Genomic DNA, 115,343 nt, shown 5'->3' on the forward strand with positions numbered 1-115,343 from the left:
CTCGACGAGACCGTCGTCCGCTGGCAGGTCACCCCATGAGCCGCTGGCTCACCGAGGCGGTGCCGCGCGGTCGCGTCGCCGCGTTCCGTACGCTTGTCTACCTGTTCGTCGCCGCCGACCTGGTCGTCTTCACCCCCTGGGTACGCGACCGCGTCGACGTACCCGGCAACCTCTACCAACCGCTGTTCGTCGGGCGCGTACTGCCGCTACCCACTCCCACCGCGACGCTGGTGAGCGTGATCTTCTGGGCCCTGCTGCTGCTGGCCCTGCTCGCCGCGACCGGACGCGCTCACCGGCTGCTCGGCTGGACGGTCTTCGCGCTCTACCTGGAGTGGATGATCATCGCGATGAGCTACGGCAAGGTGGACCACGACCGGTTCGCTCTGCTCGTCGCACTGGCCGTGCTGCCCACCGCCGGCCGCGCCCGGCACGGCGACCCGACCAGGACGGAGGCCGGCGGTTGGGCGCTGCGGGTCACCCAGATCTCGGTGATCTGCACCTACTTCCTGGCCGCCTGGGCCAAGTTCCGTTTCGGCGGCCTGGACTGGGCCACCGGCTCGGTGCTCGCGAAGGCGATCATCCGACGTGGCACCGACCTGGCGGACCTGATCGCGCAGGTGCCCCACCTGCTGCTCGTCGCCCAGTTCGGCATCCTCGCCTTCGAACTGCTCAGCCCGCTGGTCTTCGTGCTGCCCGAGCGCTGGCGGCTGGCCATGGTCGGCTTCTTCTACTCGTTCCACCTGGTGACGATCGCGACGATCACCATCTCCTTCGCGCCGCACCTGGTCGCCATGACCAGCTTCCTGCCGCTGGAGAAGGTCCGCCCGGTCGTCGCGATGCGACGGCTCCTGGCCCGCGGGTCCAGGCCCGATCAGCGAGGACTCGACGCGGATCCACTGTCGGCCGCCACCGCCGCTTCTGCGAAGACACGACGTGGTGGCCGCGAGCCGGTGCCGGACCCGACAGCGCCCTGACCGGTCCCCGATCCGTGCTCGGCACGAGAACAGGGCCGACAGCGGGCGGTCCGTCCTGGCGAGGTGTCAGCCGCTGGAGGGGCCGTAGAGGCGGTCCCGGGTCTCCTGGGGCAACGAGCAGGCGGCCGTACCGCCGGGCATCCGGTGCCGGTTACGGGCCACCCAGCGGTACACGGGCCAGGCGACGGCGCGTACCGGTGGGATCCGCAGCCCGGCTCCGGCGATCCGCCACCCACGTCCGCTGCTGGCGAGCAGCGCGGCGATGGCGTCCGGGCCCGCGGCCCGGCTGCCGTCGGCGCCGACCCACTGCACCGCCTCCTCGCACTCCGCCTCGGTCAGGCCGAGCCGGTCGAGGTCGGCGAACTGCCAGGGCACGACACGGGCACCGGTCGGGATGCGGCGCTCGATGAACTCCGCGCAGCGGGTGCAGAAGGCGCAGTCCCCGTCGTAGACGAAGGTCGACATGCCTTCATCCTCCCCCCACACCGACCGACCCACACGCGGGTGTCCGGCGAGTCACTTGCACGCCACTAGGACATGTGTTCGAATACTGGCCATGCGCTGGGAGAACCTGACCGCTCCCCCGGTCGAGGGAGATCCCGGACGGGCAGCGCCAGCGACGCCACCCCTGCCGCTGGCGCTGCCCGATGCGGTCGTCCGCACCTTCGACACCCCCGAATTCGCCGGCATGACCTTCTACGAGGTGCGCGCCAAGTCGATCCTCAACAAGGTTCCGGGCACGTCCCGCGTCCCGTTCGAGTGGACCGTCAACCCGTACCGGGGATGCAGTCATGCCTGTTTTTACTGCTTTGCCCGAAATACCCACACCTACCTTGACTTCGACGCGGGGGCGGACTTCGACAGCCAGGTGGTCGTCAAGGTCAACGCGGGTGAGCTGCTGCGTCGTGAGCTGGCCGCGCCGCGCTGGCGCGGGGCGCACGTGGCGATGGGCACGAACGTCGACTGCTACCAGCGGGCCGAGGGGCGTTACCGGCTCATGCCGCCGATCATCGAGGCGCTGCGCGACTTCGCCAACCCGTTCTCGATCCTGACCAAGGGCACGCTGATCCAGCGTGACCTGCCGCTGCTGCGACAGGCGGCCGAGGTCACCCGGGTGTCCGTCGCCTTCTCGGTCGGCTTCCTCGACGAGGGGCTGTGGCGCTCGGTCGAGCCCGGCACGCCGAGCCCGCGCCGCCGGCTCGACGCGGTACGCCGGTTCGCCGACGCCGGCTTCGAGGTGGGTGTGCTGATGGCGCCGATCCTGCCCGGCCTCTCCGACTCGGACGAGTCGATCGAGGCCACCGTGGCGGCGATCGCCAACGCCGGTGCCGCCAGCGTGACGCCGCTACCGCTGCACCTGCGCCCCGGCGCCCGCGAGTGGTACGCGCAGTGGCTCGGGCGGGAACATCCCCGGTTGGTGCCGCGCTATCGGGAGCTGTTCGGCGCGGGCGCGTACGCGCCGCAGTCCTACCAGCGGGAATTGACCGCACGGGTCCGCATCGCCGCCCGCCGGCACGGACTGATCCGGTCCGGAGCCGGCGAGCACCGTGCTGCGCCGCAACCAGCACCAGCGCCGGAACAGCTGAGCCTGCTCTGAACGGACCGGGCGGGCTGACGGCGGCGCGGCTACAGTCGTCGAATGCGTTCCGCCCAGCAGATCCTCGCCGACGCCCAGGTGATCGCCGTCGTGGGCGCGTCCCGCGATCCGTTCAAGGCTGCTCACCGCGTACCGCTGGAGATGCAGCGGCACGGCTGGCGCATCATCCCGGTCAACCCGACCGCCGACGAACTCTTCGGCGAGCCGGTGTACCGGACCCTGGCCGACATCCCGCACCCGGTGGACCTGGTCGACATCTTCCGGCCGGCCGACGACGCCGTGGAGGTGGTGCGGCAGGCGGTGGGGATCGGCGCCCCGGCGGTGTGGTTGCAGCTCGGCATCGTGTCTCCGCAGGCCCGACGGATCGCCGAGGAGGCCGGCATCGACTACGTGGAGGACCGCTGCCTGATCGTGGAGCGGGCCGCCGCCGGGCTGACCCGACGGAGCTGACTGCTCAGAGCTTGTAGTCGCGGAGCAGGCCGCGGGAGATGATGGTCTTCTGGATCTCCGAGGTGCCCTCGCCGATCAGCAGGAACGGCGCCTCCCGCATCAGCCGCTCGATCTCGTACTCCTTGGAGTAGCCGTAGCCGCCGTGGATGCGGAACGCCTCCTGGACGACCTCGGCGCAGTACTCCGAGGCGAGCAGCTTCGCCATCCCCGCCTCGACGTCGTTGCGCTGGCCGGCGTCCTTGAGCCGGGCCGCGTTGACCATCAGGGCGTGCGCCGCCTCGATCTTCGTACCCATCTCGGCCAGCTTGAAGGCGATGGCCTGGTGCTTCGCCAGCGGCTGGCCGAAGGTCCGGCGCTGCTGGGCGTACCCGACGGCCAGCTCGAAGGCCCGGATGGAGATGCCGCAGGCGCGGGCGGCGACGTTGACCCGACCGACCTCGATGCCGTCCATCATCTGGTAGAAACCCCGACCCACCTGGTCGGCCCCGCCGAGGACGGCACTGTCGGGGACGGTGACGCCGTCGAGCACCATCTCGGTGGTCTCGACGCCCTTGTAGCCCATCTTGTCGATCTTGCCGGGGATGGTCAGGCCCGGGGCGGTCTCACCGAAGCCGGGTTCCTTCTCCAGCAGGAAGGTGCTCATGTTGCCGTAGACCGAGTCGGCGCCGGTCTCGGTCCGGACCAGGGTGGCCACCACCGACGAGTACGCGCCGTTGGTGAGCCACATCTTCTGGCCGTCGATGACGAACCGGTCGCCGTCGCGGACGGCCTTCGACTTGATCGCCGAGACGTCGGAGCCGCACTCCGGTTCCGACATCGAGAAGGCACCGCGCACCTCGCCGGTGGCCATCCTCGGCAGCAGCCGGGCCCGCTGTTCGGCGGAGCCGTGCTGGGAGATCAGGTACGCCACGATGAAGTGCGTGTTCACGATGCCGGAGATCGACATCCAGCCCCGGGAGAGTTCCTCCACCACCAGGGCGTAGGTCAGCAGGGACTCGCCGAGGCCACCGTGCTCCTCGGCGATGGTGAGACCGAACAGGCCCATCTCCTTCATCCCGTCGAGGATGTCGGCCGGGTACTCGTCGGCGTGCTCCAGGCGCTGCGCGTGCGGGATGATCTCCTTGTCCGCGAATTCCCGGACGGTCTCCAGGATCGCCCGCTGCTCGTCGGTCAGGCCGGGCGTCTGGGCGAGTCGAGCCATCTCAGCCTCCGGGGATTCAGCGCCTACTCACTGGTAACTAAACGCTCGATCAGTATCGGTCGCCCGACCCGGGGGGCCAAGGTGACCAGTCCACCCAACCGCTGTGAAAAGGTTCACCGCTGCGGGTAGCGTCCCGCAATGAGGGCCCCGCGACCAGGGACGTTGGGACCGTAGGAGGAGAGCGTGGGCCAACCACCGGAGCCGGACCAGCCACCGTCGCCCTACGAGCCACCCCCGGGTGGGCAGCAGCCGCAGTACGGCCAGCCGTACGGACAGCAGCAGGGCGAGCAGCCGGCGTACGGGCAGCCGTCGTACGAGCACCCGGGCCAGCCGCCGCACGGCCAGCAGTGGGCTCAGCAACCCCCGTACGCCCCACAGGTGCCCTACGGGCAGTACGGGCCACCGGCCGGCCAGGGCGGCGGGCGCGGCACCAACGTGCTGGCCATCCTCTCGCTGGTCTTCGCGTTCGTCTTCGCTCCCGTCGGCATCGCCCTCGGTCACCTGGCCAAGCGGCAACTGCGCACCAGCGGCGAGGACGGCGAGCAGCTCGCCACCTGGGGCCTGATCCTCAGCTACATCTTCACCGGCCTGCTCCTGCTGGCCTGCTGCGGCTGGCTGGCCCTGGCGATCTGGGCCGGCTCCGACGGCACCAGCACCTGAGCCCGTCAGCGGAACTGGGCCTCCCGGACGCTGTTGCCGCCGTCGACCACCAACATCTGCCCGGTGATGTACGACGCGGCCGGCGAGCAGAGGAACGTGATCGCCGCGGCCACCTCGTCGGGCGTGCCGGGACGCCCCACCGGCGTACCCAGACCCTGCTTGATCTCGGCCATGGTCGAGGCGGCGGTGTAGATGGTGCCCGGAGCCACCGCATTGACCGTCACCCCGTCGGCGATCATCTCCATGGCCAGCGCCCGGGTCAGGCCCACCACGCCCGCCTTGGCCGCCGCGTACGCCGCCTCGGTGGGCAGCGCGTTGACCGGACCGGCGGTGGCGGCCAGATTCACGATCCGACCCCAACCGCGCTCGGCCATGCCGCCGATGAACGCCCGGCTGCACAGGAAGGCGGTGGTCAGGTTCCGGTCGATCTCGCCCCGCCACTCGTCGTAGCTGAGCTGCGCCACCGGGCGCAGCACCTCCGGGCTGGCCCGGCTGGCCAGACCCGCGTTGTTGACCAGCACCTCGACGTCGCCGAGCTGCTCGGCCACGGCGTCGGCCAGCGCGCCCACCTCCGACTCGTCGGTGAGGTCGGCGACGAAACCGGTCACCCCGAGTTCGCTGGCCCGCTCGTGGATGCGCCGGGTGGTCGACACGATCGCCACCCGGGCGCCCAGGTCGGACAGTCGGCGAGCGGTGGCGTACCCGATGCCGTCCGGGCTGCCCGCCCCCGTCACCAGCGCGACCTTGCCGTCCAACCGCATGGTCACCGGCTCGGGCAGTGACGCCGGTGCGTCCTGGTCGCCGGGCTCCGGTGCGGTGGCAGGGCGTGGCCGCCGGCTCAGGCCCGGCCGGCTGACGTCCCGTCTCGGTCTGTTGCCGGAGCGGTCCGCCGCGCGCGCGTCAATCCCCATGCCGAGATCCTGCCCTTTCCCGCCACTGTCGGGCAACGCGCACCCGATGCCGGGCGCGTCGCGAGGTGCGCGGCAATGACTACCCTGACTGCGCCACATCATCGCGACGGAAGAGAAGCCCGATGACGCAACCCCCGCCGGCCGGCGGCTGGCCCGACCCCGCATCGACCGGCCAGCCGTCCAGCCCGCCCGCCGACCCGACGCTGCCGGTCAGCTCGCAGCCGGCTGTTCCACCGCAGCCGTCCGGATACGATCCGTATCAACCGCCGGTCGACCCGTACGCCGGGATGAAGTCGGACCCGGCCGCCGCGCCGTATCCGCCGGCCGGTTACCCGCCGGCCCAGCCCGCCGGTTACCCGCCGTCCCCGCCCGGCTACGGCTACCCCCCGCCCGGGTACGGCTACCCGCAGCAGAAGACGAACTCGATGGCGATCGTCGCCCTGGTCCTCTCCCTGATCGGGATCGGCTCGTGCATCACCGCCCCGGTCGGCGCCATCATGGGGCACGTGGCCATGCGCCAGATCCGGGAGACCGGCGAGGGCGGCGAGGGGATGGCCAAGGCCGCCATCATCGTCGGTTGGATCCTCACCGGCCTGCTCGCCCTGGTGATCATCGGTTACGCCATCGCGATCGCCTTCGCGATCGCCAACTCGTCCTCCACCACCTGACCGGCGAACGCCCGCCCCGGCCGAGGTCGGGGCGGGCGCGGGGTGATCGCTGCGGCTACTCGGCCGGCGGGTCGAACGTCGAGGTGCGGGTCAGGCCGGCGGCCCGGCCCTTGGCGGCGATCACCAGCGCCATCTTGCGGGACGCCTCGTCGATCATCTCGTCGCCGAGCATCACCGCACCCAGCCGGCCACCGGCCTCCGAGGTGTAGTGCTGGTACGCGTCGAGGATCAGTTCGGCGTGGTCGTAGTCGGCCTGGGCCGGGGAGTAGACCTCGTTCGCGGCATCGATCTGCCCGGGATGCAGCACCCACTTGCCGTCGAAGCCGAGCGCCGCCGACCGCTTCGCCACCTCGCGGAACCCGTCGGTGTCCCGGATCTGCAGGAACGGGCCGTCGATGGCCTGCTTGTCGTGCATCCGGGCGGCCATCAGGATGCGCATCAGGATGTAGTGGTAAGGGTCGCCCGGGTAGTCGGGGATGAGGGCGCCGACCACCAGCGACCTCATGTTGATCGAGGCCATGAAGTCGGCCGGACCGAAGATGATCGTCTCGACGCGGGGCGACGCGGCGGCGATGGCGTCGACGTTGACCAGCCCGGCGGCGTTCTCGATCTGCGCCTCGATGCCGATCCGGCCCGCCTCCAGGCCGAGGGTCTTCTCCAGTTGGGTGAGGGTCAGGTCCAGCCACTGCACCTGCGCCGCGTCCTGCACCTTCGGCAGCATCACGCAGTCGAGGTTGGCCCCCGCGCCCTCCACCACGTCGATGACGTCCCGGTAGGTCCACGGGGTGGTGAGGTCGTTGACCCGGACGACCCGGGTCTTGCCGGCCCAGTCACCCTCGTTCAGCGCGGCCACGATGTTCTTGCGGGCGTCCGGCTTGGCCAGTGGGGCGACCGCGTCCTCCAGGTCGAGGAAGACCTGGTCGGCGGGCAGGCCCTGGGCCTTGCCGAGCATCTTGACGCTCGATCCGGGCACGGCCAGACAGGACCGGCGGGGACGCCCGACAACCGCCATCGACGGCGCTCCTTCCAAGGCACGGCCACAGCGCCGTCCCTGACTCGACGATCTTCCAAAGGTGCTTGTGACGCCACGGTAACCTCGTGCCGTGACCGCGGTGAATGGACCTGTGGAAGATGTCACTGACCGTCGACTGGTCGTGATCACCGGGGCCAGCTCCGGCATCGGATTGGCCGCCGCCACCAAGCTGGCCTGCCGGGGCGACCGGGTGGTCCTGGTCGGCCGGGACCCGGCCCGACTGCGAGCCGCCGCGGACGAGGTACGCGAGGCGTCCGGGGAGCGGCCCGAGGTGTTCCGTGCCGATTTCGCCGCCCTCGACGACGTCCGGCAGTTGGCCGAGCGGCTGCGCGCCGCGTACGACCGGATCGACGTGCTGGCCAACAACGCCGGCGCGATCGTGCTCCAGCCGGTCACCACCGTCGACGGTTTCGAGCTGTCCGTCCAGGCCAACCACCTGGCGCCCTTCCTGCTCAGCAACCTGCTGGCCGACCGGGTACGCCGCATGGTGGTGACCGCCTCCGGCGCGCACCGCAGCGGCACCCTCGATCCGGACGACCTCAACGCGCCGCTGCGCCGTTACCGACCGATGTCCGCGTACGGCACCAGCAAGCAGGCGAACATCCTGTTCACCGCGGAGGCGGCCCGGAGGTGGCCGCAGGTCGACTCGTACTGCTTCCATCCCGGGGTGGTGCGGACCCGGTTCGGCAACGAGAGTCGGGTGGTCGCCCTGGGCATGCGTCTGCTGCCGTTCCGCAGCCCGGCCAAGGGCGCCCAGACGCTGGTCTGGCTCGCCAACCAGGACCGCTCCCGGTTGACAAGCGGTGGTTACTACTTCGACTGCCGGCCACGCCGCCCGTGGCCCAAGGCGGCCGACCCGCGGCTCGCGGCGCGACTCTGGTCGGCCAGCGCCGCGGCGGTGGGGATCCCGGACAGGCCGAGCCACCCGGGGCGCCCGGCCTGAGGTCGCATCGGGCGGGCAACCGGGTCGCCCCGGTCGGGAAACACTGCGATACTCCGCGCCATGACCGTCGCCGAGGGCGTCAACCTGCAAGTGCTGGGCAAGGACGAGGAACTGGCCGCCCGGTTGGACGCGGAGCTGACCAGCTTCAACCAGCGGGCCACCGGCGCCACCGACGAGGCGGCGCTGTCCGTCCGGGTCACCGACGCCGCCGGCGAGCTGATGGCCGGGCTCACCGGATGGAGCTGGGGCGGCTGTGCCGGGATCAACATGGTCTGGGTCCGCGCGGATCGCCGTGGCGAAGGCTGGGGCGGTCGGCTGCTGGCGGCGGCCGAGCAGGAGGCCCGACGGCGCGGCTGCACCGAGGTCTCGGTCGCCTCGTTCTCGTTCCAGGCGCCGGGCTTCTACCGCCGGCACGGCTACCTGGACACGGGTCGCCGGGAGGGCATCCCCGGTGGTCACGTCGACCACCAGTTCTGGAAGTCGCTGGTCAGCGACCCGGCCGCCGCGGTGCGCCTGGTCGCTCTGGTGGAGCTTCCCGACGGCGCGGTCGAGGCCGGGCAACGGTACGAGGACACCGTGCTGGCGCTGCTGCCACGCCACGGCGGACGGCTGGAACGCCGGCTGCGCACCGGTGACGGGGGTACCGAGGTGCACGTCATCCGGTTCGACACCCGGGCCGGATACGAGACGTACCTGGCCGATCCGGAGCGGATCGCACTGCGGCTGGCGCTCGGCGAGGCCGCCCCGCAGACCCGGGTGCTTGAGGTACACGAGGTGTGACCGGCGGGGTCGGCGTCAGTCGCGGACCGGAGCGGCGTCCGCCGGCACCGCCGTGCTGACCCGTGTCGCACGCCGGGCCGTGCGGGCGCTGGACAACACCACCACGGCCACCCCGACCAGCAACAGCGACAGGCCGGGAAGGGTCACCGGGTCGGGCAGCTGACCCAGCCACGCCCAGCCGATCAGCGCCGCGCCGGGTGCCTCCAGCAGGATCAGCACGCTCACCGTGGTGGCCGATACCCGCCGCAGCGCGTAGCTGAACATCGAGTGGCCGAGCAGCTGTGCCCCGCCGACCAGGGCGAGCACGGCCAGCCAGGTGCCGGTGTCGAAGCCACTGAGCGGCACCCGGCCGACGAGACAGACCACCAGCAGGATCAGACCGCACACGCCGTAGCAGATGGTGGTGTAGGTGGCGTTGCTGACGGTGACCCGGGCCCGTTCACCCAGCGCGGTGTACACCGCCGCGAACAGCCCACCGGCCAGCGCCAGCAGATCGCCGGTGAAGGCCTGACCCGAGACGGTGAAGTCGGCCCCGGTCGCCAGCACCGCCCCGACCACGGCCACCCCGATGCCGGCCCAGACACCCACCGGCAACCGGCGGCCCTGCGCCCGGGCGATCAGCCCCTGCCAGACCGGCTGGGTGGCCACCAGCGCCGTTGCCGCAGCCACCGAGGTGAGCTTCGCACTCGGCATCCAGGCGGCGAAATGCGCCGCCAGCGCCATCCCGGAGAGGACGCAGAACATGCCCTCCCGGCGACCCGCGCCACTGGTGACGAAGCGGAACTCGGACCGTCGGCGGGTCAGCGCGAACGGACTCAGCACCGCGACGGCCAGCATGTTGCGCCAGAAGGCGACCGCCAGGGCGGGTGCGGCGGCGAACGCGATGAGCGGCGCGGACGACGAGACGGCGAAGACGGCGACGGCGAGGGCCGCGCCGGTCATCAGGTCGAGCGGCGGACGATGAGGTTCGGTGACCACGAGGTGCAATCTTCACATGTCGCAGGGGCACCACTTTCCGTCAGCGTTCGGTTACGATCATGCGCGTCCTCACCCAGGCTCCCCCTTCCGCCCGGAGTCGGTTTCCATGCCCACGTTCCGGGCGGTGCTGTTCGACTTCTTCGGCACGTTGACCCGTCCGGTTCAGCGTGGCGAAGGTCACCTCAGCACCGCCGAACTGCTCGGCTGCCCGCCGGACACCTTTGTCGAGGTGCTCGACCGCAGCTTCTACGAACGCGCCAGCGGGCGCTTCGGCACGGTCGAGGGGACCCTGCGCTGGGTGTGCGAACAGGCCGGCGTACGCCCTTCGGCGGAGGCGTTGCGAGCTGCCGCCGTTGCCCGACACCAGGCCGTACGCGCGGACACCCGGTTACGGGACGAGGCCGTGCCGACCCTGCGGGCGCTGCGGCGGCGGGGCGTGCGGACCGGCGTGATCAGTGACTGCACCCACGAGCTGCCGACGTTCCTGCCGGAGCTGGCGATCGCCCCGCTGCTCGACGTCCGGGTGTTCTCGGTGCAGGTGGGGCGATGCAAACCGGACGCGAGCCTGTACCTGGCCGCCTGTGCGCGGCTGGGCCTGCCGCCAGCAGACTGTCTCTACGTCGGTGACGGCGGCAGCCAGGAGTTGACCGGTGCGCAGCGCGCCGGCCTGAGCGCGGTCCGGCTCGCCGCACCCGATCTCGCCGACCACCTGGTGTTCAACCTCGACGTCGACTGGGCCGGCCGGACCCTGAAGTCCCTCTGCGAGGTCGTCGACCTGCTCGACGAGGCCCCCAGCCCGGTCGGCGCACCCGCGTAGCCACGCAGCCAGCCCGGGCCGGCGTCGCCTCGGAAGGTTGGTCAGCGCCGCCGGACGCGGTGCAGCCGGAACGGCCGTCGGGTGGCGCGCACCGCCGGCGTCGGCCGGGGCTGCTCGGCCAGCGAGCCGGACGGCAACTCGGCACCGTGCGCCGGCTGGCCGGTCGGCGCGAGCCGCACCAGGGCGCATCCGTCGGCGGCCCAGCGGGCGACGAGCCCGTGGTGGGTCCGGGCGCGTTGAGCCGTTTGGCCGCCACCAACGGGGCGAGCGTGTCCCACTGCTCGGTGCCGGGTGCCACCCGACTGACCCGCGCCGGCCAGGTGACGATCCGGCCACCGTGATCACCGCGCTGCGTCACCTGGGCCTCGTCCGCCTCGGCCAGGCCCGGCGCGGACTGCTCCCCGGGGCCGCTGACCACGAACAGCGCGGCCTCCAGGGGTACGCACCACAGGGCCAGCGGCGCGTCGCCGGCCACCGCGACCCAGGCCACCGAGGCCTTCTTCATCGCCTCGTCGACCAGTGGGTGGTTCTCGGGCTCGTCGGTCACCGGGGCATCCTCTCGCATCCGGGCCGGTCGGCGTCGGCCGTCAGCCGACGAACGGCGGGACGAGGATCTCCCCGCGTGCCACCGGCATCACCTGACCGGCGACGCTCGCGCCGACCGCCGCGCCGCCGGCCGCGGTCACGGTGCAGGCCAGCGAGGCCGGTCGACCCATCTCGACGCCCTGCCGGACGGTGTACGACGATCGTCCCTCGCCGGGCAACAGGCCGCTGGCGACCAGCCACACTCCGAGACCGAGCGCGGCCGACCCGGTCGCCGGGTCCTCGGGTACGCCGAGTCCGGGGACGAAGACCCGGGCGTGCGCGGTTTGGGTCGCGGGGTTCCAGGAGAAGACGCTGACATGCTCGATGCCGTACCGCCCGGCCGCCACCGGGTCCACCCGGGCCCGGGCCAGGGCGTCGGGGCGTACCGGCAGGAACGGGAACTCCAGGCCGCAGCCGGCGACCCGTGGCGCCGGGCCGAGGTGGTCCTCGGCGCCGAGCCCGGTCATCTCCAGCAGCGGCTCCGGCTCCAGTTCGGGTCCGAGGGTGGGGCTGCCGCCGGTGAGGGTGGCGGCACCCTCGCTCACCTCGATCGGCAGCACCCCGGCACCGCACTCCTGGTTGACCTGCCCGATCGGAAAGAGGCCTCGGCGAGCGGCGGTGACCGCAGCGCCGACGCTCGGGTGACCGGCGAACGGCAGTTCGTCGACCGGCGTGAAGATCCGCGCCCGGTAGGTGGCACCGACCTGGGTGGCGGGCAGCACGAAGACCGTCTCCGAGAGGTTGAACTCGCGCGCCAGAGCCTGCATCTGGTCGGTCGCCAGCCCGTCGGCGCCGAAGACCACCGCGAGGGGGTTCCCGGCGTACGGACGGTCGGTGAAGACGTCCACGATCTCGTAAGCCAAGGTCGACATGTTGATAAACACTAGGCCCTCGCGGCGTATGTCCGGGTCACTGCCCGGCCGTGCCGCCCCTGGAGCATCGTCGGCCGGGGCGTCGACATACCACCTAGGCTGGTGCCCGTGAGCACGCCGACCCGGGTGTACATCGCCCGACTTTCCGGAGTCGCTGTCTTCGACCCCAACGGCGATCAGGTGGGCCGGGTACGCGACGCGGTGGCCCGGCTGCGCGCGAGCCAACGGCCGCCCGAGGTCGTCGGTCTGGTCGCCGAGATGCCGATGCGCCGGCGGATCTTCCTCTCCATCAACCGGATCACCTCGATCGACGCCGACGCCATCGTGCTGGGCAGTGGCACGTTGAACCTGCGCCGGTTCGAGAAGCGCCCGAACGAGTTGCTCGTCCTTCAGGAACTGCTGGACCGCCGGGTTCAGGTCGCGCCGGAGGGCCGGGCCGCGTCGGTGGTCGACGTGGCGATGGAGTGCAGTCGTGGCGGCGAGTGGTCGCTGACCCGGGTGGCGGTCCGCGAGCAGACCGGCCGGTTGGCTCGCCGGGGCCACCTGCACCAGGTCGAGTGGAACCAGGTACGCGGGCTCAGCGGGGTGGCGGAGACCCGGGGCACCGCCAACCTGCTCGCCGTGCTGGAGGACATGCGTCCGGCGGACCTGGCCAACGCGCTCCAGGACCTGCCCGACGCCCGGCGCAACGAGGTCGCGGCTGCCCTGGACGACCAGCGGCTCGCCGACGTGCTCAGCGAGCTGCCCGAGCACGACCAGGTGGAGATCCTCGCCGCGCTGGACCGCGAGCGGGCCGCCGACATCCTGGAGGAGATGGACCCGGACGACGCCGCCGATCTGCTCGGCGAGCTGCCGCCGCCGGAACAGGACGTACTGCTCGACCTGATGGAGCCGGACGAGGCCGATTCGGTGCGGCAGTTGCTCAAGTACACGCCGGGCACGGCGGGCAGCGTGATGACCTCCGAACCGGTCATCCTGCCCCCGGACGCGACGGTGGCGGAGGCCCTCGCGCGGATCAGGGAGCCCCAGCTCTCCCCGGCGGTGGCCGCGCAGGTGTTCGTGGCCCGGGCGCCGATGGCCACCCCCACCGGCCGCTACCTGGGCATGGTGCACTTCCAGCGGCTGCTCCGCGAACCCCCGGCCGATCTGCTCGGCGGGGTGGTGGTCAACGACATCGATCCGCTGCGTCCGACCACCCCACTGCCGGAGATCACCCGCCGGATGGCCACCTACGATCTGGTGGCCATGCCGGTGATCGACCGGAACAACCGGCTGGTGGGTGCCGTCACCGTCGACGACGTGCTGGACCACTCGCTGCCTCGGGACTGGCGGGACCGGGACGGCGCGTCGAGCGGCCTACCGAACGGTGCGACGACCCCGGCCGTTCCGGACCCGGCGACGGACGGTGGTCATGACTGAGCAGCGGCGCACGGAACGGCTCGACCTACCGCGGGAGCCCCGGGGCTTCAAGCTGCCCCGGGTGGACCAGGAGACGTTCGGACGCTGGGCCGAGGGCATCGCCCGTGGCATGGGTACGGCGAACTTCATCGTCTACATGACGCTGGTGATCAGCGCATGGTTCCTCTGGAACACTCTCGCCCCGGCGGGAATGCGCTTCGACCCGTACACCTTCACCTTCCTCACCCTGGTGCTCTCCATCCAGGCCTCGTACGCGGCGCCGCTGATCCTGCTGGCACAGAACCGTCAGGCCGACCGCGATCGGGTGGCGATGGAGGAGGACCGACGCCGGGCGACCATGCAGAAGGCCGACACGGAGTACCTGGCCCGGGAGATCGCCGCACTGCGGATCGCACTCGGCGAGGTGGCCACCCGGGACTTCGTCCGCTCCGAGTTGGCCCGGCTCGCCGAGGAGCTGGACGAGGCGGCGCAGCGGCGACAGCGGCTGGGGCGCCGGCACCGGGACGACCCGGCCGTCCGGGCCGGTGGTGAGGGGCTGGACGAGCCCCGCGACGAGGTGGACGGCGACCAACCGGGTGACGGTCGTCACGACCCGGCGGCCTCCCACCGCCCGGAGAGCTGATCGACTCGCTCACACCGCTGTCACCGGCACCGGTGACAGCCCGCCGCCGACGTAGCATTACGGGCATGTCAGCTCCCGTCAGCACCGTCAACGACGCCGTCCTGGCCGCCCTGGCCACCGTCAACGACCCGGAGATCCGCCGGCCGATCACCGAACTCGGCATGGTGCGTTCCGCCGAGGTCGGCGAGGACGGCGTGGTCCGGGTCGAGTTGCTGCTGACCGTGGCCGGTTGCCCGCTGAAGGACAAGCTCCGTTCGGACATCACCGCGGCCGTGGGCGCGGTGAGCGGGGTCAGCGGCGTCGAGATCGAGTTCGGGGTGATGAGCACCGAGCAGCGCCAGGAGCTCCAGGCGAAGCTGCGCGGCGGCGGCGCTACCGAGGAACCGGTGATCCCGTTCGCCCAGCCCGGCTCCCGTACCCGGGTGTACGCGGTGGCCAGCGGCAAGGGCGGTGTCGGCAAGTCCAGCGTGACGGTCAACCTGGCCGCCGCCCTGGCCGCCCGGGGTCTGTCCGTCGGCGTGGTGGACGCGGACATCTACGGGCACTCGGTGCCGCGGATGCTCGGTGCGGACGGCCGACCCACCCGGGTCGAAGACATGATCATGCCGCCGCAGGCGCACGGGGTGAAGGTCATCTCGATCGGGATGTTCACCGCCGGCAACGCCGCCGTGGTCTGGCGGGGTCCGATGCTGCACCGAGCGTTGCAGCAGTTCCTCGCCGACGTCTACTGGGGTGACCTCGACGTCCTGCTGCTCGACCTTCCCCCGGGCACCGGCGACGTGGCGATCTCGCTGGCCCAACTGCTGCCGAACGCCGAGATCCTGGTGGTCACCACCCCTCAGGCCGCCGCGGCGGAGGTCGCCGAGCGGGCGGGCGCGATCGCGTTGCAGACCCACCAGCGGGTGGTCGGTGTGATCGAGAACATGTCCTGGCTGGAGCTGCCTGACGGCTCCCGGATGGAGATCTTCGGTGCCGGCGGCGGCCAGACGGTGGCGGATTCGCTGACCCAGACGATCGGCGCGTCGGTGCCGCTGCTGGGTCAGGTGCCGCTGGACACCCGGGTCCGGGAGGCGGGCGACGAGGGCAACCCGATCGTGCTCGCCGAGCCGGATTCTCCGGCCTCGAAGGCGCTGGGTCAGGTCGCCGACCGGCTCGCGCTGCGTCGCGAGTCCCTGCTCGGCAAGCCGCTGGGCCTCAAGCCGACCGGACGCTGAGCGCCGGTCCACACCTCGCCCGGCCGGACCCGGTCGTGCGCTGAGGCCGCCTGTCGCGGCGGCGGTCAGGTGACGTCGTCGTAGCTGACCGCGCGGGGGGCCGGCACCGGGCTGGTGGTGCTCGCCGGGGGCGGGCCGGGCCGGCGTGGGTCGGCCGCGTTCGCGACATCCTTGAGTTCGTCGTGCACGCCGGTGACATCGGCGCGGAGACCGTCGTAGACGCCCTGAAGCGGCTTCCGGATCGCCTGCTCGTCCTCCTCGCTGAGCAGATGCTTGCGGATGAACGCCTTGGGGTGCAGGTCCTCCAACTGGATGTCGGTGCCCAGTTCCTTGCTCAGGTCGGTGGTGGCACTGCGGGCCATGGTGCGCAGGTTGCGCACCATCCGCAGCCCGTCACTGATCACCGCCGGCAGCCGGTCGCCGAAGATCAGCAGCGCCAGCAGCAGCAGCGCTCCGACCTCCCACACGTTCAGGTTCTCGAACACCCTCGGTCCCCCTTTCCCCCGGCTACCGCAGCCAGAGTACGCACGTCGGTGCCGCTGCCAGAAGAGGGTGAGGGGTCACTTCGCGTCCGCGGCGAGGGTGACCGAGGCGTTCTGTCGGGTCGAACCCCGGCGGTACTCGACGGTCACCACCGAGCCGGGCGCGTACTTGCGGACCAGGGCGATGAGGTCGGTCGGCTCGGTCATCGGACGACCGTTGAGCTTCAGGATCACGTCACCGGCGCGCAGTCCCGCACCGGCGGCCGGGCCGGACGGCTCGACCGTCGCGAGACGTACGCCGGCACCGTTGGTGCCCGAGCCGGGCCCGCCCACCTGGGCGCCGATCACCGTACGGCGGGCCTTACCGGTGCCGATGATGTCCTGGGTGATCCTTTTCGCCTGGTTGATCGGGATCGCGAAGGCAAGGCCGATGTTGCCGGCCTCCTGACCCTCGGCGACCAGCGACTTGATCGTGGAGTTGACGCCGATGACCCGTCCCGCCGCATCGACCAGCGGGCCGCCCGAGTTGCCGTGGTTGACCGCGGCGTCCGTCTGGATCGCGGCGTAGTAGCGCGTCGGTCCGCCCGGCTCACCGGCGTGCATCGTCCGGTCCAGGGCGCTGACGATGCCCGCGGTGACCGTGTTCGCCAACGACAGCGGGGAGCCCATCGCCAGCACCGGGTCGCCGACGGCCAGGGCGTCGGAGTCGCCGAACTCGACCGGGCGCAGCCCGGTGCGGGAGACCTTGATCACCGCGATGTCGGACTCCGCGTCCTGTCCCACCACCGTCGCGGACGCCGAGCTGCCGTCGTTGAAGATGACCGACGCCTTCCCGGTGCCGCCGGCCACCACGTGGTCGTTCGTGATCACATGCCCGTCGGCACTGGCGATGAAGCCTGAGCCCTCGCTGGTGCCACCCAGGCCGGCGACCCGGACGGTGACCACGCTGGGCAGCACCCGCTCGGCGACGCCGGCCAGCGATTCCGGCGGGCGTTGGGCGAGCGTGGGCGCCGCACCGGGGACCGCGCCCAGCACCGTCGCACCGGCGCCGCCACGGATCGCGAAGGCGTAGCCCAGGGCACCACCGAGCGCGCCGGCGAGCAGGGCGGTCACCAGCGGGATGAGCAGCAGTTGCTGGAGTCTCGGCCGGCCAGCCGCGTCGGGATCGACGACCGGTTCCGGTTCGCTGCCGACGACCGGTGCCGCGGGCAGCACCACCGCCGCCGGTGCGTGCGGGTCCCGCCACGGATCGGCGAGCGCGTCGGACCACCACGGCGACCCGGCATGGCCGCTGTCCTGCGGTGTCGCCGGTCCACCGGCCGGCGGATGTCCGGCCGTCGGATGCCCGGCCGGTGCTCCGCCTACGCCGGGCTGGCGCCAGTCCCAGCCGTCGGTCACTCGGTGCCTCCCACTCCCGTCCCCCGGTGTCCACGCGTCCGCGGTCCGGCGCGGGCTACGGGACACCGCTTCCAGGATTGCACGGATGCGCCGCGCCGGGTCAGCGGTTGTCACCGCGGGTGGATGCGCCGCTGCGCTCAGAGCTGGCCGCCTTTAGAGTCACAGTGCCCAACCGCCCTGCGCATCATGCTCGTCGCCCGGAGGTGCCCCATCGCCACGGTCGCCGGTTCCGGCAGTTCGACGAACCCGGCCCTGCAGTTCGCCGAGTCGTACGTCACCGAGGACCTCGTCCTGCGGACCGCCCGCAGCCTCGCCCGCGAGGTCGGCCTGGACGCGGTCACCGCAGGCGCGGGTGCCGCGTTGCGCCTGCTCGCCGCCGCCGGCAACGCCCGCGCGGTGGTCGAGGCTGCACCGGCACCGGCGTCAGCGGGGTGTGGCTGGTATGCGGGATGCGGGCCGACGGGGGTGTCACCACCATCGACGTCGAGGTGGAGCATCAGCGGATCGCCCGGCGCATCTTCGCCGAGGCCGGCTTGGTCTCCGGCCGCACCCGGATCATCACCGGCCGGGCGCTGGACGTCCTGCCCCGGCTCGCCGACGGCGCGTACGACCTGGTCTTCGTCGACGCCGAGGTGACCGGCTTCACCGCCTGCGGGGACGCCGCGTTGCGCCCTGCTGCGCCGCGGCGCTGGTGCTCAACGGCGCGCTGGCCGGCGGCCGGATCCGGCGACCTGGCCGCCCGGGATGGAGACGGTGATGGTGCGCGAGACGGTGAAGCGCCATCCGCGAGTCGGAGCACTGGATTCCGGCGCTGCTGCCGGTCGGCCACGGGCTGCTGGCCGCGGTGCGCTGCTGAGCCGAGGCACCGGTCGCGCTGGCGGGCCGGCAGCGGTACCGAGCGGCCGGCTGCGGGTGAGCCGGCCGCGCCCCCGCACACCGCAAGGTCCAGCGCCGCCAGCCAGCGCAGCAGCCCGCGTACGCCCCAGCCGGTCGCGCCCCGGGTCAGCTCCGCGTCGTTGCGTTCGCACCAGGAGGGTGCGGACATGTCGATGTGCAGCCAACGGTCGGCCAGGTCGCCGGTGAACTCCCGCAGGTAGAGCGCGGCCAGCACGGAGCCGCCGCCCTGCGTCGGCGCGCTGTGCAGGTCGGCCAGGTCGCTGCCGAGGTGCTCGACGTAGTCGGCGGGCAGCGGCATCCGCCAGGCCGACTCACCGGCCGACCTGATGGCCGCCAGCAGGTCCTCGGCGAGCTGGTCGTTGTCGCTGTAGAGGGCGCCGGTGCGGGTGCCCAGCGCCACCGCGTTGGCGCCGGTCAGGGTGGCCAGGTCGACGAGCAGGTCGGGCTTGAGTTCCTGGACGGCGTACGCCAGCGCGTCGGCGAGCACCAGCCGTCCCTCGGCATCGGAGTTCGTCGTCTCGCTGGTCATCCCGCCGTAGTGCCGCACGACGTCGCCGGGCCGGAACGCGGCCCCGCTGACCATGTTCTCGGCCAGCGGCGCGAGCGTGGTCACCCGGACCGGCAGGCCCAGGGTGGCGGCACCGAGGGTGGCCGCCACGACGGCGGCGGCACCGGCCATGTCCTTGCGCATCAGCTTCATCGCCGGCACCGGCTTGATGGAGATGCCGCCGGTGTCGAAGGTGATGCCCTTGCCCACCAGGACCACATGGGTCCGGGCCTCCGCGGGATGCCAGTCCAGCTCGACCAGGCGCGGGCCGCTGGCCGATCCGCCACCGACGGCGAGGATGCCGCCGAAGCCCTCGGCGGCCAGTTGCGCCGGCTCGCGGACCCGCAGCGTGAGCCCGGGCAGGTCGGCCGCGGCCTCGGTGACCTGCTCGGCGAACCACTGCGGGTTCTTCACCGAGGAGGGCATGTTGGTGAGGTCCCGGGCCAGTCGGGTCATCCGGGCGGTGGTCCGCGCCACCTCGACGGCCTGCTCGTACGCCTCGGGGTCGGTGACCGCCAGGTCGACGTCGGAAAGCGCGGGCGCGTCGGTGTCCGCACCCAGCCGGAACCGGTACGACGCCAGCAGCAGCCCTTCGGCCAGGCCGCGCACCGCCTCGGGTGCCACCCCGCTCGGCAGCGCGAGTGTGACATGAGTCTCATCTTTGCTGGCACGGGCCAGCGCCGCGCTGTCGCCCGCCAGGCCGCCCCGTTGGCCGCGCCGATCCCCAGCAGCAGCAGCCGCCTGGGACCGCCCCCGGGCCGCAGCTGGTGGTAATGTCACCGGCCTGGTTCCGGAACCGCGCCGCCGGGATCAACGCGGCCACTCCGTCGGCGATCCTGTCGGGTGGGGCCACTGCGGTCGGCACCGACTCGGCCGGGGCGTCGTCGGCGGCGCCGGGCCGCACGGGCAGGACCAGGGTGTCGAGCCGTTCCGGCTCGGCGGTCAGACGGATGGCGAGCACGCGGAGCCGTACCTCCTGGAGACGGACGCGCGGTGGGTCGGCCCGCGCGAAGGTGTGACGGCTCTGAGCCACCGGTGGGACCGGTGGCTCAGAGCCAGGAACCAGACGAACTGTCCGCGGCGACGAGCGTCGCCGACGCACCGGCCACACTCAGCCGGCGGCCGCCTTCAGCGCGTCGCCGAGAGCAGTCGCCTCGTCGGGAGTCATCTCGACGACGAGCCGGCCACCGCCCTCCAGCGGGACCCGCATGACGATGCCCCGGCCCTCCTTGGTGACTTCCAGCGGACCGTCGCCCGTCCGCGGCTTCATCGCCGCCATGTTGTCTCCCCTCAGACCTACACCAGGGTCGGTGGGTTGCCCCACAGCCACTTCGCCATGACCACCCGCAACTTGCACGTGGGTGTCGACCGACGATTTTCCCTGATGAACACCGCCGGACCCAAACCGAAGCAGCATTGATGTAACAGCATCTAGCTTATCCTTAGATGGCCTGTCACAATGTGCGGTCATGCAGGCACGGTCGGCACTCTTCGACCTGTACGGCGACCACCTCCGGCCCCGAGGTGGTCGCGCACCCGTTGCCGCGCTGGTCAAGCTGCTGGCGCCGCTCGGGATCGCGCCACCTGCCGTACGGACGGCGGTCTCCCGAATGGTGCGCCAGGGCTGGCTCGAACCGACCAGGCTGGCCTCCGGACCGGGATATTCGATCACACCGAAGGCGGCCCGCCGACTCGACGAGGCCGCCTCCCGGATCTACCGCACCGGTCGGGTCACCTGGGACGGGCGCTTCGACCTGCTGGTGCTGGACGCACCGAGCGCACGCCGGGACCGTCAGCGCCTCGCCGCCAACCTGCGGTACCTCGGCTACGGCACGTTGGACGAGCAGACCTGGGTGGCCACCCGTCCAGCCGAGGACGTCGACCTGCTGCTCAGCGAGGCGGGCGTACGCTTCGAGCGGTTCAGTGCGGCGCACGCCGCCGGCACGCCGGGCGCGATGGGGCTGGTCCGCCGGGCCTGGGACCTGGCCGAGATCGGCCGGGCGTACGAGGAGTTCGTCACCGAGCAGCGGACGCTGCTGACCGGCGTCACCGCCCGCAGCGGCGACGAGGAGGCGTACGCGGCCCGGTTCCGGCTGGTGCACGCATGGCGTACCTTCCTGTTCCGGGATCCGCAGCTGCCACCGGCGCTGCTGCCCGAGCGCTGGCCCGGCATCGCCGCGGCCAGCTTCTTCGACCGCCACGCGGCTCGGCTCCGACCGGCCGCCGACCGGTACGTCGAGCAGTGCCTCGACGGTGGACACCGGTTAGCCCGACAGAAGGGTCGCCAGACGTGACCGAGCCGCTGCTCGTCGACCGCACCGACGCCGTCGTCACCCTCACCCTGAACCGCCCGACGGCGATGAACTCGCTCGACGTGGCGCTCAAGGAGGCCCTGCGGGACACCCTCGCCGAGTTGGAGTCCGACCGTGGTTGCCGGGCGGTGGTGCTGGCCGGGGCGGGCGGGTCGTTCTGCGCCGGACAGGATCTGCGCGAGCACGTCGACACCCTCCAGGCGGGCGACGACAACCCGCTGGACACCGTCCGGGCGCACTACAACCCGATCGCCGCCCGGCTGGCGAGCCTGCCGAAGCCGGTGGTGGCCGCCGTCCGGGGCATGGCCGCCGGGGCCGGGGCCTCCCTCGCCTTCCTGGCCGACATCCGCATCGGTGGTCCGTCCACCAGCTTCCTGATGGCGTTCGCCAAGGTCGGGCTGGCCGCCGACACCGGCGCCTCGTGGACCCTGCCTCGGCTCGTCGGCCACGCCAAGGCCGTCGAGCTGCTGATGCTGGCCGAGCCGGTACGCGCCGAGGAGGCCTGCCGGCTGGGGCTGCTCAACCGGATGACCGACGACGACGAGCAGGTCCTGCCCACCGCGCAGGAACTCGCCGCCCGTCTCGCCGCCGGGCCGACCGTGGCGTACGGGGCGATCAAGCGTCAGCTCTCCGTCGCCGACGCCGGCACCCTGGCCGACGCGCTGGCCGCCGAGGCGCAGGCGCAGGCGATCTGCGGCGCGACCGCGGACCACCGGGCAGCCACCATGGCCTTCGTCAACAAGCAGAAGCCGGCGTTCGAGGGCCGTTGAGCGGTCGCCGGCCGATCAGGGACCGGCCCGGGCGGACCCGGTCGGTCAGTCGTCCTCTTCCGGGTCCTGATTGGCCTCCGCGCCGAGCACGAACGCCTGCATGGCCAACTCGTCGCCCGAGGGAGAGACGAAGGCCGGCAACTCCCGGGGGCCGAGTTCCTGCACGTACGCCCAGAACAGCCGGACCGCCTCCGCCGGCGAGTCGGCCTCGATCGGCAGGTCCAGGCTGACCAGCCAGGTGCGGCGCTGTGGTGCCGGACCGAGCCGGTCGACCAGCTCGCGGAACGTCGCCGCGTCGAGTGGGGTGACCGGCCCGCCGAGGAGCAGCGCGTCGGCCGGCACCGGCTCGTCGAAGGCCCGCCGGGTGTACGCGATGACGAGTGTGTCGGGCACCCGGTCGGACTGCGGGTCGTCCGGATCCTCCGGACGCCCGGCGGCCGGGCCGGCGACCCGACCCACGGCCACCAGCCGCGGCGGCTCGTCGGCCAGCACCGCGACCTGGTCACCGGGGCGGGGCAGGCTGCCGCCGTCCAGCCCGGTCAGCTCAAGCGTGTCGTGGTGGACGAGCCGCTCGGCGTCGTACCGTCCGGCGGGCAGGAGCACGGCCCAGGTGCCCGTGCCGTCCGCCTGGCTCGCCCCGTTCACCCGATGTGCGGTGTCGGTCGTCATGCCCTCATCCCATCACGTCGGTCGTGGAGGTCACGACGTGGCAGCCCGCCAGATGGTCGTCGACCATTCCGGTGGCCTGCATCAGCGCGTACGCCGTGGTCGGGCCGACGAACCGGAAGCCACGTTTCTTGAGTGCCTTGGCCATGGCCGTGGAGGCGTCGGTGAGCGCGGGCACGGCGGCCGCGGAATCAGGTCGGGCCCGGCCGGCTGGCGGGGCGAACGACCAGAGCAGCGCGGAGAGCCCCTCCGGAAGCTCCTGGGCGGCACGGGCGTTCGCGATCGCAGCTTCGATCTTGGCCCGGTTGCGGACGATGCCGGCGTCGGCGAGCAGCCGGTTCACGTCGGCCTCGCCGTAGTCGGCCACCGTGTCGATCCGGAACCCGCCGAAGGCCGCCCGGAAGGCTGGCCGTTTGCGCAGGATGGTCAGCCAGGACAACCCGGACTGGAACGCCTCAAGCGTCATCCGCTCGTAGAGGGCGTCGTCACCGTGCAGCGGTCGTCCCCACTCGGTGTCGTGGTAGACCGCGTAGTCGGGAGTGCTGGCACCCCATCCGCACCGGGCGAGCCCGTCGGCACCGATAACCAGTCCCGTCACGGCACCAGCCTAGCCGGGTGGTCCCCGTCGCCGGGCCGGTGGTCGTGCCGAGACCGCCCGGCGCGGGTGCTCCGATCAGCGTCGCGCCAACGCTTCGCCGACCAGGTGCTCACTGGCCGACCACAGCTCCCGCTCCCTGGCCACGTCGTGGGATTCGGGCGAGGAGTCCCCTACCTTCGGGCCTTCTAGGTACGCGCCGGTGGTGCTGGCGAAGCGGGGGTCGTCGACCAGAACGCCAAGGTGTCTGGCCGCAGACCGGGAACTGCGCGCGCCCGGGACCAGCGCGGCGATCACAGGTGCCGCGAGACGGTAGAGCCTGCGGACCGTTACCGGGTAGTCGCGGGACAGCGCCGTGTCCGGCATGAGCCCCGGATCGTACGCGTTCACCATGATCGGTCGTCCCGCCAAGCGGCGGGCGAGCTCGTGCACGAAGTAGATGTTCGCCAGTTTGGACGTGGCGTAGCGGACGCGACCGGCGGTCGGCGCGGGATCAGCCTCCTGGGGATCGGCGAGCTCGGCTGGCGCAGCCCACCGGGGAGCGGGGAAGCCCATTGACTTTTTCGGCCAGTGGGTGCCACTGCTGACAAGCACGATCCGACCACCGTCGACAAGATCGTCGACAAGCGCGGTGACGAGCAGGTGATGACCAAGATGATTGGTGGCGAAGGTGAGTTCGTAACCGTCGACGGAACGCCGCACACCGTCGATGACCTGAATGCCGGCGTTGCCGACGATGGCGTGCAGCGGCGGTCGTTGGCCGGCCTGTCGCAGCCGTTCGGCTGCCCTGGCGACGGAGCGAAGGTCAGCCAAGTCGATGTGGAGAGGTTCGACACTCGCCTGCGGTACGCGTTGCCGAAGACGTCGGGCCGCCGACTGGCCGCGCATTTCGTCGCGGTGCCCGAGGACGACGTGCCAGCCGCGCCCCGCGAGGTGCGCTGCGGTGTGCAGGCCGAGGCCAGCGGTTGCCCCGGTGATGACCACGGTCTTCATGGTGTGAGTCGCTCCCTGGTTGACGTTGTCAACCAACGTACGCCACCCGGTTGACATCGTCAACCAAGTCTTAGCATCGAACGATGAGCACCCGGGACGACCTCGTCGCCGCAGCGACCGCCCTCCTCGACGAGGGTGGGCCCGAGCACGTCACCCTGCGGGAGGTCGGACGCCGCGCCGGGGTGTCGCACAACGCGCCGTACAAGCACTTCACCGACAAGCAGGCGCTACTCGAAGCAGTCGCTGCCCGTGAGTTTGACCGGCTGGGTCGCGCCATGACGCAACCGCCATCAGAGGAAACGACCGCCATCGAGCTGTTGCACCTGGTGCTGCTGGAATACGTCCGCTGGGCGCAACGCCATCCGCAACGCTTCGAGTTGGCCACCAGCTGGCCGGTGCCCTCCGCCTCGGCCGAGCTGCAGCTCAGCGCCGGCAACACCTGGCGGCGGCTCGTCGAGCTGACCGCCGAAGCCCAGGCCAGCGGCAGCCTGTCCGGCGGTGACCCGGAACGGCTCGCCGCCCTGGCCCGTGCCGTCGCACATGGTGCCGCCCACCTGGCCATGACCGGGCACCTCGCGCGCGACGGAAAGGGACACGCCAGCGCCGAGGACCTGGTCAACGACGTGTTCGCGGTGCTGCGCCGCTGACCTGCCGCGCCCTCGACGACGTCGCGGAACCGCTCAGGGCAGGCGGCCCTGCTCGACCTGGCGGGCGAAGCGTCGCAGCGCCTGGGTGAGGCTGAACTTGGAACCGGGCCAGAGCACCGGCCAGGCCACCTTGCCGGCCGGTCCGCCCGGCAGGTGGAACCACTCGTGCCAGACCACCTGACTGCGCCCGCTCTCCAGCGGGGTGCACCGCAGCACCCCGGGGCCGCGCAGCAGCGTGCCGCAGTGCACCACGCCGATCTCGTACGGCGCGTCCACCCGGACGACCCGCATCTTGTCCCGCAGCACCGCAGGCCCGACCGAGGTGACCGCCTCGACCAGGCTCCCCTCACCACCGTCACCCTCCACCACCCGGACGGTGGTGAACGGGATCCACTCGGACTGCCGCTCCCAGGCCAGCAGGGCGGCGAAGACCTTCTCGGCCGGTGCGTTGACGATCACCGTGGCGGTCACCTCACCCGCGCCGGGTTGGGCCGCCTCGCGAAGATCGTCTACGCCGTCCGAGCCACTCACGCCGACTCCGACCGGACCACCGAACCGCGCGACGCGGTTCCCGACGCCCCACTGTCCGCCGGCCTGTCGTCGGCGTCCGGGTCGGCAGCGGCGGGGTCGCGGCACCCTCGGCCACGCCCGGCACCGGCTGCCCGCCGGCCGGCCGGGCAGCACCGTCGGCCGGCTCCGTCGGCTCGCTCGTCGCTCCGCCGCGGTCGCCGGCTCCGTCGGTGCCTCGGTGGTGGCCGCCGGCACCGGGCGGTCACCGGCACCGGCTCCCGCAGGAGTCACCGAAAGCTCGATGATCGACCCCTCGGCCACCGGCGGATCCCAGGGCGAGGGCCCCGCCTCGGCCGGGGGGTTGGCCGACTGCTCGCGGGCCCGTCGAAGCGCGTCGGCGTCAGCGATCCGTCCGTCCCGCAACGCCGTCACCTCCGCCTCCAGCACACCGATCAGCTCGGCCTTGTAGCCGATGTCGTAGGCGGCCCGGCGCATCGCCTGGTCGACCTGGGTCATCCGGTACCCACGCAGCGCGGTGTCGAAGCGCACCTCGCCGACATCGGACTCACGCAGCGGACGATCGCCGGGCAGCGGCACCGCTCGCCCGTCCGCCTCGACCGGAGCCAGGCCGGGATCCCGACCGGTGACCAGCACGGTGACGCCGAACACGACCGCCGCGACGGTGACCGCCACGACCAGCAGGAGCAAAGGCTGACCCATGCACTGATCGTGGCACGCCGAGGGGAACAGGGCGACCCCACCCGGCGCGGCGTACCGGACAGGAAGCCGGACCGACGACGGGATAGCGTCAGCGTGCCAGCGGTGTGATCGGCCGGCGGCGTACGGCGATGTGGGAGGTGGCGTGGCCGGGGTGCTGCGGCTCGGGACTCGGCGGTTCGGTCCCGACGAACTGGTGGTGATGGCGATCGTCAACCGCACCCCGGACTCGTTCTTCGACCGGGGCGCCACCTTCGCGGCCGACAGCGCGCTGCGGGCGGTGGAACGGGTGGTGGACGAGGGCGCGGAGATCGTCGACATCGGCGGGGTGAAGGCCGGGCCGGGTACCGAGGTCGACGTCGCCGAGGAGATCCGGCGGACGGTCGGCACCATCGCCGCCGTACGGGCCGCCTTTCCGGAGGTCGTCATCTCGATCGACACCTGGCGCGCCGAGGTCGCGGTGGAGGCCGTGGCGGCCGGCGCGGACCTGCTCAACGACACCTGGTCGGGGGCGGATCCGGCGCTGGCCCGGGTGGCGGCGCGGACCGGGGTCGGGCTGGTCTGCTCACACGCGGGGGGACTCAGCCCGCGCACCAGGCCGCACCGCGCGGCCTTCGACGACGTGGTGGCGGACGTGGTCGCGACCGTCACCGGCCTCGCCGAGCGTGCGGTCTCCCTGGGCGTACGCCCCGACGGGATCCTCATCGACCCGGCGCACGACTTCGGCAAGAACACCCGGCACTCGCTGGAGATCACCCGGCGGCTGGGCGAGCTGGCCGCGACCGGTTGGCCGGTGCTGGTCGCGCTGTCGAACAAGGACTTCATCGGTGAGACGCTGGACCTGCCGGTCGCGGAGCGGCTGGAGGGCACGCTCGCCGCGACGGCGGTCTCCGCGTGGTTGGGCGCCCGGGTCTTCCGCGCCCATCAGGTCCGCCCCACCCGTCGGCTGCTGGACATGGTCGCGGCCGTCCGGGGAGATCGCCCACCCACGCTCAGCCGTCGCGGCCTCGCCTGAGCGGTGACCGGTCGAGCGCCGGTCAGGTCCAGCGGAGGATGTTGCGCCGCCATGCGTACAGCAGGCCGAGCGCCAGGACACCCACGAAGATCGCCATTTCCACCACGGTGACCAGCCCGAATCCGGGCCGGTCGAAGATCACCGCCCAGGGGAAGAGGAACACCGCCTCGACCGCGAACAGCACGTAGAGGTACGCGTAGACGTAGTAGCGGATCTGCATCTGCGCCCAGTCGCCACCCACCGGGTCGAGGCCGCACTCGTAGCTGGCGCGCTTGCCGGGCGGGTCGGCCGGGCGGGCCGGGCGGAGCACCCGGTTGGCGGTGAACGCGACGACGAGGAAGAGCACGCCGGCGAGCAGCAGCAGCCCGAGCGTCGCGTACGAGCCCAGGTAACCGGTCACGGTCGGTCAGCCTACCGTCCCGCGGCCGGCCCCGGCCGCGTCGCGAACTTCTTTCTTCTGGGACTAGTGTCCCAGGGCAACTTCCGACCACCATGGGACCACCACCAGCACCGGAGGACCAATGCGACGGCTGCCCGGACGGCGCGCCTGGCGTCGTACCTTCGCCTCGGCCTGCGCCCTCGGTCTGCTGGTGGCCGGCGGGGCCGCCGTGGCACCGGGGGCGGTGGCGGCCGGTCCGGCAGCGGGTCGGGCCACCGAACCGGGGCCGTACAGCCCGCCGGCCGAGCCGACCGACGAGCCGGCACCCACGTCACCGCCACCCACGGTGGAGCCGCCGGTCGAGACGAGTGGGCCCGCCGCGCCCCCGACAACGCCCACACCGGGCACCACCACCGGCGGACCGGTCCCGAGCAGCGGTCCACCGGCTGTCACGGTGGCACCGTCCCGGCCCACGTACTCCCCGCCGTCCCGACCTCCCGCTGCCACCCTCGCACCGCCCGCCACGGCCGGCGTGAAGGTCAGCACCGGCGATGTCACCCTGCCGGCCGGTTACTGGAACTCGGCCAGCACGGTGGTCATCCTGAACGTGACAGTGGCCAACACCGGCACCGCGAGCGCCGGGGTCCGACTCAGCTACACCCTGCCGGCCGGTCTCACCGACGCCGGCACGAGCGGCTGCGCCGCCGCCGGGAACAGGGACTACCGCTGCGGGCAGTGGACCACGGCGCCGGGCGCGCAGTTCAGCACCCGGTTGCGGATCCGGGTCGACGGCGACGCCTGGCGCAACGTGCCGCTGGCCGGCTCGGTCCGGGTGACGGCCACCGGCTCGGCCGGTACCGCGAGTGACGACGAGGGCTTCGCCGTGCTCTTTCCGCCCGGCCCGCCGGTACCCGGGATCACCATGTCGGCCGGGGAGGTCAGCTTCGACGCCGAGGGCGCCGGCACGGAGTTTCTCGTGCGGCTGGGCAACACCGGCCGGGCCGACGCCGAGGGCCGGGTCGACGTGCTGCTGCCCGCCGGGGTCACGGTGGCGACGCCACCCGCCGGTTGTGTCGCCGTGGCGGCCACGCGTACCCGCTGCGAGTTGGGCACGGTGCGGCCGGGGCGGACCGAGGAGGTGAGATTGCCGGTGACGGCGACGGCGCAGGCGCTGCGGAGCGCGCCGCTGTCCGGAGCGGTGATCGGTCGGCTCGATCCGCGCCACGGTGCCGACCGACGGATGCAGCTCAGTTTCCGGATCACCGCGACGGCACCCGATCTGCCCGCGGCGGTGTCGCCGCCCGCACCGGTGACGTCGCCGGATCTGCGTCCGGCCGGGCGGCACCCGGCGAGGGCCGGCGGCCGGACAGCGCTCGGCGGTGCCGCTGATCGCCGTGTCGGTGCTGCTGGTGCTCGCCGCCGGGCTGGTGGCGGCATGGTCGCGGCGGCGGCGCGCCAGCACGCTGCCGACCGGCGGCGAGGCGACCGGGGCGGCTGACCCGCCCGGCGGCGTGCCGGAACCGGACAGCGGGATCTGGTTCCGCGCCCGGCGGCCGGCCCGGACGTACGACCGGCAGGGGTGGGACGTGCGGTGACCAGGGGTGGGGGTGCAGTAATCAGGGGGGTGGGATGTGCGGTGATTTGGCGGTGATATGGATTACGGCGGCCCCGGCGAAACACCGCAACTGACCACATAAACCCTGACGTTCCGGTCCCAGTCGGCGGACCTCCGGGCCGGACGCGCCCCCGATCCGACGTAGGCTCTCGGTGAGGAAGGACAGGCGGGCCGGACGTTCACGGACGGCCGGTGCAGCGGCGCGTCAAGGAGGTCTCGTGGCCGAGCAAGGCGAGGTCACCATCCAGTTCAGCCGGCCGCGCCACGGCGCGCGACGAAGCGAGGTGCGGCCGTGACCAAGCAGATCCGCCAACTCGAACGGGTGGTCATCCGGTTCGCCGGCGACTCCGGCGACGGCATGCAGCTGACCGGGGACCGGTTCACCTCGGAGACCGCGCAACTGGGCAACGACATCTCCACGCTGCCCAACTTCCCCGCCGAGATCCGGGCTCCCGCCGGCACCCTGCCGGGCGTGTCGAGTTTCCAGGTGCACTTCGCCGACTACGACATCCTCACCCCCGGCGACGCGCCGAACGTGCTCGTCGCGATGAACCCGGCGGCGCTCAAGGCGAATCTCACCGACCTGCCCCGGGGCGCCGACATCATCGTCAACACCGACGAGTTCACCAAGCGCAACCTGGCGAAGGTCGGCTACGCGAGCAGTCCGCTCGACGACGACACCCTCGCCGGGTACGCGGTGCATCCGGTCGCGCTGACGTCGATGACGATCGGGGCGCTGGCCGAGCTCGACGTGTCCAAGAAGGACGCCGAACGAGCCAAGAACATGTTCGCCCTCGGCCTGCTCAGCTGGATGTACTCCCGGCCCTACGAGTCGACCCTGCGGTTCCTGGAGCGCAAGTTCGCCAAGCGGCCCGAGCTGGTCGCGGCGAACGTCGCCGCGTTCAAGGCCGGTTGGAACTTCGGCGAGACCACCGAGGACTTCGCCGTCCGCTACGAGGTGAAGCCGGCCAAGATGCCGCCGGGCACCTACCGCAACATCACCGGCAACGCCGCGCTGTCGCTCGGCCTCGTCGCCGCGGGCGTCCGGTCCGGCCTGCCGGTCTTCCTGGGCGCGTACCCGATCACACCGGCCTCGGACATCCTGCACGAGCTGAGCAAGCACAAGCGGTTCGGCGTCACCACGATGCAGGCCGAGGACGAGATCGCCGCGATCGGTGCGGCGCTGGGCGCCTCCTACGGCGGTGCGCTCGGAGTGACCACCACAAGTGGCCCGGGTGTGGCGCTCAAGGGCGAGACGATCTCCCTCGCGGTGGCGTTGGAGCTGCCGCTGGTGATCGTGGACGTGCAGCGGGCGGGGCCGTCGACCGGCATGCCGACCAAGACCGAACAGGCCGACCTGAACATGGCACTGTTCGGCCGGCACGGCGAGGCGCCGGTGGCGGTGATCGCGCCCAAGTCGCCGTCCGACTGCTTCCACGCGGCCCTGGAGGCGGCGCGGATCGCGCTCACCTACCGCACCCCGGTCATCCTGCTGTCGGACAACTACGTCGCCAACGGATCCGAGCCGTGGCTGCTGCCCGAGGTCGAGTCGCTGCCGGACCTGCGGGTCGAGTTCGCCACCGCGCCCAATGGCGAGGACGGAACCACCTTCCTGCCGTACCTGCGCGACCCGCAGACCCTCGCCCGGCCGTGGGCCGTGCCGGGCACCCCGGGCCTCGAACACCGCATCGGTGGGCTGGAGAAGGCCGACAAGACCGGCGACATCTCGTACGACCCGGCGAACCACGACTACATGGTGCGGACCCGGGCGGCCCGGATCGAGACGATCCCGGTGCCGGACATCGAGGTGGAGGACCCGGACGGCGACGCCCGGGTGCTGGTGCTCGGCTGGGGCTCGACGTACGGCCCGATCGGTGCGGCCTGCCGCGCCCTGCGCCAGCGCGGCCTACCGGTCGCGCAGGCGCACCTGCGGCACCTGGCCCCGATGCCGGCCAACCTCGGTGCGGTGCTGCGCTCCTACGAGCGGGTGGTCATCCCCGAGATGAATCTCGGCCAGCTCGCGCACGTGATCCGGGGTCGCTACCTGGTCGACGCCATCGGCTACAACCAGGTCCGCGGCCTGCCGTTCACCGCCGCCGAGCTGGAGACGATGCTGGAAGAGGTCCTGAAGAATGTCTGAGCCCGTCGCTCTCAAGCTCACCGCCAAGGACTTCAAGTCCGACCAGGAGGTGCGCTGGTGCCCCGGTTGCGGCGACTACGCGATCCTCGCCGCCGTCCAGCAGTTCATGCCGGAGCTGAACATCCCCCGGGAGAACATCGTCTTCGTCTCCGGGATCGGCTGCTCGTCGCGCTTCCCGTACTACATGAACACCTACGGGATGCACTCGATCCACGGGCGGGCTCCGGCGATCGCCACCGGCCTGTCGGTCTCCCGACCGGACCTGTCGGTGTGGGTGGTGACCGGTGACGGTGACGCCCTCTCCATCGGCGGCAACCACCTGATCCACGCGCTACGCCGCAACGTCAACCTCAAGATCCTGCTGTTCAACAACCGGATCTACGGGCTGACCAAGGGCCAGTACTCCCCCACCTCCGAGGTCGGCAAGATCACCAAGTCGACGCCGGTCGGTTCGGCGGACGCACCGTTCAACCCGCTGTCGCTGGCGCTCGGCGCGGAGGCCACCTTCGTCGGCCGGACCATCGACTCCGACCGCAAGCACCTGCAATCGGTGCTGCGCGCCGCCGCCGAACACTCCGGATCGGCCTTCGTGGAGATCTACCAGAACTGCAACATCTTCAACGACGGGGCGTTCGAGCAGCTCAAGGAGCCGGGCACCCGCGACGACTACCTGATCCGGCTGGAGCACGGCCAGCCGATCACGTTCGGCAAGGACGGGCAGTTCTGCGTCGTACACCCGCCGGGTGGGTTCGGCCTGGAGGTGCGCGAGACCGCCGCCACCCCGGCGGAGGAGATCGTCGTGCACGACGCCACGGTCGCCGACCCGGCGTACGCGTTCGCGCTGTCCCGGCTGCCCGGCTTCGACCTGCGGAACACGCCGATCGGCGTGTTCCGCTCGGTACGCCGGCCGTCGTACGACAGCGTGGTGCAGGGGCAGTTGGCCGACGCCCGGGCCACCGTCAGCGAGACCCCGGAGCAGCAACTGGCCGGGCTGTTGGGCAGCGGCGACACCTGGACCATCGTCGGCTGACCCGTACCGTGACCGCCGAGACCGGGCCGTTCCCGTTGGGGGCGGCCCGGTCGGGCTTTCGGACGCTGCGGTTGCCGGCCGTCGCTCAGGGCAGGGTGTTCGCGGTGGGACGGTCGTCGCGTACGTGCACCAGCATGTCCCCGGTCTCGATGACCGCACCCGCCCGATCCGCCAGGGTCACCACCTTGCCCCGCCGGACCAGCGCGATGACCAGCGTGTCCAGCTCCCGGGGCGACTTGCCCACCTCGTGGCGCTCGGCGGAACGCATGGCCAGCGCCATGCCCTGACCCGGAGTGAGCAGATCCTCCACCACGTCGATCAGCGGCGGCGCCGACGTCGACAGGCCCAGCAGCCGACCGGCGGTCGCCGAGGACACGATCACGTGGTGCGCGCCGCTCTGTTTGAGCAGCGGCGCGTTCTCCGCCTCCCGGGCCGCGGCGATGATCCGGACCTGACCCGCGGTGAGCTGGCGTACGGTCAACGCCACCAGCACCGACGCGTCGTCACTGTCGGTCGCGATGATCACTGCTTTTGCGGTCCGCACGTGGGCCTGGTTGAGCACGGAGGATCGGGTCGCCGAACCCTCGATCGCGACCAGCCCGTTCGAGGTGGCCTGACGCAACGCCGGACCGGCGCGTTCCACCACCACGATCCGGGACTTGTCCAGCCCGTTCTCCATCAACGCCGAGATCGCGCTACGCCCCTTGGTGCCGTAGCCGCAGATGATGACGTGGTCCTTCACTCTTCTCTCCCACCGGTGCAGGCGACGGCCGGTCCGGTACTGCTCGGTCAGGACCTCGAGGGTGGTACCGACCAGGATGATCAGGAACAGCACCCGGGCCGGGGTGACGAACACGATGTTGACCAGTCGGGCCTGCTGGGTCATCGGCACGATGTCGCCGTAACCGGTGGTCGACAGGGAGACCACCGCGTAGTAGAAGCAGTCCAGCAGCGTCAGGCCGTCCCCGTTGTTGTCGCGGTACTGCTCGCGTTCGAGGTAGACCACCGCCACCACGGCGAGCACCAACCCGATGGCGGCGGCCAGCCGCAGGCTCAACGCGCTGAGCGGGCCTCGCCGCTGCGCGGGAAAGTGAATCACCGGGGGACCTGCCCCGCCTCGGTCGCCTGCACGTCCACAACATAGCGGCTGATCCGGCAGCCGCACGGCGGGGTGGCGTTTCAACGGCAGGGTACGGCGAACGGGGCGGCGGACGGGCATGATGGGACGGTCAGCGCAGGAGCGGCGAAAGTGAGGCCCGCATGTCGTTGCTGAGACGGGTGATCGGCGCGGTACTGCGCCGCGAGCGCCAGCACCAGGGCCGCACGCTGCGGGAGGTCGCCCAGGCCGCCGGAGTGTCCGTGCCCTACCTGTCCGAGGTAGAGCGTGGGCGCAAGGAGGCGTCCTCCGAGGTCCTCGCGGCGATCTGCCGAGCGCTCGGCCTGCACCTCTCGGATCTGCTGGAGGAGGTCCGCGACGAGCTTCGGCGGGTCGAACGCCGGCTGCCTGCCACCGGCCCGGCCGCTCATGTCCGGACCGGTGGTGTCCCGGCCACCCGGCGCGGCGACCCGGCGACCGCCACCGCTGGCCACGGTACGGACGGATCCGCCCAGACCGTCGCCCGGCTCGACGCCGTCGGCTTCGGCTTCGGCTCGGACCTGACCGCAGGGCTTGACGGCAACGGCCCCCACGCGGGCTGGGCCCCCTCGGTCGGGTCGCTCGGCACCGTCGGGCTGGCTGGCGGTGGGCTGATCGGTGATGGGCTGGTCGGTGATGGGCTGGTCGGTGATGGGCTGGTCGGCGGCATCAGGGTCGTTGCCTTCGCCGACCGGGTCGGTCCGGTCCACCTCGTCGCCCGGGGACCGCTGCTCCGTCGCCGCACCTCGCCCGGCCGATCGTCCGGCCGCCCGCTGCACCGATCCAGGGCACATAGGCCAGCCGCCCGGCGGACGGCCACCGTTCGCGCCACCGTCGGTACTCACCGAGGGTGACGCCACCAGGAGTTGTCGTCTCCTCAGGCTCAATGTCCACCGACATCTTCATGTCGCGCTGACGTCTGGCTGACGGGGAAGTTACCCCTGAGGAGTGACCTGAGCTGGCGGCTGGTCCCCGTCGTTCTGCCGTGGGCGGATCTGCCCCCGGCAGAACCGCTGGTCGGACACCGGCGGCGTCCCGCAGGCTCAAGGAGCCGGTCCCCGGGCGCTCGACGTCGCCGCCGGCGGGTGGAGGTTGACCATGATCACGATGCTCGACGACGGCCAGCGGACCTTCGGCGACCAGGTGTTCGAGCGGCTGCTGCGGGAACGGATCGTGTTCCTGGGCAGCGAGGTGAACGACGAGATCGCCAACCGGATCTGCGCCCAGATCCTGCTGCTCGCCGCCGAGGACCCGGAGCGGGACATCACCCTCTACATCAACTCGCCCGGCGGCTCGGTGAGCGCCGGAATGGCGGTCTACGACACGATGCGCTTCGTCCGTAACGACGTGGCGACCCTGGCCCTGGGGCTGGCCGGCTCGATGGGCCAGTTCCTCCTCTGTGCCGGTACGGCCGGCAAGCGGTACGCACTGCCGCACACCCGGATCCTGATGCACCAGCCCTCCGGCGGCATGGGCGGCACCGCCTCCGACATCACCATCCAGGCGGAGAACATGCTGCACGTCAAGCGGACCATGCAGGAACTGATCGCCCAGCACAGCGGTCGGACCCTGGCCGAGATCCAGCAGGACTGGGACCGGGACCGCTGGTTCACCGCCGAGGAGGCCCGCGACTACGGCCTGATCGACCAGGTGGTGACGGCCGCCACCCAACTGCCGGCCAGCTGATGCAACTCGCCGGTCAACGGGAATGCGGTCACCCTCACGGGTGAGTGCCTGGCGAACCCCGATCACGTCCTGCTGGAGGAGACCGGAAGAAACCGGCCACGCATCACGCCCGTCGGGTGTACGGCCTCGCGCCCGCGGCGTACGCAGGAGATGACGAGTTGCGCGGGCCGCTGCCATGCCTGAGGTTGGTGCCGACGGAATGCCCGTCGGGTTGATGTGCAGGTTGTGATGGGGCGGGTAAGGCGTTGGCTGTGTTGTGGGTGTCGGCGGGTCTTCTGGTGGTGGGGGCGGTCCTACTGGACGCGGCGGTGACCACGCTGTCGCTGGCAAGCGGGGCCGGTTGGCTCACTCGACACGTGTCGCAGGGCATTTGGCGGCTGATCCGTCGGCTCGCCGGCCGCGGCCCTCGCCGGCATCGGGTCCTGCGCTGGTCGGGCACCGCCGTCCTGGCGACCACCTTCGGGGCCTGGGTCACCGGCCTGTGGCTCGGCTGGCTTCTGGTCTTCTGCGCCACCCCGGACGCGGTGCTCGACCAGTTCGGCCGTCCGGCCGACATCTGGTCCAGGGTCTACTACACCGGATTCTCGATATTCACCCTCGGCGTCGGCGACCACACGCCGGGGACCACGACGGCACAGCTTGCCACGAACGGCGCCGTGCTCACCGGCCTGTTCCTGGTCACCCTGGGCATCACCTATCTCATGCAGGTGGTGTCCGCCGTGGTCGACAAGCGCACGATCGCCGGTCATGTCACCGCCCTGGGCGCCGATCCGGCCGACATCGTCCGCCGGGGCTGGGCCGACGGGAAGTTCGCCCCCATGTTCGCCCAGCACCTCACCAGCCTCACCCCGGAACTCGTCCGGCTCGGTGAACGGCATCTGGCCTTCCCGGTGCTGCACTTCTTCCATGCCGACAGCAGCGGCAAGTCAGCTTCCGCGGCGGTGACGGTGCTCGACGGGGCGTTGCTGTTGATGCGCGCCGGTGTCGACCCCCGCCACCGGCCGGACATCGGTGCGGTGGAACCGTTGTCTTGCGCACTTGAGCAACTGGTACGCATCCTGGACGGTTCGTTCATCGTGGCGACCGACGAACCGGTGGACGCACCAAGCCTGGAAGGACTGGCCCGGGCCGGGATCCCGACCAATCACGAGCAGCTCTATGCGGAGGCTGTCGAGCACACCCGGACGCACCGCCGCCAGTTGCGAGGCTGGTGTGTCTCGGACGGCTGGGACGACGTCGATCTACGGCTCACGCTCCGCTGACGACAGATCTCCACCAGACGTGGGCTCGTGGCATACGGCGTGCTTCTGCTGTTCAGGGCACTCGCGTTGGTGCCCCCGGCAGGATTCGAACCTGCGACACACGGTTTAGGAAACCGATGCTCTATCCCCTGAGCTACGAGGGCGCGAGTGGCCAGTGTAACGACCTGCGGGTCGGCCCGCGTTGGCAGGGAGTGACCCACGTTGACCTGCGTTGACCCAGCCAGCCGCCCCGACCGACGACCACACGCCGACCACACCGGACAGGCCTAGCCACCATGATCGTTGACCTTGATTGGCCTGAAGTAGCACGGATTGGCACGCGGTGACCTCCGCTGGAGAGCACACGGCGTACACATCAGCAAGATCGATAAGACTTATCGCCGGACCCTCACCTCGCACCCCACGCCTGATCGGGATCCTCGTTGAAACCTCGCCACCCGCGACGCGGTCGCGAGCAGGGCGCGTTGAAGCGCTACCCCGGGACGACCGGAGCGACATGAGCGAAGCACCCTGGAGCGACCTTGTGAAGCATCTGATCCGTAGCCACGATTGCGTGTGGTCCCTATCGGAGGTGTGCGGTGCCGTCTGCCTTCGGCGCGTCGGCGGGGCCGTGGCGTTTGAGGTACGCCGCCACCGCCTGGTTGCTGGTGTAGTCGAAGCCTTCCCAGCCGTCGTAGCGGAAGCCCGCCCGCCGCGCCATGGCGTCGATTTCCATCATCGCGCGTGCGATCCCGCCATCGTCACTGCCGGCAAGGGCTTCGCGCAACGTTGGGTTGGTGACCAGCTCGACGAAGATGGGTTCGGTGCGGTGGTGGTTGTAGCGCGCGAAGTTCGGCGCATAGCTGGGGCTGCCCGAGCCGGTGGGGTCGGCCAGAAAAACGATGCCGGTCAGCGCGTCGAACTGGCAGAGGCTGTCGAGGACCTCTCCTATGTCAGTGGGGATGTCGGCGTGCAAGGCCGCTACGTTGCGGATGATGTTGTGGGCCCGGCCGATGACGTCCGCGTTCGAGTCGTCGAGCAGCTCGGCCCGGGCGGCGTTGACGATCCCGTGCCGTAGCCAGTTCTTGTAGTAGTCGAACTCCAGGCCCCGGACTTGCCGATCGGCGACGTGCCGAACGGCGGCCCAGTTCCGGGCTCGGACGGCCAGCGCGCCGATCGCGTAGGCGTGAGTCGCGATCAGGAGTCGGCGTTGAATCGCGGCGAGCGGCTGCCCTGGCTGTCCGGGTTGCTGGAAGATCCGAACGAGTGTCTGCAGCGCCTCGATGAACCATGCGTGCTGCTGGTAGATCAGTGCTAGGGCCGCGACGCTGGTGATGCGGTGCAGCAGGGTGTCCAGTTCGTTCGGTTCCGACGCCTCGATGTGAGCGGCGTCGGTGGTGGCTTGCAGCAGTGCACGGCGGAGCGGGATGTGGTCGCCCCGCCGAATCAGTTCGAGGGTGAGTTCGTCGAAGGCGTCGGCGTCCAGTCGCCACGTCATGGCAGCGGCGGGAAGCTGTTGCAGGTTGTGCGCGGCGAGCCGCAGGTTGATCATCGCCGCAAGTTCGTCGCGGTATTCCGACCGCCACTGCTCCTTGTGCCGCTCGACGATGGCGGCCACGAGGCGCTCGCGGTCCGCGGGTTCCCATACCACGCTGGAGGTGCCACGGCGGACGAACACTTCGCCGCGGCGGAACTCGAAGCCTTTGCGTTTGCCTCCCTTGGCCTGCGGGCCGTCGATCTCGTATTCGCCGTTTCGGGTGAAGACGTGGAAGCCGCGCGGGCTGGCGGCGATGTAGATCAGTACCAGCGGACAGCCGTCGATGGTGTGCCGTGCAACGCCGAACTTGAACGGCTCCGGCAGGTACTTGACGAGCTTGGAGCGCAGCCGCGACTCGTCGAACAGTTCGAGGTGGCGGGCGGTGAGATCCGGCACGGGTGTGCCATCGTCGGCCGCGCCGATGATGATGTAGCCGCCGAACTCGTTGCTGAGCATCGCGGCGACGTCTTTAACCAGCGCGACCACGTCGTAGGTAAGGGACAGGTCGGACGACCGTTTGAAGTCCAGTTCGGTCTGCTCGCCGCCGGTGTGAAGCAGCGAGCGGAGCTTCTCCTCGGTGAGGACGGGTTCGACGACAACGGCCATCCCATCTGATCCTTTCCGTGTAGGGCGGCTGTGTAGTTCGTCCCGACGCTGGATGCTCCCACGTCGAGTCGTGGTGCGCCGGTCAGGGTTGGGTCGCTGGCGGATCGTCTGTCGACGGGTCCTCGGGCGGCGGTGACCCGAATCGGATGGTGCCGTGGAGTGCGTCCCGGAAGTCGAAGCCGTCAACGGCGAAGGCGCTGACGAGCTGCCGAGCTTCGCCGGCAACGCCGGGTTCGGTGGCCGCCGTGCCGATGATGTCGCGGATGAGCGCGGCGTGACGAGCGACCTCCCAACGACGCACGCGGTTTCCGGCGAGGTGCTTCAGCACTCGCAGACAGGCGTGCGGATGGCCCGCGGCGAGAGTGCGCAGCCGCCGCAGTACATGCACGCCGAGGTCAAGGTCCGAAACGATTGCCAGCGCATCGTCGAGCTGCTCCAGGGACCACGCCTCGTCGAACGGGCCATTGACGAACCAGGCATCGAAGCCGTCCAGTTCCGCCGGGTCACCGCCGGCACGGACTGCGTCGATGCGGTACTGCCACAGCTGGGCGAGCCGCTCGCCGTGCTGCGGATCGACGGGCTCGTCCGGACGGAAGCTCCGCCCGGCGACTTCGATGATCGTGCCGGCCGCGGCGGCCGGTACCCTTTCGTAGAAGCGGCGGAGGAGCCGGTCGGGGTCCTCGAGGCTGAGCTGCCCGAACCAATACCGGTTTCCCAGATGCATCGCAAGTTGCTTGGCCCGCAGCAGGGCCCACTCGCCGGTCGTCGCCGGATCGAGGAGATCGACCGCGCGATGATAGTGCGGTCGCAGCAGGACCCAGGCGGCGTCCGTCAGTACATTGTTGCTGAGATGTCCGTGCCAGGCCGCCCGCCATACCGTGCGGTGCTCGGCGCCGGTGGGCAGGATGCTGTCGAGGTGGGTGGCGGTCCAGTCGGGGTTCAGGCGCAGCAGTGCCTGCAGCCGCTGCCCGAACATGGCACGGACCGCCAGCGCCGAATCGTTGGCGAGGCTGACGTGCTCGTCGAGGACCTCCATCACCTCAGGAACATCGCTGCCTCCGGAACGACGTTGCGCGCGGAGCCCGTAGAGGATCGCCGCCCGCAGCGCCTCCGGCCGCACCGCATCCAGAGACGCCGGGTCGGCGTATCCGTCGTCGGCATCGTCCCGGCCATCGGCGGGGCGCGGGTCCGGATCGGTGCACGCCGCGGTGATGATCGACCACAGAGCCGGTTCGACGCTGGCGGGGATGCGGTCTGGGTCGGCGTCCGGGTAGACGGTGCACAGCCGCATCGTGGCGTACCGGGCGGTACGCCACAGCCGTTCCTGGCGTCGGGTTGTACCGGCGGCGAGTTCAGCGGCGGCCTGCGCGTCAACCCAGGTCAGGAACGTCGCCAGGGCGGCCCAGTCGAGCTCCACGCCGGCTGAGACCCCTTGCCAGAAACCGCTGAGGATCGCCGTGACGAACTCGGGCGGCAGCCCGATGAACGCGCCGCAGTCGGCGCTCCAGCGGGCCGCCTCGGCCTGCGCGGCGGCCGTGAGCGCCGGTCGAATCGAGGCGCGGTCCAGTTCCCGCCAGTCCTGCGGCGGCTGCCAGTCGCGCAGCACCTGCGCCGCCGCGACGGCCGTGAGCGCATGCAGGTCGGGAGCCTCGATGTCCTCGCCGGCCCAGACGGCGAACGCTGCCGGCGGCGGCATCGACCGGTCCGGGGCAGGGCCGTACTCGGCGACGAGCGCCTCGTACCGGTCGCGACGGTCGTCGTCCAGCCGTGCCGCGAGTGCGGCGTACCGGTCGCGTCGCCACCGGCCGATCCGGCCGCGCAGCAAGTCCTCGGCTGGCACACCGTCGTCGGCGTTGCGGGCGAGGCGCTTTTGCCAGGCGGTCGTGTCCGGGTCCTGGTCGAACAGGTCGATCAGATCTGCGACCTCCGACGACGGCAGCCACTCGTACCCCGCCTCGGCCAGGAGCAGATACTCCCGGTCGACGGCATCGTCAACCCGGGTTGCCAGGTCCCGCAGCTCAGCTCCGAGCAGGTCAGGCACGTCCTTGCCCCGCTGCCGCAGCAGGTGCAGCCGGATCCGGGGCAGAATGTCGGGGGTGTCGGCGGCGAGGGAAGCGACGGTGCGCCGTACCGAGTGGATTCCGGCGTCGTGCAGTGCGGTGCCGACCTCGAGCAGGACGTCGACGAGCGCGTTGCGCACGTCGGTGTCCCGGCGCCGGTCGGGATCGGGCTCGATCGCCGGACGCCACAGCTGGGAGCGGGTCGGGGGGTCGGCGGATGCGGCGCTGACGAGCCGGTCGATGAGCAGGTCCACCGCCGGTCCGCCAACCACCCGGGCCACAGCGGGCACCGACTCCCGCAGCACCCTGACGTAGTCGAAGCTGCGCACACCGGCCGCGTCCCGGCCAGGGATCTCCGACAGCACGGCGCGGAGCAGGTCGATCGCAGCGTCCGGGTGCCCGCCCTCAGCCAGATGCACCGCGAGGTCACCGATCTCGTCGGCGGCGATGACCCCGTACGGGCCTGGAATGGCGTCCACCAGCACGGGCGCGATCCGTACCGCGTGGTCTGGCGGGAGCGCCAGGGCGAGCCGGGTCAGATCCCACAGCACACGGCTGTTCTGGGTCGGCTCCATTCCCAGGACCGCCGCGACGACCGCGTCAGGCACCTCGGCTGCGACCCGGGCCAGGTACTCCGACTCCGGCCAGGCAGGCACGTCCAACGAGTTGTCGCTCGGGTCGTGGCGCGGCATCGGCGGGTGCGTGAAGAAGCCGTTCTTCGTCAGCGGGTGCACCCACCCGGCCGACGCCCGGCCGAAGAACCGTCCGCGGGTGACCGGGTTGGCCGGGAACCGCTGCCGAAGTTCTTTGGCCCGTTTGCCACTCGGCCCAGCGGCCAGGAGCGTGTCGAGGCGGTCGAAGACGCCGGCGTAGCGGGACTCGAACCGCTCCAGCGCCACATCGAGCAAGTCCTCCATCCGGGTGAAGAACGCCAAGAACTCCCGGTCGACCGGGCGTGGCCGTTCGAGGGCATGCCGATGCGCGCGACCGGCAAGGTTCGACGACGACCGTACGGTCTGCTCCCGCCAGAACACCGCGACCGGATGGTCCTCGGGTAGCTCGAGCGCCTGACACGCGGCCATGACGCTGCGCAGATGCCCGCCTGTTTCGTGCCCGCATGCCTCGCACTCGCCAGGCTCCACGGTGCCGGCCTTCTCCGGTGCCGCGTGCGCCTCCAGGACGTACCGCAATGCGCTGTCGACTTCCCGCAGGGCGTGGCTGATCAGGTGCGTGCCGCTGGGATGCGGCGGCGTCTCGGTCAACATCCGGCACGCGTCCTGGAAGAAGTCCGCCGCGCCGCGGCTCACCAGGCGGGCGAGCTGTGCGACGATCCGGGCTTGCCTCGGCGACAACGCACCCGCGTCGCTGCCGTCCTGGGCACCGAACCCCATCACGTGACTCCTTCACGATGTCGTGTCTACGAGCCCTCAGGCGAGGGCGATTGGGCGCCGGCGGTCGCCTTCGACAATCCGCGTGGTCGGCCCCGACAGTGCAGCTACACCGGTGGCGCAGCCGGGTTGGGCTGGCGGGCGTGCCTCCGTCGGAGGCGGCGATGCGCCATGTCTGCCGGCAGCCTACGGTCCCATTCGGGACAGTCGGGGCAGGGTGCGAAGCAGTTGTCGCACCGTGTCCTTAGCAGTGTCGATCTGCGGCGGTCGCGTCCATGCCGTGCGGTTGGCAGCGACGAACGCGTCCACAGGCTCCGACGGCGCTGCGTACAGATACCGGTAGGCGTTCGCCAGCTGCAGCACGTTGAGCTGGTCGACCTCGGCGTCGTCGATGTTGGCGTATCCAGCGCCGTCGGCGGACAGCCGCACCGCCAGTCGTGACGTCAACGGCATGAGGATCTCTTCGGTGCCGCCAAGGCCAAGGCCGCCGGCCAGCCCATGGCGGGTGCGGCCAGCCGCCGCGAGGACCACGGGGGCATCACTGATGTACAACGGCGACGGCGCCCAGAGCAGCTGCAGCGACGCGGTGGTGAGCCAGTCGCTCATCCGAGCGACGTTCTGCTCGACCCGGGAACGGAAGCTCAGTCCGTCGAGCAGTTCGTCGATCCGCTGCCGGGCGAGGTCGTCGAATGCGGCTCCCAGCGCCCACGGGCCAGCAGCGTGGACACCTGTGACGTCCAAGAAATGCGCTCGGAGAAGATCACCCGCACGAGTGACAACAGACCGACGCAGCAGATCCCATACCTGCGCGGCGGCGCGGTAGTGCGCCAGCAGCAGGTGCACGCTGCGCATGAAGTGCAACGCGACAGCGTCCCTGATCACGTCCATGTGCTCGGCGCTGCCGAACACCGTCCCGGCCTCTGCCGCATCGATCGCGTCGCCGAGCCGGTTCTCGACCTGCTGCCAGAGTCGCTCGGCGGACGCTGACGCGGTCGGAACGAAGTCATCGATCGCGCCGCAGCCCTTGACGCCTCGGGGCTTTGAGCGGCCGAACTCCAGAGCCACCGCCCGCAGCTCGCAGCCGTTGTTGCGATCGGCGGTGCCGAAGCGCCGCAACACCACCTGCGACACGACGTGCTGGTGACGTACCCGTGCCGGCATCTCAGCACGCAGGGACGCCATGTGCCGCAAGAAGTCCTCCGGGCCAAGCCCGGCGGGAAACGGCTGCGACAACATGCGACCAGTATCCGACCGCTTAACCCGGACCCACTACCGGGTTTCACTCAGCCCGGTCGGCCCCCTACGGCACAAATGCGATTGCCTGCACCAGCAACAATTGACCCGTGAAGAAGGGCCGGTTCGGAGCAGACTTCGTCGCCGCGCACGAGGCCGCCCATGGCGAGCGCCGGCGGGAGCAGCGGCAGTTGACCTATGACATCGCCGTCGACCCGGCCTTCGCCCACTGGCGCACCTGGTATGACGAACAGTTCGCCCCGTTGCCGCCAGCGCAGGGCGACGCGCTGGCCCGACGCCTGTGGCTGGACGAACACTTCTGGCCGGTCACCTTCGAACTCGCCGCCGGCGCCGCGATCCGGGCCGGCGGCTACGTCGCGGTCTACGAGCAGGACCACGACGGACTCACTCCTGACTGGACCGCTCTCACCCCCGACGGCCAGGTGGCGTTCCTGCTCGAGGTGCACACCGACCAACCGACGAAGGAGACGTTCGGCCGCATCCGGGGGTGGCAGGCGCTCGAGCGCCACATCGCGGAGATCCCGGTCGGGGTAGTTCTGATCCTGCAGGGAAGCCGCCACGTGGCGCTGCGGCCACCCGACTCCGGAACTGCGAAGAAGATCGCTCGTGAACTGCGCTCAAGGCTTCTCGGCTCGCCGGGCATCGCCCGGATCCACTCGCACGGCTACACCTTTCTTGTGATGGCCAACAGGTTCGGTCCGCTCGCGTCGGCGAAGGGCCTCTATGCCCAGTTCGCGGCGCCCAGCGGCGTCGCCGGGCCTGTCGACACAAGCCGCCTTGCTCGCGCCGTCGAGGAGAAGGTGAGCAAGTACGCCGCGCTGGCCGACCGGCACGACGTGCCGCTCGTCGTCGCCGTCGGCGCCCATCGCTTCACCAGTGAGCGTTTTCCAACCTGATCTTGCAGGTCAGGGACGGTGTGCGTAGCCCGGTGATCGATGAGGGCGAGGCTCCAGGTAAGACAGCAAATCGACCAAAACCCGATGCCCCAACACGGGAGCCTCGCCTGTGCTGTCTTACCCGTCCACGATCTCGTTGTCCAGCCGGACGCTGAACCACCTCGCTGACCGTATCCGCAGCCACCGCAACCAGCGTCGATCCAGGTGGCGACGCCTCGACGCGGGACGGCAAGCACTGCTCGCTCTGGCTCACCTGCGCAACGGTGATACCTACACCCGCCTGGCTGCCGGGTTCGCCGTCGGCGTGAGTACCGCATGGCGGTACGTGCAGGAAGCTGTAGCCCTGCTCGCGTCGACCGCCGATGACCTGGCCACCGCCATGGACCGGATCCGCCGGCTGGCGTACGCGATCCTGGACGGCACCCTGATTCCGATCGACCGGGTTGCCGACCAGAGGCCGTACTACTCCGGAAAACATAAGCGCCACGGCGTGAACGTGCAGGTCATCACCGACGCGGCTGGCCGCCTCGTCTGGGCTTCGCCGGCACTACCCGGCTCGTTCCACGACCTGACCGCAGCCCGGACCCACGGCATCATCGAGGCGCTGACCAGCTCTGATGTGATGACCTTCGCGGACAAGGGCTATCAGGGAGCCGGCGGGAGCGTGCACACGCCGTTCAAGCGGCGCCGCTTCCGGCCCAAGCTGTCACGCCGGCAGAAGGCCGTGAACCGCGCCCACGCGAAGATCCGCGCCCGCGGCGAACGGGCGATCGCCACGCTTAAGACCTGGAAGGTCCTGGCCAAGCTGCGTTGCTGCCCACGACGAGCGACCACGATCGTGCAGGCCATCCTCGTTCTCCACCACGTCGACGCCAACCGCTACGCAGGATGAAAAGGGCTCAGTGAGAGCGTGTTTGAGATGGGGTTGATCAGGTTCAGGTGAAGGTGCGGCGGGGTTGCCGGCGGGCGGGTTGGCCGCGGGTGATGCGGCGGCTCATTGCGGCGATGGCGGCCCAGCGGATGATGGCTTCGGAGGCGGTGGGGTGGCGTTCGTAGTCGCGGGCCAGGCGGCGGCAGGCGGTGAGCCAGGCCAGGGTCCGCTCGACCACCCACCGACGCGGGTGGGCGGCGAAGCCGCGCTGGTCAGCGGGTTTACGGACGATCTCGATGGTGGTGCGCAGGGTGTCGCGGGTCCAGTCGACCAGGCGTCCGGCGAAGCCCTGGTCGGCGTAGACATGCCGGATCGGGCTGATCATGTACGCGCCCAGCAGGGCGGTCTTGGCGCCATCGCGGTCCTGCCACGACGCGGCGAGGACGGTCACGGTGACCAGCAGGCCCAGGGTGTCGGTGACGATGAACCGCTTACGGCCGTTGACCTTCTTCCCGGCGTCGTAGCCCCGACTGTCCCGACCGACGGTGTCCGCGCCCTTCACCGTCTGGGAGTCGATGATCCCCGCCGACGGGTCCGGCTGACGACCTTGCTGCACCCGCACCTTGACCCACAGTGCGGCCAGGAGCTTGTCCGTCACGCCGGCTTCTTCCCACCGGGTGAACTACCAATACACCGTCTGCCACGGCGGCAGATCCGCCGGCAGATAGCGCCACGGACACCCCGACCGCACCACATACAAGATCGCGTTCACGATCTCCCGCCGCGGATGCTTCTCCCGCCGACCGTCCGTGTTCGGCTCCGGCAACAACGGCTCGATCAACGCCCACTGGGCATCAGTCAGGTCCGAGGGGTAACCACGACGTGCAACCACCGCCCCACCCTGCCCACCCCGACAGCAGATGTCACGCCGCCACACCATCCACAACAGACCTTCTCAAACACGCTCTTAGCCTGCCGTGGTTCGAGCCGCCTGCCGGGATAATCTCTGGGTTCAGCTTGGGCGTGAAGCCCTGCGACAGATCGAGGCCCTGGCGAGGGGCTGGGATCACGGACGGCTGATGGTTTGATGCGATTCGAGCGCTGCTATTAGGGCTCCGGCTGGTCCAGCCAGGTTCATCGACGGAGGAGAACTGAATGACTGTCAAGCCCCGGGTTTGATGGAGTGTCCCCGCTCACTCGAGCGTCTCCCCGGCCGACCCTGGCCTGGCCGTTCGCCCCAGCTGAACCTAGCCCTTTAAGATCTGTAGCGAAGAAGAACATCATGTAACTTTCACCTCCACGCTTGCTATCGTCTCGAGTTGAGAGCCCATTATATTGATAATCAGGCGGTCGCCTTTGCCAATCGCACCTTTCGGCGCTAGGAAGACCTGATCGTGAACATCAGCTGTTACTGGCTTCCCGCCATCGGAAGGTGTCATTAACACCGATGTAGCAGCATCTTCCGCGACAACACCAACGATCGATTCCAGGATTAATGCCGCAGATGTAGTTTTCTTTGATGAGCACGCAGAGACGGAACCTAAAGTTTCCGATCCACCGAGTTCCCTTGCCTCGACAAGCCAGCAGCCCGATCCAGCGCGTCCGTCGATCCAGAGGAAGTTGTCTGCCGTAGCCGTGCGATCATGCGACACTTGGGTGTAACCAGCAGGTGCCATCCAGGCTGGAGACGGCGGCCGTTTGGCGCAGGCCGACATCAAAAGCATGGACCAAACGGCGATCACCGTCATGATCGCCGCAACCCGTGCTTCCCTGGAGTTATGCGAAAAATGGAGGCTTTTCACACGTCCTCTCATCCTATATAACGAGCGGGAAGAACCCGCCACAACCGGGGACCTGGCACGATCGGTAAAGTGCCAGAACCGTCAGCGACAATTTCTTCTCTGCCTTTGTATCCAGCGACAGTTCACGGCAGCCCGCCGGAGAGCAGAAGCCTAACGTCGCCCATGTCTCAGGATCCCACTTTACTCCCGAAATCCATAGAGCCAGGGCGCTCGCCGTCATAGACGCTTCAGCTGACTCCGCTCCGAGCCCCATCCGGTAGGTGCCGTCAGGGAGGCGCAGTCGTTCTATCGCCTCCAATGCGACCGTATGCGAATCCTCACTGAGGCCCGCTCGGAAGCGAATCTCCTCGATTGCCGCACCGAATATCGAAGACGGCTCAGCGTCAGACTCAGGTTCGGCCAGGGGAAACCCGGGCTCTTCGCTTCTGTGCATCTTGGACAGTCCCAACACAAGCCTGCTCACATCGTCGTTGTAGCTCGAGGGAGGGCCTTCTACGGCTGCTTCTATGAGTGCCTGCCGTCCGTGGCCGACGATCGACAGCAGCAGACGTAAACGCATTTCCGCGAGCGAAGATGTGAACGAAGGCTCCCTAGGCTGGGCTTGGTAGGCCGGTAGCCATTCGGTGTCGAATGTCTTCGAGACGAGTCGCTGATAGCCTTCTAGTGGGAGATCAAGCATTTCGGCGAGGCGCAGGCCGGCAATTGTGGCTCGAATTGAAGTAGCTACAGCTGTCGGGCTCGGCCAACCAGCAGGAGAATGTGGTGGAGTCGAAGCACCCTTAACCTTGCATCCGAGCGATGCAGCGTAGAAGTTCAGCTGTGCATCTGAGGGCCGACCAGGCTCGAACTGGACGAATCCAGCAGGATTTATGATCTCCGTGCAATCTTCGTCTGATAAGGGACGAATCTCGCCATGAAGGTTCTTTGCTATTCGACTGAGGGCTGCTTTCGCGCCCAGCCAGGCGGGGTCTCTGTGCCGCCCAAGAACGCCATCGATCTGCGAAAGTCGCTCCTCTTCAATCCTCGCCGACAACATGTCCGGCCCTAAGGCTACCGCTGCCTCAAGAGCGGGAAGCAATACGCTGACGGCAGACTTCCGGTCCACAACGGGCTGCTCAATTACCATACGAATATTATCGACGACGCTTGGAGGCACCGGAAGATCGACTGTGGCTAGCACCTCCACTGCAAGTGATGTGCTCCCCCAATTGGCTTCAGAGTCTTTGCTTGCAGCGTACATCCCGTCTCGGTAGAGCGAACGGAGCCCCTGTTCGATTCGAACCGGATCAATCTCAATGCCAATCTTTTCTGATATCTTCACAGCGTAAGATATTTGCGCAATCGGCGGGAGCTCGCTTGCTCTCTTTTGGCCAGCGGCCGCAGATACGATCCAGCGCTCAACGCTACCTGCTTGCAGCGACGAGAGGCTACCGCCCCGACGCTCCAACTCTACGATGTTCCACCACGTATCGTAAATCGAAAATGGGCTGGACGCCTCGTCCCATGCACCATCAATGAAGTATCCCGACTGGCCGTCTGACACCCACGAATCTAACAGTATTGCTCTCAGGCTGTCATCGCTTAGTATCGGCGACTCCGGCTTGGGGATACCCTCACCCGAGTCCTCTACAGTAGAAGACGTGCAGCCGCATAACATTAAAAGTGTGCACAACAAGAACACAAGTACATGTTGGGGCTTCCTGTTCGGGACCACGATCCTGTCCACCTGCCGGTATTTTTAGCTGGACGGCCTGGTTGGGGGCAACCGCTTTCGCCGCCCCCAACCAGCGTTCAATTAGGGGACGAAATGACCAGAGTTGCTAGATATTGCATAGAACTGACTGCCCCACTGAAACGAACCCGTCGTCCCAAAGTTGACGCCCGTGAGCCTGCTAACCCCGCAACCTGCATCCATTATTACGCGGTCCCAGTCATGGAAGGTCTGCCAGGTTCCATTTACAGTAGTGCTCCATTCAAGGGTGCCGGAGTTCGGCGAAACGGAACCTGCGGGCGGATAGCTAATGGACATTCCGAAACCTAGATAGTCGGTTTTCCAGATATCGGTGTGGGTGACGGAATCCGGGTCTCCATAGATTGAGTAATCGTCGTAATAGCTTGCCATCGACGTGTTCGAGTTGTATTCGACCTTGCAGGGGGCGCCGGATCCGACAAACCTGCCGATGTAGGCCCAGGATTGGGAGCTCACCTGGATGGATCCGCGTGCAATGCCGGGTGGGTCGATGTCTCGAAACCTGTGGTCCCAGAGTTCGCAGTCGTACGTACAAATGTCTGCCACGCGCATATCTCTGCGCTCCGGCATTTTCATTAACCGCTCGTGGCTATTACGGAAGTTGGGGTCACTTTTCAGGACCCGGCCACCGTCCTGCTGCTCTACCAGGATCCAGCCCTTCGGCACGTCAGAAGAAGCGGGCTCTGCGCTGCTCGCCGGACTGGCTGGACTAACAATGAGAAGGGCTGCCGTAGTTAGGGCGGTCAGGGCACCCGCAATCCGCCTTTTCGCTCGTACTGTTGCAGTAGTCATATCCACCTTTCGACTGACCTCAGCATCGACATCGATGCTCTAATTGTTCGCCGATGCTAGCAGTTTCGTACGGATGAAAAACGATAGTCGATATGAGCCTGTGTAGAGGTAAACGCTGGATGTGCAGGGAACACAGCAGAGAGTGACCGCCGCCCGCGTGGACGGACGTGACCAAACTGTTATCGGAAGTCGCGCCGGACGCGCGTCCATCGGTGGTCCAAGCGCCGCCATCCGGCTACCGCTGCTGGTCGTAGCCGCGTACTGGCACTACTCGGCATCACATGACGACTCTGCCGGGGCCCTGCCCGGTAGCCGCCTCGGCAGTCTTGGCATCGACGTCGATCGGTACTGGCTCTCGGCCCGGGAGATGGAGGACCGCTTGACCGCCGCCGGTTTCGCCCTGTTTTCCAGGGCAGCGCCCCACCGGAAGAGGCAGAGCCCCCGTACGGGTACATGCTGGTCCGCAAGACCGGCTCCGCGAATGCTCCCGGTGATCGAGCGGCTCGTCGGGTTCGTGTAGGTCGACCCACCCGGGGGTCGATGGCAGCGCGCCGACGGGAGAGGCTGCTACCGCAGGCTCGGAACCTGGCTCGGCAAGGTAGATCGGCACCCGAGGTGGGCTGAGCGGGTAGACGCTCGGCCTACCTGCGGATTGACGAGCGAGAAGCCAGTCCTTTCGTATGCGCCCGAGGAGTCCCGGCACACCACCTCGACACCGGGATGCTCACACAGCCACTTCTCCAACGTGTGGGCCTTGCGGTCGGGCAGCACCTCGATGCGTTCACGGGTGACCGCGTCGATCAGGACGGTGGCGTAACGGCGACGGCGGCACAACGCGAAGTCGTCGACCCCGAGCACGCGGGGAACCCGCCGTTCGGGCAGCGGAACGCGTAGCAGCGCCCGCAGGGTGGTGTGACGGGACATGACGACCATCGCCAGGACCGACAACAGGCGAGCACCGCCCCGGCCAGCCAGATGGCGCACCACCGCAGCGACCTGGGAGATCAACCGGGACGTGCGACGCTGGTAACGCTCCAGAACACCCGGAAGCTGTTCGCGGAACGTGCGACGGCAGCCCTGCGTCGGGCACACCAGACGGCGTACGCGTACCCGCACCACTACCGGCCGGGCATCGACCGGCACATCCGCCAGAGTCCGCTGGTGATACCCGTGCACCCGACCCGTCACCGCCTCACAGCCCGGACAGGCCGCCGTCCCTGCAGGCGTCCGAGCCCGCACCAGGATCCGCTCGCCCTCGTCCATGACCTCATCGATCACCAACGGGGACAGCCCCGAGAACACCATCTTCGTAAGATCAACGATCTTGCACACATGACCTCAACGACATCGACCACCCTCAGTCACCACCGAATGTGAGACACAGCCGTTAGCGAGACAGCCCCGTGTTTGAGAAGGTCTGTTGTGGACGGTGTGGCGGCGTGACATGCACCGTTGGGGCGGGCAGGGTGACGCGGTGTCTGCGCGCCGTGGCTACCCCTCCGATCTGACTGATGCCCAGTGGTCGCTGGTTGAGCCGCTGTTGCCGGAGCCGAACACGGATGGCCGGCGGGAGAAGCACCTACGGCGGGAGATCGTCAACGCCATCCTGTACGTGGTGCGGTCGGGGTGTCCGTGGCGGTACCTGCCGGCGGATCTGCCGCCGTGGCAGACGGTGTACTGGTACTTCACCCGGTGGGAAGAGACCAGCGTGACGGAGAAGCTCCTGGCTACGCTGCGGGTCAGGGCGCGGGTGCAGCAGGGCCGTCAGCCGGAGCCGTCGGCGGGGGTCATCGACTCCCAGAGTGTGAAGGGCGCCGACACCGTCGGTCGGGACAGTCGGGGCTACGACGCCGGGAAGAAGGTCAACGGCCGTAAGCGGTTCATCGTCACCGACACCCTCGGCCTGCTGGTCGCCGTCACTGTCCTCGCGGCGAGTTGGCAGGACCGCGACGGCGCGAAGACCGCCCTGCTCAGCGCCTACATGCTCACCCCGATCCGGCATGTCTACGCCGACCAGGGCTTCACCGGACGGCTGGTCGACTGGACCCGCGACACCCTGCGCACCACCCTGGAGATCGTCCGCAAACCCGCCGACCAACGCGGCTTCGCCGTGCACCCTCGCCGCTGGGTCGCCGAACGCACCCTGGCCTGGCTCAACGCCTGCCGCCGCCTGGCCCGCGACTACGAACGCCACCCCGCCGTCTCCGCAGCCCTCATCCGCTGGGCCGCCATCGCCGGCATGACCCGCCGCATCACCCGCGGCCAACCGGCACAACGACAAGCCCGCCGCACCTTCAACCGGACCTGACAACCCCATCTCAAACACGCTCTGAGCCAGATAACTCGGCGTAGCGATCAGATCGCGGCATGAGCGTGCAGGTGATCAAGCAACTCCGTCACCTTGCTGAAGCCTTTCCGCAACCGGCGCAAGCCGTGCGGATCCGCCGCCGAGTCAACCCGACTGTCGGGGCGCTGGTCTTCCGCCACGTACGCCATCACCAGCCTGATCGCGTCACGGCACCCGGGCCACCTCAGGGGGTGGGTGGCGCCGGGTGGCCCGCGAGGAACCCTTCCACGGTGGCTGCGAACATGCTCGGGTCGTCCACCCAGGGAAAGTGCCCGATACGCGGCAGTTCCGCCACCTCGGCATGGGGGATACCGGCAGCCAACTCGCGGACGGCCCGGCAGGTTGGCCAGATGTCGTACTCACCGGCGACCAGCAGCACCGGCACTTCGAGCGCCGCAAGCCTCTTCGGTATCGCGGGGTCCGGTTCGAAGTTGGCGTAGAAGCCGTCCGTGGCCGGCTGGGCGAACTGCGCGGGTTCGGCGCGCGCCTGTGCGTGGGCCGCAGCATTCCAGCGCCCGTACAGTAGCGGCGTCGACAGCCACCGGTACCGCTCCAGCTCCTGCGGTGACGCGGCCACGGCATGCAGCGCGGCGACCGCTTCGGCGTACCAGGGCTCGTGCACCCGCCGGGCCAACACCTCGTCCACACCACGGTCGGATGGAATGCCGACGACCCGCAGCGACGGAGCTACCAGCACAACGTGATCGAGGCGGTGCGGGTACTCGACCGCGTACCCCAGGCAGATCCCACCACTGGCCGAATGCCCGAACAGGTCGAAGCGGTCCAGCTGAAGGTGGTCGCGCAGGGCCTCAACGTCCTGGACGAGCCGGTCGACCCGGTACGTCTCGGGATCCTCGGGGACCGACGACGCGCCCGTGCCGCGATTGTCCAGAAGGACCAACGTCCGATGATCGCTGAGACCGCCCAACTCACCAAGGTACTCGACGGCCTGACCGGGACCACCGGGGATGCACACCAAGGGCGGCCCGGAACCAACCAGCCGGTACGCCAGTTCCGTACCGTCCCAGGATCGAAAACGTCGCATACGGCCCTACCCTGCCACGGATCTCACCCGAAAACCGCCCCGGCGGCGGCGAACTGGGACCTGATCGGGATCGAGGTGCGGAGGCAACAGCGACGGTCAAGGCCAGCGCTACCGTCTGCGATGGGTAGCGCGGCTACCCACGCGCCCGGTGCGGCAAATCCGGATGTCGCATCACGATGCTGTCAGGCATCATCGTCGCGTGGATGCCCGCCGAACGATTGTCCTGGTCGATGACCTTCGTTCGTTCGTGGATGGCCGTGGTGCCCAGGTGGCCCGTACCAGCGCCGCCGGGGTTGAACTTCTCAATCGGTACCGGGACCGGCGCTTGGACGAGCTGTGGCTGGACCACGATCTCGGTGGGGACGACACGATCTGGCCGGTCGTGGAGGTCCTGGAGCGGGCCGCCTTCGACAACCGTCCCTTTGACGTCGGCGTCATCAACGTCCACTCGGCCAACCCGACCGGCGCCGCGAAGATCGCCCAGGTCTTGCGGCACTGGGGGTATCGCGTCCGTGTCGCGTCGGGTTCTACCGACGTCGGCTATCTCGACGGCCCCGCGTGAGCTGACCGACCCGATCGCCCCGTCCGCCGGCCACCACACTCGGAGCGGCATGTCAGGGAGACGGAGACGCATCGTCGCGGCGGAAGACGATGGTGAAGAACCCTCGGTACTTGGCATCGTCGCCCAACTCGGTCTCGAAGCCGATTGCGAGTACATCGTCCATGCTGATGGGCTCGTCTTGAGCCAGCGTGCTCGCCACATGCCTGAACAAGGCGGTCAGGGACTGGTCCTCGTCTGCCGCCGGTAGGCCGATGGAGAAATGCTTGCAGTCGTAAGCCTCGACCACGCTCCCGATGCTGTCACGACTCATGCGACCGGCACCTCGATCCGCCCGCTCATCGGCTACCGAGCATCGTCGTGATCGGCCGACTGTGACGTTGCGTGACACGCGGTACGCGGCAGATCAGGATGTGTGATCTTGGCGGTTTGGCTGGCAAGTGCGGTGATGTCAGGTGGCGCCGAGGAGGTCCCACCGGTTGCCGGCGATGTCGAGGAAGACCGCGACCCGGCCATAGGGCTCGGTCCGTGGTTCCCGGACGAAGGTGACACCGGCCCCGGTCATCCGTCGGTAAGCGGCGTCGAAGTCGTCGACACGGAAGAAGAACCCGACCCGGCCGGCTACCTGGTTACCGACAGCGGCACGCTGGTGTTCTCCGTCGGCGCGCGCGAGCGGAATCCCGGTCTGGGCACCCGGGGGCCGCACGACGACCTACCGCTTGGGTCGCCCGTCATTGGTCAGCGATGGGGAGTCCTCGACGAGGTCGAAGCCGAGTACGTCGCTGAAGAACGCGATCGCCGAGTCGTAGTCATCGACAATCAGGGCAACCAAGTCGATCTGCACCACGGCAGCGTACGCGGGGTCGACTCCTGCTCGCCGCTCGCGCGCACCACCACGGCATGAGTGGGTGTCGTTGGTGAGCAACCCATCGGTCTGTGGGCTGCTGAGGTCGCGCTTGAGTCTTGTGTTACGGCCGGTTTGGTCCGTGCTTGAACAGCCGATCGATGTGATCGGTGAGAATACGCAGTGCGGCTGCACCGTCTCGTTGCCCGCCGAGCACGCTTGAGCCGAGGCCGTTGGTGAGAGCGAGGAGTCCGGCGGCGGTCGTCGCCGGGTTCAGCGTGGTGTCGATCTGGTCGGCCTGCTGCGCGGCGGTCAGTTGCCCGGCGAGCAGTCGTTCGACCTTGTCCGGGTAGGCGGCGCCGTGCCGGGTAGCGAGGTCAGGGTCGGTGAAAACCAAGGTGTAGTAGCCGGTGTAGGCCCTCGCCAGGTCGAGGCTCTCGGCGTCGGTGGGCAGGATCGCGGTGAGTGTGCCGTAGACGACGTTGCGGGGGGTCACCGGTCCCAGGGCACGGATGTGGCTCTCCACCCGGGTGGCCAACCGTTCGCCGAGATAGGCCAAGGCGGTGAGTAGCAGCTCTTCCTTGGTGTGGAAGTAGTACTGCACCAGGCGGAGAGAGACGCCGGCTTCGGCGGCCACTTCACGCAGGCTGGCGGACTGCAGGCCACGGGCGCTGGCGATGCGCAACAGCGCCTCCCCGATCTGCCGGCGGCGTATCTCGTGGTCCACACGTTTGGGCACGGCGATCCGTTCCGGGATAGTAGTCGATGGCTTTCATGATACGCTTGTATCAAGAAAGTCGAGCGAGGTGGTGACAGCATGCCAGCTGCCGGAATCAGCACCTTCACCAGCGACAAGGCTCAGGCGCGGTTCGCGCGGGCGTACGAGGGCATGCGTCGGCGGCGGTGGCCAGCGGAGGCGACCGTGACAGACGTGGCGACCAGTTTCGGCTCTACCAGGGCGTACCGGATCGGCAGTGAAGGCGTCCCGTTCGTGCTGCTGTCGGGAGCCGGCGGCAACGCGTTGTCCTGGCATCGCTACATGCGTCCGTTCGCCGCGACGCGGCAAGTGATCGTTCTCGATCCGGTCGGTGAACCCGGATGTTCGGTGCAGGAGAGACCACTACACGACGGGCGCGACTGGGCCAACTGGCTGCATGAGACCCTCACCGCCCTGGACGTTGAACGCGTCCATCTGGTCGGCATGTCCCACGGCGGCTGGGTCGCCTTGCAGTACAACCTGCACCTGCCCGGCCACGCCGACACGATCACCCTCCTCGACCCCGCCGGCTTCGGCCGGCTCAACGGCCGTTTCCTCGCCTGGATCATGATGGGCGGACTCGCCGCTTTCAGCCCCACGCCGATTCGCCGTCTCGCGGCACGGGCGCTACACAACTCCTCCTTGCTCGACGACGACCTCGTCCGACTACTACGGGCCAGCACTGGCTTCCGCCGCCGCCACATCGCGCCGCCCGAAATCACCGACGAGGAGCTACGCCGGATAACTGCTCCGACCCTGGCGCTGCTCGGCGGAAGAAGCCAGATGTACGACGCCCAAGCCGTGGCCGCCCAGATCCGGGCCCAGATCCCCAACGCACACGCCGAAACCATCCCAGAAGCCGGCCACGACCTTCCTGTCCGCTGCCCCGAACTGGTCAGCAACCGGACCATCCAGTTCACCGCCGCAACCGAGAAGCAAGTATGAACATCCGCTCATCGGCACGACCGGGCGTCGGCGTGACCCGGTTGTCGTGACGCTGCGTAACGGACGGTCGGTGGCATGGTCGCCCGTCCCCTCGCACAGAGGCCAGATGAGCGCGCCTCGCACGACCCACAAACCAACTCCACCTGGTGGCAGTCAGGCTGCTCGACCGGGATCAGCGGGTCAGCGGGACACACTTCGCCGACGTGCAGCGGCCGGGGCATGATGATCGGATGCGCAACGTAGAGGAGCTGAAGGCTACATCCGATCCGGCGTGGCCAGCGCTCGAGATGGAACTGCTGTCGAATCCGCAGATCAACATCTTGCCGGTCTCTGCAGCCGTCGGGCATGACAGCCTGTACCGCTTCCAGGCACGCGGTCACGGCTGGGCGCGCTGGCATTGCACACCGGTGGTCTGCTGGTCAACAACGGCTGGCTGCGTGTGCTCGGCGGCGGTGGCGAGCGCGGTCTGCCCTCGCTGGCGGAGGTGAACGTCCTGCCGGGCGATGAGCAGGCGCCCGCGGCGCTGGTGGTCGGTTACGACGTGCTCGGCGGACGATTCGAGGTCAACGGCCCCGATCCGGCGACCATCGGCCGCCCCGGGGAGCCCGGCGAGGTGTGCTACTTCGGGCCGGACACGTTGGAGTGGGAGTCCCTCAGCGCTGGTCACGGTGCTTGGCTGTCGTGGATCGCCGAGGGTGGTACCAGCCAGTTCTACGAGTCCCTGCGCTGGCCAGGCTGGCAAGAGGAGACACGCGGGTTGCCCTTGTCGCACGGCATAACGGTCTACCCGTTTCTGTGGTCGCGCGAAGCGCACCAGAACCTCGCTGGCACCACCCGGCGGCCGGTGCCCATGGCCGAGCTGTTCTCGTTGCAGGACGACTTCGCTGCGCGGTTCGCCGCGGAACCGGACGCCACGGCGTTACACGTCCGCGTCGTGTAACGCGGCTAGCGTGAGCACCCACAGCCTGATGCCCAACTACTGAGAGACACGCCCGGTCGGCGGCATTTCAGGGAGGTGAAACGAGGAGTGCCTGGCGGGAGTTGGTGGAGACACCTCGGGGCAATGAGGTCAACCAAGCCCCAGACGTTGTAGAGCCGAGGCGACGTACCCACGGGCGGCCCGGTGCTGCCAGCCGAGCGGGAAGTCAGGCAGTGCTGCGGCATCCTTGGCATCGATGAGCAAGCTCAGCGCCGGATCGGGTAGTTCCTGACCCAGCCTGCGCGCGAGCGCCACCGCAGCCGTTACCCGCACGACGAACGAGTCGTGACCGAGCAGGTCCGTCATCCGGGCCGCGATCGCGCAGGGCGACACCGGCAGGTGTGCCAGGGCGAGGTTCGCGCTCGCCCGGACGGCGTCGTCGCCGTCGGCCGACAGCAGCGCGGCGATCGTCGGCTCATCCGCCGGGAACCACGCCAGCAGCTCGGCGGCCTGGGACGCGACCAGCGGATCGTCGCCGAGCCAATGACGGTAGGCGTCCACGTGTGCCGCCACAGCCCGGTACGCGTCGGCGGCCCACTTCGCGGCGCACGAGTCGGCGATGTCCATCGCCTCCTCGGTGAAGCCCTCGTCGCGGTAGTAGACGAGCGCGATGACCATGTCCTCCTGCCGGCGTGTCACCGCCGGCCCATCGAAGGCGGCCTTCGGACCGAACGGCAGATCGTGATCGGTGTAGGCACCCAGACCTACGTCTCGAAGCAACCTCGTCAGGGCAGGCCGGGCTGGCGTGCCTGGGTCGTTGATCAAGAGAACGAGGAAACGCACCACGTGAGCGCTGACCTGCCAACGGGTTCCTTGATGGACGACAGCGTCCCGCAGCCGGGTCAGCGCCTCGCCGGCCACGGTCGGATCCGGTGAGCGAAGCGCCGCCAGGTGCGCCGGGATACGGTCTGCCGGGCCGTGCGTACCGTGCAGCGAAGCCCACGGCACGCCGTCAAGATCGGAGAGCGGACCCACCAAGGAATTATCACCACCGGGATAGCCCAACACCGGCCGGTAGCCGCGCGATAAGCCGGATACGCAACGTACGCCCCGCGCTACCCGCCCGACACTCCGGTCGCGGCATGTGCGGATGCGCATGCGCGACGGGCCGGAGATCGGTCGTTGGGTGGCCGTTTGGTGTTTGCGTCGCGGCGGTTGCTTGTTCACGCTTGCAGCGTGGCTGATCTGGACTTTTTCGTGGACGTGGTCGTCAGTGGCGCGGTGCTCGGAGTGGGCCTGATCGACTCGCCGGACGGCGTAGCTCACGCGATCGGTACTGACTTCGTGGAGGACCGCGGCCGCGCGGTTATGCGGCGCGACTACGGCCTGGTGGAGTTCTTCTGGGCGCGTCGGTCCGGATCCGATCCCTGGCATGCGACGGGCTTCACCGTGCACGTGCACCGCTTGGCGTCCCTCGACGTCGCGCGGGAGCCGAGCTGCCGGGTCTGCTGCCCTCCGCTGATGACATCGTCCGAGCCTGCCTTGACGCCATCCCGGTTGGTCGACATCAGGTGCCCATGCTCGACGCCCGCCGAGACCTGCACGGACTCGACCAAACCCAGATACGCCTATCCCGCCATGCGAAAAACCTGGTCAATGCTGCTCAATGGCATCTGGACGACGTCCAGGATGAACGGCTCGCCGACCAACTGAGCGAATGGATCGCGGTCAAGCCCAGCCTCGTGTAAAAGCTCGCTTCGCCGCGCGGCCAGCACCACCCCTGCCTCGGCGCAACGCACGCTCATCGGCACGGACGCGCCTGTCGCCGCCGTTCCTCCGTCACGCGCTGTGACGCCCGGTCGGCGGCCAGAAGAGTGCGTGAGTCCCCTCGCGCGGTCAGATCCCGAGGCGTTCGATCAGCGTCTCGATGTTGGGCGCAACCTCGATCCAGTCCGCCGTTGTGCTGAGGTAGATCACTGACGGGCCGGCCAAGGAAGGTCTGTAGTCCAACGCGAACGGCTGGTCGGGGCCGAGGTCACCGATCAGCAGAGACTGGTCAGGATCCACGTCGCCAGGCGGGCGCTGCCGGTCCGGCTGACCGAGATAGAACCCGCGATAGTCCTCCGGCATGTCGTCGAGCCAGCGCCTGTTGGCCGTCATCCGACTCAGGGGGAGGAACTGTGGGACTACCGCGTCATCGCCGAAGACTTCGCGGTACATCGAGGACGAGCGGTCTGGAGCTACCCACCGACCTTGCCGCACCGCACGGAGGAGCACAGACGGGACCGGCAAGCCGTCGATGATCACATCGCCATCGTGGACGCGCCGTACGGTCCCCACAAGTCCGAATCTCCTCGACGCACCATCAGCGGCATCGACCAAACGCACCGCTAGGGTCGGGTCCTGTGATCGTATGGCTCAACGGCACTCACGGCGCAGGCAAGACGACCACCAGTGCACTCGTGCAGCAGCTGATCCCGGATTCACGGGTGTTCGACGCCGAAAAGGTCGGCGAGACACTGATGGACATCACACCGGGGCTACCCGAGACGGACAACTTCCAGCACTGGCCGCCGTGGCGGCAGCTCGTCGTCGAAACCGCCCGCCGCATACTCGACTACACCGGCGGCACACTGGTGATGCCCATGACCGTCCTAGTCGAGCAGTACTGGCGCGAGATCAACACGGGCCTCGCCCACCATGCCATCCCGGTACGGCATTTCGTCCTCCACGCCGACCAGCACACCCTCCGCAGGCGCATCGAGGGGGACACTCTTCTTGGCCCCTCCCCATTCCGTCTCAAGTACCTCGAGTCCTACACCGAGGAGGCCCGCATCTGGCTGCACAATGAGGCCGAGGTCATCGACACCACACACCTCACGCCAGCCCAAGCCGCCCTGCGGATCGCAGACGCCGTCAACAGTTGAGGGCGGCCCCCACGGGCAACGGGCCAGGCGATAGCTCGTAACACACACGAGCGCTCATCGGCACGACCGGACGCAGGGCATCCACGATCTTCGTCACACCGGGTAGCGCCCGGTCGGCGGCATGACAGCGCGTCTGATCATGGTTGTGGGCTATGCGTCCTCGAAGCCGCGGTAGGTACCGGACTCGTCCGTGGCGTCGGCGAACTCGTCGAAGTCCATATTCGCGATGCTCAGATTGGCCGACACGTCGGCGTACCACTGCGCCGGCACGCGGAACGTCCGTCCGGGTTCGGCGTACAGGTCCACGGCGAGGAGCGAGTGCTCGATGTCGGCCATGCTGATGGCATCGGCAACGAACAGGTAGGCGAGCTTGTCATCGTCGGCGGCGGCGGCGTCCGCAGCGACCAGAGTCTGCACGGTTACATCGGAGTAGAGGGGGTCGCTGGCGTAGGTTGCGCCGTCGGCTCCGACAGCCCTTTGGATTTCGCTCCAGGCCCTGTCGTCGGTGAAATCAGTGCGCAGGATCAGCGATGTCAGGTCGTTGGGCTGCGGCAGGAGCGGCATGCCAATGATCTTCTCATCCGTCGGACCGGGCGCGCGATCAGCGGCAGATCAGTGCGTAGGCTGCGCGGCTTCTGGGGTTTCTGCCTCGCCGAGTGAGTGTCTATGTCTATGTGCCGTCTTCTTGTTCTGGTCTTTCTGTTTGGTCGAGTAGAGCGGTCAGTGCCTGCGACGATTGTTCGTCGAGGATGGCGGTGACTGCGTCGGAAAATCGGTGTTCGCAGAGTTTCGCGCGGAGGTCACGGAGTCGGGCGATATCGAAACCGGCTTGGGGAAGGCCGATTCCGAGCCGTATCACGAGGGCCTGGCAGTGGAGGGTCACTGCCTCGGCGAAGTCACCCGTTTCGGTACGCAGGGTTCCCAGCTGGCTGATCGAGATGGCCATGCCGGCCCGGTTGCCCAGCTCCTGGTTGATGGTCAGGGATTGCTGGTAGCGGCGTTCGGCCTCGGCGTAGTCACCTTGGAGGTAGGCGAGGATCCCGAGCTGGTGGTAGCTGCCGGCCATGCCGGCCCGGTTGCCCAGCTGCTCGCCGATGGTGAGGGATTGCTGGTAGCGGCGTTCGGCCTCGGCGTAGTCACCCCGGTCCTGGGCGATCATGCCCAGCTGGTGGTAGCTGGTGGCCATGCCGGCCCGGTTGCCCAGCTCCTCGTCGATGGTCAGGGATTGCTGGTAGCGGCGTTCGGCCTCGGCGTAGTCACCCCGGTCCTGGGCGAGGATCCCGAGCTGACCGTAGCTGGTGGCCATGCCGGCCCGGTTGCCCAGCTGCTCGCCGATGGTGAGGGATTGCTGGTAGCGGCGTTCGGCCTCGGCGTAGTCACCTTGGAGGTAGGCGAGGATCCCGAGCTGGTGGTAGCTGCCGGCCATGCCGGCCCGGTTGCCCAGCTCCTGGTTGACGGTGAGGGATTGCTGGTAGCGGCGTTCGGCCTCGGCGTAGTCACCTTGGAGGTAGGCGAGGATCCCGAGCTGGTGGTAGCTGCCGGCCATGCCGGCCCGGTTGCCCAGCTCCTGGTTGACGGTGAGGGATTGCTGGTAGCGGCGTTCGGCCTCGGCGTAGTCACCTTGGAGGTAGGCGAGGTTGCCGAGCTGGTGGTAGCTGCTGGCCATGCCGGCGCGGTCGCCCAGCTCCTCGCCGATGGTGAGGGATTGCTGGTAGCGGCGTTCGGCCTCGGCGTAGTCACCCCGAGCCTGAGCGAGAATCCCGAGCTGGTGGGTGAACGCGGCGGTGTCGTATGTGTTGGGGGGCAGCCAGGTGAGGGTTTCGTGGCAGATGCTGGTTTCCCAGTCCCATGCGGCCCAGGTGTGCAGCTGGTCTCGGATCTCATAGCTGAGTGACACCGCCGCCGTCAGGTTTGCGGCGGCGTAGTGGTGGTATCGAGCTTCGATCTGGTCGTACAGCTCGGCGAGTTTGTCCTGTGCCTGGTGTTGAACCCGCCAGGTGTAGTAGGCGGCGGCGCGGTGGTGTGCGCTCGTGGTGGCGTCGGGGTGCAGGCGGGCCAACGCGGCGGCGGTCCACCGGTGCAGGACGTACTGTGGCCTGTTGTCGTCGGGTCGGACGATCGGGACGAGGAGTCCGAGCGTGTCCAAGGTGGCCAGCGATACCGCGTCGACGGTGGTGTCGCTCAGCGGTGGTCGGCCCATCTCGGTGATGTCGGTCCGCAGTTGAGTGACCTGTTCGGTGGTGTAGCCGAGCTGGGTCCAGTCATCGACGGGTTGCCCGGCGGTGTTGGCCTCGTCGAGCTTGTGCGTCAGTTCGGTTAGCCGCTGGTCGCGTTCCGGGTCGGTCGGGTTGGGGGCGGGTGGGTGGATTTGCCAGGCCAGGCCTAGCTGGTCGATGGGCTGCCGATATACGGCGGCGCCGATTAGCAGTGTGCGTGCCGCGGGGTCGAGTAGTCCGAGCAGCCGGTCCAGGAGGCTGTCGTTGACGGTCAAGGTCACCGCTTCGGCCAGGGCCCGACCGACCAGATGGTTTTGTTCGGTGTCGTCACCGTCGCGGGCGGTGTGGAGGTCGTCGAGCCAGCGGTCCGGGGCGGTGATGCCCCGGTCGGCGAGTAGCTGTTCCAGGCGGTCGGTGACGTCGTCGAAGCGGGCTTGCCCTTTGCGCAGGAGCGCATCGAGGTACTCCAGGGTGCGGGGGTGGCCGCCGACGTCGGTGCAGGCCCGCCGCTGCTGTTCGGGCGTGAGCGCGTCGAGGCCGGGTAGCCGCCAGATCAGTTTGCGGGTCTCGGCCAACGACAGCGGGCCGAGATGGTGGTGGACGAGCCGCCGACGGGCGTTGCCCGGTAACTCGAACGGGTAGCGGCTGGTGACCAGCAGCCGGTGGGGGCCTTGATGGACGGCCCAGGCCGCGAGGAACTCGGCGAGGATGTCGTCGCGGATCAGCGCCGGCCCGCTGGTCTGCTCGTCCAGGTTGGTTTCGAAGTTGTCGATCAGCAGCGTGACCGGTTGCTGAGCCAACACCTGGAACGCCGCCGTCAGCCGCTCCTGCCACGGTTCGCCCGGCATCCGCAAGTAGCCGGAGAGTTGCCGCCACGGGTGGCGCTCCGGCAGGCCCTCGGCGATGGCCCGGGTGAACAGGGCCTGACCGAACGCGGCCAGGATTGCGTCGGCTCCGGTGGCGCCGACCACCGGCACCACGATTCCGATGTCCTGACCGAGCAGCCGGAGCAGCTCGGCGGCCAGGCTGGATTTCCCGACGCCGCCGATGCCGTGGATCACCGCGCCGGCGCGGGCGCGGTGGCGCAGCGCCGCGACCAGGGTGCGCAGCTCGGCGCGGCGGCCGACGAAGTCCCCGACCGGGCGCAGCGGAACGCCGGCCGGCAGTACCGGCTCCGGTGCCTCGGTGACCGGGCCGGGCGGGGCGGCCGGGTCATACAGCGGCTGCGGCTCACCGCGCGCGAACACCACGGGGTCGCCCACTCCACCAGCCGGCGGACTGGCGCGTCCTGCGGCAGGGCCCGCCGGTCGGCCTCGATCTGCCGCCGGGCGTGGGCGACCGCGTCGACCACCATCGGCTCGGCCGCCACTGCGAGTTCCCGGTACAGGGCTGCGGCGAACAGCGCCGCGTACCGGTCGGTCACCGCCGCGGTCATCGCGACCACCTGCGGCACGCCTGCCGCCAGTAGCTGCCGCGCCAGGCCGGGCAACGCGTCCGCGCTGTCCTGCGGCGCCGCCTGGACCGACAGGGCCGTCGAGCAGCCAGCCAGCACGACCGCGGCCGGGCGCCGATTCTCCGGGATCGCCGCGACCAACTCCTGCGCGGTGACCTCGTGCGGCAGCCCTCGCTCGTCCTCCAACAGCAACCGACCCGGACGGGCGTGACAACAGACATGCAGCACGTGGAACCGTTGGGCCTTAAGCGCGTCTCGGAGCGCGGCCAGGGTACCCAGGTTCAGGACCTGGACGTGGGCAGCCGTACGCTTTCGGGCAGGATCGACCGCGTCGAGCACCGTGGCCAGCTCATGCTCCACGTCCAGCAGCGGCCCGCCGTCCTCACCCTCCGGGCTGGCCAGCACCACCAGGATCCGCAGCGGTCCCGGGATGACAACTCCCGGAACGGTGTCCTCGACATCGACGCCCCGGAACACCTCCACCGACTCGGTCAACGCCAGCGCACGATCCGCACCGGGCGGGATCAACGCCTCCCACGGCCAGTCCACCAAGTCGTCCCCGGCGCATACCGCTAGACGCAGACCGGCGCCGTGCCGGCGCGCGTCGCCGATCAACCCGGTCAACGCGGCACCGACCGGGTCAGGGATGAACGCCTCGCCGAGCATTACACCGGCCTCGCGCAACGCCGGCGACAACTGATCGGCCGTCGCCGCGTCGGAGCCGCGCCGCACCAGGTCGCCATCCCGGCGGTGACCGATCCGATGCACGTCCTGCAGACGCGCCGGTATACGCCGCGCCACCTCCGCCCGCGGGATACCGGTCGTGCGCCGACCCTCGTCCCGGTCGACCACCTCCACACCCGACATCGCCACCGTCAGCCTGGCGCGCCGCGCCCCTTCGGGTCGGACCCGGCCACCCGGCGGCAGGGCGGAAACGACCTCTAGCGTCGGCTGCGCCTCACCCAAAGCGGCGATCAACTGAGCCACCCGTGTCTGGTAGACATCGCCTTCGGCGTGCCGAAAGTCCACACACCGGCGAATGTCCAGAAAAGGCGGCATCCCGACGTCCTCGTGCAGCACCGGAATCAGCCGCCGTCCCTTCTCCACCGTCTGCGAATACAGCGCGGCATACTGATCCATCACCTGCGGCGAGGACACCGCGGCAGGACTGCACACCACCACTCCCGCCCGAGCCGCTTGGATGCCCTGCTCCTGCCGGCGGGTCACCACATCCCCGGGCAGCACCTCCCACTCGTCGAAGAACACCCGAAACCCTGCGTCGCGCAACCGACCGGAGAGCGTTACCACCCACGGGCGGTCAGGCTCGGCATAGACGACGAACACGTCGAAGCGCTCCACCCCGGTCATCCGCGCCTCCCGATCGTCCTGACAGGTTGTTCCACTATGGCGGACCAGGGTCCCATCGATATCACCCGTTCGAGCGAACCGGCTACCGTACGCTCATGGAAGCTTCCGGGCTGATCGTCGCCATCATTAGCGCCATCGCCGGTATCGCCGCAGCCTGGTTCGGCTACCTCGCCGTACGCGACAAGCTCCGACACCGGCACACCGCTCCCGCAGCCGTACAGCCGCCGACGAACCAGCCGTACGACGCGTTCATCTCCTACGCCGCCGCCGACGAGGACCTCGCCGAGCAGATCGCGCACCACCTACAGACCCGCAACCTCCGCGTCTTCCTCGCCAAATGGATCGACCTCGGCCTTGTCAAACACCTCGAGAAGGAATGCGCTCTGAACGGCACTCGCACCGGAATCCTACTGTTTAGCGCCGCCACCATGACCCAACCCGAGATCCGAGACGACTACGCCGCGATCCTGCAACGCGCCCACAACGGCGGACGACGCTTCATCCCCGTCCTAGTCGAACAAGTCGACCTGCCCCCATACGCGAAAATCCGACAACCGCTCGACCTTACCGACAAACGCAACCGCGACACAAACCTCGACACTCTAGCGAGAACCATCCAGCGCGCCTAAACCAAGAATAATAGCCACACCGAGAAACAACACTCAGACACCCGGGACCGACTGGTAACGACCCCTGCAATTTGTCAACGAACGACTCACCGGTAATGCAACAACGCACTCTCATCGGCAGAAGCGGATGCCGAGTGGAGATGTCGACTGGACGCCCGTCACGCAACGTCATCGACCGGGCATACGGTCAGTCGCACAACCGTCAAGGCAGCCGACCATCAAAGAGTCGCCTCCCCCGGTGCAGCCTTGTACGTCAAGCCGTACATGTCTCTGCACGGGAGTGCTTGGAGGTGGGAGTCTCCGGCTGACACAGTCCATCGCGCCATCAGCACTCTGATCAGGCCAGACGCTGCAGCCGCAAATCTTCAGCAAGCGATCACAGCAGTACCGCCCTGCGACCAAATATTGATCTTTAGAAGCAGGAAACCGCAGGTCAACAGCGTGCGGTTGAAGGATATACACGGTTTAGGAAACCGATGCTCTATCCCCTGAGCTACGGGGGCGCGAGGGCCTAGTCTAGCGACCTGGGGGTTCACCTGGGGTGGCAGGGAGTGGCCCACCTTCACCCGCGTTCCCCGGACCGCCGTTGTCGCAGCCCAGGAGCACACCCCGAGCACACGAACCCCGGTTTGCGACCGGCGGTCGGCCGCGGCGACCCCCGTTGGCACCAGTTCACCCCGATTGTCATCCGCTGGAGAGCACACACCGCGTACATCATCGAAGATCATGTGGGGCTAGCCGCTCCCCCGGCTGGGCGCCGCCTCCCACGGGAGATGCTGGAAAGGTCGCGACCAGCCGCGCGGCGGCCGGGTCGTCGTTGTCGCGAGTCAGGTCCGCCGGGTCGAGGAAGACGACGTCGACGTCGCCCACGGACGACGGGTCGAAGCCGCGTCGTCCGTCATGCGGGTCACCCGCGCTCGGCTGGCTCATTGGGTGATGATGGGTCGTCTGTGCCGTAGTGGCTCCACTAGGTATGCCGGTGTCTGCGGAGTTCACCCGCGGTGCGGGTCAGCAGGAGCCAGCTTCCGTTCTGGACCAGCGCCGCGTCCTCTTTCCGGGCGGCCAACACCCGGGCCACGGTGTACCGTGCCAAAACTCGTCGCACAGGGTGTGAGCTGCTGTTTCGCGACAATGACGCAGGATGGCAGGCGTGTTGGTTCGGCTGCTGTACCTGAGTGCGGTGCGGATGTTCGGCTGGTTACCGCTGGCCACGTGCAGCGAGTCCGCGCTGGTCGCAGAGTTGCTGGTGCTGCGCCATGAGGTGGCGGTGCTACGCCGTCAGGTCGGTCGGCCGCGCCTGTCGTGGCCGGAGCGGGCGGTGTTGTCGGCGCTGGTCCGGGCACTGCCGCGGGAACTCTGGAGGCATCGGATCGTTACCCCAGCCACCCTGCTGGCCTGGCACCGCGGGCTGGTCCGCCAGCACTGGACCTACCCGAAGCGGCCCGGACGACCACCGATCAGCGACGACCTCCGTGACCTGATCCTGCGCTTGGCCAGGGAGAATCCCGGGTGGGGGCACCGGCGCATCCAAGGCGAACTCGTCGGGCTCGGCCATCGGGTCGGCGCTGGCACCATCCGTCGCATCCTCGCCAGTTCGAAGCGCGGTCCTGCCCCACGCGAGATCGACACCAATTGGAGGCGTTCGTGGAAGGGGTCCACCGCTATGCCGCGTGGCGGCGGGTGGCGGCGAGTTCGGGGAAGGCGTCCTCCCAGCGCTGGCGGAGCTGAGGTGGCACCAGAGGGTGGGCCACGACGTGCCGGTGGACTCCACCTCGGACGGTTCCGCGCCGATCGACGGCAAGGTGTACCAGTCCAAGGCCGCGCCGCTGGTCGACCCCGTGCTCGGCGTCGGCATCGAGTCCCTGCATCTCACCCAGGAGATTCCCGGACTCGATCCGGCGGACGCGAAGTACAACTACGGCAACATGGACCCGGCCGGCGAGATGCACGGCATCGTCTTCAAGTGGGCCGCCAACTCGTGGGTGCGCGGCATCCGGACCAAGATGACCGGCTCCCACCCGATCGTCACCGAGGAAGCCAAGAACCTCCAGATCGTCGACAACCACCTCGACGGCGCGTGGAACAAGGGCAAGGGCGGCAACGGCTACTTCCGCGGCTCCCGGGTCTGGGACTCGCTCTACGCCGGCAACGTCTCCCGCAACCTGCGCCACTTCACGTTCCAGTGGTCGGCGTCCGGCAACGTCGTAATCGGCAACGACTTCGACTCCGACCTCAACCTGCACGGCGGGTGGGAGCGGAACAACCTCTTCGAGCTGAACACGGTGCGCGTCCCGTACGCCCACCGCTCGGCCAACTGCTCGGCCAACTGCGGCGAGGAGGACGGCGGCGGGCCGGACAACTCGACGTGGTTCCCGATCTGGTGGGGGTGCCGGCAAGAAAGCGGTCAAGTGGTCCGGTGCGACCGGCCCGCGCAACGCCTTCTTCAACAACGCGATGAGCAAGCAGCTCTGCTCGGACACCGCCCCCTACACCGCCTACTACCCGGACCGTACCCGGATCTACCAGTTCGGCTGGAACGGCAAGGGCTACCGCCACCTCGACATCGGTGGCACGCCGATCGCCGACTGGGCACAGAACGAGCAGCGCGACTACACCGGCGGACACGGCATGGACGCCACCCGCACCGACTCCAGGCCGTCACTCTTCCTGATCCGGGCCAGTGGCACCGTCCCGTCCCCGACCAAGTCGCCCACCACCGCTCCCCCTGCCGACGGTCTGACCGCCCGGTTCGTCAAGACCTCGAGCTGGAACGGCGGCTACCGCGCCGACTACGTCATCACCAACAACGGCAGCACCAAGACCACCAGTTGGGTCCTCGAGTTCGACCTGCCCAGCGGCACCACCATCACCAAGTCGTGGAGCGCCACGCACACCTGGAACGGGCAGCACCACCGCTTCACCAACCTCAGCTACAACGGCGACATCGCCCCCGGCGCCTCCGAAAAACTCGGCTTCAACGCCTCCGGCACCGGCCTCCCCCTGGACAACTCCCATCACGTCACCATCGATGGAATGCACGTGCACCACATTGACGAGGAAGCGGTGCACTTCCGCCGCTCGTCAGCCGACGGGATCATCCGCGACTCCGTCATCACCGACACCGGCCTGGTCCAGCAGGGTTACGGTGAGGCGGTCTACATCGGCTCCGCCAAGTCGAACTTCGGCTGCCACGGCAACTCCGGCGGCATGGACCGTTCCGACCGGGTGCAGGTGCTCGACAACCAGATCGGCCCGAACGTCACCGCGGAGCACGTGGACGTCAAGGAGGGCACCGCGGACGGCGTGATCCGGGGCAACCGGTTCGACGGCCAGGGCATCTCCGGCGCCAACTCCGCCGACTCATGGGTCGACGTCAAGGGCAGCGGCTACCTGATCGAGGACAACACCGGCACCTTCCGGACCCCCGGCACCTTCGCCAACGGCTACGAGACGCACAACCTGCTCGACGGCTACGGCTGCGGCAACACCTGGCGCGACAACACGTCGGATCTCGGCGGCGTCGGCCGGTACGCCATCCGCATCACCTCGACCTCGAAATGCTCATCGAACCCGAACGTCGTGCACTCTTCGAACACCGTCACCGGCGCCGTGGACGGCCTGACCAACATCCCCACCACCCCGTAACCCGAGCCCGGCATTCGGACGCCGCAAACGTCGTTGGCGACGCACCGATGCGGGCACCCAAGCGCCGGCCTGCGGTTGGTACGTCGACCGTCACCTTGAGGTGTACGCGCCGGGGCCGGAACGAACGGCCGGAGGATCCCACGTTCTTCAGGGCCGAACGAGTGTGCGACCGGGACCGGTCCGCCACTGGACCAGGTGCGCGCGGCCACGACGGTGCGCACCTGGTCCAGTGCTCCGAGCACGATGAACATCGGCGAACGGCAAGCGCCGTCGACCGGCTCGACGGCGCCAAGGCCGGCGACGGCCTGCTCGTCATCGGCACCACACCGCAACAGCAACCGGCGCAGGACATCACCCCGGCGCCGCCGCCGGACTACCGACCCCACGGAGACCGGAAGCCCTACTGGTGGCCGAAACCCTCGCCGCGCCGCAGGGCCCGACCGACGGCACGGTGACGCTCCCGCGCCGCCGCGCAGGTCAACGCTGCCCTCGCGGACACCCGCGTCGTCTTGATCAGCGGAGCGCGCCAGGCAGGCAAGGGCACGCTGGTCCGCATCGTCGCCGGCGATCGTATGGCCGAGCGCCGCGATCTCGATCGGGCTCAGGACCGGGCAGCGGTGATCGCCGATCCGGTCGGATTCGTGGACTCCGCCGAACTCCTGGTCATCGACTAGATCCAGCGCGCTCCGGAACTCCTGCTGGCGTTTCCACAGGTCGCTCCCGCCTGACCAGGGCGCATGCCGTCCGCCGTCACCGGCCGGCAGCTCGGACACGATGTGTGGAACCTGCGGCGTGTCAGCGCTCCACGAAGCGCGGGGCAGGCGTACGGCATGGTGGCCGATGGCGGCTGGTCGCCGGCCCGCCGTTCCAAGACCGGCCTGATTCGACCGCAGGACAGGCTGCCGCCGCTCCCCTGTGCGCCCGGCCGCCGTGGCGGCTCTCCTGGGTAGGGTGGGGGGCTGTCCGCGTCCGGTGGGAGGTAGATGATGACGGCGCAGCCATCTGGACCGACGTTCGGTCTGGACGACTTCGGGCTGGACGACCGGATGCGGTTGTTCGGCTACGTGACGGCAGAGAACCGGCTCGCCTACCTGTGGCTGCTCCGGGCGTTCGACTCGGCACGGTCCAGCTACCACGTGGTGCTGCACACCTCCGACGTGGCCGCGGCACTGGCGACGTTGCACGGGACGAACGCCGACTGCCCGGACCCGGCCGGGCTGGAGTTGCCGCGGCTGCTCGACGCCCTGGTGGAGTGGGGGGTGCTCGACCGTGGGCAGGACGGTTCCCGCGCCACGACACTCGCCGAGTACCGCAACCGGCATTCGGTGTACCAGTTCACCGAGGCCGGGTACCGGGCGCACCGGGCGGTGGAGGCGGTGTTGTCGGCGAGCATGGACGACTCGACGCTGTCCCGGCTGGTCTTCGCCGACCTCCTGGCCGACCTCGACGCGCTCGCGGTGGCCAACGAGGCCGGGGACGCCGAGGAGGTCTACCGCAAGTTCACCCGGCTGGACCGGGCGTTGGCCGACATCGCCGAGCGGGCAGCGCGCTTCTACCACATGCTGGGTGACCTGGGGCGGACCAACGACGTGCGGCCGGAGGTGTTCCTCGCCCACAAGGACGCGCTGCTGGCTCATCTGCGGGACTTCCACGACGAGTTGCAGCGGTACACGCCCCGGCTGCGCGCGGCGGTGCACGAGGTCGAGGCGACCGGTCTGGACCGGCTGATCGAGGCCGCCGCCGAGGCCGACGAGCGGCTGTTCCACACCCCGGTGCAGCGGCTGGAGGACTGGCGGCGGCGTTGGGCGGGGCTGCGGTCGTGGTTGGCGCCGCCGGGACCGGAGCAGCCCAGCGAGGCGGACCGGCTGTCGGACGCCACCGTCGCCGCGATCGGCGACGTCCTCGCTCTGCTGCGCCGGGTCACTGAGGCGCGACGCGGCGGGGTGAGCCGGGAGTCGCAGTTGCGGCACCTGGCCGCGTGGTTCACCCACACCGGCAGCCAGGAGGCCGCGCACGCCCTGTTCGACGTCGTGTTCGGCCTCGGCGCTCCCCGCCACGTCGGGGTGGCGCATCCGGATCCGGAGGCGATCGCCAGCCGGTTGTCGTGGTGGAGGCTCCGGCGGTGGAGCTGTCCCGCACGCTGGTGACCACCGGCCGGGCACCGGGTCAGGGCCGGGGCGGCCGGCCCGGCTGGACCGGGTCGACGAGCGCCGGCACCGGCTGCGCGACGACCAGCTCGCCCGGGAGCGCCGGTGGGCCGACGCGGCGACGGCGCTGGCCGCCGGGGCGTCAACGACCACCGGCTGGACGGATCGCAGACCCAGGTCCTGCTGCGCCTGCTCGACATCGCGCTCGCCGCTCGGGTCGGTGGCCGAGCCGGGGTGCCGCTGGCGGCCGCCGCGCACGGCGTACGGCTGACCCTCACCCCGACTCCGGGCCGGTTCACCACGGTGCGCACCGCCGGGGGCCGGCTGCATCTGAACGGATACGCGCTGACGGTCACCGCCGCGCAGCACACCGCGGTCCGCCGACCCGAGCTGGTACCGGCGTGACCGCGGAACCCCACGCTCCCCGGCCGGCGGTGCACCGGTTCGCCGTCGACGTCCCAGAGTTGGAGTTGGCTGAGTACCAGCGGGCGGTGCGGCTGGTTCTGCGTCACCCGCTGATCACGGCGACGTGGCCGGACGAGCGGGCGCTGCCCCGGGTACGGCGGTACTCCGCCACCCTGCGCCGGGATCTCGCCGAGGCGTTCGGGTACCGGCTGGAGCTGCACGGTGCCACGGCCCGGCTGGTACGGGCGAAGGACCGGCTCGACGGCACCCAGCCGGCGGTGTCGCGCACCGGGCGGCCGTTCGACCGGCAGCGCTATGCGTACCTGTCGTTGTGCCTGGCGGTGCTGGGCCGCGCCGGGATCCAGATCACCCTCAGCGAGTTGGCCGACTCGGTGGCCGGCGACGCGAACCGGATCACCGGCCTGGGGTTGGATCCGGACCACGGCCCGGACCGGCGGGCGTTCGTGGACGCGGTCGGCTGGCTGGAGGAGCGGGGCGTGCTGCGGCTGGCCGACGGCTCCAGCGCCGCCTGGGCCAGTGACCCGGGGGCCGGGGAGGCACTGTACGACGTGGCTCGGGACGTGGTGTTCGCGCTGTTCCGGCCGACCCGGGTGCTGCAGCACGTCGATTCGGTGTCGGCGCTGCTGGACCGGGCGATGAGCAGCAGCGGCAACGCCGAGCGCCGGCAGGCGGCCCAGGCGGCCCGGCGGGCGGTGGTGGAGTCACCGGTCGTCTACCACGCCGACGTCGAGCCGGCGGTCGCCAACCATCTGCGCGGCTCCGCGCTCGCCGCCGACCTGGCCCGGCTGACCGGGCTGCGGGTGGAGCGGCAGGCCGAGGGCGTGCTGCTGGTGGACACCGCCGGGTTCACCACGGAGCGGTTCCCGGCACCGGCTCGGTGGCGCAGGCCGCAGTGCTGCTCGCGGTGGAGATGGCCGACCGGGTCGCGGATCCCGACGGCCGCCGGGTCAAACGGCTGCCCCCGCCCGGCGGGCTCGCCCGGCAGCGGGCGCTGGCGAGCCACATCGACACCGGCCTGCCCACGGCCACCCTGGTACGCCTCGACGACGCCGGTCCGGACGAGCCGTGGACCGCCGACGACCGGGGTGATCCTGACGAGGCCGACGGCGCGGGCCGATTGCCGTTCATCACCGACAGCTTCCTGCGGACGGCCGTCGGGGAGATCCTGCAGCGGTACGGGACCGCGTTCGGGGCCCAGTGGCACGCCGACCCGGAGCGGCTGCGCGTCGAGGCGGTCGCGCTGCTGGAACGCTTCGGCGCGGTCACCGCCGTGCCGGGCGGGGTGCTCGTCCGGCCGCTGGTGGGCCGCTACCGCCACACCGTCGCCACGGTCAAGCCCCGCGCCACCACCGAAACCCTGTTCTGAGAGAAGTCGATCGTGATCGAGCAACGCGGCATCCGCCGATTCGCCCCGACCAGGGCCGGGATCATCAACCTGTGGGACTACCGGGACGAGGAGTTCAGCTTCGTCGACGGGTGGCTGGTGCTGCGCGGGCCGAACGGATCTGGCAAGACCAAGGCGCTGGAGGTGCTGTTCCCGTTCGTCCTCGACGGGCGGATCGAACCGCGCCGGCTCAATCCGTTCGCCAGCGAGGACCGGACGATGAAGTCGAACCTGCTCTACCGGGGGCAGGAGGTCACCCACGCGTACGTGTGGATGGAGTTCGGCGACGGCACGCACTACGTGACCGTCGGCATCGGGTTGCGGGCGCATCGGCACGTCGACCGGGTCACCCGCTGGCACTTCGTGGTCGACGGCCGGGTCGGGGTGGACTTCTCCCTGCTGGACTTCGACGACCGGCCACTGACTCGCCGCGACCTGATCGACCGGCTGGGCGCCGACGCGGTGCGGGACTCGGCGGAGGACTACCGTCAGCTCATCGACGCCCGGCTGTTCGGCCTCGGCCCGGCCCGCTACGAGCAGCTGCTGGACCTGGTGCTGACCCTGCGCAAGCCGCAGTTGGCCAAGGATCTCAACCCGGTCGAGTTGTCCCGCACGCTGCAACGGGGGCTGCGCCCGGTCGAGGACCACCTGCTGGTGGAGGCCGCCCGCTCGTTCGACGACATGGAGGCGGTCGCCCGTACCCTCGAAGGGCTGGTGGCGGCGGACGGCGCCACCGCCGCGTTCCTGACGGTCTACTCCACCTACCTGCGGACCCACGCGCGGGTGGCCGCCGATGCCCTGACCGCCCGCCGCGACGCGGTCGCCACCCGGTCGACCGCACTGGGCGACGCCCGTGCCTCGGCCGAGGCGGCGGCCGAGGCGGAGTCCACGGCGGATGAGCGGCTTCGGGCCGTCGAGGGCGAGCCCGGCCGGCTCCGCGCCCACCTGGACAGTCTGAAGGCCTCGACGGCCTACCAGTCCCACGAGCAGCTCGCCGACCTGCAACGGCACGTGCACGACCTGGCCGAGGCAGCCGGGCGGGCCGACGAGGCCGTCGCCGCCGAGGAGAGCATGGCGGCGCGGCGGCGTACCGAATCGGAACGGGCGACGGTCGCGGCGCGGGACACGCGGACGGCGGCCGACCGGCTCGCCGCCGACCTCCTGCTCGACGCCGAGACGGCCGGGATCACCTGGCGCGCCGAAGACGCCGCTCCGGACGACCTGGCGGCCCGGATCACCGCGCGGGCCGCCGCCCGCCGCGACGACGTGCGCGCCCTCCGCGCGCAGGTGGCGCGGCACGACCAGGCAGACCGGGACCACGCCCGGGCCGCCGCCGACGCGGCCGGCGCCACTTCCGCCGCCGCCGACGCCGAGCAGGCCGAGCGGCGCGCCGAGGACGCCGTCGCGCAGGCCCGCGCCCGCCTGCGCGCCGAGATCGAGCAATGGGCGCAGGGCAACGCCGGACTGCTGGCCGACCTCGCGCGCCCGGACCTGGCCGCCGGGCTGAGCGCCGTCGTGGACACCACCGGCGAGCCGGGCGCGCGGACCCTGCGCGAGGTGTACGCCGAGGCCACGGCCACCACGGTGACCCAGCGGCGGGACCGGCTCGCGGCGCTGGCGGCGCAGCGCACGGCGCTGGCCGACCGGCGGGCCGAGGTGGCCGCCGAACGGGACCGGATCGCCGCCGAACACGACGACGCGCCACCCGTGCCGGTGACCCGGCCCGCGCCACGCACCGGGCGACCCGGCGCACCGCTGTGGCGGCTGGTCCGTTCGCCGACGGGGTGACCGGCGCGAACGCGGCGACCGTCGAGGCGGCGCTGCACGCGGCCGGGCTACTGGACGCCTGGCTGCATCCCGACCCCGGGACCGCGGCGACCGCGCTGGCCGGCGACGACCTGGACGCCTACCTGCTGCCGCTGCCGCCGCACCGGCGGCCCACCGGGGCCACCCTCGCCGACGTGTTGACCCCCGAGGAACAGGACGACGTGCCCGCCGCGCGGATCACCGAGGTACTCACGTCGGTGGCGCTGGCCGACGTGACCACTCCCGCCGCCGCGCCGGTCACCATCGGCGTGGACGGCAGGTACGCGCAGGGCATCAGCGCCGGCCGCTTCGCCAAGGTCTCCTGCGAGTACATCGGCGCGACCGCCGGGCCGCCCGCCGCGCCGCCCGCGTCAGCGAGTGCGACCGGCTGGTGGCGGTCATCGACGCCGACGCCGACGCGGTGGACCGCGAGCGGGCGACGGTCGAGGCGCTGCTGGCGGCGGTGGACGCGGCCGCCGCGCACCTGCCGGCAACCGCACCGGTCCACACGGCGCTGCGCGAGGCTGGACCGGGCCGCCGCGACGCTGCGCGCCCGGCAGGAGGCCAGCGCGGCCACCGCCGCCCGCCTCGACCAGGCCCTGGCCGAGCGGGCTGCCGCCGTGGCCGCGCTGCGTCGGCGCGCGGCAGAGCGGTCGCTGCCGGTCGACCGGCTCGACGACACCGCCGAAGCGGTGAGCCGCTTCGAGAGGGGCGGGGTACGCCTGGAGGGCGCACGGACAGCCGCCGCGCGTGCCGCCGAGCAGGAGGATCAGGCCCGGCAGCGGCACGACGAGGCAGTCGACCGACTCACCGCCGCGACGGAGACCGCACGCACGGCCCGTGCACGGCACCAGGAGAAGGCAGAGGCGTACCGGACGCTGCGCGACAGCGTGGGCGCCGACGCGGAACGGGTGCTGGCCGACGTGGCCCGAACCGCCGACGCGATCACCGAGGCGGAGCAGGCCGTCGAGCAGGCTCGCACCGCACTCGGTGCCGCCCGGGAACGGCGGGTCGCCGCGCTGACCCGGGTGGAGCTGGGTGAGCAGGCCCTGGTCGTCGCCGTCGCCGAGGCACAGCACGACGCCCAGAGGCTGCGCCCGTACGCCCAGCCGGACCTGCTCAGCCTGCTGCGCTGCCCCACCGACCTGCGCTGGCCGGCGCAGACCTCGGACGACGAGCTGCATCCGCAGGTGGCGGCCCTGCACGAAGCGATCCTCACCGCCACCCGGGAGCTGAGCCCCACCGAGACATCGCTGAAGCAGAGCGCCACGCGGCTCACCAGCGCGCTGACCGACCTGCAGGCGCAACTTCCCGCCGCCGGCCTCGACCACCGGCCCGAGTGGGACACCGACGACGGGGTGATCGTGGTCCGGGTCGCCGACGAGCAGGGCCTCACCCCCGTCGCCCACTTCGCCGACCGGATCACCCGCGAGCGTCGCGACCAGGAGCAACTGCTGACCGACTCCGAGCAGCGGGTGCTGGAGGACGCCCTGCTCGGGCAACTCGCCCGGCAGATCCACCACCGGACCATCGAGGCACGCGACCTGGTGGCGGCAATGGACAGTCAGATGCGTGCCCGGCGGATGTCTTCGGGGCTCACCGTCGGCGTCGGCTGGCGGCTCGCCGACGACCTCGACACCGAGCAACGCGACGTGTGCAAGCTCCTCGAACGCGACCCGGCCCGGCTCGGGCCGGGCCAGCTCACCACCATGCGCCGGCACTTCGCCGCCCGGATCAAGACGGCACGGGCCGCCGCGCCCGAACGGCCCTACCGGGAACTGCTCGGCGACGTCCTCGACTACCGGCAGTGGCGGACGTTCGCGTTCACCCTGCACCGGCCCGGCGGCGGCACGGAGGCGCTGACCCGGGCCCGACACAGCCAGCTCTCCGGCGGCGAACAGTCGGTCTCCCTGCACCTGCCGCTGTTCGCCGCCGCCAACGCGCTGTTCGGCTCGGCTCGACCCGACGCACCCCGGCTGCTCGGCCTCGACGAGGCGTTCGCCGGCGTGGACGACACCGGCCGGGGTGAGCTGATGGCACTGGCGAAACAGTTCGACCTGGACCTGTTCATGACCGGCTACGACCTCTGGGCCACCCACCCGGCGGTCAGCGGTGCCGCCCACTACGACCTGTCCCACTCCGCCGTGGAACACGCCGTGTCCACCGTGCTGCTGGTCTGGGACGGCTCGACCAACATCGCCGACTTCGACGGAACCCTGGCCCGTGCGCTCGGCTCCCCGGAGACCCGCCGCGCCCCCGCTGGTCATAGTGAGGCCGACCGGACCGGCGTCCTGCTCGACCTGACCGACGAATGACCGACGGGCGCGGCGAACCGCAGTCGGACCGGTCCGCCGCACACCCGTCGCTCGTGCCGAGCGGGCGGCACCGGCCGGGCGGACCGGCGGATCTCGTCGAGCAGCCCGGCTGGCGACGGATGCTGGCGGCCGCCCGGCACAGCCTGGAACGCACCGGTGGCCGGCTCGACACCACCGTGACGCTCTCCACCCCCACCGACGACGAACGTCTCGTGATCATCGGCATCACCGGCACCCACCGCTCCGCCGCAGCGGCACGCCTCAGTATCCGGCTCAGCGCCGTGGACGAACACCTACGCGCCGCGTACGGAGTCGGCCTGATCGACGTGCTCGCCGCGACGGCCCCGCTGCGCAACCGACCGTCCGACCGCACACGCGAGGCGGTGGCCCGCGACGCCGTCCTCGCCGTGGCCCACGAGGGCCGACACGCCGGCAGCGTCTGGTACGCGGAATGGCTCGACGGCCTGCGCCGCGACGGCACCCTGACCCGCGTCGTCCGCACCGGGCTGCCGTTCGGCGACGTGGTCCGCGTCCTGGATGCGCTGCCCGCGGCCGACGAGCCCATGCCGGTCTTCGCCGACCGCGTGCTGGACGACACGAAGGCCCTCAGCGAGGGGCCGCTACGGGGGCTCGTCCTCCGTGCCGTCGCCGCCTGGCAGCAGGCGGCGCTCCCGGTCGGCGGTGAGCAGGAACGGGCGTTGTGGGAATCGGTCGGCCTGGTCCCGGACGACCTCGCCAGCCAGGTGCTGGTACTCAACGCACCGGCCACCGGCGGGCTGGTCGGGCGGTGGCTGACGGAGGCCGCGCAGGCCGGCGTGCCGATGCGGGTCACCCTGCACCAACTGCGCCTGGCACCGCTGGCCCTGACCTGCGGCGAGGTCCATGTCTGCGAGAACCCCGCCGTGCTGCGCGCCGCCACCACCGCGCTCGGGACGCAGGCCCCAATGCTGATCTGCACCGAAGGGGTGCCGTCGGTCGCCGCTCACACGCTGCTGTGCACCGCCCCTCAGGATGCGGTGATTCGGTGGCGCAACGACTTCGACTGGACCGGCGTACGACTGACGGCGGCGGCTCTCCAACGGTATCCGGGCGCGGTTCCGTGGCGGATGACCTCGGCCGACTACCTGCCGGGGGCGGGCACCGGCACGGCCCTGCTCGGTACGCCCACCGAAACCCCCTGGGACCCTTCGCTCGGCGAGTCGATGCGGCGGACCGGCCGAGCGGTGATGGAGGAGCGGCTGCTCGACCGGCTCATCGCCGACCTACGGGCGGCCGGAGCCGGGTAACGGCTGGCAGCGCCGGACGGATTCATCGACGCCTACGTCCAGGCGCTCGTCGACCGCGACGTCCGGCAGCTCTCCGGCATCCGGCACGAGGCCGCCGAATGCCTCGAATACGCCCTCTGATGCAACCCCTGCTGATCGGTGATCGGCTCGACGAGCTGCGGGCCGCGCTCACCACCACCCACACCGCCCAGTGGCGGCGACTGTACGAGCAGTGCGACTGGTACCGCGGACAGAGCCCACCGAGCATCCGACCGCCAGCATCACCTACTTCGGTCCGGCCGCGATGAACCTCGCCCTGGCCTACCGCCTCACCCGACAGCCCGGCTACCTGGCCGAGGCCCGACGATGGATCAGCACCGCCGTGGCATTCCCCCACTGGGGAAAGGCGAAGCTGCCCGACCACGACCTCGACGCCGGATGGCTGCTGCACGGGCTGTCCCTGGCGTACTCCTGGCTCCGTGACGACCTGCCCGGCGACGAAGCCGACGCGCTGCGCGCCAAGCTGCTGCTCCAGGGCGAGCGGATGTACGACTTCGCGGTGCAGACCGAGGGAACCTGGTGGTCGTCGAGCTACTGGCAGAACCACAACTGGATCTGCTACACCGGGCTGGCCGCCGCCGGCTACGTCCTCGATCAGCGGCGCCTGACGGGCGATCTGCTCCAGCAGTGGCCGTCGAGGTCCCACTCGTCGGTGCCGTCCTCGTCCTCGTCGTGGAGGTCGACGATGACGTGCTTGCCGGCGGTCCACGCGGATGCGCTGTCACTCTGGCAGTACTGGGCGACGGTTGCGGGGTCGAGCAGGTGTATCGGTAGTCGAAGCATGAGCTGGCGGGTGCCCCAGTTGGCCAGGTACGGGTGTGCGTCGAAGTACCGTTCCATCAGCTTGCGCGGGTCGCCCTTGAAGTTGCCCCACTCGTAGGTGTTGACGAGGCTGGTGGCGGTGATGTCGGCCCGGGTCGACAGCGACCGCAGCTCGGCCCGCTCCCGAGCAGTGAGGGGTCGGTCGACGGCGGTGAACTCGTAGTACTGGTACTCGCTCATCGTGGCCTACCTTCCGGCCCAGTGCCGGTAGGCGTCGATCCACGCGGCGCCGTCGGGCGCGGGGGTGGGTAGCGGCAGGTCGAGTAGGTCGATTCGCTGCCGGTGGTGGCCTCGGGCGCAGACCGCGACGATGGTGTCCGCGGTCATGTCGATCTTGCGCACGGTGACCTCGACGCCGAGGACGGTGGTGGTGAACGGCACCGCCAGATGCTCCTCGATCATGGTGAACAGGCCGGTGAGCTGTTCGTCGTCTCCGTACGCTTCGATGGTGGCTTCCTCGATCATCGCCTCCAGTGCGGCGCTGCCCTTCGATGCCATCGGCGGAGGATAGCGGACCGCTGTCGGGGTGTTCGGAGCCTGATGCGCGAGGATGGTCGGCATGGGTTCGGTGGCCGAGTTCGTCGATCTTCGGCGGGAGGTGGAGCGGTTACGGGCGGAGAACGCCCGGCTGGCGCGCCTGCTGGAGCTGCGCGGCCAGGACACGACTGCGGCACCGGAGCAGTTGTCCGCGCCGGTTGCGCCGCCAGGGTTGGTCACCATGGCTTCGCCGACCCGGGACAAGCTGGCGTTGTTCGCCGACCGGTTCCGAGCCCGGGCCGACGTGTACGCCGTGCGGTGGGACAACGCCCGTACCGGCGCAGCCGGGTGGATGCCCGCGGTCGCCGGCGGTTGGCGTAAGGGTATCGACCGGCGGGGTGCCACCTACCTGCCCCGTACGACGGAGGTCGTCGCGGCACATCTGGTCGGCGACGTGTTCATGGGCCTGTACCCACTGATGCCCGGCAACACCTGCCACTTCGTCGTGGCCGACTTCGACGGGCCCACGGCGATGCTCGACGCCCTCGCCTACGTGAAGGCGGCACGGGCCAGCGCGGTGCCGGCCGCGTTGGAGATCTCCCAGTCAGGCCGCGGCGCCCACGTGTGGATCTTCTTCACCGGCGGTGACGCCGGTTACGCCGCCATCGCGCTGCTCGCGCCGGTCGGCTACCTGATCTCCGCAGTGTTGGCCCGGTTCTGCTTCGCCCGCGACGAGTTGGGCCCCGACGAGGCTCTGCCGCACCGGCCCGGTGTCGCCGGGGAGGCGGCGGCGGTGGTGCGGGGCATGGTCGACGGGGTGCGGCACCTGGGACGGGCGCGCGGCGCCGCGTACGCGATCGGTGCGCAGGCGGGGTTCCGGCTGCTGTTCGGGCTCCTGGCGCTGGCGATGCTGCTGCTCTACCGCAACCGGTTCGCCGGCGACGACCTCGACGGCGTACCGGCGCAGCTGGGTCTGGTATTCGCCGCGGGCGCGGCCGGGGTGCTGCTAGTGCCGTGACCACGAACGTTCACGGTGTTGGATGACACGCCGTCCGGCCTGTCGGTCGGGCGGCGTTGTGCCGGTCAGGCTGTGGCGGTGGCAGATCCTGTACGCGTGCGGCGGCTGAGTGACCAGGAAGGTCAGCAGCTGCTCAGAATCACTCGCCGGGGAACTGGCTCCCCGATCCGACTGCGACGGGCGATGGTCGTGCTCGCCTCGGCCGGCGGGAACACAGTGCCGGCCATCGCCCGCCTGGTCCAGGCCGACGAGGACACGATCCGGCAGGTCATCCACCGGTTCAACGAGATGGGGATGGCCAGCCTGGACCCTCAGTGGGCGGGTGGCCGTCCCCGCCAGATCAGTAGCGACGAAGAGCAGCTCATCGTCGAGACGGCCAACACCCGCCCCGAGAAACTGGGGCGGCCGTTCACCCGGTGGAGCATCCGCAAGCTCGCCGACCACCTGCGCCTGCATGCCACCCGCCGGATCCGGATCGGGCGGGAACGGCTGCGGCAGATCCTGCACCGGCACCAGATCACCTTCCAGCGGACCAAGACGTGGAAGGAGTCCACCGACCCTGACCGGGATGCCAAGCTCGCCCGGATCGAGTACGTGAGCAGCCAGTTCCCGCAGCGGGTGTTCGCGTTCGACGAGTTCGGTCCCCTGGTGATCCGGCCGCAGGCCGGCGCCGGGTGGGCTCCGGCCGGGCATCCGCACCGGCTGCCCGCGAACTACCACAAGCTGCACGGGGTTCGGCAGTTCCACGGCTGCTACTCCGTCGGTGACGACCAACTATGGGGCGTCGTCCGACGCCGCAAGAGCGCCGCGAACACCCTCACCGCCTTGAAGTCGATCCGGGCCGCCCGCCCGGACGGGGCACCGATCTACGTGATCCTGGACAACCTGTCCGCGCACAAGGGCTCGAAGATCCGCAGGTGGGCGGCCCGGAACAAGGTCGAGCTCTGCTTCACCCCGACCTACGCCTCCTGGGCCAACCCGATCGAGGCCCAGTTCGGGCCGCTACGCACCTTCGTCATCGCTGGCTCGAACCACCCGAACCACCCGGCGATGACCCGACGGTTGCAGGCCTACCTGCGGTGGCGCAACGCCAACGCCCGCCACCCTGACGTCCTGGCCGCCCAACGCCGCGAACGAGCCCGCATCCGCAGCGAACGCCAACGACGCTGGGGCCAACCCGCCACCAGAGCGGCCTGACCCCAACACCGTGAACATTCGTGGTCAGAGCACTAGCGGCGGCGGCGACCCCCGACGGCGGCCCGCCAGGTCGGCGGGTGGCGGTGGGTGGCCGGGTTGCTCGCGGCGGTCGCGGTGGCGTTGCCGGTGTTCGGGTCGCCGTTCGACCCGCTGCTGCTGCTGATCGTCGTCGTGTTGGTGGTCAACGTCGCCGGGCACGGCATCAAGATCGTGGTGGACACGATGGTGCAGCACGAGTGCGCCGACACCTTTCGGGGGCGGCTGTTCGCCGTGAACGACACGGCGTTCAACCTCGCCTACGTGCTCGGCATGGTGGCCGCAGCCCGGTTCATCCCGGACGACGGGCGCTCACCGCTGCTGCTCGGTGTCGCCGCGGCCGGCTACGGCTGCCTCGCGGTCGGCTACGCGGTCGCCGCCGGCAGGTGGGCCCGCAAGGCCGGGGACGACATCGCCCTGCCGGTGGCGACGATGCCGGCAGTCGACCGGTAACCGCCAGCCGCGCCCCGGACGACAGGCCGGCTGACACAGACAACAGCCACGACGGGGATGCCGCCGTGGCCGTTGTCTGTCATCTCACCCTTGCCGCGCCCTGCGCGGTGCGGGTCAGCTCTTGAAGGCGTCCTTAATCTTCTCGCCGGCCTGCTTGACGTTGGCGCTGGCCTGGTCGCCGCGGCCCTCGGCTTCGAGGCGCTCGTCGTCGGTGGCCCGGCCGGCGCCTTCCTTGACCTTGCCGGCGGCCTCTTCGGAGGCGTTGCTGATCTTCTCGTCGATACCCATCGTGCCTCCCGCGTCTCGTGGTGGCGCTACATCAAAAGCAGTACCCCGAGGGAGGAAGTCCAACCACCTGTCGACGCTCAGTGGCCGAGTCCGTTCGCGGCGGCGCCGGTAGGCGTGGGCTGCCGGTCGATGTCGGGTTCGAGGTAGACGACCTTGGCGGTCGGCAGCGCCCGGCGCAGTCGGGCCTCGGCGTCGTCGATGGTCGCGGCGATGGTGGCGCCGTCGTCGGCGGCGGCGGCGATCTTCGCCGCGACGAGGAGTTCCTCCGGGCCGAGGTGCATGGTGCGCAGGTGGATGACCCGGTCCACCCCGGGGGTGGACAGCAGGGCGGTGTGGATCGCGGTGACCTCTTCCGGCAGTGCCGCCTCGCCGATGAGCAGGCTCTTGATTTCGGTGGCGAGGATGACGGCGATGGTGACCAGCAGGATGCCGATGCAGCCGGTGGCGATGCCGTCGAAGATGCCGTTGCCGGTGAGCACGCTCAGGCCCACGCCGAGCAGCGCGAGGACCAGGCCGAGCAGCGCGCCGGCGTCCTCCAACAGGATGACCGGAAGTTCGGGGGCGCGGGCGCGGCGGACGAAGGAGACCCAGCCGCCTCCGCCTCGGGTCCGGTTGGCCTCCTTCACCGCCGTGCGCAGCGCGTAGCCTTCCAGGCCCATCGCGATGAGCAGGACGACCACGGCGACCAGGGGTGAGGTCAGCTCCTGCGGGTGGGTGATCTTGTGGTAGCTCTCGTACAGGGCGTAGAGGCCGCCGAGGGTGAACAGGATGATCGCGACGAGAAACGCGTAGATGTAGCGTTCCCGTGCGTACCCGAAGGGGTGCAGGGTCGAGGGGGCGCGGCGGGCGCGTTTGCCGCCGACGAGCAGCAGCGCCTGGTTCGTGGAGTCCGCGACCGAGTGCACGCCCTCGGCGAGCATCGACGCCGATCCGGTGATGCCCGCGGCGACGAACTTGCTCACCGCGATACCCAGGTTCGCGGCCAGCGCCGTCACGACGGCCTTGGTGCTGCCCTCCGCTGCCATCAATTATTTCCCCTCGTGGACGTCTCGGTGTGGGTGGCCAGTGTGCCAGCGGCGTGGCGGTCCGCAGCTGCCACAGGTACCGGACAGCACGCCGCCGGCCCGCCCCGAAGGGCTGGGCCGGCGGGACGGGCGGTGCGAGGGTCAGTGGACGCGGCGGCGGCCGTAGGCGCCGGCGGCGATCGCGACACCGATCGCGGCGAAGATCACCTGGATCAGCAGCTCGATCCAGTCGATGCCCTTGGTGTCGGACACACCCATCGCCCCGGCGACGAACGTGCCGAGGATCGCGGCGACCACACCGATGACGAGGGTGAGCCAGATCGGGATGTTCTGCTTGCCGGGTACGACCAACCGGCCCAGCGCGCCGATGACCAGACCGATGATGATGGCCGTGAGGATGCCGGTAACTTCCACGAGAGCCGTCCCTCCAGAGGGGTTGTCGTCGGCCCGATCATTGCCCCGCCCGCCGAACGGCGAAACCAGCCCGACGTCCTGGCGCCCAGGCACTGCCTGACCGTGCCGGCGCCGGCCAGTCCAAGGGCTCGGGAGGTCAGTCCTCCTCGTCACCCCCCTCGTCGTCGCCGAAGTCGAAGACCTCGTCGGCGATCATGCCGCCGGCGAAGCCGAGCGCGGCGCCACCGACCACGCCGGCGGCGACGGCACCCATGCCGGGGCCACCGTGCCGCTCGTGGTGGTGCTCGTCCTTGTAGTGCCCGCCGGGATGGCCGTACCCGGCGTGCCCGTAGCCGGGGGCGCCGTAGGCGGGCTCCCCGTAGCCGGGCGGCGGCGGATAGCCGGGGTTTCCGTGGCCTTGGGCGGGCGGGGCGTAACCGTGGCCGGCGAGCGTGCTCTGGTAGCTGTCGAGGGCCTGGCGGACCCAGCCGTCGACCTGCGCGGCCCAGTCGACGCGGTCGGCGTCGGCGTGTGCGGCGTGGTAGCGGCCGTAGGAGTCGTGGCCGCTGGTAAACAGGCCGCCGCGCTTGTCGAACTCGAGGACGACGTCGACGCGGTGCTCGTTGGCGACGAAGGTCAGCTCGACCTCGTTGACGGCGTGGGCGTACTGCGGGGCGGCGTAGTACTCGATCTCCTGGTAGAACGGCAGGCTCTGGTGCAACCCGGAGATGTGCCCGCGTTCCAGGTCGGCGCCCTTGAACTGGAAGCCGAGCCGGCCGAAGGCATCCAGGATGCGTTCCTGCACCGGCAGCGGGTGCACGTACACCGGGTCGAGGTCGCCCTTGTCGACCGCGCCGCGGATGGCCACCTCGGTGCGCAGGCCCATGGTCATGCCGTGCAGGTGCTGCCCGTACAGGTCGGTCACCGGGGTCTCCCACGGCACCGCCACCTGCAACGGCAGCGACAACTGCTGGCCCTCGCGCAGGTGCAGGCCGCCGGCGACCTGCACGCGGTGGAACTCGACGAGGGCGTCGTACCCCTCCTCCGCGCCGTCGACCTCGACCCGGGTGACCAGGCCGACGGTGATGTGGTCGATCTCCACGTCGTGGCTGCCGCCGGTCAGGTTCACCTGACCGGCCAGCATCAACCCCGGGCGGGTGCTCGGATTGGACAGGACGGTATCGACGCTGGGGCCGCCCACCCCGAACGCGCCCAGCATCTTCTTGAACACCACGAACCTCTCCCTCGACGACAGCCAACGCACGACATCCAGTTCCGGTGGAAGTTCCACACGCAACCCTTGTGCCGCAATGAGATCAACGGCGTCCATAATGGAAGCCGTCGCGTCGGGAACCTATCAAGGACACCTGAGAAGTAGCTGGATGTATCCGTACAGTTACTCTCAGGTAGTGCCGCGCGGGTGTCGAGCAATTACCTCGGCCAGCGATAGAGGCCGCCACCGCACGTCACGCGCCCGTCGGTCATCGGCCCGTCAGGAACTCGGCTCGTCCTCGCCGTCCTGGTGTCCGTTGGCGCGGGTCGGCGGCGTGCGAAGGCGAACTCGGGTGATGGCCCGCCCGGTCACCTCGGCGACCTCGGCGGTCAGGCCCGGCAGTTCGATTCTTTCGCCGGCCGTCTTCGGGATGTGGCCGAGGTGGGCCAGGACCAGGCCCGCCACTGTTGTGTAGTCACCTGCCTCAAGGGTGTCCTCGTCAAGGTCGATGCCGACATCGGTCAGGTCGTGCAACGGGAAACCACAGGCCATCAGCAGCGCCCCGTCGGCCTCCCGCACAACGGCCTGCACATCCCGGTCGGTCTCGTCGTAGATCTCCCCGACGATCTCCTCGACCAGGTCCTTCATCGTGACGATGCCGTCGATGGAGCCCCGCTCGTCCACGACGAGGGCGAACTGCTGCCGCTGTGCGCGCAGCTCTCGGATCGCCTCGGTCACCTTCAACGTCTCCGGCAGATAGACCGCGGGGCTGGCGTGCTCGGCCACCGGGCCGGCCTGGTCGAGCAGGTCACGCAGGTGCACCACGCCGACGGTGTCGTCCAGGCCGCCGCGGCCCACGACCGGGGCCCGGGTCTGCCCCGACGCCGACAAGGCGTCCAGCGGGCGGGCTACCAGCAGCGCCCAGCCCTCGGCGCGCTGCATCGCAATCCGCTTCGGCGCCAACTCGCCCAGCACCAGGGTCACGAAGGTCAACACGATGGTGACCAGCACGATCGACACCGGCTCCGCCGCCGACCCAGGACTACCCGGGTAGCCGCCCACGCCGCCGAACGCCGCTCCCCAGAGGAAGTCCTGACCGGCGTTGCCGTAGCTGTACGGCTGGCCCCGTCCAGGCCGCCACTCCGGAGCCATACAGCGCGCTTCCGGAGCCACCGACGATCGCAGGAGGCGACCTGCCGCACGCCCGACTGGGAGCCGGCGGCCAGTCCGCCGTACAAGCCGGTGCCGGCACCCCCGGCCATGCCCATCGTGGCACCCGTCAGCGCACCGGCCGCCGCGCCGACGACCACCTTCTTGATGCAGGTGTTGCGGTCGTCGCCGCTGAGCCAGCAGTCCACGCCACCCCCGGCCCACCGACGATGCCACCGATGATCGCCGTACAGACGCTCGCGCACTGCCCCGTCGGATCGCTCAGTACCGTCGGCCGGTTGTACCCGTAGTGGTAGGTCTGGGTGAACGAGGTCCCCAGCGCCTGCGGCACCGGGTCCGGGGTGGTGAACCGACCGTTGCCCCGCGTCGTAGTCGCGAGCCCGCACGTCGTAGAGTCCGTTCTTCTGGTCGAGATGCTGCCCGTGGAACCGCAGCGGGTTGTTGACGTACGTGCCGCTGCTGGTCACGACCTCACCGAACGGGTCGCTGGTGGCGCTACCGGTCAAGGCGGTGGCGTTGGCCAGGTCCGTCACCGAGCCCTGGTAGTCGTCCAGCAGCCAGGCCGGAGTGGCCGCGACGGTGTCGGCGATGGCGCTGCCCAGTTGCCCCTGTGGCTCTTCCCACCACTTGTGGGTCAGCGTGCCCGCACCGTTCTTCTCCTCCACCCGGGTGGGCAGGCCGAGGGTGTCGACCGTCCAGGTGGCGTCGGTGGAGGCGTTGACGGTCCGGCCGATCCGGTTGCCGTCCCCGTCGTAGTCGTAACCGACGACGGGCCCGGTCGGCGGTTGGACCCGTCGCAGGTTGGCGTCGAGCCCGTACCCATAGGTCGTGGTGCCGCCTGGCCCTGCCTCGGTCGCCAGCGCGCCGTTGGCGTTGTACGTCAGGGTCGTGGTCGCCCCATTGACGGTCCGGCCGGTCGGCCGGTCATCGTCGTCGTAGCCGTAGGTGGTGGTGCTGGTACTACCGGACTGCGTCGTGACCTTGCTCTTGCGGTTGCCGTTGTGGTCGTACCCGTAGCTGGTCTGCTGATCGGTCGCGGCGCAGGTCGTTCCCGCAGCCGGCCGGCACACCCGGGTGACCTGGCCGATGTCGTCGTAGGAGTAGATCGCCCGAGACGTGCTCCCGCCCCGGGTGGTGGTCACCGTGTCCGGCGCGCCGGCCAGGTTTCGGGTGACGTCCTGACTGACCAGCGTCGTGCTGCCGGACGAGTGCGCCACCCGGGTCAGCGGCGCCGCTGGTGAGCTTCGTGCCACTCATCCGGTGCTTGTCACGCCAGGTGTAGCTCTGCACCAACGCGTCCGGCAGGGTGCGGTCGGGCATGCAGCTACGGCTGATCGGCTGCACCTGCACGCCCGACGAGGATGGGATGAGCCCAGTGAGGGCTTTCAGAGGGTGAGTACGACGGTGGAGATGCTGCGTGCGCCGACGTTGACGGAGACTCGGTTGCCGTTCACGCTGGCCGGTTGGCTGGCCGCGCTCGCGTTTTGTGAGGTGGCGGTGTACTCGGCCTTAGTGACGTTCTGCGGGGCCTGGATGACGGCGTTGTTCACCGCGCTGTTCGACCGGTTGAGGATCACCAGTGTGACCTTGCCGTCGCCGGAGTAGGCGGTGACCTCCAGCGGCGACGCCTTGCCGCTCTTGGTCAGGGCGACCCTCTGGTAGCCGGGGCGGACGTACTTCGAGTATTGCGAAAAGGCGTAACCGCGCTTGAGCGGAGCACCCGCGGTGGTGCCGTAGGCGGACTCGCCGTCGCCGATAAAAGAGTAGAAACGCTTGCCATACCACCAGATGTAGGCATTCCAGTTGGCCTCCATCAACCGGTGCACGGTACGCATGATGTCGTCGAGCGTTTCGTCCCAGACCGCCTTGTTGCTGGGGTTGCCCCAGATGTTGGAGCCGCTGCCATCGGCCTCGTGGTGGTTCCATTCGGTCATCCACACTGGCTTGTTGTGCTGCTCAGCCAGCGGGTAGGACCGCATGCGACCTTGGCTCTCCAGGCCGTAAAGGTGGCCGCCGATGTAGCCGATGTTGTTCCGGGCGGCGGTGTCGTTGAGGGTCGGGTCGGTGTAGGTGTAGTTCATGTTCACCGCTTCGGCGACCATCAGCTTGGTGTTCTGCACCCTTGCGCCGTGGTCGCGGACGAAGTTGCGCAGCTCAGTGCCGTTCCAGTCCATCGAGTCGTAGTCCGGGTGCCAGTCCGGCTCGTTCTGCACCGAGGTGACGTCGATCGTCACGCCTTGGTTGCGCATGTACTGAACGTAGCTGTTCAGATGGCTCGCGTAGTCGTCGTAGTAGTCGGTACGCAGCTTGCCGCCGTTGGTCCGGCTGTTGTTCGTTTTCCACGCCGCAGGCGCGGTCCACGGCGACGCGAGGAACTTCACGTTCGACCCGTACGACTCCGCCGTCTTCAGGACGTTCACGTGGGTGGACCACTCGCTGGAAACCGGTGAGATGCCGGTCCGCAGGATGGAGAGGCCGAACTGGTTGGGGCCCATTCCGACCAAGGTCTGGGTCTCAGCCGTCGACCACGTGCTGTTACCCCAGATCCACGTCGCGGCACCGAACCCGTCCACGGTCTGGTACTTCGTGGCGGTGTTCACTGTGATGTCCGCCGGCCCGCTCGGCGGCGGAGTAGACGGTGACGACGTCGGCGTCGGCGTGGACGTCGGAGGGCTGGTGGGGGTGATGCCGCCGGTGCAGGTGACCCCGTTGAGCGCAAAGCTGGTCGGGAGGGGGTTGCTGCTGGTCCAGGTGCCGTTGAAACCGAACGAGGTGGTGCCGCCAGTCGGGATCGAGCCGTTGTAGCTGACGTTCTTCGCGGTGACGGCCGCGCCGTTCTGAGTCACGGTGGCGTTCCATGCCTGGGTGATGCTCTGGCTGGCGCCGTAGGACCAGGTCAGTGTCCAGCTCGACAGTGGGTCGCCGAGGTTGGTGATGGCGACGTTGGCGCCGAAGCCACCCGACCACTGACTGGTGACGGTGTAGTCGACACGGCATCCGGCCGCGGCGCTGACCCCGGTCGCACCCGTGACAACCGCGGTGGACGCGACAACGAGGGCAGTGGCAGCGATAGCTCCGTAGCGTAGGCGTGACGGTGGGACGGTACGGCGGTGGGCGAGCCTCATCAGGCTTCCTCTCTGCTGCCGCTGCGTTTTGGTGGGCGGCAGCATCGGATAGCCGGAGGCGACTCGCAGGATCCGGTCCGACAAACGGTCAGACGCCCACTGCCGACCCCCAGCTATAGGTGATCAGGAATGTCTGGCTCTGGTTCGTCGCCGTTGCCCTCGGCGCCGATGATCAACTCTGCCGGCTCCCGCAAGCCGTATAGACAGCCATCATATCAGCCTGCCGAGAGAAGACTCGATACTGAATAGCCAGTACGGCAGCCGTCGTTCGGGATTGGCGGGGCAGAAGCGCGGCCCCTTGGTTCCGGCGCTGCGGTGCTGCGACGAGGCCGGCAGGGTCAGCCGCGACTTGGTCAGCGCGCAGGTGGGTGCCACCACCATCGATCGATACCAGGTGGCTGCGGGACACGGCCAGGACATGGTCGAGCTGATGCTCACGCAAGTGCACGCGGAAGGCACTGCTGTTGCCGCAGACCTCGTCCGCAGCCGCTCGCCAACGTCCAGTGGGCCCTGATCGAGCCACTGCTGCCGAAGCCGCACCACAGACGGGCAGCGGGAGAAGTATGAGCACCGTCCGCTGCCCCGTCAGCGCCCTGTTCCAGTAGCGAGTGGTAGACCTCTGCGGTCGTCCGCGGACGGTGCTCGGCCAAGTTCAGCCGAGCACCGTCCGCTACCGTGACGAGGAGGTGCGTCGCGGACGGTCCGATCGAACGTCAGGGGTTGATTCGGCCGGCGCCGGCACCGCCCGTCACGATCGACTTCACGCTGCTGGCGGCATCCAGGGTGTACGAGTACGGGATGCTGTTGACGCTGCCCCCGGCCTGCCCACTGCCTGACCCGACGAAGTGGTTGTTCCGGGCGACCAGGCTACCCGCCCCGGAAGACCCTTCACCACGGTGGAACGGGTCGCTGACGCCGTCGAAGTAGTTGCCCTCGACGAGCACACCGGCGTTCATGGTGGAAGCCACTCCGTAGCCGCTGTTCTTGTAGTAGTAGTTGTTGTACACGTGCACAGGGTTGCCGAAGCGGACCCGCGGGTGACGCTGCGTGGTGGCGTCGAACCAGTTGTGGTGGTAGGTGACCCGCAGGTGACCGACGTCCTGGCTGGCGTTGCCGTCACTGTGTCCGAGCAGCATCGACTTGTTGTGGTTCATTACCCGGTTCCAGGACACCGTGATGAAGTCCGAGCCCCGCTTGATGTCCACGGCACCGTCGTAGCCGTGGTCGAAGGTGTTGTGGTCGATCCAGATGTTCTTGGCCGACTCCTGCACGTTGATCGCGTCATCGCCCCAGTTCCGGAACGTCAGGTTCCGGATGATGACGTTGTTCTCGTTACTGATGTTGAAACCGCAACCGGTGATGGTCGCCCCGGAGTTGCCGAGGATGGTCTTGTTGGACTTGACCGACAGCATTCCGGAGCAGGAGATGTTGCCGGAAACCCGGATCACCGACGCGCTACTGGATCCCAGGGCGCTGCTCAGCGCCGAGGAACTGGTGACAGTGGTGGTGCTGGCGTTGCCGCCGCCGGTGGTGCCGCCATTCTGGGTGGCCCAGCCGACGAGGCCGGTCTGCGGCGGGCCGCCGGTGGGCGGCGGGGTGGTGGGCGGCACCGTGGTGGGCGGCGCCGTGGTGGGGGCCGTGCCGCCGGTGCAGGCGACCCCGTTCAGCGTGAAGCTGTTCGGTGCCGGGTTGCTGGAGTTGTTCCAGGTGCCGTTGAAGCCGAACGACGCGGTGCCGCCGGTGCCGATGTTCCCGTTGTAGCTGAGATTGGTGGCGGTGACCTGGCTGCCGTTCTGGGTCACGGTCGCGTTCCAGGCCGAGCTCACCTGCTGCCCGGCGCTGTAGGACCAGCGCAGGTTCCAGGACGAGACAGGGTCGCCGAGGTTGGTGATGGTGATGTTGCTGGTGAATCCGCCCGACCACTGTCCGTCGACCGAATAGTTGACCTGGCAGCCGGCTGCGGCGTGGGCGGTGCCGGCGGTGAGCACCCCGCCGACGAACAGCGCCGCGCCAGCAGTGGCGGTGGCGGTGGCGAGCAGCGTGGCGCGCCGTGTTGCGAGCATGGTGGATCCCTTCGAGAAGGCGGGACGGGGCTCGGGCTGCCGTCCACCGTCGACGGCGCCCTGCCCTGTGGCGCCGGTGGGTCGACTGGTACGGCATGCGTAGCCCTCGCCAGAGTGGTGAGCTGGCGATGTGGCTCCGGCAAGCGCTTCCCCATAGAACCATGCCTATAGAAGTGTGTAAATCACCAGACGTCGATGAATATTTATTCGCTACGGGTGCAGCTCGCGCGCGGCGCCGCAGGAACAGCGACCGGACCGGCCAGTCCGGACTCGATGCCACGAGCGGCCCGGGCCGGGACGGATTCCCTGCCCGACCATGCGTCAACGGATCGTGAAGATCAATCTCCGGTACGAGGTGAGATTGGGGGTCCCGTTGTCCGCCACTTCCAGGATGATGTGTACCTGCTTGCCCGGCTCGTTGGGCACCACGAAATTGGCGGCATTCTGTGAGGTGGCGTTGTTGATGGACACCTTGGCGGCGACGGAGTCGGCGTCGCCGTACTGCCACCAGCGGTAGGTGAGGACGTTTCCGTCGGGATCGGTGGACGGAGAGGCGTCAAGCGAGATCACCTGGCCGGGTGACACGTCTCGGCGCGATGCGCCGACCACCTCTGCCTTCGGCTGGTGGTTGGCGCCGTTGTACGACGAGGACACGGCCCAGTCCATGCGTGCCGCGAAGTCGTTCTGCACGGCCGGGATCCACCTCCAGTACATCTTGTTGCGGTCCCCGTCGTCGGAGATGGTCGTGTCCGTGAGGTGGCGGGGTTTGTTGCCTGGGTCATCGTACGCCGAGCGGCCGCCCCAACCGCCGAGCGTGTAGTCCTCGTGGGCATTCAGGCCGTTGGCGATCTCGTGAAGGAACGAGGGGGTGTCACCTTCGCTGACGAAGCTCTGGGGATACATGGACCCGAGGGGGCCGTGGCCGCTCTTGACGTTCGTGTTCAGCCACGAGCTCGTCATGTAGGCCTTGACGTAGTCCGGACTGGGACCCGAGAGGCTCTGGTAGTCCCAGACGTTGTCCCAGCGGTAGGCCTCGTTGATGTACGCCTCGCGGACGTTGTCCTCGATCCACTGACCGCCGCCGTCCTGATACCAGATGCAGTAGATGCGCACCTTGGCGACCGCTCGGTTGAAGTCCGCCGACGAGTACGAGGTGCGCAGCCGCCACAGCGCCGAGGCGAGCGTGTTCGCTCCTCCCCAGGCCATGACATGAACCGGGCGGGGATCACTGTCCAGCAGGACGTTGATGATCAGTTGCTCACCGGGAGTGTTCTTCGTGGCCATGCTGGGTGGTGCGACGTTGAGGTCGTTGCTGTTCTCATTGCCCACCCGGAGCACACTCTGCAGCTGGCTCGCATCCGGATAGTTGGGGTTGTGCCGCCGTAGGTTCGGCAGGATCTCCGCGTACTTGGTGAGCTGTGCCTCGACCCACTTGTCGCGGCTGTGGCCACTCTTCTGGTACTTGGAGTTCGTCTGCACGATGCCCGCGATGTCGAAGTCCGACGCGTACATCAAGAATCTGATCATGGTGCTGCGGTCGTCGACCTCGCCGTCGGTCATGGCGATGACCCGCGCTTTCGTGGAGTCGCCGGTCGGCGGCGGGGTGGTCGGAGGTGCGGTGGTCGGAGGTGCGGTGGTCGGAGGTGCGGTGGTGGGGGTGGTGGATCCGGTACAGGCGGTGCCGTTGAGGGTGAACGCGGTGGGGGCCGGATTGCTGCCAGTCCAACTGCCGTTGAAGCCGGGCGTCACCGTCGCGTTGGTACCAAGATTCCCGTTGTACTCCGCGTTGATGACGGTCACGTTGCTGCCGGACTGGTTGACGACGCCGTTCCAGAGTTGGGTGACGGTCTGCCCCGCGCTGAAGGAGAACTTCAAGGTCCAGTCGGACAGGGGGGCGCCCAGGTTGGTGACATCGATCGTGGCGCCGAACCCGCCGGGCCACTGACTGGTGACTGAGTAGGTGACGCGGCACCCGGCGGCGGCGTCGGCCCTGCCGGCGACTGCCAGGGCGCCGGTGGCGGTGACGGCGACTGCGATGGCTGCGACAGTTCCACGGCGGAGCCGTGATGGAGCAGTTCCGGTGTGGCGTGTAGGCATGAGCTGGCTTCCTCACTGCCATCCCTGCAGTACAGGTGATGACGAATCTCGTAGCGGGAAGCGTTGGTGCCGATCGACGGCCAGCGGCAGGGCGGTGTGCGCTACCGCGTACCTTCGCTTCGCTTCGGGCGATCAAGGCTGGCTGATTGCGGACCGTTGCCCTCGGCCGCGGACTACTTGGGCTGCCGGCTCCACCGGAGCGCATCGATGCTCATCGTAGTCGAGAGTGAGGTCGGTAGCCAGAAATTCCGTACCGAATAGATACTCAGCACTGCTGATTGGTTGGGGCGCTCGGGCCCCGGCAGGAAGAGCTGACGCGGCGGGACCTGCGACAGGGATCCCCTTCCACCGGGGCGGGCGCGCGTCGGCGGCATGGCCGACCTTGCGCCTCAGACGGTCGGCTGGCTTGGGCAGGCGGGCGGGGTCGGTGCGCTGCGGCCGGCGCCGAGGGCTTGGAGGCGGTTGAGGCCCGCTGAAAGGGATGCCTCTCAAGCTTTGGACATTGACACAGGAGTTTCGATCGCTCTACGCTTTCATCATGTCGGATCACGTTCGAATAGATATGCAAGCGCCGGTCTTCGGCGCGGGCATCTGGCACTTCGGCCGGTATGTGGACAGGTACGCGACCGACGGGTACGGCCCGCCAGTCAACACGCTGGAGGCGATCGATCTGGCTGGCAAGGTCGAGGACCTGTCGGTGGTGGACCTGACGTTCCCGTTCGATCCGGCCGGGTTGAGTGTCGCGGAGGTGGCCGGCGCGCTGCAGCGCAACGGGCTGCGCGCGGTAGCCGTGACTCCGGAGATCTACACCCGCCGGTTCAGCCGCGGCGCCTTCACCAACCCGGACGCGGACGTGCGGCGAGCCGCGATCGAGCTGGTCTCGCGGAGCGCCGAGGCGGCCCGGGAACTCGGCTGCGACTACGTCAAGCTCTGGCCCGGGCAGGACGGCTGGGACTACCCGTTCCAGGCCGACCACCGGCAGCTGTGGAAGTTCTCCGTGGACGCGGTCCGCGAGCTGGCCGACACCTTCCCCGACCTGCGCTTCGCGATCGAGTACAAGCCGCGGGAGCCGCGTAACGCGATGGTGTTCTCCTCCGTGGCTCGCACGCTGCTGGCGATCGAGGAGATCGGGCTGCCGAACGTCGGCATCCTGTTGGACTTCGGGCACTCGCTCTATGGCGGGGAGTCGCCGGCCGATGCCGCGCGGTTGGCGATCTCGCGTGGTCGCCTGTTCGCGATCGACGTCAACGACAACTACCGCGGGTGGGACGACGACATGGTCGTCGGGTCGATGCACCCGATCGAGACGTTCGAGTTCTTCTACGCCCTGGTCGAGGCCGGCTGGCAGGGGGTGTGGCAGTTGGACCAGTTCCCGTTCCGGGAGGACAGCGTGCAGGCTGCCACCGACGGCATCCGGGTGATGAAGCGCATCCACCGCGCGGTGTGCGCCGTCGACCGGCAGGCGCTGCAGGCGGCCCAGCGGTCTCAGGACGCCCTCGCCGCGCAGCGGATCATCCAGAACGCCCTGTACGGCCCGTACCAGGGTTGAGGAAAGTGGCATACCTTCGATGAGGTGGCACCGTGAAACTGCCGGCTGATCCCGAACGCTCCCAGCGGTACGGGGAACTGTCCGCCCGCCTGCGCGCGTCCGACGCCGATGTCGCCGCCGTCGAGTTGCGGCGCATCTCGCGAGAGGTGCGGCGCAGCATCGTCCGGATGATCGACCGCGCCCGGATGGGTCACATCGGCGGTGACCTGTCGGTGACCGACATCCTGGTGACCTGCTTCTGGGGAGCGCTGTCACTGGATCCGCAGCGGCCGACGTGGCGGGAGCGGGACCGGTTCATTCTCAGCAAGGGGCACTGCGCCGCGGCGTTGTACTCCACCTTGGCGCACTGCGGCTTCTTCCGCCAAGAGGAACTTGAGACGTTCATGGCGCCGATGTCCGCGCTGAACGGGCACCCGAACAAGCTCAAGGTGCCTGGGGTGGAAACCAACACCGGCGCACTGGGACACGGTCTCCCGGTCGCCACCGGCTGCGCCATCGCCGCGCGGCTGACTGGAGCGACCTGGCGCACGGTCGTCGTCCTCGGTGATGGAGAGATGCAAGAGGGCAGTAACTGGGAGGCGGCGATGACCGCCTCCCACCACGGACTGTCATCGCTGACCGCGGTGATCGATCGCAACCGCCTGCAGCAGGGCGCCCGCACCGAGGACACCAAGCGTCTGGAGCCCTTCGCCGACAAGTGGCGCAGCTTCGGCTGGGAGGTGCGCGACGTCGACGGGCACGACCACGCCGCGCTGCTGCGTGCCTTGGGGCCGTCGTCGGCCGGGCAGCCGGTCGCGGTCATCGCCAACACGATCAAGGGGAAGGGTGTGTCCTTCATGGAGGACCGCGTCGAGTGGCATCACAAGGTGCCCACCCACGACCAGGTCGACCAGGCGCTGGCGGAGCTCGTCGGATGACGGTCGTGGAGCAGGTCACCTTCGACTGCCGGCAGGCGTTCGCCGACGAGTTGCGCCTCATGGCCCGAGCGGACGAGCGCATCGTCGCCGTCTGCAACGACTCGGTCGGATCGAGCAACCTCGTGGGCTTCCGCGAGGAGTTCCCGCAGCGGCTGGTGAACGTCGGCATCGCCGAGCAGGACCTGGTCGGTGTGGCGGCCGGGCTGGCCAATGCGGGCAAGATCCCGTTCGTCTGCGCGGCGGCACCCTTTCTGACCGGTCGGGCGCTCGAACAGATCAAGGCGGACGTGGCCTACAGCGACGTGCACGTCGTGCTCTGCGGGCAGAGCCCGGGCATGGCCTACGGCGAGCTGGGGCCGACCCACCACTCCATCGAGGACCTGTCGTGGATGCGCGCGGTGGCGAACCTCGACGTGATCGTGCCGGCCGACCCGGATCAGACCCGGGCCGCCGTACGCTGGGCCGCTGCCTCAGGTCGACCCTCCTACTTGCGGATTCCCCGCTTCAAGGTGCCCGCTGTCACGCCACCGGACGCCCCCTTCGCCCCCGGCACGGCGGTTCGGCTGATCGACGGTGACGATGTCACGGTCATCGCGATCGGGTCACTGACCAGCCGCGCGCTGGACGCCGCCGACCGACTGCGCGCGGAGGGCATCGCCGTCCGTGTGTTGAACATGCCCTTCGTGGATCCGATCGACGTCCGTGCGGTGCTGGCCGCCGCTCGGGAGACGCGAGGGATCGTGACCGCCGAGGAGGCGACCACGACCGGAGGTCTGGGGGCAGCAGTCGCGGCGATCGCGGCCACCGCCCACCCCACCCCGATGCGGATCCTCGGCGTGCCCAGAGTCTTCGCCCCCACCGGCGACACCGCGTTCCTGCTCGAGCACTTCGGGCTGACCGCGGACGGCATCGCCGCGGCGGTGCGTGACCTGCTCGGCACCTCCGACACGGGTGGTGGTCATGGCTGACGGGTCGCTCGTCCTCGCGGTGGACCAAGGGACGAGCTCCACCAAGGCACTCCTGGTCGACGCCGGCGGGCAGGTCGTCGCACGTGCTGTCGCGCCGTTGTCCGAACGGCAGCCGCAGCCGGGTTGGGTCGAGCAGGACGCCGTCGAGCTGTGGCAGAGCGTACGCGCGGCCGTGGCGTCGTGCGTCGACCCGGTGCTCGCGCACCGGATCGAGGCGGTCGGGTTGAGCACCCAGCGGGAGTCGCTGGTGCTGTGGGACCGCCGCACCGGCGAACCGCTCGGGCCGTTGGTGAGCTGGCAGGACCAGCGGACGAACGGCGCGTGCCACGAACTCGCAGCGGCTGGCAGCGGCCCGCTCGTGCGCGCGATCAGCGGGATGCCCCTGGACCCGATGTTCTCGGCCCTCAAGGCCGGCTGGCTCCTGGACACCTACGACCCGCAACGGCGGCGTGCCAAGGCCGGCGAACTGTGCCTTGGCACCGTCGACTCCTGGCTGCTGAGCCGGTTCGGTGGAGAGCACGTGACCGAGGTCGGCAACGCCTCGCGCACGCAGTTGCTCAACAGTGACACCCGGCGGTGGGACGAACGCCTCCTTGACCTCTTCGCCGTACCCGCCGCCGTGCTGCCCCGCGTGGTCGCCTCCTGCGGCGACTTCCCGGCCGTCCGGGGTCTGGCGCCCGTGCCCGACGGCACTCCGGTGCGGGCGGTCCTCGGGGACTCCCATGCGGCGATGTTCGCGCACGCCGGCTGGCGACCCGGGGTGGTGAAGGCCACCTACGGCACCGGCTCGTCGGTCATGGCCATCGGCGACGGCGGTGACAGCCCGCGGCTGTGCCGCACCGTCGCCTGGGACGTCACCGGCCCTGTTCTCGCCGTCGAGGGCAATATCCGGGCGACCGGCCGTACGCTCAGCTGGCTGGCCGATCTGTTCGGCGTCGACGTACAGGTGCTGCTCGACGAGGCGGCGCATGCCGCGGGCCCCGTGCAGATCGTACCGGCGTTCGGCGGCCTGGGCGCCCCCTGGTGGGATCCCGACGCGGTCGCCGTACTCAGCGGTATGACGCTGGCCACCCGCCGCGGCGACCTGGCCGCCGCAGCCCTGCACGCCATCGCCCACCAGATCGAGGACGTCGTGGCGGTGCTCGAGGCCACCGTCGGCGAGGTGCGGCTGCTGCTGTGTGACGGAGGCCTGACCCGCAGCGCCCGGCTGATGCAGACCCAGGCCGACGTCAGCGGGCGGCGGGTCGGGCGCTCCGCCGAGCAGGACCTGTCCTGCCTGGGCGCCGCGGACGCGGCCGGACTGGCCGCCGGCCTGTGGAGCCTGCCTGACCTTGAGCGGCGGCTACGACCCACCGACGAGTACCACCCGTCGACCGACCACGTGGCCCGGGCCGCCGAGCGGACCCGATGGCACGACGCGGTCGACCGGGCCCGACCTGCTGCCGTACCGGGAAGGAGGAGATCGTGACCCTCGCACCGCGTCCGCGATGGCTCGGCCCGGCGGCCGTCGCCGCACTCGTCGTGGCGATCCTGGTCAGCACCGAGTATCGGCCGGCGGACGCGCCCTCGACGGCGGAGGCACAGAGGTTCGACCCAGCCCGCTACGGCGCCGAGACATACCAGAGCAAGGTAGTGCCGGCCATCCGGCAGGGCGCCACCCCGCTGCCGGAACTGTTCGCGGCCCTGACCGCGGACAAAGAGGCGGCCGGCCGGAAGTACGGCCACCGGCAGAGCACCGGCCCGTGGACCTTCGCGGTCACCGGCGAGGGCATCGCCGGCAAGACCACCGGCAGTCTCATGCTCGTCTCGGACACCGGACTGCCCGCGAAGACCCGGGTGTCGCTTCAGGTAGGGCCGGCGATCAACGGGACGGCCCTGCGGGACGCCGCCGGCTTCATCACCTTCGGCGATTTCCTCAACCAGGTGGAGTACGCGGACGCGGCGACCGCACTGAACAACCAGATGCGCGCGACTGTGCTGTCCGACCTGAGTCCCGCGGAGCTGGCAGGAAAGAAGATCACGTTCACCGGCGCGTTCAGCTTCGTCACGCCGTCGGTCATCACCATCACCCCGATCGAGATCGGGACGGCGCCGTGAACCCTGTCCTGCGTGCCTGTGGTGTGACGAAGGTGTACGGCGGCACCCATGCGCTCAAGGGCGTCGACTTCGCGATCGCCGCCGGCCGGGTGACGGCGCTGTTCGGCGAGAACGGTGCCGGCAAGTCCACCCTGATGAAGATCCTGGCCGGGATCGAGCAGCCCACCACCGGCCACATCGAACTCGACGGCACGACTGTCCGTCCCCGGTCCGCCCGAGAGGCGGCTGACCAGGGCATCTCGATCATCCACCAGGAGCTGAGTCTCTGCCCCAACCTGAGCGTGCAGGACAACCTCTTCCTGGCCCGCGAGATCCGTACCCGGGGCATCGTCGACCGGGCGGCACAACGCGAGGCCACCCTTGCGGTCCTGCGCCGGCTCGAGGAGGATCTGGACCCCGACCGGCTCGTGGGCGACTTGCGCCTCGGCCAGCAACAGATCGTCGAGATCGCCCGGGCACTGCTGCAGAACGCGCGGGTGCTCATCATGGACGAGCCCACCTCGGCCCTCACCGCGCCCGAGGTAGCCGTCCTGTTCCGGATCATCCGGGAACTGACCACCAGCGGGGTCGCCGTCGTCTACATCTCACACCATCTCGACGAGGCGCTGGAGATCGCCGACGACGTGGCCGTACTCCGGGACGGCAACCTGGTGGCCGCCGGTGCGGCGAGCGAGGTGACGCTCGGCTGGATCGTCCGGCACATGGTGGGCCGCGACCCCGACGCGCTGTTTCCCTACCGCGAGACCATCGTCGGCGCCCCGGTACTCTCCGCGGACCGGGTCGTGGTCGCCGACCCGCATAACCCTCACCGCCTCGCCGTCAACCAGGTGTCGCTGACCCTTCACGAGGGCGAGATCGTCGGCGTCTACGGACTCATGGGATCCGGGCGTACCGAACTGCTGGAGACGCTCGCCGGACGGATCACGCCCGCCGCAGGAACGATCACCCTCGACGGCTCACCGTTGGGCGACGCCGGCATCCGCCGACGAATCGCCGAGGGGATCGCCCTGGTTCCCGAGGACCGTCAACGCGACGGCCTGGTCCAGTCCATGTCGGTCGGGCAGAACCTGAGCCTCGCCGGGCTGTCACGGTTCGTCCGCAACCTGCTCGTCACGCGCAGCGCCGAACGCGAGGCGGTCGAGCGGACCATCACCGAGGTCACCATCAAGACCAGCGGCGCCACCGCCGCCATCGGCTCGCTCAGCGGCGGCAACCAACAGAAGGTCGTCATCGGCAAGGCGCTGCTGACCCGGCCCCGCGTCCTGCTTCTCGACGAGCCGTCCCGCGGCGTGGACGTGGGTGCCAAGGCGGACATCTTCGAACTCATGGCCGCTCAAGCGCGCCGTGGACTCTCCGTGCTCTTCGCGACATCTGAAGCCGAGGAGGCCCTGCACATCCCCGACCGGTTGCTCGTGCTCGCCCGTGGCGTGGTGGTAGGCGAGTACCGGCGCGGGCAGATAACCCGGGAGGAACTGATGAGCCTGTCCGACGGCCGTGTCGCCGCCCCCGCCGCGCAGAGGGAGCCGGCGCTGTGACCACACAGACCACCCTGCCGGCGAAGGCAGGACACGACACCGCCACCGACTCGGCCACGAAGGCCCACCGGATGTCGTTGCTCAACGGCCTGTTCGAGCTCCGTGCCTTCATCGCGTTGGCCGTGCTGGTCGTCGTGTTCAGCCTGCTGTCCGACTCGTTCCTGACCGTCACCAACCTGATCACGATGACCAAGCACGTCGCGATCAACGCGATCATTGCGCTTGGCATGCTGCTGGTCATCCTCAAGGGCGGCATCGACCTGTCGGTCGGATCCGTCGTCGGACTGTCCGGTGTCGTCGCCGGCGAACTGCTGCAGGGCCTGCGGCTCGGATTCCTCGACACCATCGCATACCCGCCGGTCTGGGCGGTCATCGTGCTCTGCGTCGCGGTGGGGATGCTCGTCGGCCTGGTCAACGGTGTCCTGATCACCCGCTTCCGCGTCGCGCCGTTCATCGCCACACTCGGCATGCTCTACGTGGCCCGCGGGCTGGCGCTGCTCATCTCCAACGGCACCACCTATCCCAGACTGGCCGGCAGCCCGGAGCTCGGCAACACCGGTTTCGGCTTCCTCGGCAGCGGGCGACCGCTCGGGCTGCCCACCTCGATCTGGCTGATGGCGATCCTCGCCGCCGCGGTCGCTCTGGTACTGATCAAAAGCCCGTTCGGCCGCTGGCTCTATGCCACCGGGGGCAACGATCGGGCGGCCGAGCTGTCCGGCGTACCGGTCCGCCGGGTCAAGACCATCGTCTACGTCGTCGCCGGCGGATGCGCGGCGGTGGCAGGCCTCATCATCGCCTCGGAACTGACTTCCGCGGCACCACAGGCGGGCGAGACCTACGAACTCAACGCCATCGCCGCGGTGGTGATCGGTGGTGCGGCCCTCAGCGGTGGCCGCGGCACGGTGCGCGGCACACTCGTCGGCGCCTTCGTCATCGGGTTTCTCGCCGACGGACTTGTGCTCCTCGGCGTGTCGACGTTCTGGCAGATCCTGATCAAGGGGGCGGTGATCGTCCTCGCCGTCATGCTCGACCAGGGGCAGCAGAGATTCCAGCGGCGTCAGGGCGCCCTCGCCTCCGCCGCCGCAGCCACCAAGACACCGTCGGTCTGACTCCGGCTCCACCCTCACATCCCCCATAACCCACCACACCACACCATCCCCCATGGAGTCCCACATGTACTCTTCAATCCCCCGGAGGCAGGCCCTCGCCGTCGTGCCCCTTGTCAGCGCCGCCCTTCTCCTCGGCGCGTGCGGCTCCGCCGGCGACGGGTCGACCAAGAACGAAGGCGGCAAGGAGGCCGGTGGCCTCATCGCGATCATCACGCCGTCAGCGGACAACCCGTTCTTCAAGGCCGAGGCCGACGCCGCCAAGGCCAAAGCGGAGTCACTCGGCTACCAGACCTCCGTCGCGTCCCACGACGACGACCCGAACAAGCAGAGCGAGCTGATCGACACGGCGATCTCCCGCAAGGCCAAGGCGATCATCCTCGACAATGCCGGCGCCGACGCGTCCATCGGTCCGGTCCGCAAGGCCAAGGACGCGGGCATCCCCGTGTTCCTCATCGACCGGGAGATCAACGCCACCGGCATCGCCACCGCGCAGATCGTCTCCAACAACGCCCAGGGCGCCCAGTTGGCCGCCGAATCCTTCGTCCAGGCCATGTCGGGCAAAGGCAGCTACGTCGAGCTCGTCGGCAAGGAGTCCGACACCAACGCGGGCGTGCGCTCAAAGGGCTTCACCGACGTCATCTCCCAGTATCCCGACATGAAGCTCGTCGCGAAGGAAAGCGCCAACTGGGACCAGCAGGAAGCCTTCACCAAGATGGAGACCATCCTGCAGAAGAACCGCAACATCCAGGGCGTCATCGCCGGCAACGACACCATGGCACTCGGCGCCGTCGCCGCGCTCAAGGCCGCCGGACTGAACGGGAAGGTCGTGGTGGTGGGCTTCGACGGCAGCCCGGACGCCATCGCCGCCATCAAGGCCGGAGAGATGCACGCCACCGCCCTGCAACCGGCCGTGCTCGGCGCCGAAACGGCGGTCGAGCAGGCCGACAAGTTCATCAAGACCGGGTCGACCGGTGCCCCGGAGAAACAGTCCATCGACTGCGAACTGGTCACCAAAGACAACGCCGACCAGTTCGGCGTCTTCGGCAGGAAGTAGGTTCCGTCCCTCAGGTCCCGTGTCATGCCTTCCTCGGCCGGGCACGGGACCCGACGGGTGACGCCGGTGGTGGAAGCAGACGGCCCCTGCTGTGCCGCGGTCCGGGCGGAGGCTAACTTGATCTTTAACCTCTTTGGCGTGGGCGAGGACTCGCGGTCTTCGTCTTCTCGGTGCCCGGTTTGTTGGTCTTCTTGGTGGTCGCGATGTGGACGTCGTGACGCGAGGTGGGCTGGGTGTTGCGGCGGCCGGGCGGCCGTCCAGGTCCTGGTCGGGAAGGTTTCGGTGCGCCGGCGGGGCAGGTGGCCTTGGCGCGGAGGTGTCGAAACCCTCGCCGGACGCGGGCGGGTGGCAGGCGCTGCGGTGGTGCTGGTTTCTCCCAGGGGCGGCGTAGGTCGGCGGCCGCGGTGCGGGCGAGACGGAGCTGGGTGTAGGCGGCGAGGATCAGCCAGGTCCAGCGGTCGGCTGCCTGCGGGGTGCGGATCTTCGGGCAGGTCCAGCCGAGGGTCTGTTTGAACAGGCGGAATGTGTGCTCGATGTCGAAGCGGCGCAGGAAGGTCTGCCAGAGCCGGTCGACGTCGGCGGCGGTGGCGTCGACGCCGGACCACCACAGCCACACCGGCTTCGGGGTCGCGCCGCTGGGCAGGTGGTCGACTTCCAAGCGGATGACGGTTCCCTCGATGATCGGCAGTGCCTTCGCCGCGTCGATCCAGGCGTTGCGGTGGGTCAGCCGGGGGTGCAGCCGGTTCCAGGCCCGGGCCCACGCCGTGCCGTAGAGGCGGGTGTCGGTGACGGTGGCCGCGTCGGGTTCGCCCCAGGTGGCGGGATCACCGAAGACGAACTCGCCGCCGTGACGGGGCGGCCGGCCGATTGTTCCCGGCTGCCGGGGTGGCGTGGCTCGGCGGAGTACCCGGTTCGAGCGCATCCGCGCGAGGACCTGCACGGGCAGATTGGCCAGGAGGAACGCCAGGCGGGGCGCGTCGTAGCCGGCATCGGCCACGACCAGGATGTCCTGGTCGCCGGGCTGCCACTGCCCGGCGGAGACCAGCCGGCCCCACGATGTCGCGCACCTGCCCGGCGGTGACCGCCGCGGCATCAGCACCGGGCGCCAGCCGCACCGCGTCTAACGGCGCCGTCCATGAACCGCGGCCCGATTCCAGGGCCACGACCATCGAATACGGCCAGCCCGGAACCATGATCGTCTGGTCCTTACCGCGGCCGTAGGTGTGACACAGGATCCGCTGCGGTGAGGTGTGCGCGTCCGGACGCAGCCAGCAGGTGATGTCCACCGCCAGAACGAGACGCCCGTCGGCCGCCCGCGGCAGCGGCACCCCGGCGAGGGCGGTACGCAGCCGGTCGATGTCCAGCCGCCCGCAGGCGAGGGCGTCATACAACGCCCCGTGACCACGACGATGCTCACCCACCAGCGACAACTCCACCAACGACCGGACCGGCCCATCGGCGCACAACACGGCGTCCGTCAGGTCGAACAACGCGTCCGCAAGCGCGGTCAAGCAGTCGTAGAACACTCGCCGGGACCTGTCCAGGTCCCCGACGGCATCAGCCGCACAACGGCCATGCACACTGGTCACCAGAACAGCCCTTGGTTATTGATGTTCTTCCCTAGACAAGAAGATCATCGACCAAGGGCTGTTTCCGTGACCAGCCAGGGTCCCCAAAGGACCCGCGGAGGTTAAAGATCAAGTTAGGGGGCCGGTTCCACGGCGAGACACCGGGCCACGTCGAGGTCGGTCACCAGGACGTCAAGCCAGCCGCCACGGAGCGCCGCGCGGATGGCGGTGTACTTACGGGTACCGCCGGCGATCCCGACGACACGAGGTATCGATCGCAGTGTGTCGGTGTCGATGCCGAGTACCCGCTCGTCAAGCGCGGACTTGACCACCTCGCCGTGTTCATCGAAGAAGCGCAGGCAGATGTCGCCGACGGCTCCCAGTTTGCGCAGGGCGTCCTGATCGGTGTCGGCGATGGCGTTGCCGCTCTCCATCAGCAGCGGCGACGGTTCCAGGCTGCCCAGGCCGGCAAGCAGCATGGTGAGGCTGCCATAAGTGGCCATGACGTCACTGATGTGCGGGTCGGTGACGAGGACCTCGCGGGCTGCTGATGACGTGGCCAGCCCGGGGGCGGGCAGGAAGATCGCCTTGGCGCCGGTCAGGATCGCCAGTCGGTCGGCGAGGCGGGTGGCGTAGATCTGCGACGTGCTGCTACCGACCCCGCCGATGACCTGGACGACCTGGTCGGCGACTGGGTTGGGGCGGGGGCGCATGGCGTCGACGGTGGCGAGCAGGGTCGAACTCCAGGAGGAGATGCCGATCCGGTCGCCGCCGGTGAGTGTGGTCTCCAGGTAGACTGCGGCCGCCGCGCCGATGGCCTTCAAGGCGGACTGCTCGCCCGGCGAGGAGTGGCCGGTGTCGGCCACCACCACGTCTCGCAGACCGAATCGGCGCTCGATCTCTTCCTCCAGCTCGGCATGCACGCCGGCCGGGGTGATCACGGTGGTGCGGACGATGCCCAGCGCGGTGGCCTGCTTCAACAGGCGAGAGACGCGGGGCTGGGAGATGTGCAGTTGCTCGGCGATCTGCGGTTGCCGCATCCCGTGCTCGTGGTACATCCGAGCCACCTTGGTCAACAGCCGCAACTGGCTGGTGGACACGCCGCCGATCGCCGGCTCCCGCAGATCACCGCGTTCGCTGGGCACAGGACTCCTTCCGACGTGCGGGTGAGGCGAGAGCCTCGCCACCAGAGGATACCTGAATGAGTATTCAACACTGGTTGCGCACAGCTACTTCCGGGACGGATTCACGACGGTCGAAGGTGAGCGCGGATCGGTGTCGACGGCCGCCATCTGATTGGTGCGTGAGTCGACGACCAATGCCCAGGCCGGCCCGGTGGGCACAGAGCCGGCAGTGCGGAACGGTCGACTGGCGGACTTCGCTGCCAGGTTCAACCTAACCCAGGTGGCGTTGCCGGGCGGCGCCACGGCAACCAAGATCTGGTACCGGACATACGAGCCGTTCGATGAACCGGGTGAGTGGGCGGGACCCGATGGCGGTGACCTGCGAGAGGAACCGGGGCTGTCTGCCCGCGGACCGGATGTCCGGTCGCCCGGCGCCGGTGCTGGAGGGCACCGGCGCCGGGCGGTGGGTCAGGCGACTGTGCAGGTGGTGCCGTTGAGAGTGAAGGAGGACGGCCGGCCGGTGTTGCCGGTGTGGTTGGCCTGGAAGCCGATGTCGACCGAGGAGTTCGGCGCGATCGTGCCGTTGTAGGAGACGTTGCGGGCGGTGACCGCCCCGCTCGACGGGGAGTAGGTGGCGTTCCAGCCACTGGTGATGGTCTGCCCGCCGGGCAGGGTGAACGCAAGCGTCCAGCCGTTGACCGTCGTGGTGCTGGTATTGGTGATGCTGATGGCGGTGGTGAGACCGGTGTTCCACGCGTTGACCGTGTACGTGACCCGGCAACCTGCCGAGGGCGGCGCAGTGGTCGGCGGCGCAGTGGTCGGCGGCGCAGTGGTCGGCGGCGCAGTGGTCGGCGGCGCAGTGGTCGGCGGCGCAGTGGTCGGCGGCGCAGTGCCGTTGCCCCGCACCAGCACGCCCACGCTCACCGGACCGAAGCCCAGTCCCGAGGCCGGATCGGTCGCCGTGTAGGTGAAGTTCGCCAGCCCGCTATGGTTGGCCGCCGGGGTGAACCGGGCGGTACGGCCGTCACCCAGCAGGGTCACCGTGCCGTTGCTGCCCGAGGCGACGGTGAAGTTCAGGGCCAAGCCACCGTTGAGGGTACGCAGGTCTACGTCCACCGACCCGTTGCGGTCGACCGTCGCGTGGCCGTCAGCCAACCAGTTCAGGTACTTCTCCAGCATCGTGTAACCGGTCGCATCGGTGTTGTTCCGATCCGCCGCGTTGCTCGGGTTGAGCCCGAGGGCGTGCTCCCAATAGTCCGGCATGCCGTCACTGTCGGTGTCCGTGGGCGCCGGCGCAGAAACGAGGGTAGGCCAACCGCCAACGTCGGAGACGTTGTTGATGATCCGTCCATTCTGCTGGCGGACGCTGTCGACGATCCGCTTGTCGACGGCGTCGCGACGCCACGGCATCGCACCGCCCTGCGCCAGCACCCGCGCGTACGCCGTGCCCGCGGAATCGGTTGTCACCGACGGGACAGGCCACTCACTACTCTGCCTGACGTGGTTTCCACAGAACATCCCCCACCCGGTGTTGCTGCCGTCAACCCGGCCGTTCTTGTTCAGGTCGATCATGTTGCCCGACTGGTAGGTCCGCAGACTGCCGCCACTCTCCATGGCACACGTCGCGGTCGAGTTCGGCCCGGCCACCAGGTAGTTGTTGATGTAGTTCAGCTCGATCGGGCCGTCATCCGAGCCGCTGTAGCCGGCTGCGTAACCCCAGTTGGAGAAGACGTTGTTGCGCAGGTCCAGCCGGAAGCCCGGATCCGGGGCGTCGGTGCCCGGACGGGGGTTGCGACTGACGTTGTTCGCCCACAGGTTGTGATGCCACGAGTATGTGGTGTCGTGCGCGGAGGCGATGATGCTGCCGAACGCGTGACCAGCCCGGTTCAACGCCTCGGAAATGATGGTGTTCTGCACGGTCAGATTCTGGACATCCCGACTGGCCGAGATCACCTCATCCGAACCCCATGACCCCGACACATGGTCGATAATGATGTTGCGGCCGGACGAGATCCACATACTGTCGCGATCGTCACTCGCACCGGTGCGCAGCCGGATATGACGGACGACCACGTCGTGAGCGCCATTGCCGATGCCGAGGGTGTGATTGCGGATCGCGATCCCGTCGCCGGGCGCGCTCTGGCCTGCAATTGTGATGTTCGACTTGTTGATCCCCAGGTTGGAGTTCAGCGCGATCGTGCCGGAAACCTTGAACAGGATTGTCCGGCCACCGGCCGGCGCGCCGTCGATGCCCGCCCGCAGCGACCCGGGCCCGGAGTCGGCGAGCGTGGTCACGTAGTAGACGTCACCACCGCGGCCGCCCTTGGCGTTGGCCCCCGCCCCCTCCGCGCCGGGGAACGCGAGCGGGGCCGCCGCCGCTACGGGCGCGGGGTCCACCGCTGCCCCCGCTCGCGGCGTGGCGATTGACGCGGCGCCCAGCGCCATAGCGACGGTGATCACCATCGCCCCCGTGACACCAGGCAACCGCCAGCCCAACCGGCTGATCGGTGGATGCCCAACTGTTTCCATCCTTGCCCTCCTTTGAGGTTCGTGTAGGAGATCGAGATACATCCGGGCGTTCGCCAACAGCGGTGCCGCGAATATCTATTCATTGACGGTGCTCGATGCATGCGAACCGCGAACATAACGTCACCCGACGCGCTTGTCAACGTGTCGTCATGTTCCTGAAACGTCGGTCGACCGGACGCAGAGAGGCTGACTCTCCGTCAGACGACCCATGAACGACCACTTCCCGCATATAATTTCCAGGCGAAGCGCAGGCCCTTGTTCTGGTTGATCCCTGCCTCGGTGAGCAGCCGGTGAGCCGGCCGTGGGACCTCCGGCTGCATGCCAGCTCCAGTCGGATGCCACAACGGCCGCGTCAGCGATTGCCGGACTACCAGACGTTGCTGACGGCACACACCGCCGCCAGCAGTCGCTGGCAGGCCGGGATCTCATGCCGGGCCAGCGGTTCAGACCGGACACGGACGCGAACGGCTCGCGCTCATCGCCCCGGAAGCTCACGACACGACATGCCGCCTGCGGCGGCTGCGCCATCATCAGACGCCACGCGGGAGAGATAGACGGAATGAGTCGAAGCCACTCGAACCAGCCCAGGCGGAACTCGCCTGAGCTTCGACACCGGCCCGCCAGTGGCACGGGTATGGCATGCCCCGGCCGCCCCGGACATCCCACCCACCGAGCGAGCACGGGGCGGACAACTCCACCACGCGCCAACGTGTTCGCATGAGATGTTCAGGACCGTCGTTCCGCCGCCGTTGCCCTCGGCTGCGGTTAATCAGGTCACCTGGCTCCACACACTACATCGACAGCTATCGTCGCAGAGTAGACGGCGCGCAGCAACATATCCGTTGCTGAATGTTTATCCACTAGACGGGTGTCTCGGTCTCGAACTTCAGCCGCGAGGGTCGAAGGCCACCCGGACGCAGGCAACAGACTCGGTCTCCCACGTCACCGCCGCTGCTACCCCGTTCCCGCCCCGGTCAGGATGGCCTCGGCGGCGCTGAGAACACCGGCCACCTGTGCCACCCGCAGCCTGCCGTCCACGACCAGAGTCACGATCCGGCGGCGGATCCCGGCGCCCGGGGCCAGGACGAGCGGCCGGTCCCAGGCCAGCGAGGAGCCGACCCCGGCGTAGTCGTCGTGGCGGACGAACCACTGATCGGCCTGCTGTGACCCGCGGTCGGGGACGAAGACCAGGCTCCACGGTGCGTCGCTGCCCCCACCGACTAGCGCCAGCCATCGGGCGCGGCTGCCGTGCAGGTGCCGCACTCCGACGCGATCCGGGCCGAGGACCTCCACCCGCCGGCCACTTCGCCGGGCCCGCCAGAAGAAGCCGCCGTAGCCCGCGGCCGGCCGGCCGTTGGTCGCGGGGCTGGCGAGAGCGAGAGGCAGGGCGGTCACGTTGGTCATCTCGTAGCTGAAGTCCAGCGCCCACGCGACTTCGCTGACCGCTACGGCGGAGATGGTACGCCGTTCGTGCAGCAGGTCGACCCGCTCAGGTCCCGTCCAGCGCAGGTCGTGGTCGATGCTGCTGGGGGTTGTACGCACCCAGCCTCTGGTGAAGTTGAGTGCCGTGGTTGCGCAGGTCCATCGGGCCCCGGCCGGAAACAAGGGTACGACCACCTCAGAAGTTGACCCCGCCCACGTCGGCGATCGCCACACAGACCCCAGGTGATGCGGGTGGTCCTCCGGCATGAGTTCGGTGACCTCGGCGCCGGTCAGGGTTCGTACCGGATGTAGAAAAGGTCGCGGTGAGGCCGTCAGCGGTAGACGCAGCTGCCAGACGTAGTCCGCCACGACATGGTCGGCCAGGCTGAGACTGATCAGGTCGGACACGGTGGACCGGCCGCCCATGGTGAACTCCTCCCGTCCTGCGCACGGCGGCGGTGGCAGACCGGACTGGTCAGCCGGCAGGCGCCGGCCCGCAGTATGAGCCACTTTCATCCTGCGTAGCGGTTGGCTTCGACGTGGTGCAGGACCAGGATGGCTTGCACGATCGCGGTGACTCGGTGTGGCAGCAGCGCAGCTTGGCCAGGACCTTCCAGGATTTGAGCGTGGCGATCGCGCGTTCTCCGCGGGCGCGGATCTTCGCGTGGGCTCGGTTGACGGCCTTCTGCCTGTGTGACAGCTTGGGCCGGAAGCGGCGCCGCTTGAGCGGGGTGCGGACGCTGCCGTGGGCGCCTTGGTAGCCCTTGTCGGCGAAGGTCAGCACGTCCGCGCTGGTCAGGGCATCGATGATGCCGTGACCGCGTGCGGCGGTCAGATCGTGTGCCGAACCGGGCAGTGCCGGTGATGCCCACACGAGCCGGCCGGTGGCGTCGGAGATGACCTGCACGTTCACGCCGTGGCGTTTGTGATTGCCGCTGTAGTACGGCTTCTGCTCGGCGACCCGGTCGATCGGGATCAGCGTGCCGTCCAGGATCGCGTACGCCAGCAGCCGGATGCGTCGCATCGCGGTCAGGTCGGCGGCTGCCGAGCTGAGCAGGGCAATCGCTTCCTGGACGTAGCGCCAGGCAGTGGCGACGCCGATCTCGAAGCCGGCGGCAAGTCGGGTATAGGTGTCGCCGTTACGCAGATGGGCCAGGGCGAGCAGCGCCTGCCGGCCGGGCTCAAGGCGCCGCCAGTGGGATCGGCGCTGCTTGCGGTGGTCGCGGATGCGTTCGGCGAGGTGGTTCAGAGTGCGGCTGGACAACGGAATCGTGGCGGGGTAGGACAGCATGGCGAGGCTCCCGGTCGGGCTTCGAGTCTTGCTCGACAGCTGTCCTACCTGGAGCCTCGCACCCATCGATCACCGGGCCTGCCACACCAACCCTGAGCTGCAAAATCAGCTTGGAAACGGCTCGGTGTTGTCGATGGCGCTGGCGGCGGTGACGATGACAGCGAGAAGGAGGCCGAGGGTGTCGGTGATGATGCCGCGTTTGCGGCCGAACTTTCGGAGTCTCCGCTAGACCACAACGCTCTCACCAGCGACAGGACCGGCAGAGGTGTCGCAGAAACCCGATCACCTGTGGAACCCGGGACTGAGCGATTGAATCAATAATCAGCATTGATTCAATCGCAAGACACTGGCACGATGGTTGTCTATACGGCCTACGGGAGTCGGCCGCGCTGATCATCGGAGCCGAGGGCAACGGCGACGAATCGAACCCAGACATTCCTGATTACCTGCAGCTGGTGGCCGGCGGCAGCGTAGGTCTTTTGGCCTTCTGCAGAATTGGATTCTCCGAGTCGCCTCCAGTTGCCCGATGCTGCCGTCTATCGCACCGTGACGGCAGCAGAGAGGAAGCCCGATGAGGCTTGTCCACCGCCGTACCGTCCCACCGTCACGTCTACGTCGCGGAGCCATCGCGGCCACTGCTCTCGTCGTCGCGTCCACCGGGGTCGTCGCGGGTGCCACCCAGGCCAGCGCCGCGGCCGGGTGCCGCGTCGACTACACCATCACCAGTCAGTGGTCGGGTGGCTTCGGCGCCAACATCGCCGTCACCAACCTCGGTGACCCGATCTCCGCCTGGACGCTCAAGTTCTCCTTCGCCGCCGGGCAGACCATCACCCAGCTGTGGAACGGCACCGTCAGCCAGTCAGGCGGCAACGTGACGGTCACGAATGCCTCCTACAACGGCAACCTCGCCACCAACGCCACCGTCACCCCCGGCTTCAACGGCACGTGGAACGGCAGCAACCCGGTCCCCACCTCGTTCACCCTCAACGGCACCACCTGCACCGGCAGCCTCCCACCCACCACGCCGCCACCGACCACGCCGCCACCGACCACGCCGCCGCCACCGACCACGCCGCCACCGACGACCCCGCCACCGACGACCCCACCGCCCCCCGGGGAGTCGGTCAAACCTCGTGTGATCAACATGACGGATCTCGGTGCCGACCCCGACGACCTGCAGTCCCTGGTCCGGATGCTGGTGACCGTCAACGAGGTGGATCTCGAGGGCCTGATCGGGACGACGGGCTGCTGGCGCACCACCCAGAGCTCGTCCAACATGGCCAACCTGCTCAATCCCAGGCTGAACGCGTACGGTCAGGTACTTCCCAATCTCCAGAAGCACGCCGCTGGCTTCCCGAGCCTCGCCTACCTGCAGTCCATATCGAAGCTCGGCCAGACCGGCTACGGCATGGGCAGCGTCGGTGCCGGTAAGGACAGCCCCGGCTCAGAACTGATCATCGCCGCAGTGGACCGGCACGACCCCCGCCCCGTGTGGGTCAATTTCTGGGGCGGTGGGAACACGCTGGCCCAGGCGCTGTGGAAGGTGAAGAACACGCGAAGCCAGGCCCAGGTGGACCAGTTCGTCAGCAAGCTGCGGGTGTACGACATCCTGGGGCAGGACGACGCCGGAGCATGGATCACCAAGAACTTCCCCAGCCTGACCTACATCCGCGCCAAGAACCTGGTCTACAGCTGGCAGCCCTCCGACAGTTGGCTGGACACCAACGTCCAGAACCACGGGCCGCTCGGGGCACAGTACCCGGACAGGAAGTACGCGACCGAGGGCGACAGCCCCGCGTTCATGCACCAGCTGACCAACGGCCTCACCGACCCCGACCGCGTGGACTGGGGCGGCTGGGGCGGACGTTTCGGTCCGGCCGAGAAGACCGGTGTCCGCGGCATGTCGTGCGCCGGCAGGCTCAGCAACGAACCGTCGTACGACCCGTACTACATGTACAGCGACGCCTCGGACGGTGGCAGCTCGATCAGCCGCTGGGGCACCGCCATCCACAACGACTTCGCCGCCCGGATGGACTGGACCATCACCGGCACCTACTCCGGCGCGAACCACCACCCGACCGCCGTGGTCAACGGTGACAACACCAAGCGAGTCCTGCGGATCTCCGCCGCTCCCGGTTCCAGCGTCAACCTCAGTGGGGCCGGATCCAGCGACCCTGACGGCAACGCGCTGACCTACTCCTGGTCGTACTACGACGAACCCAGCTCGCACAACGGAGCCGTGACGATCAACAACAGCTCCAACGCGAACGCGACCGTGCAGGTTCCGTCCAACGCGGGCGGTCGCGACATCCACATCATCCTGCAGCTACGCGACAACGGCTCACCCAACCTGTACTCCTACCGCCGCGTGGTCATCGACGTGCGATAGCCACGGACCTACTCGCATCTCCTTGGACGCGTCCTGCGGCAGAGCCGTACCAGCGATCCGCTGGTAGCCAAGGAAGGCAGCCTTAACTGACCTTTGTGGGTTGTGGCTTCGTCGCAGGACGTCCTGCAGGGCCCCGGCAAATTCGTGATGTCAGGCCCTGGGTTTGGTGGAGAGTTGGTTGCAGATCTTGAATGGTTCGGGTTCGTCCGATGTGGTCTTCTTGACGGCGTTGGTTGGGGTAGTACTCCAACGTCACTTGACTTCGGCGTTGGGCGTGGCGCGGGCATGAAGACGGCCATCGCGTTGATCATCGATGGTTTGTGAGGACAACCGAAGATCACGCGATGGCCGTGGGCCACAGCTTAAACCCCGCCGGGTGGCGGGTCATCCTCGACGAGGCGGTGACGCGTGTCGCTGACCGGTTCGTGCGGGCGGAGCCACGCCGGACCGCCGGGCAGTTCGTGGAAGGGCTGCTGTCGGGCGTGGAACGAAAGACCTGCTGGTCCATCGCCGAACGGACGGGCCACGCTGATCCGCAGGCGATGCAGCGGCTGCTGCGCACGGGGTGTGGGACGCCGACGCCGTCCGCGATGACGTTCGGGCCTGGCTGATCGCGCAGCTCGGCCACCCTGACGCGGTGCTGGCCTGCGACGAGACCGGTTTCCTGAAGAAGGGCGTGTGCTCGGTCGGGGTGCAACGGCAGTACACCGGCACCGCCGGCCGCGTCGAGAACAGCCAGGCGGGGTGTTCCTCGCCTACGTTTCACCTGCGGGGCGGGCGATGATCGACCGCCGGCTCTACCTACCCGAGACGACCTGGTGCGAGCGGTCCGAGCGTCTCACCGCCGCCGGCGTCCCCGACGAGGTCGGGTTCGCCACGAAGGCGGCTCTGGCCCGGCAGATGATCGCCGCCGCGGTCAACGCCGAAATCCCGTTCGCGTGGGTGACCGGCGACGAGGTCTACGGCGCCGACCCTGGCCTGCGCGCTGACCTCGAACACTGTGGGATCGGCTATGTCCTGGCCGTCGGCTGCGACCGACGCGTGGCGGTCAACGACGGCCGCACCCTCATCCGCGTCGACGACCTCGCCGAGCGGATACCCACCCGCGAATGGCAGCCCCGCAGCTGTGGGCCGGGCGCGAAAGGTCCCCGCGACTACCTGTGGGCCTGGATCACCACGGCCACCCAACCTGGTGAACACCGGTGGCTACTCATCCGCCGCAACCGCACCACCGGCGAACTGGCCTTCTACCTCTGCTGGTCACCCCGCCCCGTCCCGCTGAACACCCTCGTGCGAGTGGCCGGCTCCCGTTGGAGCATCGAGGAGCCGTTCCAGACCGGCAAAGGCCAGGTCGGCCTGGACCACTACCAGGTCCGCAGCTGGACCGGCTGGCACCGATTCATCACCCTGGCCATGCTCGCCCTCGCCGTCCTGACCATCCTCGCCGCCACCGCACAGCAACCCGACACCGACGCGGAGATCATCGCGCTGACCATCGCCGAGATCCGCCGACTCCTCAACGCCTTCGTCCTCGCCACATCGCTCCCACCAGAGCACACCCTGTCAAGCCCCGGGTTTGGTGGAGAGTTGGTTAGCTGGTTTTCAGGGGTGCGGTGACCGGCTGGGTCATCGCGTGTAGTGCCTCGTGTTCGGCGGGCGGGACGTGTCCGAGTTCGCCGTGCAGGCGCCGGTTGTTGTACCAGTCGATGTACTCGACGGTGGCCATCTCCAGGTCGTCGAGCCCGAGCCACGGACCTCGGTTGCGGACGAGTTCGGCCTTGTAGAGGGAGTTGAACGCCTCGGCCATCGCGTTGTCGTACGAGTCGCCCTTGGACCCGACCGAGGCGACAGCGCCGGCCTCGGCGAGCCGTTGGCTGTAGCGAATCGCTCGATACTGCCCTG

The 115,343-nt window shown here is 69.3% G+C and carries 99 protein-coding genes, 1 tRNA gene and 15 pseudogenes (1 of these 115 cut by a window edge); 56 read left to right on the forward strand and 59 right to left on the reverse strand.

Annotated elements, in window-relative coordinates; all coding sequences use genetic code 11:
• Window positions 1–39, forward strand: partial view of a hypothetical protein gene (locus ENC19_RS06465; RefSeq protein ID WP_164446222.1) — the 3' portion only. Its footprint begins 402 nt before the window's first position; 39 of the gene's 441 nt are visible here — the last part of the coding sequence; its start codon lies beyond the left edge, outside the window; its stop codon occupies window positions 37–39.
• Window positions 36–974, forward strand: coding sequence for an HTTM domain-containing protein (locus ENC19_RS06470; RefSeq protein WP_235944509.1), 939 nt, complete (start codon window positions 36–38; stop codon window positions 972–974). Before ENC19_RS06465 ends, ENC19_RS06470 begins: the two co-directional genes overlap by 4 nt.
• A gap of 66 nt (window positions 975–1,040) precedes the next feature.
• On the opposite strand, the gene ENC19_RS06475 is transcribed toward ENC19_RS06470, so the two are convergent.
• Window positions 1,041–1,439, reverse strand: a complete 399-nt coding sequence (locus tag ENC19_RS06475; RefSeq protein WP_164446223.1) for a thiol-disulfide oxidoreductase DCC family protein — start codon at window positions 1,437–1,439, stop codon at window positions 1,041–1,043.
• 91 nt (window positions 1,440–1,530) lie between these two features.
• On the opposite strand from ENC19_RS06475, the gene ENC19_RS06480 reads away from it, so the two are divergent.
• Entirely contained in the window at window positions 1,531–2,571 is a 1,041-nt protein-coding gene (locus tag ENC19_RS06480; RefSeq protein WP_164446224.1) for an Rv2578c family radical SAM protein, read from the forward strand.
• A 42-nt stretch (window positions 2,572–2,613) separates the two neighbouring features.
• Window positions 2,614–3,021: a CoA-binding protein gene (locus ENC19_RS06485; RefSeq protein ID WP_164446225.1), complete on the forward strand. Its 408-nt coding sequence runs from the start codon at window positions 2,614–2,616 to the stop codon at window positions 3,019–3,021.
• A 4-nt stretch (window positions 3,022–3,025) separates the two neighbouring features.
• On the opposite strand, the gene ENC19_RS06490 is transcribed toward ENC19_RS06485, so the two are convergent.
• Window positions 3,026–4,222, reverse strand: a complete 1,197-nt coding sequence (locus ENC19_RS06490) for an acyl-CoA dehydrogenase family protein (RefSeq protein WP_164446226.1) — start codon at window positions 4,220–4,222, stop codon at window positions 3,026–3,028.
• A 183-nt stretch (window positions 4,223–4,405) separates the two neighbouring features.
• Between ENC19_RS06490 and ENC19_RS06495 the strand changes: the two genes are divergently transcribed.
• Window positions 4,406–4,882, forward strand: a complete 477-nt coding sequence (locus ENC19_RS06495; protein WP_164446227.1) for a DUF4190 domain-containing protein — start codon at window positions 4,406–4,408, stop codon at window positions 4,880–4,882.
• A gap of 5 nt (window positions 4,883–4,887) precedes the next feature.
• On the opposite strand, the gene ENC19_RS06500 is transcribed toward ENC19_RS06495, so the two are convergent.
• Window positions 4,888–5,793: an SDR family NAD(P)-dependent oxidoreductase gene (locus ENC19_RS06500; protein WP_164446228.1), complete on the reverse strand. Its 906-nt coding sequence runs from the start codon at window positions 5,791–5,793 to the stop codon at window positions 4,888–4,890.
• A 122-nt stretch (window positions 5,794–5,915) separates the two neighbouring features.
• On the opposite strand from ENC19_RS06500, the gene ENC19_RS06505 reads away from it, so the two are divergent.
• The gene (locus tag ENC19_RS06505) at window positions 5,916–6,461 is read left to right on the forward strand and encodes a DUF4190 domain-containing protein (RefSeq protein WP_164446229.1); all 546 of its coding nucleotides are present in this window, start codon (window positions 5,916–5,918) and stop codon (window positions 6,459–6,461) included.
• Window positions 6,462–6,516: 55 nt separating this feature from the next.
• On the opposite strand, the gene ENC19_RS06510 is transcribed toward ENC19_RS06505, so the two are convergent.
• Window positions 6,517–7,473: an HpcH/HpaI aldolase/citrate lyase family protein gene (locus tag ENC19_RS06510; RefSeq protein ID WP_164446230.1), complete on the reverse strand. Its 957-nt coding sequence runs from the start codon at window positions 7,471–7,473 to the stop codon at window positions 6,517–6,519.
• 112 nt (window positions 7,474–7,585) lie between these two features.
• On the opposite strand from ENC19_RS06510, the gene ENC19_RS06515 reads away from it, so the two are divergent.
• Both ENC19_RS06515 and ENC19_RS06520 read left to right on the forward strand, forming a co-directional pair.
• A complete protein-coding gene (locus tag ENC19_RS06515; RefSeq protein WP_164446751.1) occupies window positions 7,586–8,437 on the forward strand; it encodes an SDR family NAD(P)-dependent oxidoreductase in 852 nt (283 codons plus the stop codon).
• Between the two features lie 60 nt (window positions 8,438–8,497).
• Window positions 8,498–9,217 (forward strand): GNAT family N-acetyltransferase, encoded by a 720-nt coding sequence (locus tag ENC19_RS06520; protein WP_164446231.1) that lies wholly within the window; start codon window positions 8,498–8,500, stop codon window positions 9,215–9,217.
• Window positions 9,218–9,232: 15 nt separating this feature from the next.
• On the opposite strand, the gene ENC19_RS06525 is transcribed toward ENC19_RS06520, so the two are convergent.
• On the reverse strand, window positions 9,233–10,159 hold the full coding sequence (locus ENC19_RS06525; protein WP_166458255.1) for a DMT family transporter: 927 nt from the start codon (window positions 10,157–10,159) through the stop codon (window positions 9,233–9,235).
• 142 nt (window positions 10,160–10,301) lie between these two features.
• Between ENC19_RS06525 and ENC19_RS06530 the strand changes: the two genes are divergently transcribed.
• Complete coding sequence (locus tag ENC19_RS06530; protein ID WP_164446233.1) at window positions 10,302–11,012, forward strand: HAD family hydrolase; 711 nt, start codon at window positions 10,302–10,304, stop codon at window positions 11,010–11,012.
• A 41-nt stretch (window positions 11,013–11,053) separates the two neighbouring features.
• On the opposite strand, the pseudogene ENC19_RS06535 reads toward ENC19_RS06530, so the two are convergent.
• Both ENC19_RS06535 and ENC19_RS06540 read right to left on the reverse strand, forming a co-directional pair.
• Window positions 11,054–11,577 (reverse strand): annotated as a pseudogene (locus ENC19_RS06535) (hypothetical protein).
• A gap of 22 nt (window positions 11,578–11,599) precedes the next feature.
• Window positions 11,600–12,469: a PhzF family phenazine biosynthesis protein gene (locus ENC19_RS06540; protein WP_164446234.1), complete on the reverse strand. Its 870-nt coding sequence runs from the start codon at window positions 12,467–12,469 to the stop codon at window positions 11,600–11,602.
• A gap of 108 nt (window positions 12,470–12,577) precedes the next feature.
• Here ENC19_RS06540 and ENC19_RS06545 point away from each other — a divergent pair, with 108 nt between their 5' ends.
• From ENC19_RS06545 to ENC19_RS06555, 3 genes are all read left to right on the forward strand, one after another.
• Window positions 12,578–13,888 carry a magnesium transporter MgtE N-terminal domain-containing protein gene (locus ENC19_RS06545; protein WP_281602245.1) on the forward strand — a complete coding sequence of 437 codons (1,311 nt, stop codon included), beginning with the start codon at window positions 12,578–12,580 and terminating at the stop codon, window positions 13,886–13,888.
• On the forward strand, window positions 13,881–14,510 hold the full coding sequence (locus tag ENC19_RS06550) for a DUF1003 domain-containing protein (protein ID WP_164446235.1): 630 nt from the start codon (window positions 13,881–13,883) through the stop codon (window positions 14,508–14,510). Before ENC19_RS06545 ends, ENC19_RS06550 begins: the two co-directional genes overlap by 8 nt.
• Window positions 14,511–14,575: 65 nt before the next feature.
• Window positions 14,576–15,724: an Mrp/NBP35 family ATP-binding protein gene (locus ENC19_RS06555; RefSeq protein WP_164446236.1), complete on the forward strand. Its 1,149-nt coding sequence runs from the start codon at window positions 14,576–14,578 to the stop codon at window positions 15,722–15,724.
• Window positions 15,725–15,789: 65 nt separating this feature from the next.
• Here the strand turns inward: ENC19_RS06555 and ENC19_RS06560 are convergent, their stop codons facing one another.
• Complete coding sequence (locus ENC19_RS06560) at window positions 15,790–16,209, reverse strand: Sec-independent protein translocase family protein (RefSeq protein ID WP_164446237.1); 420 nt, start codon at window positions 16,207–16,209, stop codon at window positions 15,790–15,792.
• 75 nt (window positions 16,210–16,284) lie between these two features.
• Window positions 16,285–17,604, reverse strand: a complete 1,320-nt coding sequence (locus ENC19_RS06565; RefSeq protein WP_164446238.1) for a S1C family serine protease — start codon at window positions 17,602–17,604, stop codon at window positions 16,285–16,287.
• Window positions 17,605–17,790: 186 nt separating this feature from the next.
• On the opposite strand from ENC19_RS06565, the pseudogene ENC19_RS06570 reads away from it, so the two are divergent.
• Window positions 17,791–18,460 (forward strand): annotated as a pseudogene (locus ENC19_RS06570) (O-methyltransferase).
• Between the two features lie 90 nt (window positions 18,461–18,550).
• Here the strand turns inward: ENC19_RS06570 and ENC19_RS06575 are convergent.
• Both ENC19_RS06575 and ENC19_RS06580 read right to left on the reverse strand, forming a co-directional pair.
• Window positions 18,551–20,009, reverse strand: a pseudogene (locus ENC19_RS06575) (leucyl aminopeptidase family protein); the annotation flags it as partial.
• Window positions 20,010–20,159: 150 nt separating this feature from the next.
• Window positions 20,160–20,327 (reverse strand): DUF3117 domain-containing protein, encoded by a 168-nt coding sequence (locus ENC19_RS06580; RefSeq protein ID WP_013283866.1) that lies wholly within the window; start codon window positions 20,325–20,327, stop codon window positions 20,160–20,162.
• Between the two features lie 190 nt (window positions 20,328–20,517).
• Here ENC19_RS06580 and ENC19_RS06585 point away from each other — a divergent pair, with 190 nt between their 5' ends.
• The gene (locus tag ENC19_RS06585) at window positions 20,518–21,342 is read left to right on the forward strand and encodes a PaaX family transcriptional regulator (protein ID WP_164446239.1); all 825 of its coding nucleotides are present in this window, start codon (window positions 20,518–20,520) and stop codon (window positions 21,340–21,342) included.
• Window positions 21,339–22,130, forward strand: coding sequence for an enoyl-CoA hydratase-related protein (locus ENC19_RS06590; protein WP_164446240.1), 792 nt, complete (start codon window positions 21,339–21,341; stop codon window positions 22,128–22,130). Before ENC19_RS06585 ends, ENC19_RS06590 begins: the two co-directional genes overlap by 4 nt.
• A gap of 45 nt (window positions 22,131–22,175) precedes the next feature.
• Here the strand turns inward: ENC19_RS06590 and ENC19_RS06595 are convergent, their stop codons facing one another.
• The 3 genes from ENC19_RS06595 to ENC19_RS06605 all read right to left on the reverse strand — a co-directional run bounded on the left by ENC19_RS06595 (window position 22,176) and on the right by ENC19_RS06605 (window position 24,384).
• Window positions 22,176–22,799 (reverse strand): hypothetical protein, encoded by a 624-nt coding sequence (locus ENC19_RS06595; protein WP_164446241.1) that lies wholly within the window; start codon window positions 22,797–22,799, stop codon window positions 22,176–22,178.
• 4 nt (window positions 22,800–22,803) lie between these two features.
• Complete coding sequence (locus ENC19_RS06600) at window positions 22,804–23,394, reverse strand: DNA-3-methyladenine glycosylase I (protein ID WP_164446242.1); 591 nt, start codon at window positions 23,392–23,394, stop codon at window positions 22,804–22,806.
• 75 nt (window positions 23,395–23,469) lie between these two features.
• The gene (locus ENC19_RS06605; RefSeq protein WP_164446243.1) at window positions 23,470–24,384 is read right to left on the reverse strand and encodes an SDR family NAD(P)-dependent oxidoreductase; all 915 of its coding nucleotides are present in this window, start codon (window positions 24,382–24,384) and stop codon (window positions 23,470–23,472) included.
• 83 nt (window positions 24,385–24,467) lie between these two features.
• On the opposite strand from ENC19_RS06605, the gene ENC19_RS06610 reads away from it, so the two are divergent.
• A complete protein-coding gene (locus tag ENC19_RS06610) occupies window positions 24,468–25,031 on the forward strand; it encodes a TetR/AcrR family transcriptional regulator (RefSeq protein WP_164446244.1) in 564 nt (187 codons plus the stop codon).
• Window positions 25,032–25,064: 33 nt separating this feature from the next.
• Here ENC19_RS06610 and ENC19_RS06615 read toward each other — a convergent pair whose 3' ends face one another.
• Window positions 25,065–25,562: an SRPBCC family protein gene (locus tag ENC19_RS06615; protein ID WP_164446752.1), complete on the reverse strand. Its 498-nt coding sequence runs from the start codon at window positions 25,560–25,562 to the stop codon at window positions 25,065–25,067.
• A 195-nt stretch (window positions 25,563–25,757) separates the two neighbouring features.
• A pseudogene (locus ENC19_RS06620) lies at window positions 25,758–26,261 on the reverse strand (DivIVA domain-containing protein); the annotation flags it as partial.
• A gap of 142 nt (window positions 26,262–26,403) precedes the next feature.
• Between ENC19_RS06620 and folP the strand changes: the two are divergent.
• Window positions 26,404–27,273: a dihydropteroate synthase gene (gene folP / locus ENC19_RS06625; RefSeq protein ID WP_164446245.1), complete on the forward strand. Its 870-nt coding sequence runs from the start codon at window positions 26,404–26,406 to the stop codon at window positions 27,271–27,273.
• Between the two features lie 22 nt (window positions 27,274–27,295).
• On the opposite strand, the gene ndhC is transcribed toward folP, so the two are convergent.
• Window positions 27,296–27,673 carry an NADH-quinone oxidoreductase subunit A gene (gene ndhC, locus ENC19_RS06630; protein WP_164446246.1) on the reverse strand — a complete coding sequence of 126 codons (378 nt, stop codon included), beginning with the start codon at window positions 27,671–27,673 and terminating at the stop codon, window positions 27,296–27,298.
• Between the two features lie 121 nt (window positions 27,674–27,794).
• Between ndhC and ENC19_RS06635 the strand changes: the two genes are divergently transcribed.
• From ENC19_RS06635 to ENC19_RS06645, 3 genes are all read left to right on the forward strand, one after another.
• Window positions 27,795–29,150 (forward strand): hypothetical protein, encoded by a 1,356-nt coding sequence (locus tag ENC19_RS06635; RefSeq protein WP_164446247.1) that lies wholly within the window; start codon window positions 27,795–27,797, stop codon window positions 29,148–29,150.
• 409 nt (window positions 29,151–29,559) lie between these two features.
• The gene (locus tag ENC19_RS06640; protein WP_164446248.1) at window positions 29,560–31,407 is read left to right on the forward strand and encodes a 2-oxoacid:acceptor oxidoreductase subunit alpha; all 1,848 of its coding nucleotides are present in this window, start codon (window positions 29,560–29,562) and stop codon (window positions 31,405–31,407) included.
• Complete coding sequence (locus tag ENC19_RS06645) at window positions 31,400–32,437, forward strand: 2-oxoacid:ferredoxin oxidoreductase subunit beta (protein ID WP_164446249.1); 1,038 nt, start codon at window positions 31,400–31,402, stop codon at window positions 32,435–32,437. The genes ENC19_RS06640 and ENC19_RS06645 overlap by 8 nt, the downstream gene beginning before the upstream one ends.
• An 85-nt stretch (window positions 32,438–32,522) precedes the next feature.
• Here the strand turns inward: ENC19_RS06645 and ENC19_RS06650 are convergent, their stop codons facing one another.
• Complete coding sequence (locus ENC19_RS06650) at window positions 32,523–33,536, reverse strand: potassium channel family protein (protein ID WP_164446250.1); 1,014 nt, start codon at window positions 33,534–33,536, stop codon at window positions 32,523–32,525.
• A gap of 161 nt (window positions 33,537–33,697) precedes the next feature.
• On the opposite strand from ENC19_RS06650, the gene ENC19_RS06655 reads away from it, so the two are divergent.
• The 3 genes from ENC19_RS06655 to ENC19_RS06665 all read left to right on the forward strand — a co-directional run bounded on the left by ENC19_RS06655 (window position 33,698) and on the right by ENC19_RS06665 (window position 36,520).
• Window positions 33,698–34,426, forward strand: coding sequence for a helix-turn-helix domain-containing protein (locus tag ENC19_RS06655; RefSeq protein ID WP_164446251.1), 729 nt, complete (start codon window positions 33,698–33,700; stop codon window positions 34,424–34,426).
• Window positions 34,427–34,670: 244 nt separating this feature from the next.
• Window positions 34,671–35,258, forward strand: coding sequence for a ClpP family protease (locus ENC19_RS06660; RefSeq protein ID WP_164446252.1), 588 nt, complete (start codon window positions 34,671–34,673; stop codon window positions 35,256–35,258).
• A gap of 260 nt (window positions 35,259–35,518) precedes the next feature.
• Window positions 35,519–36,520, forward strand: a complete 1,002-nt coding sequence (locus ENC19_RS06665) for an ion channel (RefSeq protein ID WP_164446253.1) — start codon at window positions 35,519–35,521, stop codon at window positions 36,518–36,520.
• A gap of 67 nt (window positions 36,521–36,587) precedes the next feature.
• Here the strand turns inward: ENC19_RS06665 and ENC19_RS06670 are convergent.
• The 4 genes from ENC19_RS06670 to ENC19_RS06685 form a co-directional block, all read right to left on the reverse strand.
• Window positions 36,588–36,663, reverse strand: a tRNA-Arg gene (locus tag ENC19_RS06670).
• A gap of 419 nt (window positions 36,664–37,082) precedes the next feature.
• Window positions 37,083–38,642, reverse strand: coding sequence for an AlbA family DNA-binding domain-containing protein (locus ENC19_RS06675; RefSeq protein WP_164446254.1), 1,560 nt, complete (start codon window positions 38,640–38,642; stop codon window positions 37,083–37,085).
• Window positions 38,643–38,724: 82 nt separating this feature from the next.
• Window positions 38,725–42,093: a hypothetical protein gene (locus ENC19_RS06680; RefSeq protein WP_164446255.1), complete on the reverse strand. Its 3,369-nt coding sequence runs from the start codon at window positions 42,091–42,093 to the stop codon at window positions 38,725–38,727.
• Window positions 42,094–42,276: 183 nt separating this feature from the next.
• The gene (locus ENC19_RS06685) at window positions 42,277–43,326 is read right to left on the reverse strand and encodes a DUF4238 domain-containing protein (RefSeq protein ID WP_164446256.1); all 1,050 of its coding nucleotides are present in this window, start codon (window positions 43,324–43,326) and stop codon (window positions 42,277–42,279) included.
• A gap of 107 nt (window positions 43,327–43,433) precedes the next feature.
• Between ENC19_RS06685 and ENC19_RS06690 the strand changes: the two genes are divergently transcribed.
• The gene (locus tag ENC19_RS06690) at window positions 43,434–44,240 is read left to right on the forward strand and encodes a hypothetical protein (protein WP_164446257.1); all 807 of its coding nucleotides are present in this window, start codon (window positions 43,434–43,436) and stop codon (window positions 44,238–44,240) included.
• A gap of 109 nt (window positions 44,241–44,349) precedes the next feature.
• The gene (locus tag ENC19_RS06695) at window positions 44,350–45,132 is read left to right on the forward strand and encodes a transposase family protein (protein ID WP_164446258.1); all 783 of its coding nucleotides are present in this window, start codon (window positions 44,350–44,352) and stop codon (window positions 45,130–45,132) included.
• Between the two features lie 43 nt (window positions 45,133–45,175).
• Here the strand turns inward: ENC19_RS06695 and ENC19_RS06700 are convergent.
• From ENC19_RS06700 to ENC19_RS06715, 4 genes and pseudogenes are all read right to left on the reverse strand, one after another.
• Window positions 45,176–46,051: pseudogene (locus tag ENC19_RS06700) on the reverse strand (IS5 family transposase).
• Between the two features lie 340 nt (window positions 46,052–46,391).
• On the reverse strand, window positions 46,392–46,913 hold the full coding sequence (locus ENC19_RS06705; RefSeq protein ID WP_164446259.1) for a hypothetical protein: 522 nt from the start codon (window positions 46,911–46,913) through the stop codon (window positions 46,392–46,394).
• 13 nt (window positions 46,914–46,926) lie between these two features.
• The gene (locus ENC19_RS06710) at window positions 46,927–48,639 is read right to left on the reverse strand and encodes a hypothetical protein (RefSeq protein WP_164446260.1); all 1,713 of its coding nucleotides are present in this window, start codon (window positions 48,637–48,639) and stop codon (window positions 46,927–46,929) included.
• A gap of 69 nt (window positions 48,640–48,708) precedes the next feature.
• Window positions 48,709–49,329, reverse strand: a complete 621-nt coding sequence (locus ENC19_RS06715) for a hypothetical protein (protein ID WP_164446261.1) — start codon at window positions 49,327–49,329, stop codon at window positions 48,709–48,711.
• Between the two features lie 430 nt (window positions 49,330–49,759).
• Between ENC19_RS06715 and ENC19_RS29890 the strand changes: the two are divergent.
• Window positions 49,760–49,941, forward strand: a pseudogene (locus ENC19_RS29890) (SAM-dependent methyltransferase); the annotation flags it as partial.
• Between the two features lie 192 nt (window positions 49,942–50,133).
• Here the strand turns inward: ENC19_RS29890 and ENC19_RS06725 are convergent.
• Window positions 50,134–50,760, reverse strand: a pseudogene (locus ENC19_RS06725) (transposase family protein); the annotation flags it as partial.
• 169 nt (window positions 50,761–50,929) lie between these two features.
• On the opposite strand from ENC19_RS06725, the gene ENC19_RS06730 reads away from it, so the two are divergent.
• Complete coding sequence (locus ENC19_RS06730) at window positions 50,930–51,763, forward strand: IS5 family transposase (RefSeq protein ID WP_216592697.1); 834 nt, start codon at window positions 50,930–50,932, stop codon at window positions 51,761–51,763.
• 47 nt (window positions 51,764–51,810) lie between these two features.
• On the opposite strand, the gene ENC19_RS06735 is transcribed toward ENC19_RS06730, so the two are convergent.
• Both ENC19_RS06735 and ENC19_RS06740 read right to left on the reverse strand, forming a co-directional pair.
• The gene (locus ENC19_RS06735) at window positions 51,811–51,951 is read right to left on the reverse strand and encodes a hypothetical protein (RefSeq protein ID WP_164446262.1); all 141 of its coding nucleotides are present in this window, start codon (window positions 51,949–51,951) and stop codon (window positions 51,811–51,813) included.
• A 35-nt stretch (window positions 51,952–51,986) separates the two neighbouring features.
• The gene (locus ENC19_RS06740; protein WP_164446263.1) at window positions 51,987–52,847 is read right to left on the reverse strand and encodes an alpha/beta fold hydrolase; all 861 of its coding nucleotides are present in this window, start codon (window positions 52,845–52,847) and stop codon (window positions 51,987–51,989) included.
• 199 nt (window positions 52,848–53,046) lie between these two features.
• On the opposite strand from ENC19_RS06740, the gene ENC19_RS06745 reads away from it, so the two are divergent.
• On the forward strand, window positions 53,047–53,409 hold the full coding sequence (locus ENC19_RS06745; protein WP_164446264.1) for a cyclic-phosphate processing receiver domain-containing protein: 363 nt from the start codon (window positions 53,047–53,049) through the stop codon (window positions 53,407–53,409).
• Window positions 53,410–53,461: 52 nt separating this feature from the next.
• Here the strand turns inward: ENC19_RS06745 and ENC19_RS06750 are convergent, their stop codons facing one another.
• The 3 genes and pseudogenes from ENC19_RS06750 to ENC19_RS06760 form a co-directional block, all read right to left on the reverse strand.
• Complete coding sequence (locus ENC19_RS06750; RefSeq protein ID WP_164446265.1) at window positions 53,462–53,719, reverse strand: hypothetical protein; 258 nt, start codon at window positions 53,717–53,719, stop codon at window positions 53,462–53,464.
• Window positions 53,720–53,857: 138 nt separating this feature from the next.
• Window positions 53,858–54,253 (reverse strand): annotated as a pseudogene (locus tag ENC19_RS06755) (VOC family protein).
• 121 nt (window positions 54,254–54,374) lie between these two features.
• On the reverse strand, window positions 54,375–54,989 hold the full coding sequence (locus ENC19_RS06760; protein ID WP_164446266.1) for a TetR/AcrR family transcriptional regulator: 615 nt from the start codon (window positions 54,987–54,989) through the stop codon (window positions 54,375–54,377).
• A gap of 183 nt (window positions 54,990–55,172) precedes the next feature.
• Between ENC19_RS06760 and ENC19_RS06765 the strand changes: the two genes are divergently transcribed.
• The 3 genes from ENC19_RS06765 to ENC19_RS06775 all read left to right on the forward strand — a co-directional run bounded on the left by ENC19_RS06765 (window position 55,173) and on the right by ENC19_RS06775 (window position 56,892).
• Entirely contained in the window at window positions 55,173–55,952 is a 780-nt protein-coding gene (locus ENC19_RS06765; protein ID WP_164446267.1) for an alpha/beta fold hydrolase, read from the forward strand.
• Between the two features lie 146 nt (window positions 55,953–56,098).
• Complete coding sequence (locus tag ENC19_RS06770) at window positions 56,099–56,440, forward strand: hypothetical protein (protein WP_164446011.1); 342 nt, start codon at window positions 56,099–56,101, stop codon at window positions 56,438–56,440.
• Window positions 56,350–56,892 carry a DUF2625 family protein gene (locus tag ENC19_RS06775; protein ID WP_164446268.1) on the forward strand — a complete coding sequence of 181 codons (543 nt, stop codon included), beginning with the start codon at window positions 56,350–56,352 and terminating at the stop codon, window positions 56,890–56,892. The genes ENC19_RS06770 and ENC19_RS06775 overlap by 91 nt, the downstream gene beginning before the upstream one ends.
• 129 nt (window positions 56,893–57,021) lie before the next feature.
• On the opposite strand, the gene ENC19_RS06780 is transcribed toward ENC19_RS06775, so the two are convergent.
• The gene (locus ENC19_RS06780; protein WP_164446269.1) at window positions 57,022–58,098 is read right to left on the reverse strand and encodes a HEAT repeat domain-containing protein; all 1,077 of its coding nucleotides are present in this window, start codon (window positions 58,096–58,098) and stop codon (window positions 57,022–57,024) included.
• 9 nt (window positions 58,099–58,107) lie between these two features.
• Here ENC19_RS06780 and ENC19_RS06785 point away from each other — a divergent pair, with 9 nt between their 5' ends.
• Window positions 58,108–58,584, forward strand: a complete 477-nt coding sequence (locus tag ENC19_RS06785) for a hypothetical protein (RefSeq protein ID WP_164446270.1) — start codon at window positions 58,108–58,110, stop codon at window positions 58,582–58,584.
• A gap of 183 nt (window positions 58,585–58,767) precedes the next feature.
• On the opposite strand, the gene ENC19_RS06790 is transcribed toward ENC19_RS06785, so the two are convergent.
• Window positions 58,768–59,178, reverse strand: a complete 411-nt coding sequence (locus tag ENC19_RS06790; protein WP_164446271.1) for an SMI1/KNR4 family protein — start codon at window positions 59,176–59,178, stop codon at window positions 58,768–58,770.
• A 98-nt stretch (window positions 59,179–59,276) separates the two neighbouring features.
• Between ENC19_RS06790 and ENC19_RS06795 the strand changes: the two genes are divergently transcribed.
• On the forward strand, window positions 59,277–59,798 hold the full coding sequence (locus ENC19_RS06795; RefSeq protein WP_164446273.1) for an AAA family ATPase: 522 nt from the start codon (window positions 59,277–59,279) through the stop codon (window positions 59,796–59,798).
• 150 nt (window positions 59,799–59,948) lie between these two features.
• Here ENC19_RS06795 and ENC19_RS06800 read toward each other — a convergent pair whose 3' ends face one another.
• The 3 genes from ENC19_RS06800 to ENC19_RS29895 form a co-directional block, all read right to left on the reverse strand.
• The gene (locus tag ENC19_RS06800) at window positions 59,949–60,362 is read right to left on the reverse strand and encodes a DUF6924 domain-containing protein (RefSeq protein ID WP_164446274.1); all 414 of its coding nucleotides are present in this window, start codon (window positions 60,360–60,362) and stop codon (window positions 59,949–59,951) included.
• Between the two features lie 106 nt (window positions 60,363–60,468).
• Complete coding sequence (locus ENC19_RS06805) at window positions 60,469–63,180, reverse strand: tetratricopeptide repeat protein (protein ID WP_235944581.1); 2,712 nt, start codon at window positions 63,178–63,180, stop codon at window positions 60,469–60,471.
• Complete coding sequence (locus tag ENC19_RS29895; protein ID WP_164446276.1) at window positions 63,072–64,835, reverse strand: CHAT domain-containing protein; 1,764 nt, start codon at window positions 64,833–64,835, stop codon at window positions 63,072–63,074. Before ENC19_RS29895 ends, ENC19_RS06805 begins: the two co-directional genes overlap by 109 nt.
• Before the next feature lie 95 nt (window positions 64,836–64,930).
• Here ENC19_RS29895 and ENC19_RS06815 point away from each other — a divergent pair, with 95 nt between their 5' ends.
• The gene (locus tag ENC19_RS06815) at window positions 64,931–65,464 is read left to right on the forward strand and encodes a toll/interleukin-1 receptor domain-containing protein (protein ID WP_164446277.1); all 534 of its coding nucleotides are present in this window, start codon (window positions 64,931–64,933) and stop codon (window positions 65,462–65,464) included.
• A 714-nt stretch (window positions 65,465–66,178) separates the two neighbouring features.
• Here ENC19_RS06815 and ENC19_RS06820 read toward each other — a convergent pair.
• From ENC19_RS06820 to ENC19_RS06825, 3 genes and pseudogenes are all read right to left on the reverse strand, one after another.
• Window positions 66,179–66,394 carry a nucleotidyltransferase family protein gene (locus ENC19_RS06820; RefSeq protein ID WP_164446279.1) on the reverse strand — a complete coding sequence of 72 codons (216 nt, stop codon included), beginning with the start codon at window positions 66,392–66,394 and terminating at the stop codon, window positions 66,179–66,181.
• A gap of 37 nt (window positions 66,395–66,431) precedes the next feature.
• Window positions 66,432–66,542: pseudogene (locus ENC19_RS30870) on the reverse strand (SitI3 family protein); the annotation flags it as partial.
• Window positions 66,543–67,125: 583 nt separating this feature from the next.
• On the reverse strand, window positions 67,126–67,767 hold the full coding sequence (locus tag ENC19_RS06825; protein ID WP_164446012.1) for a hypothetical protein: 642 nt from the start codon (window positions 67,765–67,767) through the stop codon (window positions 67,126–67,128).
• A gap of 151 nt (window positions 67,768–67,918) precedes the next feature.
• Between ENC19_RS06825 and ENC19_RS06830 the strand changes: the two genes are divergently transcribed.
• From ENC19_RS06830 to ENC19_RS29505, 9 genes and pseudogenes are all read left to right on the forward strand, one after another.
• Window positions 67,919–69,109: a cellulose binding domain-containing protein gene (locus tag ENC19_RS06830; RefSeq protein ID WP_235944510.1), complete on the forward strand. Its 1,191-nt coding sequence runs from the start codon at window positions 67,919–67,921 to the stop codon at window positions 69,107–69,109.
• A 467-nt stretch (window positions 69,110–69,576) separates the two neighbouring features.
• A pseudogene (locus ENC19_RS06835) lies at window positions 69,577–69,780 on the forward strand (hypothetical protein); the annotation flags it as partial.
• A 315-nt stretch (window positions 69,781–70,095) separates the two neighbouring features.
• On the forward strand, window positions 70,096–71,256 hold the full coding sequence (locus tag ENC19_RS06840; protein ID WP_235944512.1) for a TIGR02677 family protein: 1,161 nt from the start codon (window positions 70,096–70,098) through the stop codon (window positions 71,254–71,256).
• A gap of 105 nt (window positions 71,257–71,361) precedes the next feature.
• A complete protein-coding gene (locus ENC19_RS29900; protein WP_328824165.1) occupies window positions 71,362–71,661 on the forward strand; it encodes a DUF2397 family protein in 300 nt (99 codons plus the stop codon).
• On the forward strand, window positions 71,658–73,064 hold the full coding sequence (locus ENC19_RS06845) for a DUF2398 family protein (RefSeq protein WP_328824166.1): 1,407 nt from the start codon (window positions 71,658–71,660) through the stop codon (window positions 73,062–73,064). Before ENC19_RS29900 ends, ENC19_RS06845 begins: the two co-directional genes overlap by 4 nt.
• The gene (locus ENC19_RS29905) at window positions 73,061–74,854 is read left to right on the forward strand and encodes a hypothetical protein (RefSeq protein WP_235944514.1); all 1,794 of its coding nucleotides are present in this window, start codon (window positions 73,061–73,063) and stop codon (window positions 74,852–74,854) included. Before ENC19_RS06845 ends, ENC19_RS29905 begins: the two co-directional genes overlap by 4 nt.
• Window positions 74,824–77,187 (forward strand): SbcC/MukB-like Walker B domain-containing protein, encoded by a 2,364-nt coding sequence (locus ENC19_RS31285; RefSeq protein WP_328824167.1) that lies wholly within the window; start codon window positions 74,824–74,826, stop codon window positions 77,185–77,187. Before ENC19_RS29905 ends, ENC19_RS31285 begins: the two co-directional genes overlap by 31 nt.
• Window positions 77,184–78,473 carry a TIGR02679 domain-containing protein gene (locus tag ENC19_RS06855; RefSeq protein WP_164446280.1) on the forward strand — a complete coding sequence of 430 codons (1,290 nt, stop codon included), beginning with the start codon at window positions 77,184–77,186 and terminating at the stop codon, window positions 78,471–78,473. Before ENC19_RS31285 ends, ENC19_RS06855 begins: the two co-directional genes overlap by 4 nt.
• A 119-nt stretch (window positions 78,474–78,592) precedes the next feature.
• On the forward strand, window positions 78,593–78,760 hold the full coding sequence (locus ENC19_RS29505) for a hypothetical protein (protein WP_208020822.1): 168 nt from the start codon (window positions 78,593–78,595) through the stop codon (window positions 78,758–78,760).
• 346 nt (window positions 78,761–79,106) lie between these two features.
• Here ENC19_RS29505 and ENC19_RS06865 read toward each other — a convergent pair whose 3' ends face one another.
• Window positions 79,107–79,514, reverse strand: a complete 408-nt coding sequence (locus tag ENC19_RS06865) for a hypothetical protein (protein WP_235944516.1) — start codon at window positions 79,512–79,514, stop codon at window positions 79,107–79,109.
• Window positions 79,515–79,520: 6 nt separating this feature from the next.
• Window positions 79,521–79,832 carry a hypothetical protein gene (locus ENC19_RS06870; RefSeq protein ID WP_164446281.1) on the reverse strand — a complete coding sequence of 104 codons (312 nt, stop codon included), beginning with the start codon at window positions 79,830–79,832 and terminating at the stop codon, window positions 79,521–79,523.
• 61 nt (window positions 79,833–79,893) lie between these two features.
• On the opposite strand from ENC19_RS06870, the gene ENC19_RS29915 reads away from it, so the two are divergent.
• From ENC19_RS29915 to ENC19_RS06885, 3 genes are all read left to right on the forward strand, one after another.
• Entirely contained in the window at window positions 79,894–80,829 is a 936-nt protein-coding gene (locus tag ENC19_RS29915) for a TOTE conflict system archaeo-eukaryotic primase domain-containing protein (protein WP_235944517.1), read from the forward strand.
• Window positions 80,830–80,907: 78 nt separating this feature from the next.
• Window positions 80,908–82,026 (forward strand): IS630 family transposase, encoded by a 1,119-nt coding sequence (locus ENC19_RS06880; RefSeq protein ID WP_309245962.1) that lies wholly within the window; start codon window positions 80,908–80,910, stop codon window positions 82,024–82,026.
• 87 nt (window positions 82,027–82,113) lie between these two features.
• Complete coding sequence (locus tag ENC19_RS06885) at window positions 82,114–82,515, forward strand: MFS transporter (protein WP_164446283.1); 402 nt, start codon at window positions 82,114–82,116, stop codon at window positions 82,513–82,515.
• Window positions 82,516–82,629: 114 nt separating this feature from the next.
• Here ENC19_RS06885 and ENC19_RS06890 read toward each other — a convergent pair whose 3' ends face one another.
• From ENC19_RS06890 to ENC19_RS06935, 10 genes and pseudogenes are all read right to left on the reverse strand, one after another.
• Window positions 82,630–82,803 (reverse strand): CsbD family protein, encoded by a 174-nt coding sequence (locus ENC19_RS06890; RefSeq protein ID WP_164446285.1) that lies wholly within the window; start codon window positions 82,801–82,803, stop codon window positions 82,630–82,632.
• A gap of 77 nt (window positions 82,804–82,880) precedes the next feature.
• Window positions 82,881–83,828, reverse strand: coding sequence for a cation diffusion facilitator family transporter (locus tag ENC19_RS06895; protein WP_164446286.1), 948 nt, complete (start codon window positions 83,826–83,828; stop codon window positions 82,881–82,883).
• A 141-nt stretch (window positions 83,829–83,969) separates the two neighbouring features.
• Window positions 83,970–84,242 (reverse strand): GlsB/YeaQ/YmgE family stress response membrane protein, encoded by a 273-nt coding sequence (locus ENC19_RS06900; protein ID WP_164446287.1) that lies wholly within the window; start codon window positions 84,240–84,242, stop codon window positions 83,970–83,972.
• Window positions 84,243–84,378: 136 nt separating this feature from the next.
• The gene (locus ENC19_RS06905) at window positions 84,379–85,455 is read right to left on the reverse strand and encodes a sporulation protein (RefSeq protein WP_164446288.1); all 1,077 of its coding nucleotides are present in this window, start codon (window positions 85,453–85,455) and stop codon (window positions 84,379–84,381) included.
• A gap of 258 nt (window positions 85,456–85,713) precedes the next feature.
• Window positions 85,714–86,472: pseudogene (locus ENC19_RS06910) on the reverse strand (transporter associated domain-containing protein); the annotation flags it as partial.
• Complete coding sequence (locus tag ENC19_RS06915; RefSeq protein ID WP_164446290.1) at window positions 86,424–87,857, reverse strand: RHS repeat-associated core domain-containing protein; 1,434 nt, start codon at window positions 87,855–87,857, stop codon at window positions 86,424–86,426. The gene ENC19_RS06915 and the pseudogene ENC19_RS06910, both read right to left, overlap by 49 nt.
• Before the next feature lie 132 nt (window positions 87,858–87,989).
• Window positions 87,990–89,774: a cellulose binding domain-containing protein gene (locus tag ENC19_RS06920; RefSeq protein WP_373688905.1), complete on the reverse strand. Its 1,785-nt coding sequence runs from the start codon at window positions 89,772–89,774 to the stop codon at window positions 87,990–87,992.
• A gap of 165 nt (window positions 89,775–89,939) precedes the next feature.
• On the reverse strand, window positions 89,940–90,167 hold the full coding sequence (locus ENC19_RS06925) for a hypothetical protein (protein WP_164446291.1): 228 nt from the start codon (window positions 90,165–90,167) through the stop codon (window positions 89,940–89,942).
• Window positions 90,168–90,442: 275 nt separating this feature from the next.
• A complete protein-coding gene (locus tag ENC19_RS06930) occupies window positions 90,443–91,792 on the reverse strand; it encodes a pectate lyase family protein (protein WP_164446292.1) in 1,350 nt (449 codons plus the stop codon).
• A gap of 321 nt (window positions 91,793–92,113) precedes the next feature.
• On the reverse strand, window positions 92,114–93,889 hold the full coding sequence (locus ENC19_RS06935) for a nucleoside hydrolase-like domain-containing protein (protein ID WP_164446293.1): 1,776 nt from the start codon (window positions 93,887–93,889) through the stop codon (window positions 92,114–92,116).
• A 538-nt stretch (window positions 93,890–94,427) separates the two neighbouring features.
• On the opposite strand from ENC19_RS06935, the gene ENC19_RS06940 reads away from it, so the two are divergent.
• Genes ENC19_RS06940 through ENC19_RS06975 form a run of 8 tightly spaced genes read left to right on the forward strand, consistent with a single transcriptional unit; the run spans window position 94,428 to window position 103,118 of the window.
• Window positions 94,428–95,438, forward strand: a complete 1,011-nt coding sequence (locus ENC19_RS06940; RefSeq protein WP_235944519.1) for a sugar phosphate isomerase/epimerase family protein — start codon at window positions 94,428–94,430, stop codon at window positions 95,436–95,438.
• A gap of 32 nt (window positions 95,439–95,470) precedes the next feature.
• The gene (locus ENC19_RS06945; protein ID WP_269739995.1) at window positions 95,471–96,355 is read left to right on the forward strand and encodes a transketolase; all 885 of its coding nucleotides are present in this window, start codon (window positions 95,471–95,473) and stop codon (window positions 96,353–96,355) included.
• Complete coding sequence (locus tag ENC19_RS06950) at window positions 96,352–97,323, forward strand: transketolase family protein (protein WP_164446294.1); 972 nt, start codon at window positions 96,352–96,354, stop codon at window positions 97,321–97,323. The genes ENC19_RS06945 and ENC19_RS06950 overlap by 4 nt, the downstream gene beginning before the upstream one ends.
• Complete coding sequence (locus tag ENC19_RS06955) at window positions 97,316–98,791, forward strand: FGGY family carbohydrate kinase (protein WP_164446296.1); 1,476 nt, start codon at window positions 97,316–97,318, stop codon at window positions 98,789–98,791. The genes ENC19_RS06950 and ENC19_RS06955 overlap by 8 nt, the downstream gene beginning before the upstream one ends.
• Window positions 98,788–99,420: a DUF2291 family protein gene (locus ENC19_RS06960; RefSeq protein ID WP_164446297.1), complete on the forward strand. Its 633-nt coding sequence runs from the start codon at window positions 98,788–98,790 to the stop codon at window positions 99,418–99,420. Before ENC19_RS06955 ends, ENC19_RS06960 begins: the two co-directional genes overlap by 4 nt.
• Window positions 99,417–100,955: a sugar ABC transporter ATP-binding protein gene (locus tag ENC19_RS06965; RefSeq protein WP_164446298.1), complete on the forward strand. Its 1,539-nt coding sequence runs from the start codon at window positions 99,417–99,419 to the stop codon at window positions 100,953–100,955. The genes ENC19_RS06960 and ENC19_RS06965 overlap by 4 nt, the downstream gene beginning before the upstream one ends.
• The gene (locus ENC19_RS06970; protein WP_269739997.1) at window positions 100,952–102,064 is read left to right on the forward strand and encodes an ABC transporter permease; all 1,113 of its coding nucleotides are present in this window, start codon (window positions 100,952–100,954) and stop codon (window positions 102,062–102,064) included. Before ENC19_RS06965 ends, ENC19_RS06970 begins: the two co-directional genes overlap by 4 nt.
• A gap of 52 nt (window positions 102,065–102,116) precedes the next feature.
• Entirely contained in the window at window positions 102,117–103,118 is a 1,002-nt protein-coding gene (locus tag ENC19_RS06975) for a D-ribose ABC transporter substrate-binding protein (protein ID WP_235944527.1), read from the forward strand.
• A gap of 124 nt (window positions 103,119–103,242) precedes the next feature.
• On the opposite strand, the pseudogene ENC19_RS06980 reads toward ENC19_RS06975, so the two are convergent.
• From ENC19_RS06980 to ENC19_RS31290, 6 genes and pseudogenes are all read right to left on the reverse strand, one after another.
• Window positions 103,243–104,707: pseudogene (locus ENC19_RS06980) on the reverse strand (NF041680 family putative transposase).
• A 113-nt stretch (window positions 104,708–104,820) separates the two neighbouring features.
• Window positions 104,821–105,831 carry a sugar-binding transcriptional regulator gene (locus tag ENC19_RS06985; RefSeq protein WP_269740000.1) on the reverse strand — a complete coding sequence of 337 codons (1,011 nt, stop codon included), beginning with the start codon at window positions 105,829–105,831 and terminating at the stop codon, window positions 104,821–104,823.
• A gap of 447 nt (window positions 105,832–106,278) precedes the next feature.
• On the reverse strand, window positions 106,279–108,381 hold the full coding sequence (locus tag ENC19_RS31710; RefSeq protein ID WP_408058056.1) for a cellulose binding domain-containing protein: 2,103 nt from the start codon (window positions 108,379–108,381) through the stop codon (window positions 106,279–106,281).
• Window positions 108,382–109,293: 912 nt separating this feature from the next.
• Complete coding sequence (locus tag ENC19_RS06995; RefSeq protein WP_328824170.1) at window positions 109,294–110,277, reverse strand: DUF6807 family protein; 984 nt, start codon at window positions 110,275–110,277, stop codon at window positions 109,294–109,296.
• Window positions 110,274–111,052, reverse strand: a pseudogene (locus ENC19_RS07000) (transposase family protein). The gene ENC19_RS06995 and the pseudogene ENC19_RS07000 overlap by 4 nt, the downstream one beginning before the upstream one ends.
• Window positions 111,053–111,175: 123 nt before the next feature.
• A pseudogene (locus ENC19_RS31290) lies at window positions 111,176–111,268 on the reverse strand (IS5 family transposase); the annotation flags it as partial.
• A 355-nt stretch (window positions 111,269–111,623) separates the two neighbouring features.
• Here ENC19_RS31290 and ENC19_RS07010 point away from each other — a divergent pair.
• Both ENC19_RS07010 and ENC19_RS07015 read left to right on the forward strand, forming a co-directional pair.
• The gene (locus ENC19_RS07010) at window positions 111,624–113,441 is read left to right on the forward strand and encodes a nucleoside hydrolase-like domain-containing protein (RefSeq protein WP_164446302.1); all 1,818 of its coding nucleotides are present in this window, start codon (window positions 111,624–111,626) and stop codon (window positions 113,439–113,441) included.
• A 344-nt stretch (window positions 113,442–113,785) separates the two neighbouring features.
• Window positions 113,786–114,908: pseudogene (locus tag ENC19_RS07015) on the forward strand (IS701 family transposase); the annotation flags it as partial.
• 124 nt (window positions 114,909–115,032) lie between these two features.
• Here the strand turns inward: ENC19_RS07015 and ENC19_RS07020 are convergent.
• Window positions 115,033–115,326, reverse strand: a complete 294-nt coding sequence (locus tag ENC19_RS07020; RefSeq protein ID WP_309246241.1) for an integrase core domain-containing protein — start codon at window positions 115,324–115,326, stop codon at window positions 115,033–115,035.
• Window positions 115,327–115,343 lie beyond the last annotated feature (17 nt).

It is taken from the genome of Verrucosispora sioxanthis (genome assembly GCF_010560025.1).
GTDB lineage: Bacteria > Actinomycetota > Actinomycetes > Mycobacteriales > Micromonosporaceae > Micromonospora > Micromonospora palythoicola.

Coding starts and splice junctions, on each gene's coding strand:
- ENC19_RS29915 (WP_235944517.1), top strand. CDS start 79,894: ATGGGTTCGGTGGCCGAGTTCGTCGATCTTCGGCGGGAGGTGGAGCGG.
- ENC19_RS06655 (WP_164446251.1), top strand. CDS start 33,698: ATGTCGTTGCTGAGACGGGTGATCGGCGCGGTACTGCGCCGCGAGCGC.
- ENC19_RS06800 (WP_164446274.1), bottom strand. CDS start 60,362: ATGCCGCTCCTGCCGCAGCCCAACGACCTGACATCGCTGATCCTGCGC.
- ENC19_RS06475 (WP_164446223.1), bottom strand. CDS start 1,439: ATGTCGACCTTCGTCTACGACGGGGACTGCGCCTTCTGCACCCGCTGC.
- ENC19_RS06920 (WP_373688905.1), bottom strand. CDS start 89,774: ATGCTGCCGCCCACCAAAACGCAGCGGCAGCAGAGAGGAAGCCTGATG.
- ENC19_RS06680 (WP_164446255.1), bottom strand. CDS start 42,093: ATGGGGTTCGGTGCCCAGGACGGCAGCGACGCGGGTGCGTTGTCGCCG.
- ENC19_RS06995 (WP_328824170.1), bottom strand. CDS start 110,277: ATGAAAGTGGCTCATACTGCGGGCCGGCGCCTGCCGGCTGACCAGTCC.
- ENC19_RS06520 (WP_164446231.1), top strand. CDS start 8,498: ATGACCGTCGCCGAGGGCGTCAACCTGCAAGTGCTGGGCAAGGACGAG.
- ENC19_RS06605 (WP_164446243.1), bottom strand. CDS start 24,384: ATGAAGACCGTGGTCATCACCGGGGCAACCGCTGGCCTCGGCCTGCAC.
- ENC19_RS06595 (WP_164446241.1), bottom strand. CDS start 22,799: ATGACGACCGACACCGCACATCGGGTGAACGGGGCGAGCCAGGCGGAC.
- ENC19_RS06580 (WP_013283866.1), bottom strand. CDS start 20,327: ATGGCGGCGATGAAGCCGCGGACGGGCGACGGTCCGCTGGAAGTCACC.
- ENC19_RS06955 (WP_164446296.1), top strand. CDS start 97,316: ATGGCTGACGGGTCGCTCGTCCTCGCGGTGGACCAAGGGACGAGCTCC.
- ENC19_RS06660 (WP_164446252.1), top strand. CDS start 34,671: ATGATCACGATGCTCGACGACGGCCAGCGGACCTTCGGCGACCAGGTG.
- ENC19_RS06510 (WP_164446230.1), bottom strand. CDS start 7,473: ATGGCGGTTGTCGGGCGTCCCCGCCGGTCCTGTCTGGCCGTGCCCGGA.
- ENC19_RS06470 (WP_235944509.1), top strand. CDS start 36: ATGAGCCGCTGGCTCACCGAGGCGGTGCCGCGCGGTCGCGTCGCCGCG.
- ENC19_RS06505 (WP_164446229.1), top strand. CDS start 5,916: ATGACGCAACCCCCGCCGGCCGGCGGCTGGCCCGACCCCGCATCGACC.
- ENC19_RS06930 (WP_164446292.1), bottom strand. CDS start 91,792: ATGCTCGCAACACGGCGCGCCACGCTGCTCGCCACCGCCACCGCCACT.
- ENC19_RS06750 (WP_164446265.1), bottom strand. CDS start 53,719: ATGAGTCGTGACAGCATCGGGAGCGTGGTCGAGGCTTACGACTGCAAG.
- ENC19_RS06820 (WP_164446279.1), bottom strand. CDS start 66,394: ATGAGCCAGCCGAGCGCGGGTGACCCGCATGACGGACGACGCGGCTTC.
- ENC19_RS06935 (WP_164446293.1), bottom strand. CDS start 93,889: ATGCCTACACGCCACACCGGAACTGCTCCATCACGGCTCCGCCGTGGA.
- ENC19_RS06540 (WP_164446234.1), bottom strand. CDS start 12,469: ATGTCGACCTTGGCTTACGAGATCGTGGACGTCTTCACCGACCGTCCG.
- ENC19_RS06550 (WP_164446235.1), top strand. CDS start 13,881: ATGACTGAGCAGCGGCGCACGGAACGGCTCGACCTACCGCGGGAGCCC.
- ENC19_RS06610 (WP_164446244.1), top strand. CDS start 24,468: ATGAGCACCCGGGACGACCTCGTCGCCGCAGCGACCGCCCTCCTCGAC.
- ENC19_RS06675 (WP_164446254.1), bottom strand. CDS start 38,642: ATGGCCGTTGTCGTCGAACCCGTCCTCACCGAGGAGAAGCTCCGCTCG.
- ENC19_RS06940 (WP_235944519.1), top strand. CDS start 94,428: ATGTCGGATCACGTTCGAATAGATATGCAAGCGCCGGTCTTCGGCGCG.
- ENC19_RS29505 (WP_208020822.1), top strand. CDS start 78,593: ATGCAACCCCTGCTGATCGGTGATCGGCTCGACGAGCTGCGGGCCGCG.
- ENC19_RS06645 (WP_164446249.1), top strand. CDS start 31,400: ATGTCTGAGCCCGTCGCTCTCAAGCTCACCGCCAAGGACTTCAAGTCC.
- ENC19_RS06585 (WP_164446239.1), top strand. CDS start 20,518: ATGCAGGCACGGTCGGCACTCTTCGACCTGTACGGCGACCACCTCCGG.
- ENC19_RS06500 (WP_164446228.1), bottom strand. CDS start 5,793: ATGGGGATTGACGCGCGCGCGGCGGACCGCTCCGGCAACAGACCGAGA.
- ENC19_RS06685 (WP_164446256.1), bottom strand. CDS start 43,326: ATGTTGTCGCAGCCGTTTCCCGCCGGGCTTGGCCCGGAGGACTTCTTG.
- ENC19_RS06740 (WP_164446263.1), bottom strand. CDS start 52,847: ATGCGACGTTTTCGATCCTGGGACGGTACGGAACTGGCGTACCGGCTG.
- ENC19_RS06975 (WP_235944527.1), top strand. CDS start 102,117: ATGGAGTCCCACATGTACTCTTCAATCCCCCGGAGGCAGGCCCTCGCC.
- ENC19_RS06735 (WP_164446262.1), bottom strand. CDS start 51,951: ATGGCGTACGTGGCGGAAGACCAGCGCCCCGACAGTCGGGTTGACTCG.
- ENC19_RS29895 (WP_164446276.1), bottom strand. CDS start 64,835: ATGACCGGGGTGGAGCGCTTCGACGTGTTCGTCGTCTATGCCGAGCCT.
- ENC19_RS06530 (WP_164446233.1), top strand. CDS start 10,302: ATGCCCACGTTCCGGGCGGTGCTGTTCGACTTCTTCGGCACGTTGACC.
- ENC19_RS06490 (WP_164446226.1), bottom strand. CDS start 4,222: ATGGCTCGACTCGCCCAGACGCCCGGCCTGACCGACGAGCAGCGGGCG.
- ENC19_RS06865 (WP_235944516.1), bottom strand. CDS start 79,514: ATGAGCGAGTACCAGTACTACGAGTTCACCGCCGTCGACCGACCCCTC.
- ENC19_RS06840 (WP_235944512.1), top strand. CDS start 70,096: ATGACGGCGCAGCCATCTGGACCGACGTTCGGTCTGGACGACTTCGGG.
- ENC19_RS06525 (WP_166458255.1), bottom strand. CDS start 10,159: ATGACCGGCGCGGCCCTCGCCGTCGCCGTCTTCGCCGTCTCGTCGTCC.
- ENC19_RS06870 (WP_164446281.1), bottom strand. CDS start 79,832: ATGGCATCGAAGGGCAGCGCCGCACTGGAGGCGATGATCGAGGAAGCC.
- ENC19_RS06480 (WP_164446224.1), top strand. CDS start 1,531: ATGCGCTGGGAGAACCTGACCGCTCCCCCGGTCGAGGGAGATCCCGGA.
- ENC19_RS06830 (WP_235944510.1), top strand. CDS start 67,919: ATGAGCAAGCAGCTCTGCTCGGACACCGCCCCCTACACCGCCTACTAC.
- ENC19_RS06555 (WP_164446236.1), top strand. CDS start 14,576: ATGTCAGCTCCCGTCAGCACCGTCAACGACGCCGTCCTGGCCGCCCTG.
- ENC19_RS06950 (WP_164446294.1), top strand. CDS start 96,352: ATGACGGTCGTGGAGCAGGTCACCTTCGACTGCCGGCAGGCGTTCGCC.
- ENC19_RS06895 (WP_164446286.1), bottom strand. CDS start 83,828: ATGGCAGCGGAGGGCAGCACCAAGGCCGTCGTGACGGCGCTGGCCGCG.
- ENC19_RS31710 (WP_408058056.1), bottom strand. CDS start 108,381: ATGTATCTCGATCTCCTACACGAACCTCAAAGGAGGGCAAGGATGGAA.
- ENC19_RS06855 (WP_164446280.1), top strand. CDS start 77,184: ATGACCGACGGGCGCGGCGAACCGCAGTCGGACCGGTCCGCCGCACAC.
- ENC19_RS06485 (WP_164446225.1), top strand. CDS start 2,614: ATGCGTTCCGCCCAGCAGATCCTCGCCGACGCCCAGGTGATCGCCGTC.
- ENC19_RS07010 (WP_164446302.1), top strand. CDS start 111,624: ATGAGGCTTGTCCACCGCCGTACCGTCCCACCGTCACGTCTACGTCGC.
- ENC19_RS06635 (WP_164446247.1), top strand. CDS start 27,795: ATGCGACGGCTGCCCGGACGGCGCGCCTGGCGTCGTACCTTCGCCTCG.
- ENC19_RS06890 (WP_164446285.1), bottom strand. CDS start 82,803: ATGGGTATCGACGAGAAGATCAGCAACGCCTCCGAAGAGGCCGCCGGC.
- ENC19_RS06815 (WP_164446277.1), top strand. CDS start 64,931: ATGGAAGCTTCCGGGCTGATCGTCGCCATCATTAGCGCCATCGCCGGT.